The organism is Desulfobulbus alkaliphilus (assembly GCF_016918545.1).
Taxonomy (GTDB): Bacteria; Desulfobacterota; Desulfobulbia; order Desulfobulbales; family Desulfobulbaceae; genus Desulfobulbus; species Desulfobulbus alkaliphilus.
Genome location: NZ_JAFFQC010000017.1, coordinates 1 through 86,623 on the forward strand (window position 1 = coordinate 1; position 86,623 = coordinate 86,623).

Below are 86,623 nucleotides of genomic sequence, written 5' to 3' on the forward strand. Positions count from 1 at the left end.
CATGGCTATTCTCCTTTTTGATTGAATTTAACGGGTTTTTTTCAAAAGGATGTATAGCCATGGCTCGCCTTCGTTTTCAACACTTAAGTTTCATGCTTCGTTGTGACTTCTTGTCATGGGGGTTAGTCAAAATATGGGTCAAAGATTCCGAAACCATTGCTTGTCCACAGTGACCTTTTCTATCATTTCGGTTTGGATTCCGAGGCCGAACTCCTTGAGCTTTTCTGCAAGGTGTTCACCATCAACCAGGTCAATCGGTGGCGCCCCGTCGCGAGTGGCCTCTTTGATCGCTGCTGGAGTAAAAGTTCCGGTTGTAATGAACAGACCTTTATCAGCGCGCCCGACCATTGCGCCTCGAAAATCGCGAATGTCTCCCGCAGAAACTGGGCCCTGATACTTCTTGCATTGGAAAATGACATGAAAGCTCATGAACCCATGAATTCTGGCAATTCCCTTGCCATCAATGCCGCCGTCTCCGGTCCGGCCAGTAACCTCGACCTGAACAAACCCCGATTCTCGCAGGAGACGTTGGGTTAGCCGTTCAAAGGCATCTGGCGCAATTTCCTTGGTAAGCAGGTGATAAAGGTCTTCTTGCCAAGTATCACTGTCGATTCCTGTATCATCATTCAGCTCAATTGCTTCTTCAGGGCTGATCTTCTTTAACTTTTTCCGGGATGCTTCTTTATCGGCTTCTCGAACCTTTTTCACCACATCCTTTGGATTGACCTTCCGCTTCTCACGGGCAAGGGGTGTGAGCGCCCAGACTCCCCGGGTCGAGTTCTCCAGAAACCCGTATTTTTTCAGATAGGTTCGCGCCCAAGCCATCCGATAACCGATCTCGGTCAGATTGCTTTTCTCTGGGTTATGCGGAATCGAAGCCAGTTCATCATCAATGCTCTGCATTTCGATGACTTTTTCGTAAATCTCATCAATAGAGCCTGAACCCCCAAGTTCGAACAACGCTTCGAGAAGCGGGTTCATGAGGGAGTCGAATGTTGGCATCGATTCTGACATCTATCTTCCTCTCATTGGCCTAAAAAATGGATCAAGTCTGCTTTAGAACCTTTTAAATTTTTCCATGGCTGGTCGTGCTTCACCATGCCATCGGCAACAAAGCTTCGATATCGCTGCCGAGCAGTTGTGATTTTCTCGGAAAACTGCCCTAATATCCAGTCGGTACTCAAATATTCCGGTTGTTTGCCAGCTTTATAGGCTGTACTCGCATAGCTGCTCCACTTCCATTCTCGTGGTTGCGACACCATACCGGCGCGCACTGGATTGAGAACCACATAACGGCACAGTTCCAGCAAGTGGCTGTTTTTCTCCACCAGGATCGCTTTGTACCGACCCTGGAAAACCTGGCCCACCTTTTGATGGGCAACATTGAATGCCTGTGTATATACGCCATTTAATTGCCGCATTCCCAAGGATACATTCGGATCGGGCGTCTCTATTATCAGATGATAATGGTTGTCGAGCAAGCAATAGGCATGACAGAGCCAATTATACTTTTGCATGGTGTCCGCCAAGATGCCGAGAAACTTCCAACGGTCCGCATCTGAAAGATAAATGGCCGCTCGGCCATTTCCTCGGGAAGTGACATGATACACAGCACCTGGATATTCAACTCGTAAGGGTCTTGACATGATCAGATCATAGCTCTCAAAAGATTATATTTCAAGACCTGACCCTTATGTTTTCCTTATGTTTTCCAGGGCCTGGAAGACCGGGGAAAACCTACCGAGGCCGCCAGCATAGCCCTGCGCTGGTTTTTTCAGGCAGCAGCGCACCAGGCGCAGAGCGGCGTGGACCAGATCGCACCTCCCGCCGAGCCTGTTCAGGTTATACGGATTGAGCGGGGTGACCAAGGCGGCCCGCCCTGGGAGCAGCGGATGGTGGCCGTGTTGCGGACCCGGCAACTGAAGTGGCGCACCGAAGAGGCGTATCGGGGCTGGGGGAGACGGTTTGCCCGCTGGCTGGGAGATAAACCGGTGGAGGAAGCCGGTGGCGACGATATCCGCCGCTACCTGGAACATCTGGCGGTGGAGGGCAAGGTCTCCGCCAGTACCCAGCGTCAGGCCCTGAACGCGCTGATCTTCCTTGTTCGCGAGACCCTGGGCCGCGACCCTGGTGATTGTACCGGCTATCGTCCGGGACGCGCGACACGACGGATACCCGTGGTCCTGAGCCAGCGGGAGTGTCAGGCGCTGTTTGCCCAGCTGCCGGACCATCACCGGCTCATGGCCCAGCTGATGTATGGCGCCGGCCTGCGGTTGATGGAACTGCTGCGCCTGCGTATCCAGGACGTTCAGTTTGAGCAGGGCATTGTCATCGTCCGCCAGGGCAAGGGCGGCAAGGACCGGGTCAGTGTCCTGCCGGAAAGTCTGCGTGCCCCTCTGATGGAGCATCGGGAGCGCCTGCGTCTGCTGTTTGCGGAAGACCGGCGGGCTGATTTACCCGGCGTCTGGCTGCCACCCGCCGTGGAAAACAAGATCCCCACGGCCGGGGTCCAGTGGGCCTGGCAGTGGTTTTTCCCTTCCCGTCAACTGGCGATTGATCCCCGTAGCGGCATCCAGCGGCGGCATCATATCCAGGACGCCGCCCTGCAGAACGCTGTCCGCAAAGCGGCCCGGGCCGCCCATCTCTCCCAGCGGGTGACGCCGCATACCCTGCGCCACAGTTTTGCCACCCACCTGCTCGCCGGCGGGGCTGATATCCGCACCGTGCAGGAACTGCTCGGCCATGCCGATGTCACCACCACCATGATCTACACCCATGTGCTCAACCGGCCGGGGCTGGCCGTGCGCAGTCCGCTGGACAACCTGTAGCCCCCCCCCGACAAGCCCTGTTGCCGCGGGTGTTTGCTCGCACGCCATCTTCGCTCCTTGCAACCCTCCGATACAGAGTACCCTTATCGAACGATCATACCTTGTATCCGTGACGGTAGGATTCTTGTTTGAAGTACATTTTACTGTAAATAGGTTATAAATGCGGCGATTTTCTTTGCAATAGGTCGCCACCCGCCGCCCTTGGGGGCGTTCGTCCGCATGCCATCTTCATTGCCCGTAACCGTCCGATAAAGTTTACTTTAATCGAACGGTCACGGACAACAAAGCTGACGCACGGACAAACGCTCACGGATCCAGGTCATAAGCAACGAAGCTGACCCATGGGTGAACGCTCATTGATTCTGACCCATGCCAATTGGTCTTACCATTAAACCTCCGCCCACCTTTCCGAAACATCCGCTAACATATCGCTTTATCCTTGAAAAACTGGTTTATATCGGTTTCTCTACTGCATTCGGTGCATAAAAATATATTGCAGGAAATTGTATTTTATTGTTATTTGGTCGTACCATAACAGCGCACAGGAGAAGAACAGGAATGAAAAGCACCATTCAGTTTGCACCGGTCACCATGGGGCGGGCGAGCGAGGAAGTCGCCTTGCAGATCGAGGCCGCGATCCTCGACGGCAAAATCGAACCCGGCGACCGCTTGCCCAGCGAACGGGAGTTGCAGCTGCATTTCAATACCAGCAGAGGCGTCATCCGAGAGGCTCTCCAGGCCCTTAAACAAAAATCCCTGATCGAAATCAAAAAAGGCGCCAAAGGTGGCGCTTATGTCAGGGAGGTCGAGGTGTCCACGGCCGGCGAATCGTTGGCCTTGTTTATCAAACGACAACCCCTGGACCCACAGCATTTGATCGAGTTTAGGGAAAGTCTCGATCGGACCATCACGCTCCTGGCGATCTCCCGGGGGGCTGAAGAGGAAAAAATCGAGCTGCTGGCCAAGGCGAAAATTCTGGAAACAATGCTGCGGCAAAGCGATCCGGACATGGTCGTGTTGGCTGAACTGGACCGGGAACTCAACATCATGCTGGCCAGAATGACCCATAACCCCATCTTCGAATGGATCATGCAGGCCCTGCAACTCGGGTTCAGTTCCAGCGACGTCACCTTATATCAGGGAGAGCAGTATCGGAAAGAAACCGGAGAAAACTGGAAAAATACCGCCCAGGCCATAGCCGACAACGAACCGCTCAGGGCCCTGTCCCATATCAGCTACCACTACGCCATGCTGCTGAAATTGCTGGACGCGGTGGAGTCGACGACGGATGGCAACCAGAAGGGCCTGACCGGCAAAAGAAAAGATTGACCACACAGCAGGAGATAGCATGACCCAAAAACAAACCTACGACTTCATCATCATCGGAGGCGGTTCCGCCGGCAGCGTACTGACCAATCGGCTCAGCACCAATCCCGAGCACTCGGTGCTGGTCCTCGAGGCCGGTCGGCGCGATTACCCATGGGATATCCGCCTGCATATGCCCGCGGCCCTTACCTATCTGCTCACCAACGGTTTTTATAACTGGATGTACGAGTCCGATCCGGAACCGTATATGCACAACCGCCGCATTGCCCAGCCCCGCGGCAAGGTACTCGGTGGTTCAAGCTGTATCAACGGCATGATCTATATCCGCGGCAATGCCTTGGACTATGAAAAATGGGGGGCCCAGGAAGGGCTGGACAGCTGGAACTACGCCCATTGCCTCCCCTATTTCAAACGCTTTGAATCCAGACTGCAGGGAGCGGACAGCTACCATGGGGTGGGAGGACCGCTCTACCTGACAACGCCCAAGTGCGACAACCCTCTGTTCACCGCCTTTTTCGAGGCGGTGCAGCAGGCCGGATACCCGCTGACCAAGGATGTCAACGGCTATCAGCAGGAAGGCTTTTCCAGTTTTGACGCCACAATCTACCGGGGCAGTCGCTGGAGCGCGTCCCGGGCGTATGTTCACCCCGTAAAAAATCGCGACAACCTCGAGGTTCGCTGCGGGTGCATGGTCCATCGCATACTTTTCAAGGGGAACAAGGCCGTCGGGGTCGAATACCGCCAGGGAGGAAAAGTGGTGCAGGTGCACGGCAAGGAGATCATCTGCTGCGGCGGCGCCATCAATTCGCCCCAACTGCTGCAGCTCTCCGGCATAGGCAGGGGCGAGCATCTCAACAGTCTCGGCATCGATGTGGTTGCCGATCTGCCCGGAGTGGGCGAGAACCTGCAGGACCATCTGGAGTTGTACGTTCAATATCAGGCCACACAACCGGTAAGCCTGTACTCGTCGCTCAAGTGGTGGAAAAAAGGGATCGCCGCTGCCCAGTGGCTGTGGCGGGGAAAAGGCGTGGGGGCCAGCAACCACTTCGAGGCCGGTGGTTTCATTCGCAGTAACGAGCAGGTCCGATACCCGAACCTGCAGTTTCATTTCCTGCCCATTGCCATCCGCTACGACGGCTCCGCCCCGAGGGAAGGACATGGTTTTCAACTGCACGTGGGGCCGATGAATTCCGATGTCCGGGGCACCGTCAAGATCAAATCAGCCGACCCTGGAGAACATCCCGGCATCCGTTTCAATTATCTCTCCACCGAGCAGGAACGGCGGGAATGGATCGAGGCTATCCGCTGTTCACGGCATATCATCTCCCAACCGGCCTTTGACGAACTGCGGGGCAAGGAGCTGGCCCCGGGCAGCGAAGTTCAATCCGATGAGGAGATTCTCGATTTCGTCGCCCGTGAAGGTGAAAGCGCGTACCACCCAAGTTGTACCTGCAAGATGGGGTACGACGACATGGCCGTGGTGGACCGGGACCTGAAGGTGCACGGCATTGACAACCTGCGCGTGGTCGATGCCTCGGTGATGCCGGCCATTACCAATGGCAACATTTACGCCCCGGTGATGATGATCGCGGAGAAAGCAGCGGATCTCATCCTGGGCAACACCCCTTTGCGCCCGGATCCGGAGGCATTCTACATCCACAACGCGACTGAACAGAACCAGTGAGGGCGTCCCCATGGTAAGCAACACCCTGTATATTAATGGCCAATGGGTTGCAGCGCTTGGTGGTGCCACCCGGGCCGTCATCGACCCGGCGACTGGAGAGGTCATTGCCGAAGTGGCCGAAGGGGATCGCAGCGATGCCCGCCGGGCCATCCGTGCTGCCAGAGAAGCTTTTGACAACGGACCATGGCCCCGGACATCGCCCACGGAACGGGGCCGTCTTGTTTCTGAACTGGGCCGGTTGATCAGTCAACATCGGGAGGAACTGGCCCGCCTGGAAAGCCTGGACACCGGCAAAACCATGGAAGAGAGCCGCTGGGACATGGATGATATCGCCGGTATCTTTACCTATTACGGTGGCCTGGCTGACAAGATGGACGGTGAAGTGATCAACGCCCCCCTGCCCGATGCCACCAGTATGGTGATGCGCGAACCCATAGGTGTCTGTGGGCAGATACTGCCCTGGAATTACCCGTTGCTCCAGGCTTCATGGAAAATGGCTCCCGCCCTGGCGGCCGGCTGTACCCTGGTCATGAAACCAAGCGAAATCACCCCGATGACCACCATAAAGGTGACCGAGCTGGCGACACAGCTCGGTTTTCCGCCTGGGGTGATCAACCTGGTGCTTGGGCCAGGGCACAATGTCGGTGCCGAGCTGGCGGAAAGTCTGGAGGTCGATCTGATCTCTTTTACCGGCGGGATCAAGACCGGCAAACAGATCATCCGTGCAGCAAGTGACAATGTCAAAAAAATCACCCTGGAATTGGGAGGCAAGAACCCCCATATCATCTTTGCCGACGCAGACCAGGAGACAGCGCTTGATGCCGTGCTCAACGGCGCGTTTTTTCATGCCGGTCAGATCTGTTCCGCCGGGGCCCGGGTCATGGTGGCCGCATCGATCCATGACACCTTTGTCAACGCCCTGCAGCAACGAATGGCGACCATCAGGATTGGTAACGGTTTTTCACCGGAGACCCGGATGGGGCCATTGATCAGCGAGACGCATCGTACAAAAGTAGAACAGTATGTCGAGATCGCCCAGGCAGAAGGTGCCACGCTGCTCCTGGGCGGCAAAAGGCCGGACGAGCCTGAACTGCAACAGGGGTTTTACTACCTGCCCACCCTGTTCACCGGTTGCCGTGACGACATGCGTATTGTCCAAGAGGAAGTGTTCGGTCCGGTGGTCACGGTGGAATCCTTTGCCAGTGAGGAGGAAGTGGTCCGACGCGCTAACAGCACCATTTATGGGCTCTCCGCTGGTTTCTGGACCCGTGATCAGGCCCGGATCAAACGGGTCAGCGCCGCCCTTCGCTTCGGCACCGTCTGGGTGAATGATTTCAATATCTATTTCACCCAGGCTCCCTGGGGCGGGTACAAACAGTCCGGCCTGGGACGCGAACTGGGCAGGATCGGCCTGGAAGAATACATGGAAGTCAAACACATTTACCAGAACCACAACCCTCGTCCGCTGCACTGGTTTGCCGGTTGATGGAACCGTCGGACCGATAGACGAGACAAACAGACAAACAACAGGAGAACTAACATGGCATTCCCCAGCAAAAAACTGCATTTCATTTTTCTCGGTATTTTTCTGATGGTGACCTCGATGGCTGCCCATGTTTCCGCTGCTGACAAAACCGTGCGTTTTGTCAGTGTCAGCTGGACCGGCGTAACCATCAAGACCGAACTCGGAGTTCATATCCTCAACAGTCTGGGCTACCAGACATCCAACCTCATGGTTTCCGTCCCTTTTGTCTATAATTCCCTGGCCACCAACGAGGCCGATGTCTTTCTCGGCAACTGGATGCCGTCGATGAGAAGCATTGCAGAACCCTATTTTGCCCAGGGTTCCATTGTGCAATATGTCGCCAACATGACCGGTGCGAAATATACCCTTGCCGCGCCGACTTATGTGGTGGAAGGCGGGTTGCGCAATTTTGCCGATATCGTCGATTATGGCGAACAGCTGAGCTACAGGATCTATGGCATTGAGGAAGGCAATGACGGCAACGAGATCATTCAGGACATGATCGATAACAACATGTTCGGCCTGGGGGATTTTCAACTGATTTCTTCCAGTGAACAGGGCATGCTCTCCGAAGTCCGGTATGCCATCAGAGAGAACAAATGGATCGTTTTTCTCGGCTGGTCCCCCCATTACATGAATGAGATCCTGGACATGCAATACCTGGATGGCAGCACCGCGGAAACCTTTGGCGATAATAACGGCACCGCGACCGTGTACACCAATCTCCGCCAGGGGTTTGCCGAGGAAAACCCCAACGTGGCCCTCTTTTTGAAAAATTTTATTTTCCCGGTCGACATGCTCAACCAGATCATGACCGAAATGCACGAAACGAACAATCCGCGAATCGGTGACATGGCTCTTTCCTGGGTGAAAAACCATCCCGAAGTGTATCGCCAGTGGCTCGAAGGGGTGCAGACCATTGACGGTGCCCCGGCTCTGCCGGCCTTTGAAGCCTATCTGAACAAATAAAGCGGCAGCACCTTGGCATACTGTGCTTTTGCCTGCTTTTACTGTACATTTTCACCCGAGAGAACTTTCTTATGAAGAAACAGATCAAATTGATGCCCTTTTCCCTTTTCCTTGCAACCCTGGTGATCCTGATGCCATTGTCCGCCTGTGGCACCAAGCCCCCCCCTTTCGCCACGGCCGAACCCGATGGTCAGGGGGTGCGTATCATGACTGGTCCCTCGCCCATCGAGGGTGATGTCCTCAACCATGCCGAGGATATCACGCTTTACAATGAACACCTGGCCCTGACCCTGGCCATCGGCAGCCCCAATTTCTGGGGAATGACCAACGGCAGTATTTCCAATCTGGCGGTCATGGAAGGCCCGGAGAGCTTTGGTGTCAATATTGTCAATGATGTCGAGTTTCTGGTCAATTCATGGACCGCCAGTGGCGGCTCCCTGGTGGCGGATGCGGAGATTATTGTCAACACACCGGAGAAAGCAGTGGTCCAGGTTACCAGCACCTGGCTGGGAGAAGGGAAATCCAACGCCCTGGATGTAGTCACCACCTACACGCTTGAGCGCAACTCTCCTGTGCTGACCCTGCACACCGAGGTTGCCAACCCTGGCCCGGAAACCTACACGGACTTGAAAAGCGGCTACTCCATGAGTGCTCTTGCCGCTTCCATGTTCGGTCCTTTTGGGTATCACACCCCGGATGTGCGCGCCCGCAACATCCACGTCGGCACAAATGCCGATGAAGCCTTTGGCGATTTCGTGGTCAGTTATACTGAAGACTATGCCATTACCCTGCAGATGGACGGTACGGAAATCTACCGGGGCACCACCGGCTATAAAGATCTGCACCACAACTATGATCTGGCGCCCGGCGAATCCCGCAGCTTTACCGGTGAACTCCAGGTCATTCCCCAGGGACACACCACCCCCTTCATGACCCGCATGATCGAGAAGAAAGAGCTGCCTGCAGCCAGGATTTCCGGGATCGTGGAAACTGATACAGGGGCATTGTTCCCCTTCCCTGTTCTTGTAGTAGAAAAAGAAGGCCGCTTCAAAGGCAGCTTTGACGGTGCCCAGTACCTGCCCTCCGATGAACAGCATGTGCATATGCAGCCCCTGATCTGGCATGTGGGTGAAGCGGATGGTTCCTTTTCTTTTCTCCTTCCCGAGGGGGAATACCGCCTCTACGCCATTGCCGCTGGGCACACCGCCTCTCAGGCCAAATCCCTGACCGTCACGGCAGATCAGGACCTCACTTTTGCCTTCACTGGTGATGACGCACTTGTTCGCGGTGGCCGTGTGGAGCTGCAGGTAACAGACAAAGATGCCGGAAATCCAGTGGATGCCAGAATTGAAGTTGATGGCCCTGTTCCGGCGGTCAAGTACCTGGGGGCCCGCACCTATTTCACCGACCTGGAGCGCACAGGGTGGGTTTCCATGCCTCTGGCAGCCGGAGACTTTACCTTCACCGTCATGTCCGGAGCCCATTTCGTCAGTCAACCGGAAGTACTCGAGGCACAGCTTGCCTCAGGAGAACACCTGCAGCGTGCCGCGGTTATCGCCACCCGTATTCACCCTGAGAAGGACAACTGGTACAGTGTAGACCTCCATCATCACACCGATATCGGCGACGGCAGCACCTCGCCGGAAGACCTGGTCAAATCCCAGCTAGCCGCCCGCCTGGACCTCACCTTTGTCAGTGACCATGATTCCGTGGCCAACCACGAAGCTGTGCAGGCTTTTTCTGCTGCCCGGGGTGTGGACATGATCCCCAGCCTGGAGGTGTCCCCGGGATGGGGTCACTTCAATATTCTCCCCATGCCTTTTGCCGGCGAGATCATTGATCCTGCCCTGAATGTTGAGGAAATCATTGCCCAGGCTCACGAAAGAAAGGCTCTGGTGATCGTTAATCATCCCTATACGGATTACGGCTATTTCAGTAACCGGGAAATTGCTCCCGGCGGCTATGATGCCGATTTTGATCTCATCGAATTGCAGCCCACCATCGACCTCGGCAGACCGACCAACCCCGATACCCGGACCCTGGCCACGGCCATGGAGTTGTGGACCGGACATCTGGCCGGAATAAACAAGGCGTATTATCTCACCGGCGGTTCCGACACCCATGACGTGGCCTCCCATACCTTGTATTCAGGGATCATGCGCACTTACGCCCGGGTCGATGGCGAACTGACCCCGGCAGGTTTCATACAGACTGTGGCCGAGGGCAGATCGTACGCGTCCATGGGGCCGCTGTTTTTTACCGACAACATCCATTTCGGCGACACGGTTCAGCTCAAGGCTGGAGAGCCCTTGCACCTCCACCTGGACGTCTTTGCTGTTAACGGCCTGGAACAGGTTGATGTCTACAGCAAAGAGGTGGAAATCGGCAGTCCGGTGGATTCTCGATCCCTTGCGGGCAGTACCCAACGGGAAACCCTGCAGTTCCAGTTTACTCCCGGGGAAAGCACCTGGTACAATTTCATTGCCCTGGATGCAGCCGGCAAGGTCGCAGTTTCCAACCCTGTCTGGGTACAAGTCACACCATAATTCTTTGCAGTTGTCAGGCTGACAAATCCGTCTCTCGCTCTTGCCGGGAGACATGGAAAGGCACCCCTTGGGGGTGCCTTTTTGCGTTAAGTTGAGTATACAGGCGTGTGCGGAGAAAACCATCATTGCCTGACTTAGTTTCGTTGGAGGAGCAGATGACATCAGAGCATATCCTTGCCATTGACCAGGGCACAACCAGCACCCGGGCCATGATTTTCTCCCTGACGGGCGAATGCCCCATCGTGGCCCAACAGGAATTACCCCAGATCTATCCGGCTGATGGCTGGGTGGAGCATGATCCGGAAGAGATCTGGCGGGCGGTGGTCACGGTCTGCCGTCAGGCGCTGGCCGAGGCCAAGGCAAAGGGACTGCGCGTTGCCGGCATCGGCATCACCAACCAACGGGAAACCACCGTGGTCTGGAACCGTTCCACCTCGCAACCGATCTATAATGCCATTGTCTGGCAGGATCGACGGACCGCCGTGATCTGTGATACTCTCCGAGATGCCGGCACGGAAGAAAGCATAACCGCTGCCACCGGTCTGCTCATTGATCCCTATTTTTCCGCAAGCAAACTTTGCTGGATCCTTGACCAGATTCCCGGAGCACGGGCCCAGGCTGAGGCCGGTGAACTGGCCTTCGGCACCATCGATTCCTTCCTCCTGTGGCGATTGACCGGCGGGCAGGTTCATGCCACCGATGTCACCAATGCCTGCCGCACCATGTTGTTCAATATCCACAGCCAGCAGTGGGATCCCCAGATGTTGGAGATCTTCCGGGTTCCGCCCGCAGTTCTTCCCGAGGTCCGGGACTGTAGCGATGATTTCGGGACCACCAGCCCCGATCTGTTTGACCCTGCCCTGCCCATCCGCGGGATTGCCGGCGATCAGCAGGCAGCGGCCATCGGCCAGGGGTGCATCGAAGCCGGCATGATCAAAAGCACCTATGGAACCGGGTGCTTTGTCCTGCTCAATACCGGCTCGACTCCCTGCCGTTCGAACCATCGCCTGCTGACGACCATCGCCTATCGGGTTCAGGGGCAGACCGGATACGCGCTGGAAGGCTCGATTTTTGTGGCCGGCGCCGCCATTCAATGGATCCGGGATGGTATACGGTTGATCGGTTCCTCGGCGGAAGTGGAGAGGTTGGCTCAGGGACTGGACTCGAACCGGGGGGTCTACATGGTGCCCGCCTTCACCGGCCTGGGAGCCCCCCACTGGGATCCCCATGCCCGGGGTGCCATTTTCGGCCTGACCCGTGACACCGGGATTGCCGAAATAGCCCGAGCAGCCCTGGAATCAGTGGGCTACCAGACCTACGATCTGATGGATGCGATACAAAGAGATTATTCGACCGATTCGTGGACCTTGCGGGTTGATGGCGGCATGGCGGCCAACAACTGGTTTCTCCAGTTCCTCGCCGATCTGCTGGCCATCCCGGTGGAGCGACCACGGGTAACTGAGACCACGGCCCTTGGCGCGGCCTGGCTGGCGGCAATCCAGCTTGGTTTACTGCCCTCGCTCGCAGTCGCCGGCGAATATTGGCAGAGAGAAGCTCGATTCATCCCGCAATGCGCGGAACAGAAACGACAAGAAATGCTTGCCGGTTGGCAGCAGGCTGTTGCCAGGGTCCTGACACGGACCGATAAATGAGGATTGACAGGAGACCCTGCCTTTTGTAAAGTTTTTGGCTATAGGCGGGCTTGAATGAATAGGTATTTTCTATTCAAGCCTGTTTTCGCCATCATCCTGACAAGGAGGGTCTCATGAACAACAAGGATCTGAAAAAGCTGCTCGCCGGGCTGGGTATTGCCGGGCTGGTCAGCGTCGGCGGCGTCCACCTCCCGGGTGCGCAGGCATTCGGCAGCAGCTGAGGGGCTAAACCTGGCGCCGGGGGCGCCAGCGAGGTAGAGCAACCCGCAGCAGGCAGCGGCTGAGGCGGCATGAAAGACAGTGCCGTGAGCACTGAAACAGACACAGATACAGACCCGGTCACCGACGAGCACACGGATGAACCGAAAGAGGACCAGGCACCTCCCAAAAAACCGGCAAGAAGCGGCTGAGGCGGTTAATTGATACTCGTGCAGTTGGCACGAAATTCCTTGCGGGAATGCCGGTGAACGCCATCGGTATTCCCGCATTTCATACGCCTGAATCCGTGACGGTGGGGTTCTTGTTTTGGATATATTTGTCTGCAATCAGGGTATAAGTGTAGATACATTTTTCATAAAACGCCTTCACCCGCCGCTCACGGATCCAGTATACAAGCTATGGTGCATGTGAACGAATCCCTGGCTGTTGTTTTTCCGGTCAGTTTCCGTTTGGCGGTAACCAGGCCTCCAGCCCTCGCACCGGCTGATTTTCCCGCCTACCTGGCCGCCCATCCCCTGGACCACGCGCTACACCCCTATCTTCCTGAACTTGCCACCCTCGAACTGGCCCGCCACCAGCTGAACTCCGCTCCGGAGGTCGAGCCATGCGGAGTGGAAAAGTACACCATCAACCCGACCGTGCAACTGGTGGAGGTCGGCTGGACAGGTTTACCCGCATTTCTTACGGATCAAACTGTCCAGCCGCGGAAGGAAAAGGCACTGGTTTTGGTGTACCGACCCGGCCCGCGGGATGCAGCCCTCATCCGCACCCCGGACGGGCATGATCTGCTGGCGCTGAAAATCATCATGGAAGGCCTTGACACCAGGGAAGTTGCCCGTGAGGCCGGGGTCACCGTTGGCAGGATCGACGGGATTCTTGCCGCGGCGGTGCACAAGGGATTGATCCTGGCTCCACCCTCATCCCTTGTTCGCGATCTATCGGTTCAAGAGAATCCATCCGGTGAGCCCTGGCCGAAACGAGTCGCCACCTTTGCCCTCCAGTGGCACCTGACCCAGGCCTGTGATCTGCACTGCCGCCATTGCTATGATCGAACCAGTCGACAGGAGATGGAATTCTCCCAGGCTCTGCATGTGCTCGACCAGTTGTATGCCTTCAGTCGGGCGCATCATGTCGACGCCCAGGTGAGTTTCAGCGGCGGCAATCCTTTACTCTATCCGTTTTTTTATGAACTCTACCAGGAAGCGGTGGATCGCGGTTTTCTGGTGGCTATCCTCGGCAACCCCATGGAGGAGCGGCACATACAACGGCTGGTGGAGATCAAACGACCGGAATTTTTCCAGGTCAGCCTGGAAGGACTGCGGGAGCACAACGATTACATACGGGGTGAAGGACATTTTGACCGGACCCTGGCCTTCCTTGATCAACTCCGCAGCTATGGCATCTACTCGATGGTAATGCTCACCCTGACCCGGGCCAATTGCGACGAGGTTCTTGCTCTGGCCGATATGCTGCGCGACAGGACCGATCTCTTCACCTTCAACCGTCTGGCGATGGTGGGAAAGGGAGCGGAACTCGCCTCTGTTGAGATCGATCGTTTCCCGAAATTTCTCGAAGCCTATCTTGCCGCGGCCGAGAACAATGCCTGCCTCAGCCTCAAGGACAGTCTTTTCAATCTCCATCTTGCAGAACGCAACAGGCCGCTCACCGGTGGCTGTACCGGATTTGGCTGCGGGGCGGCGTTTAATTTTGTCTCCGTCCTCCCCGATGGCGAAGTCCATGCCTGCCGAAAATTCCCCTCACCCATCGGTAATATTTACAGCCAATCCCTCAGCGATATCCATGCCGGCGAACCAGCCCGAAAATACCGAGCCGGAAGCAGCGCCTGCCAGGCCTGTCAACTGCATTCGGTTTGTCGCGGTTGTGCCGCCGTTGCCCATGGATTCGGTCTCAACGTTTTTACGGATCGGGATCCGTATTGTTTCAAAGCCCATTAAGCACAACCCAAAATCCAGACAACCGCTCACCAGCACTTCATATACGATCAACGGTTCCGGTTTTCCTGGTTTGCAGTCTTTTCCGTGTCGCTGGTCAACGTTACCAATCCAAACACGTCAGCCGCCATCGGACCGGATTGGTCCGGAAATTTTCCACTTGATGATTATGCTTAAAAACGCCTGGTTTCATACCGTTGCCGGGAAAACTTCATCGATTGGTGGAGTAATTTTTCCGGCGGCCCGGTCCAGGCATAAGCGAGCAGAGTCGGTTCAAAATCACCTGTTGTCAATCGATGAGTTTTGTGAGAAGGATTGAATATCAACGACCCGGGGGCAAAGACACCGGCATCCCCCTCGGAAACAACGCCACTGAGACAGACATAGGACTCAGTGACACCGTCGTGACTGTGGGCTGGATAAATACACCGGGGTGCAAACAGGACCAGGCCAAGGGACAGATGTTCGCTGACCACCGGCCCGCGGGGACTCATCAATTCGGCATAAGCATATTTTGGTTTCAGGCCCGGCGGCATGCGTTGGTACCCATATTCCCATTCCAACTGATCAACAATCCGCTGAATACTGCGGATCAGGCCGGCACCGACGCCAAGCATTCCTTGATCAAGCGCTCGCCCCAACCAGTCGCAGGCCGGCAGCACCTGCGCCGGCCGTTGCAGCAGTTCTGGATCTTTGTCCATTTCATCGCTCAGACGATTGCGTACCTCCCGTTTGTGCGATCGAATCGGCTTGCTGCCGCCTGCGGAATTAAAACGGTAGATGGTCCAGAACTCTCTCAACACATAATACCAGTCGACGTGCTCGCTCAGTTTTGTCATGACGTAAACATTGTTTCTGTGGTAAGCAGTCAGGCTGACGACTGAAAACGGTACACCTTGAAACGGGGAAAAATATGACTGACGCTAAAATCAATAAAATTGTTGTTGCCGACTGCATCTTTATCGGCAACTTGTTTCAGGAAGACGGCTACGATGAGGAACAGAGCGCGGACAATCTCGCTGATCGAAAGTGGCAGATTATCAACGACTATCTGGAAAGTACCTATCCGGATACGGAAATCATAGCTGATATCGCCATTCAGCGTGAAGCCGGCCGGCCTCGCCCCCTGGAAGTTGCCGCCTTTGCCGGTGATGAAATCAGCGTGCCATCGGCCGCTGCCGAGATTCAAGAGCAATTGAGCAAAAAAATTGCCGAAGGAACCAAAGATTATTCCTGGGCGGTGAAAAAATGAGCGATCCCTTCATTTCTGGTGAGAAGAACGTTCCAGGCCACGGGCTTCGTCCATGAGAAAAAACAGATACTGTTCACTCTGGATAAGCTCATACAGGAGTCGGTCGCGGCGCCAGTACCAGTCGTGAATGTCAGCCCTGAACCGACGACGGTAGTCCCTCGTCAGGGTTCGGTTCAGCCCCCTGTATTCTCTGCCGAAAAACCAGCTTTCCATGCTGTTCAGCTCCCGTCGTATTTGGTAGACTCTGTACGCAGCCCTGTTGTACCGATCAAAAAGAGGGTCTATCTCCGGTGGGCAGACATGCCGATACCGCCGGCCCCGCAGACCGGTTGTAAAAGCGTTTTCAATCCTGCAGTAGTCCAGTAGGCCCTGGGCGTAACCCTGCAGATACAAGCCCCCATCGACGCGCATTCCATATCGGGCGCAGGCCTGCATGTGACGATCAAGTCGCTCGGGCGCCGGTAGACCGTCCCGCCCATCGGCCAGGCCGATACCGTACCAGTCACCCTGCCGGCATTGCTCAACGTTCAGAGTTGCGCATCCGCTCAATGCCATAACCACTGCAATGAGAACGAGGAACTTCATGGCGTCTGCCCTCTGGTTATCCTGAATCCGTGACAGCTGGACTCTTGATAATACCCTTCACCAGCCGCCCTTTGGGGCGTCCGTCCGCACGTCATCTTCATTGCCGGTAACCGTCCGATAAAGTGTACTTTAATCGAACGGTCACAGACAATAAAGCTGACGCACGGACGAACACTCACGGATCCAGGGTTATTCTATCCGATCAACAATCAGGTATACTGTACCAAGCCTTGTCAACCAAGACAACCAAGAGCAATTGACAAAAACAAAAACGGCCAGACGATCCCGCGTTTCGGCATCTGACCATTGATGAACAGAGAGAGGTTTGCGGAGAGGGAAGATAAGGCTATGAAATTGTCCTTATCAGGGTTTGACGGCTTTTTTCCCCGGCATCAGGATCTTGAATGCGGCCGGTTGCTCAAGGCTGAATTCCATTGCTTTACCACTGACAGGGTGCGTAAAGGCAAGAAAGGAGGATTGCAGCGCCATGCGGCGGAGAGGATCGGTTCTGGCCCCGTATTTTTTATCGCCGACCACCGGATGACCAAGATCGGCCAGATGCACCCGAATCTGATTCTTGCGACTGGTCACCGGAATCACCTCAAGCAAGGCGTATTCCCCCTGGACCCGCACCACCCTGTATGCGGTTTCAGCGTACTTGCCGATACCCTTATCGGTGGCCACCGAGTAGACCCTGTGTATTTTCGATTCGCATAGACAGCTTTGGACTGTGCCGCTGCTTTGTTGCGGTACCCCCTCGACAATGACCCGATAGCGGGTGCGGACATCCGGCCATGCTGCCAGCAGAGCACGCTGAGCCGTGTCAGTCTTGGCAAAAACAAGCAGACCGGAGGCCCCTTGATCCAGGCGATGAACAAGGAATATCCGTTCTTTCCCGGCCCGATCCTTGAGGCATGCGGTCAACCTGTAGTATACGGTTTTCTCCCTTTCCGTGGCCGAGGCAATGGTCAGTAATCCAGCGGGTTTGTTGATGACCAGAATGTCTTCATCCTCGTAGACGATGGGCAGGCCGGGACAAGGGCGATACCTGCCGCTGGCTTCCTTTTCCGAGATAATGGTGATGGATGTACCGGGGGCGAGTTCCTGGTCGATGCGGGTCAGCGGCTGTTCCGCCTGGCGAACGGCTCGATATTTGAGTAACTGCTTGATCTTGGTCCGCGAATAGCCGGCCTTGAGCAACACCGTCAGCAGGGTTGTCGCTTCCCGCACCTCTATTTTTTTCACCTGTTTCTCCACTGCAGCCGAAGAAAGGCCATCCTTATCGTCGTTGAAAGATCGTAACCGTTCACCAGGCACGAGAGTTTGGTCGTTACCCCCGGCACTTCCCGTAGGAGCCCACCCCCGTGGGCGATAAAGCTGCTGAGAAAAGGAACGGGAATTCGCCCACAGGGGTGGGCTCCTACAAGGGGCTGTAACCATTCAGTACCTGCTCATCGTTTATCAGGTGAATGGTTACTCGGGCATCCGCCGCCGGCAACCGGTCGCTTCTTTTTATCCGTCAAGCACTGAACGGACACAGCGGGCCAGATCGGCCATGATCACCGGTTTATTGAGAAATCCTTCGATTCCTAAGACCCTGGATTGACGACTGTCGAGCTGCTCACTGAATCCAGTGCAGATTATGACCTTGATATCAGGACGGATCTTTTTAATCTCCCGATAGAGTTGCAAACCGGTCATCTGGGGCATGGTCAGGTCGATAATCATCAGGTCAATACCATCAGCCAGATTCCGAAACGCTTCGAGGGCATCGTAACTGCTGATACGCACTGTCACCTTGTATCCCAGTCGCTCTAGCATGCTGGTGGTCACATCGGCAATGGATTTCTCGTCATCGACTAAAAGAATATGTTCGTTGCCGCGGGGCATGGGTTCCTCCGGATCATAGACCGGAAAAGCCTGGTCGGTAGTGAGTTCAACGACCGGTAAATACAGCGTAAAGATCGTGCCCTTGCCCGGTTTGCTTTCCACCCGGATCTCACCACCATAACCACGCAGGATGCCAAGGACAACCGCCAACCCGAGACCTGTCCCCTTGCCCCGAGGTTTGGTGGTGAAATAAGGATCAAATATTTGAGCCATGGTGGTCTGGTCCATTCCGTGGCCTGTATCCTCGACACTCAGCTTCTGGTACAAGCCGGGCGAAACGGAGGAACCTGCATTGAATTCGTCGATGTTCAGAGAAACCGTCTCCAAGCGAAGAATCAAACGGCCACCCTGTTTTTCCATGGCATGAAAAGCGTTGTTCACCAGGTTCATGATCACCTGATGCAACTGGCTGGCATCGGCCATCACCGGTGAAGATGTATCGGGAAGGTGACAAACGACCTCAATTGTGGTCGGCAGAGTTGGACCTACCAGTTGGACAACCTCGCGAACGACATCGGCAATAAAGACCGGCCTGATTTCCTGATCCACCTGCCGGCTGAAGGTGAGGATCTGCCTGACCAGGTCGCGGGCCCTTTTGGAAGCATCGACAATGCCCCGGCAGTGTCCCTGAATGGTTGGGTTATCCCTGTTTTCCACCAGCATCAGTTCGGCCCGACCCATGATTGGTGCGAGAATATTATTGAAATCATGGGCAATGCCGCCGGCAAGACTGCCAATGGCTTCGAGTTTCTGGGTATGGCGTAACTGTTTTTCAAAGGCTTTGTTCTCGTTTCTCAGCCGCACCTGTTCCGAAATGTCGATGACAGTGACGAACACCTTGCTCCAGGTCGATTCAAAACCGGCTGCGATCACGGCCCGTCGTTCAACGGTCAGTACCGTCCCATCAAGCCTTCTGTTTTCCAGAATCAGTTCCGAACCTCCGTGCTGCTTGAGGTTGACGAGTTCATTTTTGAAAGAGAGCCGTTGATCTTCAGGCAGCACCGTGCTGAGCCGAGAAAGGTCGTCGGTCGCCCCGGCACCATACATTTTGAGCGCGGCCCTGTTGGCATCAAGAACACACGACAGCGCAACACAGCGGCTCAGACTTTCCGGATTGTCGGTGAAATACTGGTCTAAATCAGATATCTCCCGGCTCTCCAATGCATCGACAAAGGTTTTGACCGCGCTCAGATCCTCCTCCATCAGGGGGATCGGTGAGTGTTCAAAGAGCAGGCGGTACCGGGCCTCGGTGTCAGCCAATTCCTTGTATTTGCTATAAATAATATCCTTTTTACGTTGATTGAGCACCAGGAGCATCAGCAGCAGAATGCCCACCAAAAGCAGTCCGATCTCGGCTGAAAATAATGATAGCGCGGTATTCATGGTTTTACCTCATCCCTCCTGATGCGAACTCAAGATGGGCAAGGTGCTCGGCCAGGTTTTGCGAAAATTCATCCATTGCTGACAGCTCCCGGAATAGGACCGTGGAGACCACGGATGATTGCCTTGCAGAAAAAAGTCAGGAAAACTGACTGCTGTGTGCAAGGGCAGGAAAACAAGAACCTGAATCCGTGAGCGTTCGTCCGTGCGTCAGCTTCGTTGTTCGTGGCCGTTCGATTAAAGTACACTTTATCGGACGGTTACGGGCAATGAAGATGGCGTGCGGACGGATGCCCCGAAGGGCGGCTGGTGAAATTTAGTACCAAGGATTCCGCTCCAATTAAAACATGATTACAGCAAGATAATATAAAACAAGAGTCCAAACGTCACGGATTCAGGAAGAAGAGAAAAAACAGTATAATTACTTGTTTATTGTAGGGTCTGGCTTTTGGATTTGTCAAAAAAAAACATCGGTTACCAGAAACCTGGATCCGTGCGTGTCATATACCCAAAAAAGCGTCCAGCCGTCACGGATTCAGGAGAAAGACAGCAGAAGGTGTTGCCGTTACAAGCCTTGTCTGTTGGAAAATTTTCTTTTGACACCAATATGTTCACGATCATATCACCTCCTCTGCATCTTCTCAACACTGCCTGGTGCACAATGGCAACCGGATTCAGTGTCCAGACCATGTGCTCGCTTGTGTCTGCATCTGGTGAACGTTCTTGAAATATAATCATTCACTGGGCACGAGAGTTTGGTCGTTACTCCCGGGTCCTTCCCGTAGGAGCCCACCCCCGTGGGCGATAAAGCTGCTGAGAAAAGAAAGGGGAATTCGCCCACGGGGGTGGGCTCCTACAAGGAGGGTAACCATTCAGTACCTGCTCAACGTATATCTGGTGAACGGTTACCTTGAAATAATGAAAATATTGACAGGGCTCCCCACTGTGTGCCAAGACAAGGAGCTTGTTGACGACGTCGTACGCCATCCATCAATCCAGGACCTGAATCCGTGATGGCTGGCCTGCAGTTTGAAGTATATGACACGCACGGATCCGGGCAGGAGGTAGCCAACGCATGGAGACAACCACACAGAGGCTCTGGCAATTCTGGATTGATCGGGGGGGCACCTTTACCGATGTGGTCGGCAAACGGCCCGATGCCACCCTGGTCACCTGCAAACTGCTCTCGGAAAATCCGGAGCAGTACCCGGATGCCGCTCTCCATGGTATCCGCACCCTGTTGGGGGTGCACCGAGATGCTCCCATTCCATCGGAACAAATTGAGTCGGTTAAAATGGGCACCACCGTGGCAACCAATGCCCTGCTGGAACGTACAGGCGAGCCGACCCTGCTGGCAATCACCCGGGGATTTGGCGATGCCCTGCGTATTGGCTACCAGAACCGTCCTGACCTCTTTGCCCGCCACATCATACTCCCGGAGATGCTCTACTCTCGAGTCATGGAGGTGGAGGAACGCCTTGATGCCGAAGGTACGGTGATCATTCCGCTTGACGAAAAACAGGCCAAGCGTGATCTGCAGGCCGCCTTTGCTGCCGGCCTGCGCTCGGTGGCTGTGGTCCTCATGCACGGCTTCCGATTTCCTCATCACGAAATTCGCCTGGCTGCGCTGGCCACAGCCATCGGCTTTACCCAGGTTTCGGTCAGCCATCGGGTAAGTCCTCTGATCAAGCTAATTGCCCGTGGGGACACCACGGTGGTTGATGCCTATCTGTCCCCTATCCTCCGCCGCTATGTCAACCAGGTGGCGGGACAGCTCAGTGATGGCGTCCGCAAGACCCGGCTGATGTTCATGCAGTCCAATGGTGGCCTCACCGATGCCGCCCTTTTCCGTGGCAAGGACTCGGTGCTCTCCGGTCCTGCCGGTGGCGTGGTCGGCATGGTGCGTACCGCCGCGATGAGCGGCTTGACTCGATTGATTGGCTTTGACATGGGTGGAACCTCCACCGACGTCACCCACTACGACGGTGCCTTCGAGCGCAGTTTTGAAACTCCCGTGGCCGGAATCCGGATGCGGGCGCCGATGATGCAAATCCACACCGTGGCCGCCGGAGGGGGATCGATCCTCCATTTCCAGTCCGGCCGCTATCAGGTGGGGCCCGACTCGGCTGGCGCCAATCCCGGTCCGGCCTGTTATCGGCGCAACGGTCCCCTGACTGTCACCGACTGCAACCTGCTCCTAGGTCGCATTCAGGCTGATTTTTTCCCCAAGGTGTTTGGTCCTCAGGGAAATCAACCATTGGATCTGGCTGTTGTTCAAGAAAAATTTAGCGAATTGGCCGAGGTGATCGGTGCGGCTAACGGCACCCCGCCGCCGTCAACGGAAGAGGTCGCCGAGGGTTTTCTCCGTATTGCCGTTGAAAACATGGCCAATGCCATCAAAAAGATCTCAGTGCAGCGAGGGTACGATGTGACCGGTTATACCCTGCAGTGCTTCGGCGGCGCCGGCGGGCAGCATGCCTGCCGGGTTGCGGATGCCCTGGGTATCCGCCAGATTTTTCTCCATCCCCTGGCTGGGGTTCTTTCCGCTTACGGCATGGGCCTGGCCGATATCCGTGCCCTGCGTGAGCAGCAGATCGAGCAGCCATTCGACCATCCCGATCTCGATGCCCTGCTTGCTGCCGCTGTCAAGCCAATGCAAGCCGAAACCGAGGCCGAGGTCCGCCATCAAGGGGTCCCGGAAGAAGCGATCACCACCTATACAGCTGTGCACCTCCGCTATACCGGAACAGATACAGCGCTGGCCGTTGCCCTCGACAGTCCAGCGAAAATGCAACTGGCCTTTGAAGAGGCCCATCGTCGCTGCTTTGGTTTTATCTCCGCGGATCGCGCTCTCATGGTCGAAGCCCTGGTGGTTGAGACCGTCGGCTGCACTGAATCCCTGATCGACCCGGAGCTTCCTCTGCAGACTTCGCTGCCGATAGCAGACGATACCATTGTCCTCTGGCTCGACGGTAGAGCAGTACCCGCACCACTGTTTCTTCGTCAACAACTTCTGCCGGGCCAGCGACTCAAGGGTCCGGCGCTCATTATCGATCCCACCGGTACCGTGGTGCTGGACCAGGGCTGGGAAGCGGATTGCAACAGCCGCAATCATCTTCTGCTCCGTCGTTGCCGGTTGCAAAAAGCCGCTGCACCCGCTGACACCAGGCCTGATCCGGTCCTGCTTGAGGTCTTCAGCAATCTGTTCATGTCCATTGCCGAGCAGATGGGGGTCACTCTGGCCAAGACCGCCCACTCGGTCAATATCAAGGAACGTCTCGATTTTTCCTGCGCCCTGTTCGATCATCAGGGCAACCTGGTGGCCAACGCTCCCCACGTACCGGTTCACCTGGGCTCCATGGGTGAATCGGTGCGGGCGATCCTTCGTGATAACCGAGCCCGAATGCGGCCCGGCGATGTGTTCATGCAGAATGCGCCCTACAACGGCGGGACCCACCTCCCTGATGTCACCGTCATCACCCCCTGCTGGGATCAGACCGGCCAGGAGGTTCTCTTCCTGGTCGGTTCCCGTGGCCATCACGCCGACATTGGCGGCCGAACTCCCGGTTCCTCGCCGCCGGACAGCAATCGCATCGAAGAAGAAGGGATTGTCATCGATAACTGGCTGCTGGTCGAGCAGGGGCAACTTCGCGATCAGGCCACTCGTGAACTGCTTGCCTCCGGGCCCTGGCCCTGCCGTCACATCGAGCAGAACCTGGCCGACCTCACTGCCCAGATCGCTGCCAATGAAACCGGGCGCCGCGAGTTGCAGCGTCTGGTCAACCACTTCGGCCTTGAAATCATCCGGGCCTACATGGGCCATGTCCAGGATAATGCAGAGCAAGCAGTGCAACAGGTTCTGGCCGCCCTGCGGGATGGCAGCTTCATCTATCCCATGGATGACGGCAGTCGCATCCAGGTCCGTATAGCGGTGGACCGGAAGGCTCGGCAGGCTGTGATTGATTTCAGCGGTACATCCCGACAGCATCCGGGCAACCGCAATGCCCCCCGGGCCGTATGCCGGGCCGCGGTGCTGTATGTGTTCCGCACCCTGGTCAACACTGAGATCCCTTTGAATGAGGGCTGTCTGAAGCCGTTGCGCATTGTCATTCCTGAAGGGTCAATGCTCAATCCCCGCTACCCCGCGGCTGTTATTGCCGGTAATACCGAAGTGTCGCAGGCAATCACTGACTGCCTGTACGGGGCTCTCGGGCTGCTCGCCTCCTCCCAGGGCACGATGAATAATTTCCTCTATGGCAATGCCAGATACCAGAACTACGAAACCATCTGCGGCGGCACCGGTGCCGGGCCCGACCATCACGGTACCAGCGCGGTCCACAGCCATATGACCAACACCCGTATGACCGATCCGGAGGTTCTGGAATTGCGATTTCCGGTGCGGGTGGAGGAATTCAGTATCCGCCGCGGTTCCGGAGGGCAAGGGCGCTATCGGGGCGGTAATGGGGTGGTGCGCCGGGTGCGTTTTCTTGCTTCCATGACCGCCACTATTCTCTCCTCCCACAGGGTGACCGAACCTTATGGCCTAGTGGGAGGGAAGCCCGGCCTGCGGGGCCGCAACGCTGTATTCCGCCAGGCAACCCGGCAATACATCGAACTGCAGGGTAATGACGAGGTAGCCATGGAACCCGGTGACATCTTCATTATCGAAACACCCGGAGGAGGCGGTTTCGGATGTCCTCAATCATGATTGTCGGATTTTTTGTCCTCTTGTGCGACCAATGACGACTTTCGAACCTGCGCTTCTCTGTCTCCCATGAACCGCCCCCTGCCCTTTCACTACGGCTGGTTGATCGTTATTTCCGGAACACTGGGCAGTTTCGCCTGTATCGGTCTGGCCCACTTCGCCCTGGGCATGCTGCTGCCGGCCATGGGCGAAGAAAATAGCCGGATGAACAGTGAAATGTTATGTGGACAACCATCAGGAATTCTTATATATTGAGTGAGTTAACGGTTCAATAACGCTCACGGATCCAGGTGTTATCCTGCACAGATATCCAGCAACAAAAGACAGCAACCATTCAACCTGAAGACATATGAACCAGTCGCAGTTCCACCCGTCACCCGGACACCCTTTGCTCATTCTCTTCCTTCTGACTTTCCTGTTTACCGTTGCCCCCTCTTCTTCCTGGTGCAGTCCACCGACAAATCCACGGCTGGAGACCATTCTGGCCAGTACCTGGGAAAACATCAGGAAGGATCTTCACCAAAACGGTTTTTCCGCTGGCCAGCCCATCTTCATCCGCATCTTCAAACTGCCGGGCACGCTTGAACTATGGATGGATAAGGGCCAGAATTTTGAACTGTTTAAAACCTATCGAATCTGCAGCTATTCCGGCTTTCCCGGTCCAAAGCGCAACCAGGGCGACTGGCAGGCTCCCGAGGGGTTTTATAGTGTTTCTGCTGAGCAGATGAACCCTAATTCGAGCTTTCATCTTTCCTTCGACATCGGGTACCCGAATGCCTTCGACACTCATCGAAACAGAACCGGCAGTTTAATCATGGTCCATGGTGAATGCCGTTCCGTGGGATGTTTTGCCATGAGCAATCACCGCATCGAAGAAATATACCTGTTGGCGCATGAAGCACTGAGGCAGGGGCAGGAACAGTTCAGTGTCCACATTTTTCCTTTTCCACTTACCGCGGATAATTTGCAGAAATATGCTGCGTCACCCTGGATCGGATTCTGGAAGTCCCTGGAACCGGGATTCAGTGCCTTTGAAAACTCCCGCCAGGTACCGAAGGTGTTGGTGGAAAACGGTGAATATGTGATCGTACCCCGCGCCTCGCAATGGGCGATGACCCCATCATCGGGCCGTAAACGCTAACCAGTGTCCCTTCAGAAACAGCTTTCTTCCCCCTCCTGAATCCATGACGGCTGGACTTCTTTAGACATATCTTGCTGTAATCATATTCCTGAATCCGTGAGCGTTCGTCCGTGCGTCAGCTTCGTTGTTCGTGACCGTTCGATTAAAGTACACTTTATCGGACGGTTACGGGCAATGAAGATGGCGTGCGGACGGATGCCCCGAAGGGAGGCTGGTGAAAGTTTTTTTCAAGGGTTTAGCTGCAATTATACTATGATTACAGCAAGGTATATCCAAAACAAGCGTCCAGCCGTCACGGATTCAGGATATTATAATTGCAGTGGAATACAAGACGGTAGATCCGGGAACTGAAACCGCTGACCAGGGAGGGTTGCACTGGTGGATCAGCAGACTGGCAACTGAAGTGATCCTGTGCGCGGGCGGCCGGACTGTCCGCAGGTGAAGCGTTGGTGAACGGTGACCAAAAAAATGGACATGTACGGTGGTGACGATGCCGGTTATGGCAACGGAAAAACAGAGCGACCCGGACAACAAACGGTCGGCAGGAGGGTGGTGAACTGAAAAAAAATGGGGACTCCTGGCGGAATCCCCATGGATATCATGATTTGTTATTGCAGCTTTTAATTAATATCCACTGCCGACGATCAGACCGGATTCGGTTTTCTTGACATAGGAATGCTTATCTTCGCCACCCCATTCATAGGTGATCCAGACGCCTTCAGCGGTCGCAGCCTGGAGGGCTTCGTAAATCGGCATGGCATGTTCTTTCAGATCCTCTCCCGCCAGGGTGGGATGTACATGCAACGTTCCCTCAGTGTCCATGATGAAGGCATATGGATCATAGGCATCATAGGCAAAGCTGGTGACCTCCGCGCCTCCATCAATGCCGGCAACGATCTCATCCACATTTTTGCTGATGGCATCTCTGTCGGCGCAGAAGGCCTGGGTCGCAAAGAGAGCAACAGCGATCATGGAAAGCAGAACCATCAAACGTTTCATTATTTCTCCTCCTCGTTTGTTGAAATCACTGACCCGCCCCATGCGGGTCCGCGAAAGCCGAAGGTCTATATCACTGCACCAGGGAGTCAACGCTCCATGGGATCTTTCCTCAAACGGAAAAAGTGAAGCCTGTGCCAAAAAAGAAAACAATGAAACCGATTACTGGTATGTGCCTGTACAGGGCCAGGGAAGATACATGACCATCTGCTCTTGGACCACAGCTTGTCGACACTGCCACATTGCGGCAATAATAATGGCATACAATGATACAATTTTCAACAAATAATATGCAGTGCGCCATTGATTCCCGGTACCCGGTACGGCGATCGTTGACCAGGACTCAACACAAGGTTGATGAATGCAGGGCATCAACCTTGATCCCATGCCGGATCTAGCGTTGTCTTAACCCTTGTTCATCGCACACATGAATTGTTTTGCCCTCGACCCATATTAATCCTTCTTCAGTCATTTTGGCAAAAATGCGCGAGAGTGTCTCCGGGCTTGTGCCAAGAAGACTGGCCAATTGGCCCTTGGGAATATCGAGCACCACCTGATCATGCCGGTGTTGCTCGTCCATGAGATAGAGGAGATAGGATGCCAGCCTCCCCGGCACCTCCTTCAGAGCCAGATTCTCAATCTGGGTCGCAAACCGCCGCAGGCGCATAGAGAGCACGGCCAGCATGTTGAGAGCCAGCGAAGGATTGGCCGTCACCAGTTGAATAAACTCGGCACGTGGAAAAAAAATCAGTTCAGCCGCGCTCAGGGTTGTCGCATTGGCCGGATAGGGGCTGCCATGGAAAACAGGGACCTCACCGAACGGTTCACCTTCACCAAAGATGTGCAGGATCTGTTCCTTGCCTTCCGCGGACATTTTAAAAATTTTCACCCGACCGGATGCCACCATGTAAAAACCGGCGGCGGGAGTCCCTTCAAAAAACACCGCAGTGCCTTTGTCGTAAGTTCTCGAGATGCCCAGCCTGCTGATTTCATGAATCTGATTCATTGGCAGCCCGCTGAAAAGATGGCTGCTGGCGAGCAATTCATGCCTTTTTTTCATCGTTCCCCAAAAAAAAGTTGTTTTTGACCCAGGTCAAAGAAAGTATGTCAATAACTGGTAGAGTGGAGGCATACTACAGAGCAACACTGTCGAATGCGACACAAAAAAACAACAAGGAGGAATGCCATGTTTTGCAATCAGTGTGAACAAACTGCCAAGGGAGTCGGCTGCAGCATCGTTGGAGTCTGCGGCAAGAACGAAGAAGTCGCCGATCTTCAGGATCTGCTTATCCACGCCCTGCAGGGCTTGGCTCTTTATGCCCATGAAGGCCGGAAGCTTGGTCTTGTTGATGATGCCACCGATCTTTTTACCATGGAGGCCATCTTTTCCACTCTGACCAATGTCGATTTTGACGCTGACCGTTTTGTTGTCCTGATCAACAGGGCGGTGGAACTGCGCGAGGCCATGAATGCCAAGGTGGCGGCTGCCGGAGGCAAAACCGATTTTGATCAGGCTCCAGCCCATTTTATCCCCGCCGGATCAACCGCGGATCTTGTTGCCCAGGGGCAAGCCCTCAATCTGATTGAAAACCTGGACAGCGATAGCAACATCCGCTCACTCAAACAGACCCTGCTCTACGGTCTTAAGGGTATTGCCGCCTATGCCGACCACGCTGCCATTCTCGGTCAGAAAGACCCAGCCATTGCCGCTTTCTGCTATGAAGCACTGACCGTGCTGCTTGCATCCGGCCTGACCGTGGAGCAATGCGTACCGGTGGCAATGAAGGCCGGTGCCATCAACCTGCGGGCCATGGAGCTGCTTGATGCGGGCAATACCGGCACCTATGGTCACCCGGTCCCGACCTCGGTGCCATTGGGACACCGAAAAAACAAGTGCATTCTGATTTCAGGCCACGATCTCCACGATCTCGAACTGCTCCTCAAGCAAAGTGAAGGAAAAGGTGTCGATATTTATACCCATGGTGAGATGCTTCCCTGTCACGGATATCCGGAATTGAAGAAATATGCCCATTTCTACGGCCATTATGGTACGGCCTGGCAAAATCAGCAGAAAGAATTCCCGCAGTTTCCGGGCCCGATCCTGTTCACCACCAACTGCATCCAGAAACCACGGGACGATTATAAAGATCGGGTTTTCACTACTGGTCTGGTGGGGTGGCCAGGGGTCAAGCATATCAGCGACAAAGATTTTTCAGCGGTCATTGACATGGCTCTGGCCATGGACGGTTTCACCGACGAAGTCGACAACGGATCGGTCATGGTCGGCTTTGCCCGCAATGCAGTGCTGGGCGTGGCCGGTAAGGTGATCGAAGCAGTTAAATCCAAGGCCATCCGGCATTTTTTCCTGGTTGGTGGTTGCGACGGTGCCAAACCCGGCCGTGATTATTTCACCAAATTTGTCGAGCAGGTTCCCAAGGACTGTGTGGTCCTGACCTTGGCTTGCGGTAAATTCCGCTTTTTCGACCAGAATCTTGGCGATATCGGAGGCATTCCCCGCCTGCTCGATGTCGGCCAGTGCAATGACTCTTACTCGGCCATCCAGATCGCGGTTACCCTGGCCAAGGCCTTTGAATGCGAGGTCAATGATCTGCCGCTCTCCATGATCATTTCCTGGTATGAGCAGAAGGCCGTGGCGGTGCTCCTGACCCTCCTCTACCTGGGGATCAAGGATATTCGCCTCGGACCGTCGCTGCCGGCATTTATTTCACCTGATGTCCTGCAATTTCTGGTCGATACCTTTGCCATCAAACCAGTGGCCGACACACCGGAGGAAGATCTGCAATCCATTCTTGGCTGAGCCATTTTTCTCATTCTTTGCAACCAACAGGCCCACACGGACCTCATCCGGTCCGTGTGGACCCCAGGTCATGCAGCTGTACGCATGCACTCCCATGAACCTTTCCGCCTCGGCACCAGGGACAATGACTCATAAGACCTATACCGTGCTTCCCGACATCCACGCCGGCATGCTCACTCCGGACAACCTGGAAAATCTGGCAGCCCTGGCCCGGTCATACCGGATACCTCGAATGAAAATCACCAGTGCCCAGCGCATCGCTGTCCTGGGACTGGCCCCGGATGATTTGCAAGCCCTGCAAGCCGAACTGGGGATTACCAGCAGTCCGCCGCACACCCGTAATCGGGTTCATTACGTCCAGGCCTGCCCCGGCAGCACCTGGTGCAAACATGGTGTCGGTGATGCCCTGACTGTAGGGCGGAGGCTGGAACAACTCGAATTAGCCGGCCCGCTTCCAGCGAAAGTGAAAGTCGGGGTTTCCGGATGCCGCATGTGCTGCTGTGAATCTTGGGTCAGGGATGTGGGACTGGCAGCGGAAAAGAAAGGGTGGCGGTTGAGTTTCGGTGGCAATGGTGCCGGTCGACCACGCATCGGTGATCTGGTCGCTCAAGGATTGAGTGATGATGAGGCGGTCACCCTGGTGAAAAAGACCCTGAACTATTATATTCAAGAAGCGCGATGCAAAACCCGTTCTGCTCGATTCATGGAACGGGTCGGCATCGATACCCTGAAAAAAGCTCTTTTGGGCTGAAAACCATCATATTTCTCTCTGGACAACATACACCATGAAAGTGAAACGAAACATTATCGCCATTGACGAAGAACTCTGCAACGGATGTGGACTTTGTGTCCCGGACTGTGCTGAGGGGTCCCTGCGGATCATTGATGGTAAAGCCCGCCTGGTGGCAGATAAACTCTGCGACGGATTGGGTGCCTGCCTTGGTTCCTGCCCCACCGGGGCCTTGCAAATCATAGAACGTGAAGCGGAAGAGTTCGACGAAGCCGCAGTGGAGGAATTTCTGGCATCGCAGAAAAAATCAACCCTGGCCCCGGTGTCGTCAGGGAGCGGTTGCCCCTCCGCCCGGCTGCAGGTCCTGCAACCGATGCCCCCCTGCCAGACAGCCAATATTCCCAGTCTGCAGAGCGAATCGGCCTTGTCCCACTGGCCGGTACAAATCCGCCTGATTCCGGCCAACGCCTCTTTTCTGGGAAATTGTGATCTGCTGGTAACTGCCGATTGTACCGCGGTTGCCTATGCCGGTCTGCAAAAAGATTTTCTGGCCGGTCGGGTGGTGATGATGGGTTGCCCCAAATTTGACGATCAGCAACTCTACCTTGATCGTTTCACCGAGATCTTTCGCACCCGCACTCTCAAATCCCTGACCATCCTGATCATGGAAGTGCCCTGCTGTCACGTTATGGTGCCGATCATCAAGAAAGCCTATGATGATGCCGGCAAGCCTGCGCTCCCTGTCCGCCAGGTGGTTATTTCCACCCAGGGTGAAATCAAATCGGACACCCCATGGTAGACTGCCGTCACACCCCGGACCCATTGCCTCTTTTACCATGGCCCCGGGGTGTGGATCCTCTATTCCTTGTGGACAACAAAGACGAACCCGTCGTCTGGTTCAATGCAGGGACGCACCCTTTGCTCAAAGCCGATTCTCATCGACCATCACATCACGTTCCTGCGCGGATCACTTTTGAGGGGTGATACGCGCATGATCCCATCCAACCTCACCCTGATCGGCATGCCTGGCGCCGGTAAAACCACGGTGGGTCTCCTGGTGGCCAAAAGTCTTTCCCTGAACTTCATCGATACTGACTCCCTCATCGAGGTCAACCAGGGAAAAACCCTGCAGCAGATAGTGGATGATTACGGTCATCTCCACCTGCGGGCCATTGAGGAAAAGGAAATTCTCGCGATCAACCTCAACCGCCATGTTATCGCCACCGGCGGCAGCGCCGTCTACAGTGCAAAGGCTATGGCCCACCTGCAGCGACTGTCAACCATTGTTTTTCTCCAGGTCTCAAGAGTTGAAATCGAAAGACGGATCAACAATTTCAACACCAGAGGCATTGCCAAGTCAACACACCAGACCTTCCAGGGCCTCTATGATGAGCGTCAAGTCCTCTATGCGCGATATGCTGGAATGACCATTCCCTGTGATGGTCGTGACCAGGATGAAGTCGTCAGGCTGATCATGGAAAAGTTGAAGTGATACGTTAAAAAAACCACTCGCCTGGTGGAGTTCTCGTCAAAGATTTTTCGAAATTACAGTAATATATATCCAAAAAAGTCCAGTCGTCACGGATTCAGGATAACTAAAAAAGCCTGGTCAACCGAAGCCAGTCATTGTACGATATGCAGAGAGAATTATTTCTGACGCGACAGCCAATTCCATCTCCGATCCTCTTCTTGCCATGCAGCAACCACATCAACGCTTCCCCGTGCAATCGTCCCGCCTTCACCTCTGGTGCTTTATCATCAGTACCGTGCTCCTTTTGTCCATTCCAGGAGGCATCCGGGGGGACGAGCCAATCCCAAACAAGACGGACCCCCAGGTATCCCATTCCCTGCCAATGGATAAGGCTTCAGGGGAAGTCATGCTCATTGACGGCATCGTCTATCCTATTCCTCCTCCCTGGGCCGGCAACAAGATAGAGCCTTCTGGTAATGTTGTTGAAAAATTACGGAAAATACCCCGGGAATTGACCCATGATCGCACCGAGATCTATCTTCATGAAAAAGCCGTGGCGCCGCTCAAGGCCATGACATCGGCGGCGGCGGAGGAAGGAGTCGCCCTTGAGGTGCATTCCGGATACCGCAGCGCTCGATATCAGAGAACGATCATCAAGCAACTCATGGCCAGAGGCAGGACTTTCGACGACATCATCCGCTATGTCGCGCCGCCAGGGTATTCCGAGCATATGCTGGGAACGGTGGTTGATTTTTATCCGAGCAACTGGACCTTTGTCGATACAGAGGCCTACCAGTGGCTGCGCCTACATGCAGGAGAGTACGGGTTTATTGAAACCTATCACCAGAACAACCGCACCGGACATCCCTGGGAACCCTGGCATTGGAAATATGAGCCACCTCCGGGTGTGCCAGTCCTCTTTTCCGATGCCCCCATGAAAACAGGCCGGACCGAATCGGAACCCCCGGGTTCTTCGTTCTCTGCCCAGCCCTCTACTCCAAACAAAACTTCAATAGATTATGAAGAAAATGACCGTTGACCGAGTGCAGGTTAAAGATTGACAAACCCGGAACCCTGTACCAGCAAAAACTACCGCCTGAATCCGTGACGGCTGGACTCTTGTTTTGAATATATCTCACTGTAATCATTTTTATAATTTCAGCAGAATCCTTAAAGAGAACCTTCACCAGCCGCCCTTCGGGGCATCCGCTCACGGATCCGGCTACCAGTGAGCCTCCTTGTTGGCCGCCGTGGCAAAAGTTACCTGGCCATCCTTGAAGGCCTGTACTGCCTCGCGAACCGTGCCGGAAGTGTCACTGACCACTTTGATTCCAGCAGCTTCCAGGGTCATAAAGGCCTTGGGGCCGCAATATCCGGTCATGAGCACCGAGGCCCCTTTGTCGCTCACCATGGTGGCCGCCTGGATGCCCGCTCCCTTGAAGGCATTGACATTTATCGAATTATCCACCACCTCAAACTCCAGGGTTTCCGTGTCAACAATGAGAATATAGGGAGCGCGACCGAAACGGGGATCCATTTCACTGTCGAGGTTGAGACCTTTTGATGTGACTGCAATTTTCATGGTTTACTCCTTGCCGAGCGCGGTCAGCGACCGCCACCGCCACAGACCTGATGGTCGGTGATTTTCTGCAGAGCACCAGCAAGGAAATCCTCAACCACGGGGCGGATCTCAGCTCGCTCCCCGTCGTGGTAGACTTCTATGCCCACCTGCCTGAAACCCATCAGCGGTCGCATACCGATACCGCCCACCACCAGGGCATTCACTCCGGCTTCAGCCAGCAGATTGACCGGCACCATGCAACCACCCTGGACATGCTCACGATTGGCCAGGATTGAGACCTGTTTGATCTGACCATTCTCGACGTCAATGCAGGTAAAAACATCGCAGTGACCGAAATGCCCTGCCCTCATGCCATCTAATCCGCCGTTACCCTCTGAAGGGATTGCCACGCGCACCATTGTCCTACTCCTTTTGATCTTTCTTACTCCTCAATCCGTGACGACAGGAATCTTGTTGGGAATATATTTTTTAATCAGATTATAAATGCGGCGACTTTTCTTGTACTGTGCCGTCACCCGCCGCCCTTCGGGGCGTCCGTTCGCACGCCGTTTTCATTGCCCGTACATGTCCGATACAGTGTCCTTTTTCATCGAACGGTCACCAACAACAAAGCTGACGCGCGGACGAACGCTCACAAATCCAGATTATTGAATTGTTGTTTTAAAATCCACAATCCCAAGCGGGTTCATGGAGGGAGAGCTGATGATTTTTTTCCAGGTTGCTCTGATCCGATCCTGGGTCATACCCTGTTCACGGTATTCAAAGATGGTTTTTCCTGCCACCATGGCATGGGTAAACACCGAATCAAACGGAATTCGGCCCAGGAGGATAATATTATGCTGCTCTGCCATTGCCTCGATCGCTTCGGTCATTTCGATATTGAGATCATACTTATTGACACAGACCATGCCCGGTATCCGGAAATGAGCGGCAAGTTCCACCACCCGCTCCATATCGTGCAGGCCGGATACCGTTGGTTCAACCACGATCACCAGAACCGTAGCCCCACCGATGGCAGCTATCACCGGGCATCCTATTCCAGGCGGGCCATCGGTCAGTATCAGGTCGCATTGCCGTTCTTCCGCCAGTTGACGGGTTGCCTTGCGCACCAGACTGACCAGCTTACCTGAATTTTCCTCGGCAATGCCAAGGCGGGCATGGACCATGGGACCGAATCGGGTTGCAGAAATATACCATTCACCGCAACGCTGTATCGGAAAATCGATGGCCGTAACCGGACAGAAATCAACACAGACCCCGCATCCCACGCACCGGATGAGGTCGACCTGGAACCGATCGGTGATGGCTCCGAATCGGCACAGATCCAGACAGACCCCGCATCCGGTGCATGTGTCGGGACGAATAGAAGCCTTGCCGCCGCCCATGAAATCGCTTCGTTGGCGGACCTGCGGTTGCATCAACAGGTGCAGGTCAGCGGCATCAACGTCGGCATCACAGAGAATACTGTTTTCTGCCAGAGCGGCAAAAGCAGCGGCCAAACTTGTTTTACCGGTCCCGCCCTTGCCGCTGATGATTACTATTTCACGCATGATACTCCTTTCCTCTCCCCTGGATCCGTGACGGCTGGACTCTTGTTTAAATATATCTTTTTGTAATCATGTTTTAATTATAGCGAAATCCTTGACAATAACCTTCACCAGCCGTTCACGGATTCAGGATTCAGGTTTCCGCAAGAACGCCGGTTATATCCAAGAACAGCCGCCGAAATTTTTCCCTCCACTCCGGTATTTCTTCAACAACCATTTTGCCTCTGGAATAAATTTCGGCAATTCGGCGTTCAAATGGGATGGTTAACAATATCGGGATGTTTTCACTTTGCGCATACGCGAAGACTTTTTCATCGCCGATATCGGCCCTGTTGACCACCAATCCACAGGGGATACCGAGCACTCGCACGGCTTCCACCGCCAACCGCAGATCATGAAGACCGAAGGGGGTCGGTTCAGTGACCAGAAGAATGAAGTCTGCGCCATGCATGGCGGCGATCACAGGGCAGGAGGTGCCAGGCGGCGCATCGACAATGGTGATCAGCTGGGGATCAGCAGCATCCCGTACCCGATGGATCAGAGGCGGCGACATGGCCTCACCTACCCGCAATCGGCCATTAATGAAGCGGATGCCGTTGCTGGTTCCGAAGTTGAGGGTTCCCAGTTCCCGGCCGGTTTCCGTGATCGCCCCTTCAGGACAAACCAGCATGCAGCCCCCACAGCTATGACAGAGTTCTGGAAAGACAAGCACTGTGTCCTTGAGAACAGCAAGCGCGTTGAATCGGCAAATTTCCGCACATTTTTTACAAAAGGTGCATTTTTCCATATCAACCTGAGGAACCGGCGTTTCCACCCGTTCAGTTCGCTGCAGAATCGGATGGAGAAAAAGATGGGCATTGGGTTCCTCGACATCACAGTCGAGCAATTCAACATCTGCCCCCAGTGCGAGAGCCAGATTGGTGGCCACGGTTGTCTTGCCGGTTCCACCCTTGCCGCTGGCAACACTGATGATCATGATGCCACCGCCCTGTTCGGTTCGACCTGCATCAGTCCAGTAATCTTTTCGATCACGGCAAGCAGTGCTTCTGCTTCTTTTTCCCCAGGATGAGGCGGTAATTGCATCAACACACCGAGTCCTTCGGTGGCTTCATGAAAATCAGCTTCCGAAAGAGTTCCGACAATGGCGGTATTGACCAATGGGTTGACCTGGACCAGCCGCTGGACAAATTCGATTCCGCTCATATCATCGAGCTGCTGGTCGACAATAACCAGATCCATGGTCATTCCCTGGAGCTGTTTCAGACCGGAGGACCCAGTTGCGGCCGGCATAAACCGGACATCCTGCTTCCGCCGCAAACGATCAACCAACAGAGCAAAGCGGGAAAAGTCCTTGGCAACAAATAAAATGATCAAAAGAATCCTCTTTATACCTGGACCAGTTGGTCAAGAGGCCAGCCGGTCGATTATCGTGTTGAAGCGGGGTTTCAGGGCAGGAGCTGATCAGCGTTGCCCACTTCTCCGTTGACCGCTGTTGCGTCTGCCTCGACCAAGGCCGCGACCCATGCCTCTGCCCTGTCCTCTGCCAGGTCCCTGTCCCTGACCTTGCCAGGTCGTGCGGGCCTGAGCAGCTTCCTGCTGGGCCTGCTCCTGATCCCTTGGTCCTTCCTGTTGGGATTGGGCGGTATCCGTGGAACCGTTCTGACGGCAGAGACCTTGCTGTCTACCAGTGAGCGGACCGTTACCCAAAGGCCCTCTTCGATTCATTCCAGGCATATTCGTACCTCCATTGTTAGAGTTGGTTTTATATTAATTCTGTTCAGGTTTCATCCACCAGCCTTGCGGATGGATCCGGAGCGAGCGGACCGTATTTCTTGTCTTCATCCTTTCTCTCAGTTGTCATCTGAGACCTTCGCTGCCCCCGTGCATACTGTCCTCTTCTTGGGGATTGTTTGATTTCTCGTCCACGACGGATTTTTCCCTGACAGCAGATGTGTTTTCCGCAACCCGGCATGGTGAATTCACCCCGCAACGACTTTCCCCGCGCATACCTGGTCAGGACTCGGCGAAAATTTCCGGCAACAAAGGGAATCAGCTCAAAACCAGCTGTCTCAAGCATGCTTGCCGGTCCTTCGCAAACAGCGCCGCAGATAATTACCATGACCTTATGTGCTCGAAGCAACTGAATAAATTCCACCAGTCGGCCGGGGTCAAAATGCAGATACGAGGAATTGACGATCTCGGTTCCGTGAACCTCAGCGATAAAGAGTGTACGTGCTGAGTCAAACACCGGTGATATCCGATGGCCCCACACAGTCACAGCAATTGTTCGGCACGAGTTTTCCTGTTGCATGCCCTTCTTTATCCAAAAGCTGTGCCTGATATACGTTTTCTCAGAAAATAACTTTTCTTTCTGGAATTAGGGCTTTTTTTTGCTGGTACTTCTTTTGGATCAGAATTTCTGAAAGAAAGGGTCGCACCAAGGGAACCCTGTGCGACTGTAAGGGTGCTGATTACGCTACTCTGTATGCGGAGACGTTGACGAGCGACCGTCAACCGGGGGGAGCATGAGGTTGAGTTTTTTCAACTTACGAAACAGGGTACTTTTATGCATGCCCAAATCCCGGGCGGCGGCCAGCCGGTTGTACCCATTCCGTCGCAGGGCCTCGCCTATTACCTCTGCTTCGGTGGCCTGTTGAGCTGCCTGCAACTGTGACGCAGGCCTTTTCTTTTCAGGCTGGGTCAGATGTGTTGGCAGATGCTGAGGATGAATCTCCCCCTGGGTGCAGAGAATAAAGGCATGTTCGATGATATTTTCCAGTTCTCTGATATTTCCAGGATACTCATGGCGCATCAAACACTCCATAGCCTCGGCACTGATACCGCTCACCGTCTTGCCGCGGAGCCGGTTCATTTTATCGATGAAGCGTTCGATCAGCAGCGGTATATCTTCTTTTCGGTCAAGCAGGGGTGGCAGGCGAATGCGAACGATATTGATTCGATAATAGAGATCCTGACGGAACCGTCCCTGTTCAACCAGAGATTCGAGATCCTGATTGGTAGCCGCAAGGATGCGGACATCGGCCCGATACTGACGCACATCACCCAGCATCTGAAACGTTCGCTCCTCCAGGACCCGTAAAAGTTTGACCTGAAACGCAGGGCTGGTTTCTCCCAGCTCGTCAAGCAGGATAGTACCACCCTGGGCCACGGCAAAATATCCCGGCTTATCACGCACCGCGTTTGTAAAGGCGCCGGCTTTATATCCAAAGAGTTCCGATTCCAGCAGGGAATCAGGTAAGGCGGCACAATTGATGGCCACAAAGGGTTTATTTTTTCGGGTCGACTGGTCATGGAGGGCTTTAGCGAGCATCTCCTTGCCGGTGCCGGTTTCACCCTCGATGAGGACAGTGGAGTCGCTCACAGCGATTCTGGGGAGTACAGTAAAGATTTTTTTCATCAGGTGGCTGCGACTGACCATATCGCCCTGACGGAAACTATCACTCAATTCACGGCGTAATTCCTCCACCACCGTATTGTCGCGAAAGGTTTCCACCCCACCAAGAACAACACCTTCCTCGTTGACAAGGGGCGCGGTGGACACATCAATGGGAATACGCTGTCTGTTACTGTTGATGATATAGGTAGAGGTACTGACAAAGGATCTGCCCTCCTGCATGGTTCGGCGCAGAGCACAATCTCCCTCGCACATGTTCGACCGAAAGACCTCCCAGCAGAAACGTCCGATTGCCTCCGCTCGAGGGACACCGGTTATTTCCTCAGCGGCCCGATTGAACGAGGTGATTCTCCACTCATGATCAACCGTGAATACCCCGTCGGAAATGCTTTCCAGGATGGTATTGGTGACATCCCCGGCATGCTTGGTCCTCTCTTTTTTCACAACCTGCCTCGTTGTTGTCCATTCCTGACACATTGGGCATCTCCCTACGCCCCTTAAAGAAAACCTCGCCTTAATCAGGAGATACTCCATCGTTTGCCGGGCTGCGTTGCGGCCCCGTTTTCCCTTTCTTTGTAATCAGCCCCGATACTTCTGGCAACCATTGATGCACCAGGTCATTTTGCCAACTCCATCGAGGCTGCTGACAGAAAGCGCCGTACGATCAGAGGGGTTGTCACTGTCCGGTTTATCAATCCCCTCACGTATCAGGTTCGTGCATAAAGACCTTTACAGGCAACCGGCTGTTTTGTAAGACTTCTTGTATCGGTGGCCAGCAAATCGCCATAAAAAGGCACAAATATCTGCCTTGTTCTGTTCGTAGCAGGGAGGAGTGATGATTGTCGGATTATCGATTATTTTTATCTGCCTGTTGCTTGGTGAAGGCGTGGCTCATGTGTTGAGCCTGCCGATCCCGGGTAATGTCATTGGTATGGTCATCCTGACCACGGCGCTTATGCTCGGCATTGTCCGCCTGGAGCAGGTCAAACCGGTGGCCGATGGCCTGCTTAAATACCTTGCCCTGCTGTTTGTGCCGCCTGGGGTGGGTCTGCTGCTCTACGGTGAAGTCCTCAAAGCTTCCTGGCTGGCCATCGGAGTCAGTCTGGTTGTCAGCACGGTTATCGTCCTCGGTACGGTGGGTTTGCTCCAACAATACCTGGAACGCCGCCGCCATGAATGAAATCCTGACCTCACCAACCTTTGCCATCGCCACCACCCTGGTCACCTACTGGGCAGCACAGAAAATATACGAGCGCTGGAACTTCCCTTTTCTTAATCCGGTCTTGATCACGATTCTGGCCCTGATGGGCCTGCTCAAAGGACTGCAGATCCCGTATGAGCGGTATGAGGCCGGCGGTCAATACATCAGCTTCTGGCTGGGGCCGGCTGTGGTTGCCCTGGGGGTACCTCTGTACCAGCACATGGAGACCATCAAAAAACGGGGTATAGCGATCAGTTGTTCCATCCTGGCCGGCAGCATCATCGGTATCCTCACGGCCGCCGGTCTGGCCGGTCTGCTGGGTGCCAGTGACCTCATCATAATCTCCATGGCTCCCAAATCAGCGACCACCCCGATTGCCATGGGGATTGTTGAAAAACTCCAGGGCATTCCTTCATTGACCGCCGCCATAGTAGTCATCACCGGGGTTTTAGGAGCCGTAATTGGCCCCTTTGTTCTGCGCTGCCTTGGTGTTGTCAGCCCCACAGCCTTCGGTCTGGCCATGGGAGCCGCCGCCCATGGCCTGGGTACGGCGCGAGCCCTCGAGGAAGGAGAAACGCAAGGGGCGATGAGCGGTCTGGCCTTGTGCGTGAACGGGATCATGACAGCGATTTTCACCCCGATCCTGCTCAAAGTACTCCTGGCCGCTTTCAACAACCTGAATCCGTGACGACTGCACGGTGAAATAGAGTGGCAGGCCGGCACGGCACGGGCTGGCCGGTTTTGGAGATAATATTTCAGCCTCCCCCGGACTGTATCAATTACAAATACGGTGGATATACACAGGCGCTGATCATCGGGAACAGGACTGATGATGATGTTCTTTCAGTATCCCCCCGGTCCCAAGCCGAAGGTCAAAGTATCCCCGGGGCTGAGTTGATAAATTTTGCCTTGAAACGAGATCTTGGTTGTTTCCAGGTCACACTGATCACAGGCAATGGTGACAGATTCCTGAGTTGCGGCAATGTCGAACCAGTTGCCCCGGTATTTGATCCGCATGGACAGCCGGGGCAGTCCCTGGGGAATGCTCGGGTGCAGATAGAGCACATCGTCATGAAACTCCAGTCCTGTATAGCAGCGCTGAAGAATATCCACGGTCCCGGCCATGGCGCCGAGATGGATTCCTTCATGGGTCGTTCCCCCCTGGATGTCGGAAATATCACTTTCCAACGCCTTCTGAAACAGTTCCCAGGAACCCTGCCGCTTTGATCTGGCCAACACCCAGGAATGGACAATATTGCTCAAGGTCGAACCATGGGAACTTCTCTGCAGATAGTATTCGATGTTGCGGGGAATGGATTCCGGTGCGAAATCATAGCCCATCAGCGCGAAGAGGTCCTGAATTTCATCGGCGGAAAAAAGATAGAAAAGCATGAGTACATCAGCCTGCTTGGATACCTTATAGCGGTTGGGCGTGTCCCCCTCTGCTTCGAGAATACGGTCCAGGCGATGAATATTCCCATATTTGTTCCGGTAGGCCTGCCAATCAAATTCGCGAAGCTGATCGTACCCTTCGAACTGACTGATAATGCCCTCTCCATGAAAAGCGACGCGCATCTTTTTGATGATATCCTGCCAGCGCGCCAACTCCTTCTGATGTACCCCCAGGGTCTGCAGTAATTCTCCCCGCCTCTGCGGAGCAAGGGCCTCGATGGCTTTCAGAGCGGTTCGCAGCACATAAACGGTCATGACATTGGTGTAGGCATTGTTGTCAAGGCCCGGGGTTTCCGCATCCGGATATCCATCATGGTATTCATCGGGCCCCATGACCCCGAGAATCTCATAACGGTCCAGTTCCTGATTGAACGTTGTCAGTGCAGACAGGAATCGGGCAATCTCGAGAATCATCTCCGCACCGTAGGTGGCGAGAAATTCACGGTCACCGGTGGTCTTGTAATACTGCCAGACATTGTAGGCGATGGTATTGTTGACATGGCGCTGCAAATGGGTGTTATCCGGCAACCACCGCCCCGATTTAGGATTCAGGTGGAGATGCTGGGTTTCTTCGCGGCCGTTGCTGCCGCTCTGCCATGGATAGAGGGCTCCGCAAAGTCCCACAGTCCGCGCCTCGAGCCGGGCTCGATCAAGCCGCCGGTACCGGTACAGTAACAGCGATCGGGTCAGCGAGGGTATCCTCAGGTTGAGATAGGGAAAAATAAAGAGTTCATCCCAGAAGATATGCCCCCGGTAGGCCTCCCCGTGCCATCCCCTGGCCGGGGTGCCCACATCCAGATCAATGGAGTTTCTTGACACGGTCTGCAGCAGATGGAAGATATGCAGCCGCAGGATCATCTGCGCCCGGTCACTACGTTCAAGACGGATGTCGCATCGATTCCAGAGATGTCCCCACTGCAGCACATGACTCTGAAGAAGTTGATCGAATCCCTCGGCACTGCCAACGGTGTCCACGGCATCCAGAGCGGGCTCGGCAACGGCACAATCTCGGGAGGTGAAAAAAGAGACAACCTTCTCGATGCGAATAGCTTGCTTTTCGACTGCATCGACGAGAATATCATGGCCGATGTACCCGGGACGCATGACCAATTTTCGATCCGCTTCGAGCACCTGTTGTTCGCTGAAAACCCGAATTCTCGCCGCCTGGGCTACCCGCAGTCGTGATTGATTGGTTTCCACCAGCAGACAGATGGTTTCGTCGTCAACAGCCTCGCTGCGTACAGGATCGAGATGTTTACCGTTGAGCTGCTGGTACCTTTCCACCCCGGCATTGATCACAGTGCCATCAAGACTGGAATGCACCTCGAAGCGTCCTGACCAGTTTTCAGCCACCAGAACCGTGTCCAGGGCGGCAAGGTGCATACGGCCCATATGGACAAAGCGCCGTTGTACCAGGGTGGTTTCCCTTCCCTGCTTATCCTTGCAGCGTATAGTCCGTCGCAAGACCCCCTGTTGCAGATCAAGTTCCTGACGATAAAAAAGAACATCAACCGAGCGGAGATTGAACCAGTCCCCCCCCTCGGGCCGGAACTTGGTTACCAGCCAGTTGGGCATGTTGACCAGATCTTCATTTTCGATGACCCGACCGGCAATCCTGGTCTGCAGGCGGTTGTAGCCTCCGGCGAGATAGGTGCCGGGGTAATGTATAGCAGAGGCTTCGGACTCAGGAGCCGCGCCCCGGGTCGCAAAATACCCGTTCCCCACGGTGCAGAGGGCCTCGCGAAGCCCTTCCTCCTCAGAGTCAAATCCTTCATAGACCAGTGTCCAGGTACTCATGGTGACCTCCTCCCTGAATCCGTGACGGTTGGGCTCTTGTTTCGGTTATATCTTTCTGTAATCATATTATAATTGCAGCGGAACCATTGACAATACCTTTCACCAGCCGCCCTTCGGGCCATCCGTCCGCACGCCATCTTCATTGCCCGTGTCCGTCCGATAAAGTGCACTTTAATCGAACGGCCACGAACAACGAAGCTGACGCACGGACGAACGCTCACGGATTCAGGCTCCTCTTGAATCCGTGATGGCTGGACGGTTCATGCATAAAGGGATCAGCTGAAGGAGAAATCGGCGGACCTCATCGGGATCTCGGAGGACATGGGACGCAGCGGTAGCCGTGGGCCGCTCCTGAACCGCAATCCCGATCCCCCGGCCCGGCAGGGCTTTAAACCCGTCCTCGTCGGTAACATCGTCCCCGATATATATCGGCAACACCTCTTCCCGATCGAGCTGCAATGTCTGCAATAAAAACAAAAGCGCCTTGCCCTTGTGCCAATCCATTTTCGGCTGAACTTCGAAAATCTTTTTCCCGGAGGTTTTCTTCAAGGTTGGATGCCTGGCAATAAACGCATCAACAACCGCGGTAATATCATCTACCCTGTCTGGATCCACCAGGCGATAATGGATGGCAATGGCAAATTTTTTCCGTTCCACCAGCAGACCCGGTATTCTGTCGAGCTGGCGGCCAAGAACCTCTTCCGCCTGATCAAGATCTGGCAGGAACTCTTCCCCCTTCGCATGACCGGCCTGCACATCATCGGGGCCAGCAATATCAAACCCATGGCTTCCCGCATAGGCAATGTTGTCTATCCGCACTATTTCCCGCAGATCATCAAGATCCCTGCCGCTGATGATCCCCACAGGGCAGTGGCGAGCAAGTTCCTGCACCGCTTTCCGTACCTCTTCCGCCATAACTGCCTGAGTTGGGGTATCGACAATAGGAGTCAGCGTGCCATCGTAATCAAGAAAGACGGCAATGCGTTTCCCTTCAGCCCGGCGGACAATACCGTCCAAATCATCCAAAGCTGAAGGAAGGGTTGATCCTGATTGGTTGTCATGTGCCATCCTGTCCTCCTCGTACCGTCTGTACCGGTCGCTATTCCATCCCTCTGTACTCACATTTCTATGCGGTCGGCACTTTCGTGCATCATGGCGACCATGAGAATGAGGTATTCACGAAGATGTCGAGTCACCAGAAAATTCGTGAGCACATATTCCCTGGCTTTCCGCCCCATATTCTCCAGAATCTGTCGATTTTTCAGGAGATACCGTATTCGTAGCGCCGCCCCCTCAGGGGTGTTGACCAGAAAACCGGTATGGTGGTTGACGACCTGGAGACGAATACCACCGGTATCACCGCCAATAACCGGCTTGCCTTTCCACATCGCCTCGGTAACAGTCAGGCCGAACCCTTCTCTGATCGATTTCTGCACACAGACGGTAGCCGCTCGCTGGAGGGCGTTAATCTCTCGATGGGCATCGGAAGGGAGCAGCAGAATATGAATATCCGGATCGTTCTTGGCTGCCATCCGCACCTCGTGAAGAACCTGGTCGCCCTCAGGGTCATCGGCGGCCCCACCACCGGCCAGCACCAGTTGTACAGGTGTGAAAGCCTTGATCAGGCGGTAGGCCTCAATAACCCCCAGGGGATCCTTGAAATGGTCGAATCGGGACACCTGGAGGATGAGTGGCAGGTCAGGATTGAGACCGTACCGGGCAAAGACACCATTGACCTCTGTCGTCGGCAATTCGATGTTTTTCGGGCTGAGAGGGTCGATACTGGGAGCAATGAGATAGAGCGGATGAGGCATGGGTTGGGCGAAATCCGCCAGGGACCAGATACTGGCATCATACCCCACCACGAATTTGCGCAGGTATTTCCATACGGTTCGGTACGGCCGACTCAGATCGATATGGCATCGCCACACCCATTTTCCTTTGCGATCGGGGCAGAAGTGCATTAGCGGAGCTGGTTGAGGATCATGAATAAAGACAAAATCCGCTTCTTTCAGAGTCCGTCGCATCCGATCGGCGTTTTCCGCATTGGTTCGTTCGTAGGTCACAAGCAATTCTTGAGGAATAACCAGCGGCTTTCCCTGCAAACCGTTGTGAAATTGTTTCGTGCATTGATAAAATCCCTGTTCACCAATGATCAATTCCCATTTGACATCGAGGCCCAATTCTTGCTTCAAAGGAACCAGCCAGCTGAGAATCTCCGCTACCCCGCCACCCTCGCGGGTAGAATTGACATGAACCACCTTCATGCCCTGCAAAGGACGGGCAAGTTGTCTGAGATGGTCAATGACAATATCTCCGACAATCTTTGCGTACCTCTCCAGTAAATTGCTCATGGCTGTTACTCTCCTTGAACGTACTCAACGTGCAGAATGAATATTAACTGGTGAAAACCGCCTCAAGCTCTCTGCGTAATGCGGCCAATGTTGTGAAGTACGGATCGATTCGGTTGATTCGTCTGGTCAGCTTAATGCAATCTGCCTCATCAAAGGAAGTAAACCACTCGACAAAATCATTTTTCCCTTGTCCTGTCCGCCGCCGTGCGTCTATAAAATGATAAAAAATTGAACCAAGGGACATTCTCGCGATCTGCTCGGCCATCTCGCTGGGATGGGTAATGCGGATGCCGGTATCGAAGACAACTATCTGTGAACGAATAAATTTGAACCGCTGACCGGAACGAACCCAGGGAACATGTTCACTTTCCGCCAGCCGTTCATCAATCACATCCGCCAGTTCACTCCGCAGTGCTTCCAGGTCCTGATACGCGGACGGATCGATAATTGCCAGCCGTTCCGCCAGCCGATTGTCATGAAGACACCTCCATGCCCAGGCGGCAAAGTCGTTCTGATATTCCGGTTCATCGAAACTGGAGCGCAACATGCCACCCCAGAAATGGTAATAAATGCAACCTGTGGGGACCATCTTGACGCGATCGCTCAATTCCCTGAGATTCTGGGCTTCTTCTCCGGTGGCGATCGAGATGAGCGCACAATCTTTGACCACAAACGAAGTGTCCATACCTTCCTCCCTCTTCTGGCAGACACTGGTTCGGCCACGTCGAGCCTGAGCAGCTTTTCCTGTTCAACGTTGAAAATGTCTATATGATGAACCAGATACTCTAAAAATACAACACAGGTGTTTTAGGTATAATATAGATATTAAAAATATCCAATAGGTTGCTGCACCAACTGCACATTGCACCTCCCCGCGGCTTGCGAACCTTACAGCCTCCGGGACCATCCACAGGCCCGGCCTCAAGCCTCTTTTTTCTCAGGTGCAAATGCCCGGTCGGTCTTGGCCGGAGCACCCGTCATACTTCTTTTGTTCATGAGAACGATAGCACAACATGATATATCTGGATCTTATTCTTAATCTGGCCCTGCTGGTTGCCCTGAGCGTGATTTCCGGTTTCATGGAGCAACGCTGGCCCCGCCAGACCTTGATAGGTATGGTTGCCCAGGGGTTGCTTTTCGGTATCGTGGCCGTGTTGGGCATGCTGCGCCCCCTGCACCTGGAACACGGTCTGTTTGTTGACGGCCGTTCGGTCATGGTCAGTCTCTGCGCTCTTTTTTACGGGCCGGTAGCGGCGGTCATCTCCGGTCTGATCACCATAATCTTTCGTATCTGGATGGGAGGGGTCGGGACCATCATGGGGGTCCTGGTCATTCTGTCTTCGGCTGTTATCGGCGTTCTTGTCCATGCACGTTTCCGCAAAAATCCAGTGGCCTGGAGTATTGGACACTTCTACCTCTTCGGAATCGCAGTGCATCTGCTCATGCTGGCCATGGCCTTTTCCCTGCCGCTGGATACAGCGATCACCACTCTTCAGGGCATCGGCATCCCGGTTCTGCTCCTCTACCCGCTGGCAACAATCCTGGCGGGAAAAATCCTTCTTGATCATGAATTCAAACTGCAATCCATCAATGAACTGCGGCAAACCAGAGAAGAATTGAGCACGACCCTGCGCTTCATCGACGAAGGCGTAATTTCCACGGACCTGTCCGGCAGGATCCTGTTGGTGAATCCAATGGCGGAACAACTCACCGGATGGCCACAGGATGCTGCCAAAGGAAAGCCTCTGGATGATGTTTTTCGTACCGTCGATCAACTGACCGGCGCTCCGGTGGCCAATACCGCCGCAGAAATTCTGGCAGGAGCGGCGACCGCCAGCGGTGATGATCATACCCTGCTGCTGGCGCGAAACGGAACAACCTGTCATATCGCCCAGAATGCGGCTCCCATGCGTGACCACCAGGGAGAGTCAAGGGAATCGTCCTGGCTTTTCGTGACGTGAGCGCTGAATACATTGCCCGCAAAAAAATACGCGAAAACGAACTCCTGTTCAGAAATCTCTTCGAGCGCCATGCCGCGGTCAAATTACTCATTGATCCCGAGACCGGAGCTATTCTTGAGGCAAACCGTGCCGCGGAACATTTTTACGGTTGGCAACGCGAACAACTGCAGGCCATGAATATCAGCGATCTGGGCAGCCCTCCTTTGGAAAAAATCGCCAACGATCAGGAAACTGACATCACCCCAGCGTTTTTTCACACCGCATCCCGTCATTGCCTTGCTGATGACACCTATCGGGACGTAGATGTGTATAACAGCATTATCGAGGTGGGAACCAAGTCCCTGCTCCATGCCATCATCCATGACGTTACCGGCAGGAAGGAAGCTGAAAAAGCTCTCCAGGAAAGTGAGGTCAATTATAAGTTTGTGGTCAGCGCTATGCAGGAAAGTCTGCTTGTTATCGATATGGACGGCACTATCCTCTTTGCCAACGACAAGGCTGCGATCAACTTCACCGGCGACGGTGGACCAACAGGAATTATCGGTAAAAATATCAGCGAACTGCTGCCAGAGGAAGACGCCCTCCGGCTGATTACGTCCTGTCGAGAGACCCTTGCCACCGGTGAAGGTGTTGTTCGTGAAGTACAATTGAAGCTGGCTCAGGGGGAACGATGGTTGCTCAATACCTTGCAGCCGCTCCGCTACGGCCGCGAACAACGCCGGGCGGTGCTCTCAATCGCCCTCGATATCACTGATCGTAAACAGGTTGAAGAGGAGAAAAAACACCTGCAGAATCAATTGATCCAAGCCCAGAAAATGGAATCGGTCGGGCGGTTGACAGGTGGTGTGGCCCATGATTTCAACAATATTCTCTCTGTGATCCTCGGGTATACGGAAATGGCTCTGCAGCAGGTGGACTCCCGTGGAAAGCTGCATGCGGATCTGACCGCCATTCACCAGGCTGCTTTGCGTTCCGCTGATATTGTCCGGCAGTTGCTGGCCTTTGCCAGTCAGCAGACCATCGCACCCCGACAGCTTGATCTCAACGTCACCGTAACAGACCTGTTGAACATGCTGCAGCGCTTGATCGGTGAGGATATCACGCTCTCCTGGAGACCGTCGGCCAAGCTGCCACCGGTGTGCATGGATCCGAGCCAGATCGATCAGATCCTGGTGAATCTCTGTGTCAATGCCCGCGATGCCATCGAGGAAATCGGCACCATCACCATCGAAACCGGGACAACCTATCTGGATGAAGAATCCTGTGCCGGTACCGCCGGATTTCTACCCGGAGAGTATGTGGTGCTCACCATCAGCGACGACGGTTGCGGCATGCACAGAGAACTCATCGATAAAATTTTCGAGCCCTTCTTCACCACCAAAGGGGGTCGGTGTCGGGACCGGCCTTGGATTATCCACGGTCTACGGGATCGTTCAACAGAACAATGGTTGTATCCATGTTGCCAGTGAGCCGGGTAATGGAACCACCTTCAGAATTTATCTGCCCTGTCATATTACGGACACGGGTGACTCGGTCCAGAAGGATGATCAACCAGCTTTTCAGCCGCGGAAGAGTCATGGAGAAACCATTTTGCTGGTGGAGGACAATGCCACCATTCTCGAAATGACAACGCTCATGCTCAAGGAACTCGGTTACCTGGTCCTGAGTGCCGGCAGTCCTCATGAAGCGCTGCGCATCGCCGCTGAGTATGCCGGTACCATCGACCTGCTTTTGACCGATGTGATCATGCCGGAGATGAATGGCCGGGAACTCTGTCAGCAACTCCTTGTGCTGTATCCGAAACTCAAAAAAGTCTATATGTCTGGATACACCGCTGATGTCATTGCTCATCATGGTATGCTTGACACCGGCATCAATTTTCTGCAAAAACCCTTTCTCCTGGGTGAGTTAGCCGTCAAGGTCCGCGAGGCCCTGGCCTGATCGGCTACAATCAAAGCACAGGGTAAACTGGCATTGCTCAGCGCATCCTCCGTGATGACCACCTTGCCCCAATCCTGGGCTGGATCAGTTTCAGGGAAAAGGATCTGGTGGCAATCATCGGCTCTGTTGCCGCCCGTACCGTCTTTCGTTCAACCTATCATCTCCCCGCAAAGCAGTGAGCAGTCGCGAGAGGCCTTTGCTTGAAAAAAGCTTTTATCAACAAGTTAGAAAAACCGATCAGGAAAAAAACAGTCAAGATTGAAAAATAGGTTGACATAACGACGGTTTTTTTGAATTGTTGGGGCAACAAAATTAAATACCACCGTGTGGACAGGAGCCAGCAATTCGGGCAGCTTTCGAACCTGCACCATGTTCGTCAGTGCATCCTGACAAAATCGTTCCACCGACCCTGTCGCACATCATCAGTTGCTTTACTATTTACAGCTTTATCGTTTGTTGCTTTACTGGTTCGCTTTACTGGTTGTCGCTACAATACTCACAAGCTCAGCAAATAACAAAGCATGCCAAACACTCCCTTCAATGTGATGATCCCGATCTTCCTGATCCTTCCCGCAAGGTTGGTACAATCAGGAGCTTCCCAATCTGCCATCACAACGTCTCTTCCAACATATACCCTTGTTGCTCCGACCGTGGTATTGTTCACTCTGACCTTGACAATCTACTGTCTTTTTCAACCATAAACCTTTTTTAAAGAGGTCTAGCGCAACCGAAACAAAAAAGCTTGGAGGTGCAGATGGTCATGGCTAATCATCAAGAACCCCGTTACTGTGATGACTGCGGCAAATCGAGGGATGAATGCGTACTCTGCGAACGCGCATGCATGTTGCCCAGCTGTGACAAATGCACCTTCACTGTACAACTTTATGGCACAGGCTGTGGAAACATCCACGTGTATCACTTATGTCGCCCTTGTTATGAAGGACGCATTGCAAGAGGTTATGTTGAACCCTAGATAAGGAGGTGTATGGGATTTTTACAAAAAATGATGGCATCGCTGTTCCAACCTAAACAGAAGAACGAGGATAAACCGAAGACCGAGGAGGGTTGCATGGACATTGACAAAAGGATGACACTCAAAGATGCAGTAGCAAAGTTCATCCAAGATGGAGACACGGTGTACTACGGGGGGTTCCAGATTCATGTCCCCATGGCGTTGACCCACGAAATCATCAGGCAGAAAAAAAGACACCTCACCACTGTTGAGTCATCAACGGATGTCGGTGGTCTGGATATTCTGGTGGGTGCCGGTTGTGTGACGGAAATCCACACCGCCTGGATCATGAACTGGTATGTAAAAGCGCCGTATGCCATTCGCCGGGCCTTCAACAAAGGTCACCTGAAAAGGCATGACATATCCAACTTCGGCGCCACCAGCGCTCTGATGGCTGGATTTCTTGGCATTCCCTTTATCCCCGTGCGTGGTAACATCGGTACGGACATGCCTATTCACAACCGCAAAGACATCAGATTCCTGGAAGATCCCTTCACCGGGGAAAAAATCACCGTAGTCCGGGCCTGGCGTGCTGACGTGGCGATTATCCATGCGCAGAAGGCCGATCGTCTGGGGAACGTTGTTTCCTATGGAACACGCGGTGTGACAGACGAATTTGGAGCCATGGGCACAAAACGCGGTGTCATCGTCACTGCTGAAGAGATTGTTGAGCCGGAAGAGATCAGAAGCGATCCCGACCGGGTCATTGTTCCCTACTTCAAAACCCTGGCTGTTGTCCATTGCCCCTGGGGCGCCCATCCCTCCGCCTGCCGCGGCTACTACGGTCTGGACATCCGTTTCAGCCAGTACCAGGGCAGATACGAGCGCCATGCAGAACTCCTGCCTGAATTCCTCGATGAGTGGGTCTACGGATGCAAGGATCACGCTGAGTACATTGAAAAATACAAAGAAAAATTCGGCCAGGAAGGTCTGGATCGACTGAAACCAACCCTTGGGTTCAAGCCAAAACTGGATATTGATTACGGCTACCACGATCCGGCAGTGTGGAAGGGGGTACCCTTATACAATGATGACCGCCTCAAAGCGTATGAAGAGGCACTCGCCGCAAAAAAAGGGGGGAACTGACATGACAGCTTTTAAACTGACCGAACTGATGTCCATCCGTTGCGCTAAGGAAATCATGGACGGAGAGGTTGTCTTCGTCGGTGTCGGCCTGCCGCTTGTTGTTGCCGGCTATGCCATGAAGACCCATGCCAAAAACATGATCATGTGCACTGAAGGTGGTGCTATCCGGGCCACCTCGCCTCCAGGCCTGGCCATCACCGTTGATGACCCGTGCCTGTTCACCAATGCCGACGCCACCTACGGTATGCTTGCCACCATGGCTGCCCTGCAGCGTGGTGAAATCGACGTTGCCTTTATCGGTGGTGCGCAGATCGATAAATTCGGCAACATCAACTCAACCGGTGTTGGCGACTGGGCCAAAAAGGAGAGTTTCACCTACTTCGCCGGCAGTGGCGGCGCCAATGACATGGCCACCTCCGGAAAACGTGTTCTTGGCATCCTGCCCCAGGACAAGAAGAAATTCGTTGAAAAAGTCGACTACATCACCACCCCCGGCTTTCTCGGTGGTCCTGGCCAACGGGAAAAACTCGGCATGATCGGTAATGGTCCCAGTTGTGTGGTCAGCACCATGGGTGTATATCGTTTCGACGAGGACACCAAGGAAATGTACCTTGCTGAGTACTTCCCCGGCCAGACCGTGGAAAAAATCAAGGAAAACTGCGCCTGGGATCTCAAAGTATCTCCCAATGTCATTGAAACACCTTCACCGACAGAGGAAGAGTTGCGCATCATCCGCGAAATTGATCCTACCGGTTTCTATCTCGGATAATTTAACTCATTTCATAGCCTGACCAGGAGGGCGACGTCGTAAGACGTTGCCCTCTTGGTGTTTGAGCTGATCATCTGCAAGACACCCTGCATAGAACTACCAGATAAGTATCCCTGCCAATTTCATTTCCCGCAAGATTATTTGCATCGTAACCACTCGTGTGGTACAAAAAATATTTGATTTTTCTGGTCCGCACATCCTTGTTTCAGCTCTTTTCCTGAAAAAACGCGACTGCTGCTGTCACGCGCAGAGTCAGGTCCCCTTCCCGCCGGTCACCGTTGCCAGTGCCTGAATCGCAGCTCCAGTTCTGCGGACAATTATTCTTTGAATATTCAGCTTGCACCACAAGCAGGACAATACATGAAAACCACCAATTATCGTGAAATTCCTTATAATTTCACTTCAGCCGACGATCGATTGATTATTAATCATTTTTTTGGTCCCGCGGTCTGGGAAGACCTGGAAGAACTGCGCAGCCAACGAGTCACCGGCCGTTCCGCCCGCCTGGTGATGCGCTGCATCGGCGATCTCTTCATCCTCCACCGTAATCCCTTTCTCTACCGGGAGCTGATCGATTCCCCCCGACGGCGAAATGCCTTCTTCGCTACCATGGACAAGGATCTGGCCATCATCGAAGACACGGCCAGAAAGGTACGTGGCAATCCGGAACGAAGCGACAAGGTCATCAATCTGGTGCGACTCTGCCGGCAACAGGTCGGTAAGGTTGGTGAGGAAATCAGTACTGTCACCGTTTGGCAGACAACACTGAAAAAACGGCTTGGGGCCGTTATTGGAGCTGAGAACGTCTGCTTTGACCCCTTCTCCGTTATCAGTCACGCCACCGATGCCACCGATTGGCGCTTGTATTTACCAGTGGCCGTACTCCGCCCTTCACAGGAAGAGCAGATACCGCATCTGCTCCAGGCTATCGAAGAACTGGGACTGCATGTCATTCCCCGGGGAGGCGGCACCGGGCTCACCGGCGGTGCCGTGCCGGTGAGCAGTGGCTGTGTGATGATCAACACCGAAAAACTCAACCGTATCCATGGCATGGATCACCGGGAATTTACCGACGATGATGGCAACCACAAACAGATGGCGGTGCTCCGCCTGGAAGCCGGGGTCATCACCCAGGATGCCATGACCTATGCCGAGCAACAGGGGTTGGTTTTTGCCACTGATCCAACCAGTGCCTGGGCCTCCACCATCGGTGGTAATATCGCGGAGAATGCCGGTGGCAAGACCGCCGTGCTCTGGGGTACGGCCATTGACAATGTGCTGGAATACACGATTGTCACCCCAGGTGCCGGCAAATTAACCGTCCAGCGGGTCAACCACCCCATGCGCAAGATCCTTCCCCAAGACCGAGTCCTCTTTGATATTTTCGATGCTATGGGCACGTTAGTACGTCGGATCGAATTGGGCGGTGAAGAGATTCGCAAAAAAGGCTTGTGGAAAGACATTACCAACAAAGCCTTGGGCGGGCTTCCCGGGGTCCAGAAGGAAGGTACCGACGGGGTGATTACCTCGGCGGAATTCATTCTCTATCGAGCCTATGCAAAAAAACTGACCTGTTGCCTTGAGTTTTTCGGCACGGACATGGACGAAGCCAGCCGGGTGATCGTCGAGATCTCGGAAACTTTTGTCAACCAGGGCGAGGAGGCACTGATGGCCCTGGAACATTTTGACGAGGAGTATATCCGGGCGATCAACTACAAATTCAAGGCAGCGCGCAGCGAGCCCCCCAAGGCCGTGTTGCTTATCGACATGGTTGCCCACACCACTCCCCAGATCCTCCGAGGTAAGGCAAGGCTGCAACAATTACTCGCATCCTATACCAACACCGAACTTTTCATAGCCAGCGATGCCGATGAGGCCGAGCGTTTCTGGCGGGATCGCAAACGACTTGGCGCCATTGCCGCCCGCACTAATGCCTTCAAGCTCAACGAGGACATTGTCCTTCCGCTGCCGGCTCTGGCTGAATTCGCCCGTTTCGTCGATGCATATAACAGAGAAGAGGATATCTTCAACCAGGAAAGCGTGATCCACGAAACCATGGACTATCTGGTAACCGCTGAACCCATCGAGGATCCGGACTGGTTGGAGGCCAAGATGCCCAAGGCCGATGAACTCTGTCAAAATACCCTTGACATCTTGGCTGACCGGACCAGGGCTGATCTTCGCGGCGGAATACTGCTGAAAAATCTCGAGGCCGACCTGCTGGAACTGTTCCGCGGCTACACCCGCATCAGTACCAATATCCGCCACATTTTCGAAGAGGTGCGCAAACGGCGCATTATCATTGCCACCCACATGCACGCCGGCGATGGTAATGTCCATGTCAACATCCCGGTTTTTTCCAATGATCGGGCCATGATGCAGCGCGCTGCCCAGACCGCCGACGATGTCATGACCAAGGCTGTTGCCCTCAACGGCGTGGTCAGTGGTGAACACGGGATCGGCATTACCAAGATGAAATTTCTTGACCGTCAACTGATTGACGAGTTGCGTGCCTACCGCAAGCAGGCAGATCCAAAAGGGCTGATGAACCCGAACAAGCTTGATGACCCCGAGATTATAGACAAGGTATTCACCCCTTCTTTCAATCTTCTTGAGCTGGAAGCCCGGATCCTTCAACATGGATCCCTGGAAACCCTGGCTTCCCGGATTTCCAAGTGCATCCGCTGTGGCAAGTGCAAGACCGATTGTTGCGTCTTTTTTCCCGGCGGCGATCTTTATTTCCATCCTCGAAACAAAAATCTGGCCATTGGTTCACTGATCGAAGCCCTGCTCTATGACATGCAACGATCCCATTATCCCCGCTTTCATCAGCTTCGGCATCTGGGAGAGATTGCTGACCACTGCACCTTGTGCGGCAAATGCCTCAAACCCTGTCCGGTGGACATCGACACGGCCCGGGTGTCCATTCTTGAACGTGAAATCCTCAGTGATCGAGGCTTTAAACAGACCTCTCTGGCCACCCGATTGTCTCTTTACTACCTGAAAAACCGCAATCGTCTCTTCAACGCGTTGTTCCGTACAACCGTGATGGCATGGGGCGCGTCTCTCCAGCGCCTGGGCACAAAAATCCTCCGCCAGGCTCCGTCGGCGATCACATCGAAAAATTGGCAATTAATGGCTATGCTTAAATCGCCGATGATGCCGCCATCCGACCAACCTCTGCGAGCCAGGCTGCCCCAGTATTCCCTCAGCGAGGCTTTGCTCTTCACTCCCCCGGGACCCAGGGGCAAGACGGTGTTCTATTTTCCAGGTTGCGGCTCGGAACGACTGTATGCCGACATTGCCGCCGCTTCCCTGTACATTCTACTCAAAACCGGGGTGCGGGTGGTGTTGCCGCCGCCCAACCTCTGCTGCGGATTTCCGGCCAGAGCTAATGCCAAAACCACCATGCACAATGACCTCATCCTGCGGGATACCATCATTCTTAGTCAGATCAGGGAGATGCTCGGCTATATCAATTTTGACAGCGTGGTGGTCAGTTGCGGTACCTGCAGAGAAGCGCTGCATGGGTTGGCTGCCGAGGAAATTTTCGGGTGCGGGATATCCGATATCTCCTCTTTTGTGCTTGAACACGCCCCGGAGTCTTTCCCGCAGGACAAGGAGCAACGCTATCTGTACCATGCTCCCTGCCACGATTCATTGCAGGGTGATGGCCCTGTTATGGTTCGACGGATTGCCGGCGGGGTCATTCCAGTCGAAGCATGCTGCTCCGAGGCCGGGACCCTGGCCCTGTCACGCCCGGATATCACCGGCGCCATGCTGGAGCGTAAACGTCATGGTATGCAATCAAAGCGCAGGTCACACCCGGAAGCGCAAGTCATTGCCACCAACTGCCCGTCCTGTCTTTCCGGCCTGGGACGAAACCGCGACCTTGGCATAATGCCGCAGCATCTGGCCGTGCTCCTGGCGGAAAAACTGGCTGCGCAACCGTGGCAGCAGGAATTAGCCAGCTTGATTAAAGGCAACGAGGTCATTACCTTTTAACTTTTAAAGGGTTAAGGTGGATGATTCAGCCCGGAACAATTCACCTGGATCCATGACGGCTGGAATGTGCTTCATTCATCAGGGGATTGCATCGTGTTTTTTGATTGGGTTGACTTTTTATGCGAATATAGGAAGAGTGGCCACATGAGTCGTGTTTGGAGGTAAATGTTATTTCCATGCATCCATCGCGGCAGCCCAGAAGCCTTCAAGCCTGGGATAAGCCGCTATCAGCACATACGGTAATCATCGAAACGGATGTTAAGGCAGGGAATCTATGAGCGTACATCACGACAGCCGTCCCCGAATCGGGCGACGCAGATTTCTCACTATTCTCGCTCTTACCGGGGTCGCGGCCGGTTTCTATGGGTTTGGCGCGCTGCGACCAAATCCCGGGGAGCACACGATTCGGCAAAGCCGGATCATGATGGGCACCCAGATCAACCTGATTGTCCATGGTCCGGATGTGGACCAGTGCCTGCAGGCAACCAGAGACACCTTTGCCCGTATGGAGACCCTGGAACATATTTTCAGCCGATACCGGGCTGAAAGCGCCCTGGCTCGCCTCAATGCAACTGGGGCCCTGTCCGCGGCACCGGCCGAGTTTCTGGAGGTTCTTGACCTGGCCGACCACATCAGCGAAACCACCGAAGGTGCTTTTGACATCACCGTTCTGCCACTTTTACAACTCTATGCCCATAACCAACTGCCGGAGCAGGATCAGCTGACAGAAACCCTCAGGCTGGTCGATTACCGTGCCATCGAACGACGGGGAGCCCGTCTCGCTTTTACCCGACCGAACATGGGAATCACCCTGGACGGTATAGCCAAGGGATATATTGTCGACCAAGGCGTGGCCACTCTGAACAGCAACGGCTTTGCCGACGTCTATGTCGAGGCCGGGGGCGATCTCATGGTGACCGGAAACAAACCGGGAGACCAGCCCTGGCGGGTTGGCGTTCGGCCGCCCCGAGCGTACGGGCCAGAAACCATGCCAGTGATCTCAACCTTCTCCCCTCTGGCCGTGGCCACCTCCGGTGACTATATGCAGGCCTTTAGCGATGATCTCCGGCATCATCACATTCTTGATCCCCGTACCGGCATGTCGCCGTTGGAACTGGCAAGCGCCACGGTCACGGCACCCTCAGTTGCTCTGGCCGATGGTTTGGCCACCGCTGCCATGGTTCTTGGACCCAAACAGGCCCTGACCGTGCTGGAAAAGTACACCGGCTGCGAAGGACTGTTGATAAGCAAGGATCTCCACCAGTACCGCACCACGGGCTTTCAGGGGTGAGATGAAGACCATTAACATACGTCGGGGCCTTGATATCCCTCTGGCCGGAGTTCCGGAGCAGGTGATCACCAAAAGTGCTTCGATCAAGGAAGTGGCCCTTATCGGTGACGACTACCCGGGCCTCAAACCCACTATGCTGGTCGAAACAGGTGATCGGATCCAGTTGGGCCAGCCTCTGTTTACGGACAAGAAAAACGAGGGATTTTTTTTCACCTCGCCGGGCAGCGGGATGGTGGTGGCCATCAACCGGGGCGAGAAGCGACGTTTCGAATCCCTGGTCATCCGCCTCGAAGGGGATGGGGAAGTTTCTTTTCCCGAGGCCATGGAACCCTTGCAGGTTCAATCCGCGGAGACTATTCGCTCACTCCTGCACCAAAGCGGCCTGTGGAGCGGGTTTCGGACCCGGCCTTTTGGTCTTATCCCCCGGGCCAAGGACACCCCTGAATCTCTTTTTATCACCGCTCTGGACAGCCAACCACTGGCCGCCGATCCCGAGGTGCTCATACAGCGGCGACCAAAGCATTTCCTCGCCGGGCTTCGGGTTCTGCGCCGTCTACTCAAGGTTCCCCTGCATCTGTGCGCTCGCTCCGGGGCAGATCTGCCCGGTATGGACGAAGACGGCATTGAATCCTGGGGATTTGCCGGACCTCACCCCGCTGGTCTGCCCTCAACCCATATTCACCATATCGATCCGGTGCATGCCGGCAAACAGGTCTGGCATATCGAAGCCCGGGATGTGCTGGCCATCGGCCACCTTTTCACTACCGGCAGACTCAGCACGGAAAAGATCATCGCCCTGGCCGGCCCCGGGGTGCAATACCCCCGGCTAATCAACACCCGGGCCGGGGCATCGCTGCAGGATCTCTGCCGGGATGAACTCGTTGCCGACGGGCCTCGACGAATCATCTCCGGTTCAGTTCTCGATGGCCGTATACACACAACCTCCACCGGCTTCCTGGGCCGATATCACCGTCAAGTCACGGTGATCAGTGAGGGAGACGGCCGCTCGCTTTTTGCCTGGCTGGCTCCGGGCAGTGACCGTTTCTCCCGTACCGGCCTGTTTGCCTCCAGGCTGTTCAGGAGTAAACGCTTCAGCATGACCACCGCTGCCTGGGGCGGCCGGCGGGCCATTTATCCCCTGCCTGTCTACGACTCGGTTATGCCTCTGGACATCATGGCCATCCCGTTGCTGAAAAGCCTGGCCGTGGGCGATACCGAAAAAGCCGCTGCTCTCGGTTGCCTGGAACTCATTGAGGAGGACCTGGCCTTGTGCAGTTTTGTCTGTCCAGGGAAAAACGAATACGGACCGATGCTGCGTGCAGTGCTCAACGCCATCCAGGAAGGTGAATGATCCATGGCCGACTCTTTCTCCAGGATAACATCAAGGTGCGGTATCCATGCCATTTCTCCGTAATTTTTTCGATGCAATAGCGCCAAGATTTGCCAAAGGCGGCCCCCTCCACCGCTGGTACCCGCTGTTCGAGGCCGCCGACTCCTTTCTTTTCCACAGCCGTCGGACTACCCGTACAGCTCCCCATGTCCGCGATGGCGTCGATTACAAACGGATCATGATCACGGTAATCATTGCCCTGATCCCTTGTGTCATCATGGCCTTGTGGAACACCGGTTACCAGGCCAACCTCGCCCTGCAGCAACTGGGGGTTGCTCTGCCTCCAGGCTGGAGGGGTGCGGTCATGGCCCTGGTTGGTTGCGATCCGGCCAGCCACCTGGCCAATCTGGTGCATGGCGCCCTTTACTTCCTGCCCATCTATCTGGTGACCGTGGTGGTGGGCAGCATCTGGGAAGGGCTTTTCAACCTCTTGCGCGGACATGAATTTTCCGAGGCCTTCCTGGTCACCAGCCTTCTCTTTCCTCTGACTTTGCCGGCCACCATTCCCCTCTGGCAGGTGGCGCTCGGCATCAGTTTCGGCGTCATTTTCGCCAAGGAAGTGTTTGGCGGTGTCGGTCGTAACTTCATGAACCCGGCCCTGGTGGCCCGTGCCTTTCTCTATTTTGCCTATCCGATCCAGATGACCGGTGACACCGTCTGGGTGCCAGTGGACGGGTACACCAGTGCGACCCTGTTGGCCGAAATCGCTGATCTTGATCCAGGCGTCGGCCTGGCCGAACTGCCCTACACCTGGACCCAGGCCTTTGTCGGTTCTCTGCCCGGATCCATGGGCGACACCTCAGCCCTCGCCTGTCTGCTGGGCGCCGGCCTGCTGCTCATTACCGGTATTGCCTCCTGGCGAATCATGGGGGCTATGCTCCTGGGCGGTGTCCTGACCGCCGTCATCCTGGCCCACCTGCCCGACCCGGTCAACGGTCTGTACACCCTGCCGGCCCACTGGCATCTGGTGCTGGGCAGCTTCGCCTTTGGCATGGTCTTCATGGCCACTGATCCTGTCTCCGCGGCGCAGACACCAACAGGACAATGGTTGTACGGTGGACTGATCGGCTTTCTCGCCATCCTCATCCGTACCGTGAACCCGGCTTTTCCCGAGGGCGTGATGCTGGCCATTCTTCTGGGCAATGTCTGTGCCCCACTCTTCGATTATTTTGTTGTCCAGGCCAATATCAAGCGGAGGAGACTGCGTCATGGCTGAAGAATCCCTTGCCAGGCCGTTTTATACAGTGCTGATCCTGGCCCTGGCTTGTTCCACCCTGGTCGCCGGTGCCGCCGTGGGTCTACGCCCCCTGCAGGAGGCCAACCGCCAGATCGATCAGCAGAGGAATATTCTCCGCGCCGCCGGCCTGTACCGTGGAGACAAGGATGTCCAGGAACAGTTTCTCACCATCCGCACCCGTGTTATTGAACTCGCCAGCGGTGAATTTGTATCCGCGGACCGCATCGCTCCGGAAACCTTTGATCAACGTCGAGCGGCTCTGGACAGTGATTTGGGCAGACCGTTGAGCAGGGACGAGGACCTGGCCGGACTGTCACGGGTAGAACGCTATTCCCTGGTCTACCTGGTGAAAGAGGAGGACCGGATTGACCAGATCATCCTCCCTATCCGAGGCAGGGGTGTCTGGTCGACCATGTATGCTTATGTGGCTGTGGATGCCGATTTGAACACCATCCGCGGCGTCAGTTTTTTCGAACATGGCGAGACTCCTGGCCTGGGTGGAGAGATTGAAAACCCCCGCTGGCAGGAACGGTGGCGGGGTAAAAAAATCTACGGACCGGATCAGGAAGTAGCCCTGCGCCTGGTTCAGGGCCCCGCGGCTGAAACAGAAAGAGCTGCCGCTCACCATATCGACGGCCTTTCCGGGGCCACCAACACCGGTAACGGTGTTTCCAACCTGTTGCAATTCTGGTTTGGTGACCATGGCTTCCGACCATTTTTCCAACAACTGCAGCGGCAAAGAGGACTCAATGGCTGACAGGAAACGTGATCTCCTCCTGCGCTCGATCATCGAGCGCAATCCCATCGCCCTTCTGGTGCTGGGCATCTGCTCGGCCCTGGCGGTTACTACTCAGTTGGAAACTGCTCTGGTTATGTCGATCTGCGTCACCCTGGTGGTGGCTTTTTCCAGTTTGACTATTTCCCTGGTCCGTGCCCACATCCCCAACTCTGTACGCATCGGCATCCAGATCACGGTTATTGCCACCCTGGTGATTCTGGTCGACCAGATCCTCAAGGCCTTTTATTTTGACCTGGCGAGGCAACTCTCCATTTATGTCGGTCTGATCATCACCAACTGCATTGTCATGGGCCGGGCGGAGGGGTTTGCCATGTCCAACCCGCCGATAAGCAGCTTCCTCGATGGTATCGGCAATGGTCTGGGATATGGGTTTATCCTTATGACCGTCGCGTTCTTCCGGGAACTGCTCGGATCCGGCACCCTGTTCGGGGTCGAAATCCTGCCCTTGACCACCAACGGCGGCTGGTACCTGCGCAACGGTATCATGGTCCTGCCGGTGAGTGCCTTCTTTCTCATCGCCTTGATCATCTGGTTTCTGCGCACTATTGATCCGGTTCAGCAGGAGAAGAACTGATGAACCCCTACCTGGAAATCATCATTCGCTCGTTCTTTGTCGAAAACCTGCCGCTCAGTTTTTTTCTGGGCATGTGCACTTTTCTCGCCATTTCTAAAAAAGTGCAAAGCGCCATTGGTCTCGGGGCGGCAGTACTGGTCCTGATGGTCATCACCGTGCCGGTGAACCACCTGATCCTCGAATACCTGCTCGCAGCGGGAGCTCTGGCCTGGATAGGTCAGCCCGACCTGGATCTGACCTTTCTCGGCCTGCTCATCTACATCGGCGTGATCGCGGCCATTGTCCAGATTCTGGAGATGTTCCTTGATCGTTTTATGCCCGCCTTGTATGCGACCCTGGGCATCTTTCTCCCCCTGTTGACGGTTAACTGCGCCATCCTCGGCGGCAGCCTGTTCATGGTGGAGCGCGAGTACACCCTGGGCGAGAGCGCGGCCTACGGTTTCGGGGCCGGCGGTGGTTTCTTTCTGGCCGTGGTTCTTCTGGCCGGTATCCGTGAAAAACTGGAGTATGCCAACCCACCCGCCGGACTTCGCGGCCTGGGATTGACCTTCATCTGTGCCGGCCTGATGGCCCTGGCTTTCATGGGCCTGGGGGGCTTTTGATATGTTTTGCGCACAGGACCAACAGCCCGGAAGAACCTCTCCTTCTATAAGGAGGCGACGGCATGCATGAAATTGTCGCTGCAGTCCTCTGTTTTCTCGCCATTCAGCTTGTGCTGGTCACCCTGATTGTCACTGCCAAACGTCTGCTGCTTCCCAGTGGTGAGGTCACCATCCTGGTCAACGATGAAAAAAAACTGACAGTCCCTCCTGGAGGCAAACTCCTTAGCGCCCTTGCCGAGCAGAGTATCTTCCTTTCCTCGGCCTGCGGTGGTGGCGGCAGTTGCGGGCAATGCCGCTGCCTGGTTGAGGAGGGAGGCGGCGCCATTCTCCCCACCGAACTCTCATCGATCAAACCCGCCGAGGCCCGGCAGGGTATGCGCCTATCCTGCCAGGTCCCGGTGAAGCGCGATCTCAAAATCCGTATCCCTTCGGAAATGCTGGAAACCCGCAAGTGGGTCTGCCGGGTTCGCTCAAATCGCAATGTCGCCACCTTTATCAAGGAACTGGTCCTTGAACTGCCTTCTGATGAGGAAGTCAACTTCAAACCAGGCGGCTATATTCAGATTGAAGTACCGCCCCATGCCCTTGACTACAAGAGCTTTGATATTGATGAAAAATTTCTGGGCGACTGGACCAAATTCAAAATGTTCCAGTACCAGTCCCGGGTTCACCAACCGGTGAGCCGGGCTTATTCCATGGCCAACTATCCGGCCGAGAAAGGCATCATCAAGCTCAACGTCCGCATTGCCAGCCCACCGCCGCGGGGTCCTCTGGGCACTCCTCCCGGGCAGGCCTCCTCCTATATCTTCAATCTCAAGGAAGGTGACGAAGTAACCATTGCCGGTCCTTTCGGAGACTTCTTCATCGAAGACAGTGATTCCGAGATGGTCTACGTTGGCGGCGGCGCCGGTATGGCTCCTCTGCGCAGCCATATTATGGAACTGTTTAAATCGCGCCGCACCACTCGAAAGGTCTCCTTCTGGTATGGCGGCCGCAGTCTCAAGGAGGTTTTTTACGCCGAAGAATTCGAGGCCCTGTCCCGGGAGCATGATAATTTCGCCTTCCACCTGGCCCTTTCCGATCCCCAACCCGAAGATGACTGGCAGGGCTTGACCGGCTATATTCATCAAGTGCTTTTTGACAACTATCTCAAGGATCATCCGGCTCCAGAAGACATCGATTACTATATGTGCGGCCCGCCGGTCATGACCCAGTCGATGCTGACCATGCTCGACGATCTTGGCGTTGAAGCCACCAATATTCACTTCGACGACTTCGGCGGCTGAAAGATTCGTGATGCAGAATGTTCTCCTTTTTTTTCTGACCCTTTGTATTTTTCTCGGTTTCAGCTGGCTGCTGATCTTCTGTCGTCGCCGTTTGCACCGTAGCCGCCATGGACTGAGCGGCATGTGTCACGACACCGGTGGCGCCATGTGCCCCAGCTGTCGCCAACCTCCGTCCGATCGGACTTCGTGTCCCTCTTCCAGCCCACACCAGTGAGCAACTCGGTGAACAACCAGGGGTTCTCTTCCCTTCATTCGCCTGCAACAGCAAAACAAATCGGACCTGCGAAAGCACGAAAACCATCTTTCCCCCCTGCTAGCCATAAGATCAGAAAAAAATCAAGACACTGTCGGTATTTCATCGACCGTGTCTTTATTTTTTCTCACAACCCAAGGCATACTTCTTGACTTTTGCTCGCATTTTCTGCTAAGTTTTCAAGCTGTCAACACCGAAGCACAGACTTCCCGTACCTTTTTATCAGCCAGCAGGAAACAACCGCAGGATCCGGTGCCTGCACCCGTGCACCAGTTTCCAACCCAACCTTCACTCATTCACAGGCAGGCAACATGGCATTCTGGCGAGTTCCGCTTGACGCGCAGGACATACAGGTCACCAAGGGCCTGGTCCATATCATCGACGACCGCTGCAAGGGCTGCGGCTACTGTATCGAATTCTGCCCCAAGGATATCCTCCAGTTTTCCGAGGCATATAATCGTAAGGGGTATCACCCTCCAGTGGTGGTCAAACCCGACGAATGTGTCAATTGTCACTATTGCGAAATCATCTGTCCCGAGTTCGCCATCTTTTCGGTGGAGATACCACCGGCAACCGTATAGTTTTCAATTTATCACAGAGGCGAAAGACAACCTATGCGACCAGCTGTCCTCACCGGTGAGCATTACATCAATGGCGACGTTGCCTGCGCCGAAGGCGCTATTGCCGCCGGCTGTCGTTTTTTTGGGGCCTATCCCATCACCCCGGCCACCGAAGTTGCCGAGCACATGGCCGAACGGCTGCCCGATGTCGGCGGTGCCTTCATTCAGATGGAGGATGAAATCGCGGCCATGGCCTCCATCATCGGCGCGGCCTGGACCGGAGCCAAGACCATGACCTCCACCTCGGGGCCCGGATTCAGCCTGATGATGGAAAATCTCGGCCTTGCCGTCTGCACGGAAACACCCTGCGTGATCATCAATGTGCAACGGACCGGACCTTCAACCGGCCTGCCCACCATGACCGGTCAGGGGGATATGATGCAGGCCCGCTGGGGTTCCCATGGCGACTATGAACTCATTGCCCTGGCCCCTTCATCACCCCAGGATTGTTTTTATCAGACCATCCGCGCCTTCAACCTGAGCGAAAAATACCGGGTGCCGGTGCTGGTCATGGCCGATGAAATCGTCGGCCATATGAGCGAAAAGGTGGTTATCCCCGAACCTGAAACGATTCACCTGATAGAGCGGCCCAAACCAACCGGTCGCAGGGACCGCTTCAAACTTTACCAACCGGGTCCCAATGGCGTCGCCCCCATGCCATCCATTGGCGACGGCTACAATATTCACGTTACCGGTCTCACCCACGATGAACGCGGATATCCCGCCATGACCGTTGAAGCCCAGCAGGAGATGATGGCGCGACTCAAGGGCAAAATCCGCAACAATCTTGATGACATCATCGAAACAGAAAGCTATCGGATGGAGGATGCTGAAATCGTCATCGTCAGCTATGGTATTTCCGTGCGTACCGGTTTGTCAGCAGTCGATCGGGCTCGGGAAATGGGCTATAAGGCCGGCCTTCTGCGACTGATTACGGTCTGGCCCTTTCCCGAGACCATGATTCGGTCAATCGCGTCCCGGGTCAAAGGATTCATTACTGTAGAGATCAATCTCGGTCAGGTGCACTATGAGGTCGAACGCTGCGCGGGCGGCCAGGCCGCCGCCTATCTCGTCGGTGATGCCGGCGGGAAAATCATCCATCCGGACAAGGTACTTGCCCGCATTGAGGAGAAGTTCTGATACCATGACCACCAATCCGAAAAAAACAGCCAAAAAACCGGAACATCCCCTTGACGATCTGATCCGCACCGATCGTATTCCCCATATCTGGTGTTCGGGATGCGGCATCGGTACGGCCTTTTCTTCCTGCCTGAGCGCCATCAAGGCCACCGGCATTGCGTACAATCGTTTCACCATGGTCTCGGGTATCGGCTGTTCGGCCCGTGGCGCCGGGTATATCAAGCTCGATTCCTTCCACACCACCCATGGCCGGGCTATTCCTTTTGCCAGCGGCATCAAGATGGCCAATCCGGACTTGAAAGTGATTGTCTTTTCCGGGGACGGTGACCTTTTTGCCATTGGCGGCAACCACTTCATTCACGCCGCCCGGCGCAATATGGATTTGACGGTCATCTGCGTCAACAACCTGACCTACGGTATGACCGGCGGGCAGGTCGCGGCCACCACTCCCAGCATGGCCAAATCCACCACCACGCCGATGGGCAATCCTGATGCCCCCTTCAACCTGCCCCTGCTCGCTTATGCCTCCGGTGCTACCTATGTTGCTCGCTGGACCATTCTCCATACGCGGGACCTGACCACAGCCATCAACGAGGCCATCATCAGAAAGGGTTTTTCCTTTATCGAGGTACTCTCACCCTGCCCGGTCAACTACGGCCGCCGCAACAAGGAAAAACCCCTGGAGACTCTCAGGCTTTACCAGGAACGGACCATCATCAAAAACGGGGTAAATCCTGCCCAGGCCGATATCGACTTTGACAAGGGCGTGGTCATCGGCACCTTCATCGATGTCGATCGCTCCACCTGTGATGATCGCTATTATGCGACCTGCCATCCCTGCAGTGATGACTGATCCCTTTCTCTCTATCTCCACGTACCGGTACCAATCACCATCATGAGCACACCAGCAAACAACATCCAGACCGAGATCATTGTCACCGGCTTTGGTGGCCAGGGCATCATCCTGGCCGGGCGTATTCTTGGCATGTCGGCCTCGCTTGGCGACAACAAGGAAAGCACTCTGGTGCAGGCCTATGGACCTGAATCCAGGGGCGGCGCCTGCAACGCCCAAGTCATCATCTCGGAGACCCCTATCCATTATCCTTATGTCAACGCCCCACATATTCTCATGGCTCTGTCCCAGGCCGGCTATGAAAAATTCACTCCGGCCCTGCGTGCTGATTCCATTCTTCTCGTCGACCAGGACCTGGTGCAACCTCAGGAGGTACCCTGCGATCACTTCGCCATCCCCGCTACCCGTATGGCCGAGAACCTGGGCAATAAAATGATGGCCAATATCATCATGCTCGGCTTCTGTACCGCCATCACCAAAGTCGTAACCACCGAATCGATCCAGGCCACCATTGCCGAGACGGTTCCCAAGGGCACGGTGGAACGGAACATCGAAGCGTTCAACAAGGGGTTCGACTACGGCCTTTCCACCCTTAAGGGACGAGAGAGGCGGGCCGCTGGCCAGACAGGAGCCATGGTATAATGAAACGACAGAAAGAGCGTCTCTATAAAGTGATCGTTGCCGGTGCCACCCCGGAGGGTATCGCCGCCACCAATAAACTCGGTGAACTGGGCATCCCGGTGACCCTGGTGGAATCAGCTCCTGACCTTGACCGAAAACTGGCGGCCGAGGAATACCGGCTGCCCTCGGGCCTGACCTTTAATTATGCCCACCGTCCCGGGCTGATCCGTATTGCCCGCAACAGCTCCATCCGCACCCTGCTGCCGGCAAAGATCAGTTCGATCAAGCACACCCACCAGGGATTCAGCGTTCGTATCGACCAGGAACAGACTTTCATCGACTCTGACCGATGTGCGCTGTGCGGCAAGTGTGTTGCCGTCTGCCCCGTTACCCAACCGGAAACCGGCAAGGCCCTGCATTTCCATGCCCGTACCAGCCTGCCCGGTCGACCCTATATCGACAAACGTAACCAACCGCTCTGTCAGGAAAATTGCCCTCTGGGGGTCAATGCCCAGGGCTACATCGCCCTGGCGTCCCAGGGCCGATATGAAGAAGCCCTGGCCTTGATTCGCAAGGATAACATTCTTCCCGGTATCTGTGGCCGTGTCTGCACCCATCCCTGCGAGGAGGCATGCCGCCGGGGTGGAATCGATGATCCGGTGGCGATCCGTGAGATCAAACGTTTCCTGGCTGACTACGAGAATTCTGATCCTTCTCGACAGGCCACAGCTGTCCAGACCCTGCTGGCCGACATCGAACCGACGAGGAGGGAGAAAGTTGCCATCATCGGTTCCGGGCCCGCTGGACTTGCCGCGGCCGCCGACCTGGCCCGCAGAGGCTACAGGGTCACTGTTTTTGAGAAGGAGGCCGAACCAGGCGGTCTGCTTCGCTACGGCATTGGCAGGCACCGTTTACCACGGGCCATTCTTGATCGTGAAATCAAGTATATCGAACAGATGGGTGTGACCTTTGTCACCAACCATCCCATTGACTTGTCCCGTGACCTCCAGCGAATGAGTCAGGATCATGACCGGGTACTCATCTCCACCGGCACCTGGTATGACCGGCAGATGGGTGTGCCGGGAGAAAACCTCGCAGGTGTTGAAGGCTGTCTGAACTTTCTGGCCCGAAGCCAATGGGAAGATCTGAATCGGATGGAAGGCAAGGTCGCGGTCATTGGTGACGGCAATTCCGCCTTTGATCTGGCCCGGACCCTGGCCCGAATGGGGGCCGAGGTCAGCATCCTGTCCTGGTTCGACCTTGACCGCATTCCCGCCGACCCGATTGAGGTCCGTGAAGCCCTCGAGGAAGGCGTCACCATCATCGATGCCACCCAGGTTATTGCCTTCCAGGGGGAAAACAATCGTCTTGCCCGCCTGCAATGCATGCCGACCGTACCCGGTCCGGCAGATGAGAAAGGAGTAGCCTGGCCGGTGGTTACCGAGGGCAGTCAGCCTTTTACCCTGGATGTTCAACGAGCCTTTGTCGCCATTGGTCAGGTAGGCGGGTACAATGCAGACAGTTTCAACGGTCTCCTGGCGGTCAGTGATCGCGGCTTCATCGTCACCGACGATAACCAGCGCACCACCCTGAGCAAGGTTTATGCCGGCGGCGACACGGTGTCCGGTCCCACTTCGGTGGTTCAGGCCATGGCTGCTGGCCGCGAGGCCGCTCGATCGATCCATGCCGACCTCACCGGCAGGGAGTGTCCCGTACCGATCTCCCGGCCAACGACACGAGATTTTCCCGCTATACCCGAGACACTCACACCATTGCACCGCACACCGGTTGCTGAACGACCGGCACAGGAGCGGAGAAAAGATTTCGACGAAGTGATCATGGGTTTCAATGCCCAACAGGTCAGCACCGAGGCAGGCCGTTGTCTGCAATGCGGCGTGTGCTCCGAATGTCTGCAATGTGTGGCTGCCTGTGGAGCCCTCAAGGCCATCGATCATCATCAGGAAAAGGAAGAGATCGTCGAACACTGCGGTGCTGTCATCGTTGCCGATCCGTCCCTGGCACCTTCCGGCATCAAGGGGGACGATATTATTCGTGCCTATGGACCCAAAGCGGCTCGACCGGATGTCAATGACATGGTGGTTCGCGGCTTTGACGCTGCGGCTCGGGCCATGCTCCTCCTCGGCGGAGCCTCCAGAAAAACCAAGGGCCATGGTCTTGCCTTTACTGTCCCGGACGCCGTTCTCTCCCCTGAAATCCGCATTGGCGTTTTTGCCTGCCGCTGTAACGATGCGCTCGGCTGGATGGATGAAATGAGCTCATACCTCGACCAGCTGAGCACAGAGGATACCCGCATCGCCCACGCGGAAACACTGCCCTCGGCATGTGTCAAGGAAGGTTACTCAGCTATCATCCGGGCTGTGCGGGAGAAATCGCTCACCCGCATAGTCCTTGCATCCTGTGTCTGTTGCCCCCTCAACTTTGTCTGCAGCGCCTGCACCGACCAGCGCAGCCGCCTGAAAAACAATCTGTTCCATGGAACCGGTATCAGCCGCTCCATGGTTGAAACCTGCAATCTGCGCGGCGAGATCCTCCGTCTGGTGGAAAACAAACCGGACTTGGCCCTGATACGGTTCAAAGGGCTCCTGCAACGGTCCATCAAGCGATCCGCAGTCCTCAAGCCCCTGCCGACAGTTGATCGCAACTACAATTTCGCCACCGCCGTCATCGGCACATCCCAGGCAGCCAACACCAGCGCCCTGACTCTGGCCGACACGGATCATGACGTCTTCCGCTTCGGAACAGCGGAGCAACCCCTGAAAAATCCGGTTGAACATGCCAATATCCACAATTTTCCGGACTGGAATGTTAAAGGGATCAGTGGCACGATCGGCGACTTCCAGATCCTGGTCGAATCCGAAGGGCATCAGCAGATCTTTCGCGTCGGCACGGTGATTCTCGGAGAAAAAGCACGTCGACGCATCGCCTATACTCATCAGGAAGGCCTCCCCAATACGACAGTCGAACCTGTCCTTCAGGAACGAGGGAAAAAAGGTGTTCCTTTTTCCTATCCGTGCGCCACCTCAGTACCTGGATTGTATCTGGCCGAGCCCTCCGGCATCAACGTCTCCAAACTTAAAAAAGGAACAGCGGCCGCAATCATGGTGGCAGCAACCATTCCTCGAGGCCCACGCCAGTCCAAAGGGTTTACCGCCACGGTGGACGAAAAATTATGCCGGGGTTGCGGTCGCTGCATCAACGTCTGCCTGTATCACGCAGTAACCTTGACGGCCAATGAGGCCAATGGCTGGCATGCGTATATCGATGAGGCCCTGTGCAAGGGTTGTGGCAATTGCCTTTCCGTTTGCCCCACCGGAGCCGCTGACAGTCCGTACCGTAACCGGGCCTATCTCGAGCAGGCTCTTGAGGAAGTACTCTCCAGGGACAGTGTCCATGAATAAAACCAACGAAAATTCATTGAATATCCTTCTTTTCCTGTGCAACTGGGGAGCGCACGCCGCTTTTCTGAACCTGCAGGATGAACAACGTCCCATCCCGGATGAAATCCGCATGGTGCGCACCCCCTGCACTGGTCGCATCGATCGGGCCATGATGCTCAAGGCCTTTGCCAAGGGCGCCGATGGGGTTGCTGTGGTCGGTTGTGAGCCAGGCACCTGCCGCTACGGCAGTGGGACGGCCACCTCCGTGCGCAACACCGGTGATATGCAACATATCCTCGATCTCATGGGCCTTGGTGGCGAGCGATTGCGCTTTGCCGCCTTTCTTCCCGAACAGTCAGAGGACATGCTCACCTTTCTCCAAGACTTCACTGCCGATATCCGCAAGCTCGGCCATGCCGGAATCGAGACTCTGCCGCCCCCGCCCATTGCGGATACGGCTCAGCGCAAGGAAGAATTGCAGCAGCTGGTAACCAACTTTGATATCCATGCTTGCCAGGATTGTGGCAAGTGCTCATCCGCCTGTCCGCTGGCCCTCGTCGGCAAAGCCTTCTCACCCCGTGCCATTGCCTCAGCGGTCATTACCGGCGGTATCCATGCTCCGGGGGTACGGGAAAACGCCTGGTCCTGCCTGACCTGCGGCCTGTGCTATGATCGCTGTCCCTCGGCGGTCAATTTCCCTGCCTTTATCAAAGACCTGCGCCACCTCTACCGCCAAAGTGAATTGAGCGGTCAGGAAGTGCATGGCGGTTTTTTTCACTCTCTGATGCGCTCCCTCACCTCGCCGGCGGTCAAGCCCCGTCGGTGGGCAGGCCTGCCCGAGGATATCCGTATCGATCCACACAGCACCACGCTGTTTTATGGTGGCTGTGCTCCATATTATGACATCTTTTTCAGCAAGCACAGCGACGTGGCAACCAGTACCATACTGGTCGACAGTCTCCGCCTGCTCAATTTCTTTGATGTGACCCCCCGCCTGCTCGAAGACGAACGTTGTTGCGGCCATGATCTGCTCTGGTCCGGTGACAAGGAAAATTTTTCCCGCCTGGCCCGCCTCAATGTCGATCGACTGCATGAGCTCGGGATAGAGACCGTGATTACCACCTGTCCCGAGTGCTTTATGACGCTGCACACCACCTATGCCGAACAGGGATTCGAACCACAATTCAACGTCATCCATCTCTACGATTTTCTCGAAGAGCAGATCGATAAAGGTGCGGTATGCTTTGAACCATTGGATCGGACCATCACCTTCCAGGATTCCTGCCGTCTCGGCCGTCTCGAAAACCGGGCGGATTTGCCGCGCAAATTGCTCAAACGACTCAAACCGGTCAGGTTTACGGAGATGAAAGAGTCCGGGGGGGCCTCCATCTGCTGCGGTAACTGCGCCTGGACCGGATGCGACGCCTACAGCAAAGCCATGCAGGTCAAACGCCTGGAACAGGTCCACGCCACAGGCAGCGATCTGCTGGTGACCGCCTGTCCCAAATGTCAGATCCACCTCAAATGCGCCATGGAAGATCCTTTCCGCCGTGAACAGCTGGGCATTGAAATGATGGACCTGACCAGCATTATTGCCCAGACCATACGCTGGGAATAAAGACTAAACGCTCACGGATTCAGGCCCCTGAACAAAAAAAAGGCCGACTCAAAGCTATTCGGAGAAAAAGCATGTCAAAATCCATACCAGTCAAACAAACCGCAACCGGCGATCAGAATCCGCGCATTGGCGTCTATGTCTGTCATTGCGGCCTCAATATCGCCCAGTCTGTTGACTGCGCCCACGTAGCGCAAACCGTTGAACAAGAGGATGGGGTTGTCGTATCCAAGGATATTGTCTATGCCTGTTCCGAGCCGGGCCAGCAGCAGATCAAACAGGACATCCTTGACAACGATATCGACAGGGTTGTTATTGCCTCCTGTTCACCGCGCCTGCATGAACCAACCTTCAAAAAGATGGTTGAATCGGTGGGCGTCAACCCCTATATGATGGACATGGCCAACCTGCGCGAACAATGCAGCTGGGTACACATGCACGAGCGGGAAGAAGCTACCCTCAAGGCGGAAACCCTGGTGCACATGTCCATTGCCCGGGTCCGTCAACTGGAACCCCTGATCGAGGACACCCTGCCGCTGACAGCCAAAACTTTGGTCATCGGTGGCGGTGTTGCCGGCATTCAAGCAGCCCTGGATCTGGCGGACAGCGGTTACGATGTCACCCTGGTGGAAAAAAGCCCATCCATCGGCGGCGTCATGGCCCAGATCGATAAGACCTTTCCCACCATGGATTGCTCCATTTGAATATTAGGTCCTAAGATGACGGATGTCGGTCGACATCCCCGCATACAATTGTTGACGCTAAGTGAAGTCGTCGATGTCAAAGGCTATGTTGGTAATTTCAAGGTTAAAATTATCAAGAAAGCCCGTTATGTCGATGAAACCAGCTGTACCGCCTGCGGCGATTGCGCCAATGTCTGCCCGGTGGTACGCCCCGATGAATTCAATATAGGTCTGGGGTCACGTAAGGCGATCTTCAGCCCTTTTCCCCAGGCGGTGCCCTCGGCCTTCCTGATCAACAGCAAGGAGTGTCTGGGACATAATCCGGCTGTGTGCTCAAAATGCGTTGAGGTCTGCGCCAAGAAGTGCATCAACTTCCACATGTCGGACGAAGAGATCATCGAAGAAGTGGGGACCATCATTGTCGCCACCGGACTCACCCCCTATGATCCCACCGAACTGGATGAATACGGCTACACCCGTTTCGATAATGTCCTGACCAGTCTGGAATTCGAACGGCTGGTCAACGCCAGTGGCCCAACCAAGGGGAATCTTATTCGCCCGACGGATCGTAAGCACCCGAAATCAGTCGGTTTCATTCAATGTGTCGGTTCCCGTTCCGCCCGGAAAGGTGGTTTGTACTGTTCCAATATCTGCTGCATGAACACCATCAAATCGACCTTCATCATCAAGGAGCATTATCCCGATGTCGAGGTCAAGGTGTTTTATATCGATATTCGCGCCTTTGGCAAAGGCTTCGAGGACCTGTATAGCCGCAGTCGCCGCATGGGAGCCCAATATATCCGCGGCCTGCCCGGTTCGGTGGAAGAAACCGATGACCGAAGCCTGCGTGTGGCAGTCGAAAACGCCGCCACCGGCAAACTTGAATTTCACGAGCTCGATATGCTGGTCCTGGCCCAGGGGATGAAGCCGGCACCCTCAACCCAACGTCTCCAGGAAATCATGGGGTTGCAACTGACCCCGGACGGTTTCTATCTGGAAGCCCATCCCAAACTGCAGCCAGTGGACGCCGCTACCCGCGGTATCTTTTTTGCCGGCTGCGCCGAGGGGCCCAAGGATATCAAGGAAAGCGTGACCCAGGCCTCGGCCGCGGCTATGCGGGCCATTCGTCTGATGTGTAAGGGGGAAATCACCACCGAACCCATTACCTCGGTGATCATCACCGAAAAGTGCAAGGCCTGCGGAAAATGCAGCGAGGTCTGCCCCTACAATGCCATAACTGTTGAGGTAAAAAATAAAAAACCGGCAGTGGTTAATTCCGCGGCCTGCTCAGGATGCGGTACCTGCTCGGCCGAATGCCGTTTTGATGCCATCAGCATGAACCATTTCACCGACGCCCAGATCATGGGTCAGGTCGACAGCATGCTTGAGACAGCCCCGGAAACGAAGATTCTGGCCTTTGCCTGCACCTGGTGTTCCTATGCCGGTGCCGACTATGCCGGAGTGTCCCGATTGCAATACCCGCCCAATGTTCATCTCATCCGGGTGATGTGCTCTGGCCGGGTGGACGAGAAATTTATCTGGGATGGTTTCCGCAAGGGGGCGCCAGTGGTTCTGGTAAGTGGCTGTCACATCGGTGACTGCCACTACATCGATGCCAACCATTGGACCGAAAAACGGGTTGCCCGCATCCATAAAAAAATGGAGAAAATCGGCCTGCGCCCTGAACGGCTGCAACTGGAATGGATCAGTGCCGCCGAAGGTATTCGTTTTGCTGAAACCATGAAACGAATGGAAAAAATCCGCCAGACCATCACTGCCGAGGAAATCGCTGAAACACAGAACATTCTCAGTAAACTCTGAACCTTGAGAGGGTGCTGGTCAACCGTTGCTAAAGATTGGGTATGTTATGATCGCCCACCTTGGCAACGCTGATTATTGGATTTTCAATCGGGAAATATTCTCCCTCAATCGCATCCGCCAACCATACAAATGTTGCAGAAACATCAAAATGATATATTTTTTAAATTATAATGAACTGGCCATTGGCAAAAAAAAGAGTACCACTGACCACCTTGTCGGTGGCAAGATATCAAGCAAGAACTCGATATCAAACAGAACAGGAGGAACACTATGTTGTTGAGAACCAGCGGTACCTTTTTCATGTCTTGTCTCGTCGTCGCCTGCATCGCCCTTATTTCCGCAAACACGAAGGCCGCTGAACCAGAAGCAGCTGAAGAGGCTGCCACTTGGACGCAGGCCGGCAAAGAAGTTAAGGAAGCGGCTGGTGCGATTTCCGAGGCAAGTAAAGAAACAGCGGCAAAAAGTTGGGAAGCGGTAAAAGAGGGCACCGATGCGGCTGTTGAAAAATCCCAAGAAGTCTGGGAAGCCACCACAGAGAAAGCGGGAGAGGTGAAAACAACCGTCTCCGAGAAAACCAAGACACTTGTTGGCGAGACCAAGGACGCGACTGAACCGACTGTCGAGGGAGCGAAAGAAGCCGTAGACGCAACCAAGGAGATGGGACAGGAGGCCGTGGAAACTACCAAGGAAATGGGGCAGGAGGCCGCAGAAAAAGCTGATGAGACCCTGGAAAAGGTCCAGGAAAAAATCCATGAAGCAACCGCTCCCGAAACTCCAGAGGCAGAGACCACCACGGAATAAGTATTATGCTCCTCTCTTGCCGGAACATGGGGGCAGGAGCGTACTGAAAAATCTTCCTGTGTGGTATTCACCGGGGGCAAGCAAAGGATATTTTCCCTGCTTCCTGATGGATCAACTAATCAACTAATGACATCAGGCTGGACCGGGTTAGACCATTTAACCCGGTCCCTCTTTCCTTCGCAATCCAGCAACCAAAAGCCGCTCGTGGCTCTCGCTTGTCATCCTTGACCGGCTTTTTTTTCCCGCGATCACCTGCGGAAACCTCCATTGAAAACAGCTCGGCTGCCACCATCAAAGCCCATTGGCGCCGGAGAAGTATCCGACCATACCCTGACCTCCGGAGTACCGTTCTTTTATGCACATCGACCATCCTTCCTTGAAAAAAGTCGTCAACCTTGACGGCCAGACCTGTTTTGGTTGCGGTACCGACAACCCTATCGGTCTGCACATGGATTTTTTCACCGATGGTCAACAACTGTATTCCTTTGTTACCGTGCCGGCAACAATGGCCGGTTGGGATAAAACCGTGCATGGGGGGATTCTTGCCACGTTGCTCGATGAAATCATGGGCTGGTCGGTAATCTACCTGCTGAAAAAAATCGGGGTGACCACATCCATGACAGTGGACTTCAAGAAACCCGTGCAGGTGGAACAACTGTTGACCGTTGTCGGCTGGATCCAGGAAATACCCTCGGACAGACAGGTCGTGGTCAGTGGCGAACTCATCACCGGGGAAGGGACCGTCTGCGCTGCGGCCACCGGTACCTTTGCCGCTCTGTCCGCCCAGGCCGCCGTCCGGCTTGGGGTCATGGGGTCCACGTACATGGAGCGGTTTCTACCTGTTCTGCAACAAAACCAGCAAGCATGATCCACTTTGAGGTCTGCTGGTCAGAAAAAGCAGGGAGCTGATGCGATGGGGCAAGGACGGCCGCCTAATCCGGTTAAATTGATCTGCGGGCTCCTGGCATGCGACCTTTCCGCCCTTGATGCGGCGAGAACGAAACTGGCGGCCCAACTGGGTCCCCTGGACCTGATCAGCGAAACCTGGCCCTTTGAACAGAGCGATTACTACACTCGGGAGACCGGCCCGGCAATTCTGCGCCAGTTTGTTGTTTTTGACAAGCTGATCGATCCAGGCCATCTGGCACGGATCAAACACATCACCAATCATATCGAACAGGATCTGATCAGAGAATTGGCCGCTCCCTGGCCGCGCCCGGTCAATATTGATCCCGGCCTGATCGAGCCGAGCAAGCTGGTCCTTGCCTCGACCAAAAACTTTGCCAATCGAATCTATATCGGCGAACATATCTATGCCGAGGTAACTCTCGCCTATGTGCATGGGGCCTGGCAGGCTTTTCCCTGCACCTTTCCGGATTTCAGAAGTGGCAGATATGACCGATTCCTGACCCGTGCCCGTCAGCGCCTCATCACACAACTCAGGATATAATGTATTTCTTTCAGTATCCTGGATTCGTGAGAGTTCCATTGTCACTTGACAAGCATCAGCAACCCCAGAACCATCAGTACCCCATACACCACCTGTACATACAGGCGGCGGTTAATCCTTTCGGAAATCCGTGAACCAATAATCGTACCGGCAAACACAAAAGGCAGGGTCACCGCAAAATAGCTTAAAATCCTCGTATCGATCAGGCCGCTGAAGGTATGTACCCCGGCGGTATAATATCCGACCAGCATGAAAAAACCGGTGAGGGTAGCTTTAATTTCATCTTTTTTCCAGTCATGCAAGGTCGTATAGATAATAGCCGGTGGTCCTCCGGCAGCCAGGAGGGCGTTGATGACCCCAGAGAGAAAGCCAGCGAGATATCCCCAGATAAGCGATGGATTGAGCGCCCTGGGACTGAATAAAAGATTCAAGCAACTCACCCCGACAAGCAGGATACCAAGCAGATTTTTTATCAGCCCCTGGTCAACCATTCTGAGCAGCATAGTGCCAACAACGACACCTGGGAGGGAGCCGAGAAGCAAAGGCAGAATTTTCCGGTGATCAAGGAGACGTCGAAGATCATAGGCCATGGTCGTCGAAATGATCAGCGTGCTGAGGATGCACAGACTTACCGCTGATTTGACATCCATGACCAGGCAAAGCAAGGGGATAGCCAGCAGACCAGCTCCAAAACCTGTCAACCCCTGCACAATGCCGGCAAAAAGAAAAATGAGACTGGCAAAAAGAAAAGTGGACACGGGGTTTCGCGCTCCGAATAGACCTTCCGCAGACAACAGACAGGTCTGTTGCTCAGAAAGATGGTGGCTACATCTTCAGGGTCAGGGTATGGATCGGGGCCGATACGCGCCCATACTGCGCAACCGAAAGCGACACCTTAGTGGTGTGAGCTGGGTGCGGCTGATTTTCTTAACTACCTGAATCCGTGAGCGTTCGTCCGTGCGTCAGCTTCGTTGTTCGTGACCGTTCGATGAAAGTACACTGTATCGGACGGGTAAGGGCAATGAAGATGGCGTGCGGACGGATGCCCCCAAGGGCGGCTGGTGATTTTTTTTCAAGGGTTTAGCTGAAATTATAATCTTATTACAGCAAGATATATCCAAAAAAGTGTCCAACCGTCACGGATTCAGGAAATATTTACCGCCCAAGCAGAGCCTTGATATGTGCTTCAACGGCCAGCGCCAATCCTCCGGTATTGTAGCCCCCCTCCAGGACCGAGACAACACGCGATTGTGCCGAAAGATCAGCAAGGGACATAACCAGTCTGGTCAGCTCAGCAAATCCGGCGTCACTGATGGCAAAATCACCCAGATAATCGGCCTTGCGACTGTCAAATCCTGCTGAAATCAGAATCAATTCCGGCGCAAAACTCTGTGCGGCCGGAACAAGCTGGTCCGTGAAGGCTTTGACAATGTCGCTGTCATCGGCACCAGGGGGCAGTGGCACATTGATGTTGAATCCCTTGCCCTTGCCGCTACCGACCTTATTTGCCGACCCGGTCCCTGGAAAAGCATGCAAGGCGTGGGTGGAAAAAAACAGGACATTCGGATCTGCATAAAAAGCCCATTCCGTCCCGTCGCCATGATGATAATCCCAATCGACGATGAGTACTCTGGTCAGTTTATGTTCTCGCTGGGCATAACGAGCGGCCAGGGCGATGTTGTTGTAAAAACAGAACCCGGACTCTCCATCATCCGCGGCATGGTGTCCAGGCGGCCGCACCGCGCAAAAAGCATTGGCCACGACACCGGTGCAGACCGCATCCACAGCGGAAAGCACCCCGGCAACTGCCAAACGACAGATGGACTCGTCTGGTGCCTGCCATTGAATACGCCTGATATGGTTGTCCGGGTGAACGGTACGCAAGTACGGTTCAGGATCAACGGTGGGTTCGATGCGCTGGACAGCTTTATCCAGTCCGGAGATTTCCAGTTGACGACGAATTGCCAGCAACCGCTCAGGTGACTCAGGATGCCCAAGACCAATGTCATGATCGATATATCGTTCATCCATCACCAGACCGGTGGTAAATGCACCATTACCTTGTTTCGACTTTGTTTGCATAGTGTCCTCCTCGTTTACAAATACCGGATCTTGAATACAGGTACCTCTCGGGAAATTTGCTGTTTTCCGTATCCTGAATGCTGCCTGTTGATGCAGGACCGATCCTTGCCGGCACTTCTCCTTACAATACAGACTCTCCCATCCCAACATCATGGGACTTACGAGAACATTACCACAGGAGCATACTGATGCATTTTTCAGAATTAATCGCCATCCGACAGAGTGTCAGAGCCTATGCCGACACACCGGTTGAAGCAGAAAAACTTGTCCTTTTGATCGAAGCGGTACGGCTGGCACCTTCAGCCAGTAACTCCCAGCCCTGGAAACTCATACTCGTCGATGACCTTGAACTGAAAAACAAGGTGGCGCAGGCTACTTTCAGTCCTTTGGTTTCCTTTAATAAGTTTGCACCCCAGGCACCGGTTCTGGCCGTCCTGGTTATGGAAAAACCCAAATGGATCACTCAGATCGGTGGCATGCTCAAATCAAGGGAGTTTCCATTAATCGATATCGGCATAGCTGCCGAACATTTTTGTCTGCAGGCAGCCGAATTAGGTTTGGGCACCTGCATGCTCGGCTGGTTTGACGAACCTGTCATCAAACAATTGCTGCATATCCCGAAGCAAAAACGCATAGGGCTGGTTATCACCCTCGGCTACGCCAAGGCAGGCACCTCTATGCGGAAAAAAATCAGAAAAAGCCGTGAACAGATGTGCAGCTATAACCGCTACTGACCGGTACAAACCATTTTAACGCGTCCAAGCTGTTGATGAACCTGCAAAGCACGGAGACCACGCACAGGTAGCAGATGATGATCATGCTGCTGCATCCGGTAATATCGATCTCAGATGACGACTCACAATATTTATTCGCTCTTTTTAATAATTTTGGCATACAACCGCTCGGCGTCTTCCCGACGACACAACTCTGAACCAGGAGTCATGACCGCGGCGGCACCAGAGGCCACGCCGAAATAGCAAGCCTCTCGGAGGCTTGCCCCCCGCGCCAATTGCAGAACCAGACCAGCCACCATACTGTCACCTGCCCCGACCTTGCTGATAATCGGTACCGTTGGCGGCCGGATATGTTCGGTATTCTCTGCCGATACCAGCAAGGCACCGGCCGAACCAAGAGATATAACCAGAACCTCACACCAGCCTTTTCGTACCATCTCCAAGGCCTCTGCTTCGAGTTCCAACTCTTCTTTGACATCCTTTCCTGACAGTTCCTTGAATTCACGAATATTAGGTTTAATCAGGTAGACGCCTTCCCCGAGAGCCTCTTTAAGAGCATCACCGGAAACGTCGACAATGACTCTGGCGCCATGCTCTTTGCCTATCTTCGCCACTTGAGCGTAAGCATCGGTGGGTATACCCGGGGGCAGACTGCCGCTGGCAACCAGATAATCGGGAGGTGGATCAAGTGCGGAGACTTCCTTGAGGCATTGAAGCCACTCTTCCGGGTGCAGTGTTGGTCCCGGCATGCCAAAGCGGTATTGCAGCCCGGTAGCCTCCTCCAGGACAGCAAGGCTCTCACGGGTCATACCTGTTATGGGAATACGGCGCTGATCCAGACCTTCCTCGGCGAGGAGTTCCTCCAGCCTGTTGCCGGTATATCCCCCGGCGGCATAAAGCAGTCGTGAACTGCCACCGAGTTTTTTGATCGCCCGGGCGACATTGACCCCTCCTCCACCGGGCTCGAAGTGCGGGTCTGTGCAATACAGTTTTCGCTCGGCAACAACATGATCGATACGGGCGCTCTTGTCTATTGCCGGATTAATCGTCAAGGCAACTATTTTTTTCATAAGTCGGTCTCCGTGTATCTATTAAAAAAACGATCTGCCGGTCGAAAAATCTGCTTGTTAGCATTGATAATGGAGATACCCTAACCAAGGAAGCAATCGTGCCGGCGCGAAGATATCCTTGTGTCAGCCTGACAGGTATTTGTGTTAACGAATTGTATTTCGATAAAAAAACACAGCCACAAGAAAAAATTTCCGACCTCACCGCCCCTTTTCCTGGCAAGGTGTGGAGGTCCCTGGATCAGGTTCGTCTGATTCATCGCCTTGATGGGATCTACCGGATTTTTGCACTAATGCGCCAAGTCCCGCAAAGGGGGAGTGGGTAGTAATCGGTGTTTTATCGGTATCGGCATTATGGCTAGGCAACCATTGAGCATCAAGATGACGGGCATGTTCGTTATCGTGGCAATAGATACATAATAACTCCCAGTTACTGCCATCGAGCGGGTTGTTTTGGTAATTATGGTCCTTATGATGGACCGTGAGTTCCCGCAAGTTTTTTCTGGTAAAATCCCGCCCGCAACTTGCACAAACCCAAGAGAATAATTTCAAGGCCTTTTCTCGATACTCTGCCTTTTTCATACCAATCTTTTCGTTCTAAAACTACACAATGATTGTCACGCCTGGCCCACTGGAATAACGAACATCTTCTCTCGGATCAGTTGTTCCATGGATCTCAAAAGCCCCGCAAGAACACCCTCTGGTGGATACATATACCGTGCTCATCAGACCACAGTATCTGGTTATTGTCCATTCGGAAACGAGATAATATAGTCTGACCTGAATCCGTGAGCGTTCGTCCGTGCGTCAGCTTCGTTGTTCGTGGCCGTTCGATTAAAGTACACTTTATCGGACGGTTACGGGCAATGAAGATGGCGTGCGGACGGATGCCCCGAAGGGTGGCGGGTGCAAGTAATTGCCAAGGATTCCGCTGCAATTACAAAATGATTACAGTAATATATACACAAAACAAGAGTCCAGTCGTCACGGATTCAGGTCTGAATCAAGGCATGCTGGCGAACGGTCCCGTTCTCAGGTCAGGCAGCCTGTTGCTTGCACCTGGTGATTTTTTCGTGGATTGAAGCGCGGAAAAAATCATTTTGTTCATTCTGACACTCTCGATGCAACTCAATATTTATAGGTAAATATTCGCTCCAATTCTTCCTGTAGCTGTCTGAGGTTGTATGGTTTCTGGAGAAAACCATCTGGTTTTGGACCATGGAAACGGGCCGTGGCCTCTTGCGAGCTGAAACCGCTGCAGAGGATGACCGGCACCCCCGGTCGTATTCGCTGCAATTCAGTGAAGGTCGCCATCCCGTCCAGGTTGGGCATCATCAGATCGAGGAATACGCAGGCAATATCCCTGGCCCGAGCCCGGAAAAGGCGTACAGCCTCTACTCCGTCGACTGCTTCCAGGGTCTCGTAGCCCATGTGTCGCAGAACCTCGACGCAAAAATCACGGACCATGTCCTCATCGTCCACCACCAGGATCAGGGAACCTTGCGCAGGTTGCAGCGCTGTCCGCCAAGGTACGGTTTCCGTTGTTGATGCCGCCTCCACCAGTTGTATCGGTTCTCTTTCCCCGGTAACAAGGTCCTCTGAAACGGGAAAAAGCACCCTGAAGGTTGCCCCCTGCCCCAAGGAACTTGTGACCATAATCCCGCCGCCGTGACCACGAAGTATACCTTGAACCGCGGCCAGGCCCAGACCGCGACCGGTGAACTTGGTAGTGAAAAAGGGATCAAAGAGCCGCTGCAAGGTCTCCGTATCCATTCCTTCCCCCTGATCCGCAACCTCCAGCCAGACAAACCAGCCGGGATCAGGCCCGGGCTCGATCAGTGTCTGCCTGAGATAATCAGCATCACAGTACACAACACCCGTGGACAATGTCAGAACCCCACCGGGCCTGTTTTCCATGGCCTCTGAAGCGTTGGTGATCAGATTCATGACCACCTGACGCAACTGTCCTTCGTCGCCGCTGATCGACGGGAGGGGTTCCGTCAGTTGCAGGGTCAGACTGATGGTCCTGGCGATGGATGTCCTGAAGATGTCGACATTGTCCCGTACCAATTGATTGAGATCAACCGCGGTAATGACAAAATGACCTTTGCCTGAATAGTCCAGCATCTGCCGGGTCAGGCCGGCTGCCTGACGAGCCGCTTTTTCAGCTTGCTGCAATCGTTGCCTCCAAGGGGCGTCCTCGGGTGTCAGCACCATTACCAACTCTATATTTCCCAGCATGGCGGCGAGGAGATTGTTGAAGTCATGGGCAATACCGCCGGCCAACACGCCCAGACTCTCGAGTTTCTGGGTGTGCAGCAATTGACGCTCCATCTCGAGTCGTTGATTCTCCAGGCGTTTACGATCCGACACATCAATTATCAATCCTTCCAGGGCCAGCAATTCATCATCCTCGAACACCCCTATTCCCTGCTCGAATACCCATTTCTCCTGGCCAGAGGCAGTGATTAATGGATACTCATGCTGAAAGGGCTGCCTGAGGCTTAAAGCCTCTTGCCAGGCATCCCGGAGTTGCTGTCGGTACCGTGGATGAATAACGTCACTGAAACTGAGCCGCTGATTATGGAGAAAGTCCTCGGGTTGATAACCGGTCAATTCGACACAACCCTGACTGACGAATTCCATGGTCCAGGTCGGATCAAATTGACATCGGAAGGCCATGCCCGGCAGGTTGGCAAGCAGATTCGCCAGAAATCGCCGATTTTCTTCCAGTTCGCTCGTCCGTACAGCGACCAGTTCAGCGAGATGTTCCTGGTGTTGGCGTACCTCTGCCTGTGACGCCCTCAACCGGGTAACCATATCACCAAGTGCGATTCCCAGGACATCATTGCTGGAAGCACTGGCCACATCACGATCCAGGTCACCAAGGGCCACGTCGGTCGCGGTGCGTGCCTTGCCCTGCAGATAGGCGATCATGGCGGCAAAAGATCGCTCGGATTCCCGCAGACGCCAAATCATATTGTCAAAGGCCTCGGCCATGCGGCCGACTTCATCCGTGCGTCTGATCCGCAGCGGTTCAGCGGTGATGGTCAGGTCGGCCCGCAGATCTCCGATGGACAATCTCCTGAAATTATCGGAAAGAGCTCGTAAATCAACCTCGGCAATGTGGCGTGAGGTCAGCATAACCTTATTGAGGGCAGTGGCAATCCCTCGGGAAACGATGAGACTCAAGGCCAGGGCCAAGAAGAAGATGACCAGCAAGGAACCAAGAATTTCATGACCTACCCGTTCCAGAAATCGACTGGTGCTCTGCTCCCGGTCGATCACCTGACCGGCAATTGCCTCGACGATGCGCTCCACCGCCTCTGCTGTTTCCCTTTCCAGGCCTCGCAACGTGTGTCGGACCAGGTGATGTTGTCGCTGAAAATTTCGATGCTGCTCAACCATGACGACCTTGAATTCACGCATCGATGAGCGAACCAGGTCAATCTGTTGCAGATGACGGGGATCGTTGACTATGGTTACCAAACCATCGATGGCTGCCAGCGCCTCGGCCAGCGCATGATCAAAGAGCACAACATCTCGTTCGTCCCCCTGTTGCAGATAACGGGTTGAATACATGAGCATACGCTGGAAAGCTTCCTGTGTGTTACCCAACAACAGGAAGGCTGACACATTCTCAAAAGAAGTGATCGCCGTACGGATGGAACCAAGCAGGTTTTCCATGCGAAATTTAAGCACGTTGAGATCGCGAAACTCGCTATCCTGACGGGCCTCAATCAACGCGACCACCTCATGAAAACCGTGCGCATAGGCATCTATCAGTTCCGTCAATTCCGTGACCAGATGGCGCCGATCGGGATCATTAACGATGTCGCATGCCTGCGTCACCAACTCTTGCAACAAGACCATCTCACTGTGGAATTGGTTGAGACTGGCTTGGGCCCGGGTATCCATGAAGGAGTGAGCAGACAGCCGGACCGCCATGGTCCTGGTGGTTATATCTCTGGCCAGACGCATCTCATTGGAGAGATTCCTCGTATAGACCGTAAAGGAATCTGATATTTCCGCCATACGCCAGAAGGCTAAAAAGACAACGCCGGCCAAAAGCAGACAGAGAACGCAATAACCTGAAAATATTTTGCCACCAACGGTGAGCAGCGGGGAGTTAGATTTCATCATCCAGGAAAACCAAACACTTGCCTAACCCTGTCAATGTGCACAGGTTTGCGATGGAACAAACCATTGGGACAACCCGGATTGCAAGGCATCAGCCGCCTGACGAGGGGTTAAACGACCGTTGAGGACTTTCAGGGACAGATGTTCAAGGAGATAATACCCATCAGGTTCACCGTCGCGCAGTTTGTCCCAGACAAAGCGGATATCCTCCTCCCTGTCCGCGGAAAGATCCAGAAATGATTGCATATGAACATTGTTCAAATCCGGCCTGACGGAATGCATAGGAAAAAAACCCGGCAAAAGGTCGGCCATCAGTTTGCCGGCTTCGGGTGAGGTTAACCAGGATAAAAATACCATCGCCGCCTCCTTATGCTCGGATGCGGCATTCAACCCCATACCCGCGTCCGGATGGAAGACTACGGTTGGTGACTCGCCTTCCGGGGAGGGCGGTGCAAAAATGTCCCAGGAAAAAGGAAGCTGCTCGTGTTCAAATAGAATGATATCCCAGGATCCGCCCATCCACATGGCAGCCTGCCCTCGAAAAAAAAGGGAAAGACTATCCGTGTATTTCAGTAATGCATGGTTTTTTGGAAAAAAAGGGCTGAGATCAGCCAGGGCCTGAAAGGCATTGATCATATTCTGGTCGTTCAAGCAGCGTTCTCCAGTAAGATAGGCCAATCGTCCTTCTCGACCGCCGATGAAATTCGGGAGAATATTCATCATCACAATTTCATTGATAGTCCAGGCGTCCCCCGAAGCATTGGCAAAAGGGATCACCCCGGATTCAGCAAAGGTGCGGGCAACGAGGAGTAACTCCTCCCAGGTGTCCGGCACGGAGACATTGAGATGATGAAACAGATCCTTGTTGTAATAAATACCATGGGACACAGCGATAAAGGGCACCCCGTACACGGAACCATCGTCGCCCTGCCACGGCTGCAGATGGGATGCTTGAAAGCTGGTTCGCAACCCGGGCATGTTATCGAGCGGTTCGAGAAAACCGCTATCATATAGTTTTCTGGACGTGCTGTACGAGCGCAGATACATAAGATCAGGCGCGGTTCCCCCTTGTAACTGGGCGGATAAGACCTGATCATATTGCGGTGGTGTGGTGGGATCGAATCGGATGCGGATGTGGGGGAATTTGAGATGAAAATAATCCAAAAAATTGTACATTTGAACAATATCATCAACCCTCCAGGATCCCATGGTCAGCACAGTGGTCTGTTCCTGGGCATGGATAACGGGTGGAATCATCCAGATCTGCAGAACGAGACAAAGGAAGATACGGCGAAACTGAACAACAAGTGAATGTTTGCAAGAAAGAAGCACAGCCTGAACCTCACGCCTGGTACAAAAGGAAGAGAAAAGTAGACAAAAATAATTGCTTGCCTGTAGTATAGCATGTCTCGGTTTGAATACCAGAACCAGTTCTGTTCTGACAGATCCGGCTCCTACTTTTGTAAACATTCACCGGGTACATGCAAAAGGCTGCCTGACCTGAGAATTTGCGCCGTTTACCAGCGCTTCATCACGGATAAGCAGGCTGCCGGGCTCTGATCAATCTATGCACGGCAGGCTGATCGTCCATATATGGAATGCCGAGGAACGGTTATTACTTTTTATCAGAGTGGGGTGTGTTGGAGGCCCTGGGCGCTGTTTCAGGGCTCCCGTCCTGATCATGATTGAGGAGAGAAAATGCTGACTATAGAAAACCACACGGTACTCGTTGCTCAAGAGACTACAAAGTTGCTGGGGTTCCGGCTTGAGGATACCTCCCGGGCTCCAGCGGTTATAGTGTTTATCGATGAGCAAAAACCACAACTCCTGCCCTTGCGACAGGGGCAGACACCACCGACCAAGGTCAAATCGGCCAACATGGAGACTGAAATTGAGATTATTACTTATGCGGAAATTGATCAGTATCTGAACCGGTAACCAGGTATGCCCTCCGCCATGAAAAATTTGGTCGGTGTGGAGGGGTACTGGTTCCTGGATCCGTGAGTGTTTGTCCGTGCGTCAGCTTTGTTGTTCGTAACCGTTCGATTAAAGTAGACTTTATCGGACGGTTACGGGCAATAAAGATGGCATGCAGACAAACGTCCCGAAGGCGGCGGGTGACGACATATTGCAAAGAAAATCGCCGCATTTATAACCTATTTACAGTGAAATGTACTCTAAGAAAGACTCCAGACGTCACGGATTCAGGTGGTTGGAAGATGGAACTGGAGATAAGGAACGGACAAAAAAAACCCCCGTTGATCGATTGATCGACGGGGGTTTTTTGTAGAGGATCGGCGGCGACCTACTCTCCCACATAGTTTCCCATGCAGTACCATCGGCGCTGAAGAGCTTAACTTCCGTGTTCGGAATGG

The 86,623-nt window shown here is 54.4% G+C and carries 70 protein-coding genes, 1 rRNA gene and 1 pseudogene; 45 read left to right on the forward strand and 27 right to left on the reverse strand.

Features of this window, described 5'->3' with window-relative positions; genetic code table 11:
- Window positions 1–138 precede the first annotated feature (138 nt).
- Both JWG43_RS10290 and JWG43_RS19655 read right to left on the reverse strand, forming a co-directional pair.
- Complete coding sequence (locus tag JWG43_RS10290; RefSeq protein ID WP_205242838.1) at window positions 139–1,014, reverse strand: restriction endonuclease; 876 nt, start codon at window positions 1,012–1,014, stop codon at window positions 139–141.
- Window positions 1,015–1,025: 11 nt separating this feature from the next.
- The gene (locus tag JWG43_RS19655; protein ID WP_240193523.1) at window positions 1,026–1,646 is read right to left on the reverse strand and encodes a transposase; all 621 of its coding nucleotides are present in this window, start codon (window positions 1,644–1,646) and stop codon (window positions 1,026–1,028) included.
- A gap of 159 nt (window positions 1,647–1,805) precedes the next feature.
- Here JWG43_RS19655 and JWG43_RS10300 point away from each other — a divergent pair, with 159 nt between their 5' ends.
- The 9 genes and pseudogenes from JWG43_RS10300 (at window position 1,806) to sbtM (ending at window position 14,704) form a co-directional block, all read left to right on the forward strand.
- Window positions 1,806–2,828 carry an integron integrase gene (locus tag JWG43_RS10300; protein ID WP_205242839.1) on the forward strand — a complete coding sequence of 341 codons (1,023 nt, stop codon included), beginning with the start codon at window positions 1,806–1,808 and terminating at the stop codon, window positions 2,826–2,828.
- A 558-nt stretch (window positions 2,829–3,386) separates the two neighbouring features.
- Window positions 3,387–4,157 carry a FadR/GntR family transcriptional regulator gene (locus JWG43_RS10305; RefSeq protein ID WP_205242840.1) on the forward strand — a complete coding sequence of 257 codons (771 nt, stop codon included), beginning with the start codon at window positions 3,387–3,389 and terminating at the stop codon, window positions 4,155–4,157.
- A 19-nt stretch (window positions 4,158–4,176) separates the two neighbouring features.
- Window positions 4,177–5,838 (forward strand): choline dehydrogenase, encoded by a 1,662-nt coding sequence (gene betA, locus JWG43_RS10310; protein WP_205242841.1) that lies wholly within the window; start codon window positions 4,177–4,179, stop codon window positions 5,836–5,838.
- A gap of 10 nt (window positions 5,839–5,848) precedes the next feature.
- A complete protein-coding gene (gene betB / locus JWG43_RS10315) occupies window positions 5,849–7,324 on the forward strand; it encodes a betaine-aldehyde dehydrogenase (RefSeq protein WP_205242842.1) in 1,476 nt (491 codons plus the stop codon).
- A gap of 54 nt (window positions 7,325–7,378) precedes the next feature.
- Complete coding sequence (locus JWG43_RS10320) at window positions 7,379–8,332, forward strand: ABC transporter substrate-binding protein (protein WP_205242843.1); 954 nt, start codon at window positions 7,379–7,381, stop codon at window positions 8,330–8,332.
- Between the two features lie 71 nt (window positions 8,333–8,403).
- Window positions 8,404–10,878 (forward strand): CehA/McbA family metallohydrolase, encoded by a 2,475-nt coding sequence (locus tag JWG43_RS10325; protein WP_205242844.1) that lies wholly within the window; start codon window positions 8,404–8,406, stop codon window positions 10,876–10,878.
- Between the two features lie 155 nt (window positions 10,879–11,033).
- Window positions 11,034–12,530 carry a glycerol kinase GlpK gene (glpK, locus tag JWG43_RS10330; protein ID WP_205242845.1) on the forward strand — a complete coding sequence of 499 codons (1,497 nt, stop codon included), beginning with the start codon at window positions 11,034–11,036 and terminating at the stop codon, window positions 12,528–12,530.
- Between the two features lie 113 nt (window positions 12,531–12,643).
- A pseudogene (gene sbtA / locus JWG43_RS10335) lies at window positions 12,644–12,811 on the forward strand (SbtA family thio(seleno)oxazole RiPP natural product precursor); the annotation flags it as partial.
- Between the two features lie 345 nt (window positions 12,812–13,156).
- Complete coding sequence (gene sbtM / locus JWG43_RS10340; protein ID WP_205242847.1) at window positions 13,157–14,704, forward strand: thio(seleno)oxazole modification radical SAM maturase SbtM; 1,548 nt, start codon at window positions 13,157–13,159, stop codon at window positions 14,702–14,704.
- A gap of 170 nt (window positions 14,705–14,874) precedes the next feature.
- Here sbtM and JWG43_RS10345 read toward each other — a convergent pair whose 3' ends face one another.
- Complete coding sequence (locus JWG43_RS10345) at window positions 14,875–15,540, reverse strand: dimethylsulfonioproprionate lyase family protein (protein ID WP_205242848.1); 666 nt, start codon at window positions 15,538–15,540, stop codon at window positions 14,875–14,877.
- A 74-nt stretch (window positions 15,541–15,614) separates the two neighbouring features.
- Here JWG43_RS10345 and JWG43_RS10350 point away from each other — a divergent pair, with 74 nt between their 5' ends.
- A complete protein-coding gene (locus tag JWG43_RS10350; protein WP_205242849.1) occupies window positions 15,615–15,953 on the forward strand; it encodes a hypothetical protein in 339 nt (112 codons plus the stop codon).
- Window positions 15,954–15,962: 9 nt separating this feature from the next.
- Here the strand turns inward: JWG43_RS10350 and JWG43_RS10355 are convergent, their stop codons facing one another.
- The 3 genes from JWG43_RS10355 to JWG43_RS10365 all read right to left on the reverse strand — a co-directional run bounded on the left by JWG43_RS10355 (window position 15,963) and on the right by JWG43_RS10365 (window position 19,811).
- On the reverse strand, window positions 15,963–16,538 hold the full coding sequence (locus tag JWG43_RS10355; RefSeq protein ID WP_205242850.1) for a DUF2799 domain-containing protein: 576 nt from the start codon (window positions 16,536–16,538) through the stop codon (window positions 15,963–15,965).
- A gap of 363 nt (window positions 16,539–16,901) precedes the next feature.
- The gene (locus tag JWG43_RS10360; protein ID WP_205242851.1) at window positions 16,902–17,783 is read right to left on the reverse strand and encodes a pseudouridine synthase; all 882 of its coding nucleotides are present in this window, start codon (window positions 17,781–17,783) and stop codon (window positions 16,902–16,904) included.
- A 267-nt stretch (window positions 17,784–18,050) separates the two neighbouring features.
- Window positions 18,051–19,811: a hybrid sensor histidine kinase/response regulator gene (locus tag JWG43_RS10365; protein ID WP_205242852.1), complete on the reverse strand. Its 1,761-nt coding sequence runs from the start codon at window positions 19,809–19,811 to the stop codon at window positions 18,051–18,053.
- A gap of 1,072 nt (window positions 19,812–20,883) precedes the next feature.
- Between JWG43_RS10365 and JWG43_RS10370 the strand changes: the two genes are divergently transcribed.
- The 3 genes from JWG43_RS10370 to JWG43_RS10380 all read left to right on the forward strand — a co-directional run bounded on the left by JWG43_RS10370 (window position 20,884) and on the right by JWG43_RS10380 (window position 25,654).
- Window positions 20,884–24,516, forward strand: coding sequence for a hydantoinase B/oxoprolinase family protein (locus JWG43_RS10370; RefSeq protein WP_205242853.1), 3,633 nt, complete (start codon window positions 20,884–20,886; stop codon window positions 24,514–24,516).
- A 66-nt stretch (window positions 24,517–24,582) separates the two neighbouring features.
- A complete protein-coding gene (locus JWG43_RS10375; protein WP_205242854.1) occupies window positions 24,583–24,768 on the forward strand; it encodes a hypothetical protein in 186 nt (61 codons plus the stop codon).
- 94 nt (window positions 24,769–24,862) lie between these two features.
- Window positions 24,863–25,654: a L,D-transpeptidase family protein gene (locus tag JWG43_RS10380; protein ID WP_205242855.1), complete on the forward strand. Its 792-nt coding sequence runs from the start codon at window positions 24,863–24,865 to the stop codon at window positions 25,652–25,654.
- A gap of 624 nt (window positions 25,655–26,278) precedes the next feature.
- Here the strand turns inward: JWG43_RS10380 and JWG43_RS10385 are convergent.
- Window positions 26,279–26,653 carry a cache domain-containing protein gene (locus JWG43_RS10385; RefSeq protein ID WP_205242856.1) on the reverse strand — a complete coding sequence of 125 codons (375 nt, stop codon included), beginning with the start codon at window positions 26,651–26,653 and terminating at the stop codon, window positions 26,279–26,281.
- Window positions 26,654–27,044: 391 nt separating this feature from the next.
- Window positions 27,045–27,710 (reverse strand): Crp/Fnr family transcriptional regulator, encoded by a 666-nt coding sequence (locus tag JWG43_RS10390; protein ID WP_205242857.1) that lies wholly within the window; start codon window positions 27,708–27,710, stop codon window positions 27,045–27,047.
- Between the two features lie 126 nt (window positions 27,711–27,836).
- Here JWG43_RS10390 and hcp point away from each other — a divergent pair, with 126 nt between their 5' ends.
- The 5 genes from hcp to JWG43_RS10415 all read left to right on the forward strand — a co-directional run bounded on the left by hcp (window position 27,837) and on the right by JWG43_RS10415 (window position 32,708).
- Entirely contained in the window at window positions 27,837–29,468 is a 1,632-nt protein-coding gene (gene hcp, locus JWG43_RS10395; protein WP_205242858.1) for a hydroxylamine reductase, read from the forward strand.
- A 70-nt stretch (window positions 29,469–29,538) separates the two neighbouring features.
- A complete protein-coding gene (locus JWG43_RS10400; RefSeq protein WP_240193526.1) occupies window positions 29,539–30,219 on the forward strand; it encodes a ferredoxin-like domain-containing protein in 681 nt (226 codons plus the stop codon).
- 34 nt (window positions 30,220–30,253) lie between these two features.
- A complete protein-coding gene (locus JWG43_RS10405) occupies window positions 30,254–30,997 on the forward strand; it encodes an ATP-binding protein (RefSeq protein ID WP_205242859.1) in 744 nt (247 codons plus the stop codon).
- A gap of 192 nt (window positions 30,998–31,189) precedes the next feature.
- Window positions 31,190–31,690 (forward strand): shikimate kinase, encoded by a 501-nt coding sequence (locus JWG43_RS10410; protein WP_205242860.1) that lies wholly within the window; start codon window positions 31,190–31,192, stop codon window positions 31,688–31,690.
- Between the two features lie 385 nt (window positions 31,691–32,075).
- Entirely contained in the window at window positions 32,076–32,708 is a 633-nt protein-coding gene (locus tag JWG43_RS10415; protein ID WP_205242861.1) for a M15 family metallopeptidase, read from the forward strand.
- 183 nt (window positions 32,709–32,891) lie between these two features.
- Here JWG43_RS10415 and JWG43_RS10420 read toward each other — a convergent pair whose 3' ends face one another.
- The 8 genes from JWG43_RS10420 to JWG43_RS10455 all read right to left on the reverse strand — a co-directional run bounded on the left by JWG43_RS10420 (window position 32,892) and on the right by JWG43_RS10455 (window position 38,657).
- A complete protein-coding gene (locus JWG43_RS10420) occupies window positions 32,892–33,251 on the reverse strand; it encodes a NifB/NifX family molybdenum-iron cluster-binding protein (RefSeq protein ID WP_205242862.1) in 360 nt (119 codons plus the stop codon).
- A gap of 23 nt (window positions 33,252–33,274) precedes the next feature.
- Entirely contained in the window at window positions 33,275–33,649 is a 375-nt protein-coding gene (locus tag JWG43_RS10425; RefSeq protein ID WP_205242863.1) for a NifB/NifX family molybdenum-iron cluster-binding protein, read from the reverse strand.
- Window positions 33,650–33,895: 246 nt separating this feature from the next.
- Complete coding sequence (locus tag JWG43_RS10430; RefSeq protein ID WP_205242864.1) at window positions 33,896–34,801, reverse strand: 4Fe-4S binding protein; 906 nt, start codon at window positions 34,799–34,801, stop codon at window positions 33,896–33,898.
- A gap of 130 nt (window positions 34,802–34,931) precedes the next feature.
- The gene (locus tag JWG43_RS10435) at window positions 34,932–35,774 is read right to left on the reverse strand and encodes an ATP-binding protein (protein WP_205242865.1); all 843 of its coding nucleotides are present in this window, start codon (window positions 35,772–35,774) and stop codon (window positions 34,932–34,934) included.
- Complete coding sequence (locus tag JWG43_RS10440) at window positions 35,771–36,172, reverse strand: response regulator (RefSeq protein WP_205242866.1); 402 nt, start codon at window positions 36,170–36,172, stop codon at window positions 35,771–35,773. The genes JWG43_RS10435 and JWG43_RS10440 overlap by 4 nt, the downstream gene beginning before the upstream one ends.
- An 87-nt stretch (window positions 36,173–36,259) precedes the next feature.
- A complete protein-coding gene (locus JWG43_RS10445) occupies window positions 36,260–36,532 on the reverse strand; it encodes a hypothetical protein (RefSeq protein WP_205242867.1) in 273 nt (90 codons plus the stop codon).
- A 43-nt stretch (window positions 36,533–36,575) separates the two neighbouring features.
- The gene (locus JWG43_RS10450) at window positions 36,576–37,109 is read right to left on the reverse strand and encodes a NifB/NifX family molybdenum-iron cluster-binding protein (protein WP_240193527.1); all 534 of its coding nucleotides are present in this window, start codon (window positions 37,107–37,109) and stop codon (window positions 36,576–36,578) included.
- Between the two features lie 165 nt (window positions 37,110–37,274).
- Window positions 37,275–38,657 (reverse strand): sigma-54 interaction domain-containing protein, encoded by a 1,383-nt coding sequence (locus JWG43_RS10455; protein WP_338033258.1) that lies wholly within the window; start codon window positions 38,655–38,657, stop codon window positions 37,275–37,277.
- A 391-nt stretch (window positions 38,658–39,048) separates the two neighbouring features.
- On the opposite strand from JWG43_RS10455, the gene JWG43_RS10460 reads away from it, so the two are divergent.
- Both JWG43_RS10460 and JWG43_RS10465 read left to right on the forward strand, forming a co-directional pair.
- On the forward strand, window positions 39,049–39,393 hold the full coding sequence (locus tag JWG43_RS10460; RefSeq protein ID WP_205242870.1) for a CidA/LrgA family protein: 345 nt from the start codon (window positions 39,049–39,051) through the stop codon (window positions 39,391–39,393).
- A complete protein-coding gene (locus JWG43_RS10465) occupies window positions 39,386–40,102 on the forward strand; it encodes an LrgB family protein (RefSeq protein WP_205242871.1) in 717 nt (238 codons plus the stop codon). Before JWG43_RS10460 ends, JWG43_RS10465 begins: the two co-directional genes overlap by 8 nt.
- 155 nt (window positions 40,103–40,257) lie before the next feature.
- On the opposite strand, the gene JWG43_RS10470 is transcribed toward JWG43_RS10465, so the two are convergent.
- From JWG43_RS10470 to JWG43_RS10485, 4 genes are all read right to left on the reverse strand, one after another.
- Window positions 40,258–42,663, reverse strand: coding sequence for a glycoside hydrolase family 65 protein (locus JWG43_RS10470; protein ID WP_205242872.1), 2,406 nt, complete (start codon window positions 42,661–42,663; stop codon window positions 40,258–40,260).
- A gap of 225 nt (window positions 42,664–42,888) precedes the next feature.
- Complete coding sequence (gene otsB, locus JWG43_RS10475; protein ID WP_205242873.1) at window positions 42,889–43,731, reverse strand: trehalose-phosphatase; 843 nt, start codon at window positions 43,729–43,731, stop codon at window positions 42,889–42,891.
- A gap of 50 nt (window positions 43,732–43,781) precedes the next feature.
- Window positions 43,782–45,017, reverse strand: coding sequence for a glycosyltransferase (locus tag JWG43_RS10480; protein WP_205242874.1), 1,236 nt, complete (start codon window positions 45,015–45,017; stop codon window positions 43,782–43,784).
- 43 nt (window positions 45,018–45,060) lie between these two features.
- Window positions 45,061–45,702 carry a DUF5752 family protein gene (locus JWG43_RS10485; RefSeq protein ID WP_205242875.1) on the reverse strand — a complete coding sequence of 214 codons (642 nt, stop codon included), beginning with the start codon at window positions 45,700–45,702 and terminating at the stop codon, window positions 45,061–45,063.
- A gap of 328 nt (window positions 45,703–46,030) precedes the next feature.
- On the opposite strand from JWG43_RS10485, the gene JWG43_RS10490 reads away from it, so the two are divergent.
- The 23 genes from JWG43_RS10490 to JWG43_RS10600 all read left to right on the forward strand — a co-directional run bounded on the left by JWG43_RS10490 (window position 46,031) and on the right by JWG43_RS10600 (window position 76,225).
- Entirely contained in the window at window positions 46,031–46,978 is a 948-nt protein-coding gene (locus tag JWG43_RS10490) for a LytS/YhcK type 5TM receptor domain-containing protein (protein WP_205242876.1), read from the forward strand.
- Window positions 46,975–48,447 carry a PAS domain S-box protein gene (locus JWG43_RS10495; RefSeq protein WP_205242877.1) on the forward strand — a complete coding sequence of 491 codons (1,473 nt, stop codon included), beginning with the start codon at window positions 46,975–46,977 and terminating at the stop codon, window positions 48,445–48,447. The genes JWG43_RS10490 and JWG43_RS10495 overlap by 4 nt, the downstream gene beginning before the upstream one ends.
- The gene (locus JWG43_RS10500; RefSeq protein ID WP_371925173.1) at window positions 48,407–48,919 is read left to right on the forward strand and encodes a response regulator; all 513 of its coding nucleotides are present in this window, start codon (window positions 48,407–48,409) and stop codon (window positions 48,917–48,919) included. Before JWG43_RS10495 ends, JWG43_RS10500 begins: the two co-directional genes overlap by 41 nt.
- A gap of 1,069 nt (window positions 48,920–49,988) precedes the next feature.
- Complete coding sequence (locus JWG43_RS10505) at window positions 49,989–51,017, forward strand: CoA transferase subunit A (protein WP_205242879.1); 1,029 nt, start codon at window positions 49,989–49,991, stop codon at window positions 51,015–51,017.
- 1 nt (window position 51,018) lies between these two features.
- Complete coding sequence (locus tag JWG43_RS10510; protein WP_205242880.1) at window positions 51,019–51,786, forward strand: CoA-transferase subunit beta; 768 nt, start codon at window positions 51,019–51,021, stop codon at window positions 51,784–51,786.
- A gap of 360 nt (window positions 51,787–52,146) precedes the next feature.
- A complete protein-coding gene (locus JWG43_RS10515; protein WP_205242881.1) occupies window positions 52,147–55,791 on the forward strand; it encodes a DUF3683 domain-containing protein in 3,645 nt (1,214 codons plus the stop codon).
- A 274-nt stretch (window positions 55,792–56,065) separates the two neighbouring features.
- A complete protein-coding gene (locus tag JWG43_RS10520; RefSeq protein ID WP_205242882.1) occupies window positions 56,066–57,082 on the forward strand; it encodes an FAD:protein FMN transferase in 1,017 nt (338 codons plus the stop codon).
- A gap of 1 nt (window position 57,083) precedes the next feature.
- On the forward strand, window positions 57,084–58,433 hold the full coding sequence (locus JWG43_RS10525; protein WP_205242883.1) for a Na(+)-translocating NADH-quinone reductase subunit A: 1,350 nt from the start codon (window positions 57,084–57,086) through the stop codon (window positions 58,431–58,433).
- 46 nt (window positions 58,434–58,479) lie between these two features.
- Complete coding sequence (locus tag JWG43_RS10530) at window positions 58,480–59,688, forward strand: NADH:ubiquinone reductase (Na(+)-transporting) subunit B (protein WP_205242884.1); 1,209 nt, start codon at window positions 58,480–58,482, stop codon at window positions 59,686–59,688.
- Window positions 59,681–60,466: a Na(+)-translocating NADH-quinone reductase subunit C gene (locus tag JWG43_RS10535; protein ID WP_205242885.1), complete on the forward strand. Its 786-nt coding sequence runs from the start codon at window positions 59,681–59,683 to the stop codon at window positions 60,464–60,466. Before JWG43_RS10530 ends, JWG43_RS10535 begins: the two co-directional genes overlap by 8 nt.
- Window positions 60,459–61,082 carry an NADH:ubiquinone reductase (Na(+)-transporting) subunit D gene (locus tag JWG43_RS10540; protein WP_205242886.1) on the forward strand — a complete coding sequence of 208 codons (624 nt, stop codon included), beginning with the start codon at window positions 60,459–60,461 and terminating at the stop codon, window positions 61,080–61,082. The genes JWG43_RS10535 and JWG43_RS10540 overlap by 8 nt, the downstream gene beginning before the upstream one ends.
- Entirely contained in the window at window positions 61,082–61,684 is a 603-nt protein-coding gene (gene nqrE, locus JWG43_RS10545; protein ID WP_205242887.1) for an NADH:ubiquinone reductase (Na(+)-transporting) subunit E, read from the forward strand. Before JWG43_RS10540 ends, nqrE begins: the two co-directional genes overlap by 1 nt.
- Window positions 61,685–61,746: 62 nt before the next feature.
- Window positions 61,747–62,970, forward strand: a complete 1,224-nt coding sequence (gene nqrF, locus JWG43_RS10550) for an NADH:ubiquinone reductase (Na(+)-transporting) subunit F (protein ID WP_205242888.1) — start codon at window positions 61,747–61,749, stop codon at window positions 62,968–62,970.
- A 564-nt stretch (window positions 62,971–63,534) separates the two neighbouring features.
- Complete coding sequence (locus tag JWG43_RS10555; protein ID WP_205242889.1) at window positions 63,535–63,804, forward strand: 4Fe-4S dicluster domain-containing protein; 270 nt, start codon at window positions 63,535–63,537, stop codon at window positions 63,802–63,804.
- Window positions 63,805–63,837: 33 nt separating this feature from the next.
- The gene (locus JWG43_RS10560) at window positions 63,838–64,983 is read left to right on the forward strand and encodes a 2-oxoacid:acceptor oxidoreductase subunit alpha (RefSeq protein WP_205242890.1); all 1,146 of its coding nucleotides are present in this window, start codon (window positions 63,838–63,840) and stop codon (window positions 64,981–64,983) included.
- Between the two features lie 4 nt (window positions 64,984–64,987).
- The gene (locus JWG43_RS10565; RefSeq protein WP_205242891.1) at window positions 64,988–65,836 is read left to right on the forward strand and encodes a thiamine pyrophosphate-dependent enzyme; all 849 of its coding nucleotides are present in this window, start codon (window positions 64,988–64,990) and stop codon (window positions 65,834–65,836) included.
- A gap of 42 nt (window positions 65,837–65,878) precedes the next feature.
- Window positions 65,879–66,478 (forward strand): 2-oxoacid:acceptor oxidoreductase family protein, encoded by a 600-nt coding sequence (locus tag JWG43_RS10570; protein ID WP_205242892.1) that lies wholly within the window; start codon window positions 65,879–65,881, stop codon window positions 66,476–66,478.
- Window positions 66,478–69,876: an FAD-dependent oxidoreductase gene (locus JWG43_RS10575; protein ID WP_205242893.1), complete on the forward strand. Its 3,399-nt coding sequence runs from the start codon at window positions 66,478–66,480 to the stop codon at window positions 69,874–69,876. Before JWG43_RS10570 ends, JWG43_RS10575 begins: the two co-directional genes overlap by 1 nt.
- Entirely contained in the window at window positions 69,869–71,473 is a 1,605-nt protein-coding gene (locus JWG43_RS10580) for a hydrogenase iron-sulfur subunit (protein ID WP_205242894.1), read from the forward strand. The genes JWG43_RS10575 and JWG43_RS10580 overlap by 8 nt, the downstream gene beginning before the upstream one ends.
- 71 nt (window positions 71,474–71,544) lie before the next feature.
- Window positions 71,545–73,974 (forward strand): CoB-CoM heterodisulfide reductase HdrA2, encoded by a 2,430-nt coding sequence (hdrA2, locus tag JWG43_RS10585; RefSeq protein WP_205242895.1) that lies wholly within the window; start codon window positions 71,545–71,547, stop codon window positions 73,972–73,974.
- Window positions 73,975–74,244: 270 nt separating this feature from the next.
- Window positions 74,245–74,775, forward strand: a complete 531-nt coding sequence (locus JWG43_RS10590; protein WP_205242896.1) for a hypothetical protein — start codon at window positions 74,245–74,247, stop codon at window positions 74,773–74,775.
- A gap of 355 nt (window positions 74,776–75,130) precedes the next feature.
- Window positions 75,131–75,643: a PaaI family thioesterase gene (locus tag JWG43_RS10595; protein ID WP_205242897.1), complete on the forward strand. Its 513-nt coding sequence runs from the start codon at window positions 75,131–75,133 to the stop codon at window positions 75,641–75,643.
- A gap of 45 nt (window positions 75,644–75,688) precedes the next feature.
- Window positions 75,689–76,225 (forward strand): DUF4416 family protein, encoded by a 537-nt coding sequence (locus tag JWG43_RS10600; RefSeq protein WP_205242898.1) that lies wholly within the window; start codon window positions 75,689–75,691, stop codon window positions 76,223–76,225.
- A gap of 41 nt (window positions 76,226–76,266) precedes the next feature.
- Here the strand turns inward: JWG43_RS10600 and JWG43_RS10605 are convergent, their stop codons facing one another.
- Complete coding sequence (locus tag JWG43_RS10605; protein WP_205242899.1) at window positions 76,267–76,983, reverse strand: TSUP family transporter; 717 nt, start codon at window positions 76,981–76,983, stop codon at window positions 76,267–76,269.
- A 397-nt stretch (window positions 76,984–77,380) separates the two neighbouring features.
- Entirely contained in the window at window positions 77,381–78,307 is a 927-nt protein-coding gene (locus JWG43_RS10610) for a histone deacetylase family protein (protein WP_205242900.1), read from the reverse strand.
- Between the two features lie 188 nt (window positions 78,308–78,495).
- Here JWG43_RS10610 and JWG43_RS10615 point away from each other — a divergent pair, with 188 nt between their 5' ends.
- A complete protein-coding gene (locus tag JWG43_RS10615; protein WP_205242901.1) occupies window positions 78,496–79,041 on the forward strand; it encodes a nitroreductase family protein in 546 nt (181 codons plus the stop codon).
- A gap of 131 nt (window positions 79,042–79,172) precedes the next feature.
- Here JWG43_RS10615 and JWG43_RS10620 read toward each other — a convergent pair whose 3' ends face one another.
- The 4 genes from JWG43_RS10620 to JWG43_RS10635 all read right to left on the reverse strand — a co-directional run bounded on the left by JWG43_RS10620 (window position 79,173) and on the right by JWG43_RS10635 (window position 85,505).
- On the reverse strand, window positions 79,173–80,111 hold the full coding sequence (locus tag JWG43_RS10620; protein ID WP_205242902.1) for a 1-phosphofructokinase family hexose kinase: 939 nt from the start codon (window positions 80,109–80,111) through the stop codon (window positions 79,173–79,175).
- A gap of 198 nt (window positions 80,112–80,309) precedes the next feature.
- Complete coding sequence (locus JWG43_RS10625; protein WP_205242903.1) at window positions 80,310–80,690, reverse strand: YajD family HNH nuclease; 381 nt, start codon at window positions 80,688–80,690, stop codon at window positions 80,310–80,312.
- A 546-nt stretch (window positions 80,691–81,236) separates the two neighbouring features.
- Window positions 81,237–84,251: a hybrid sensor histidine kinase/response regulator gene (locus JWG43_RS10630; RefSeq protein WP_205242904.1), complete on the reverse strand. Its 3,015-nt coding sequence runs from the start codon at window positions 84,249–84,251 to the stop codon at window positions 81,237–81,239.
- A gap of 30 nt (window positions 84,252–84,281) precedes the next feature.
- Window positions 84,282–85,505, reverse strand: coding sequence for an ABC transporter substrate-binding protein (locus JWG43_RS10635; RefSeq protein ID WP_205242905.1), 1,224 nt, complete (start codon window positions 85,503–85,505; stop codon window positions 84,282–84,284).
- A 441-nt stretch (window positions 85,506–85,946) separates the two neighbouring features.
- Between JWG43_RS10635 and JWG43_RS10640 the strand changes: the two genes are divergently transcribed.
- Window positions 85,947–86,186 carry a hypothetical protein gene (locus JWG43_RS10640; RefSeq protein WP_205242906.1) on the forward strand — a complete coding sequence of 80 codons (240 nt, stop codon included), beginning with the start codon at window positions 85,947–85,949 and terminating at the stop codon, window positions 86,184–86,186.
- Between the two features lie 354 nt (window positions 86,187–86,540).
- On the opposite strand, the gene rrf is transcribed toward JWG43_RS10640, so the two are convergent.
- Window positions 86,541–86,623: ribosomal RNA gene (rrf, locus tag JWG43_RS10645) — 5S ribosomal RNA — on the reverse strand; the annotation flags it as partial.

Excerpts from the sequence above, each read along its gene's own strand:
- JWG43_RS10290 (WP_205242838.1), bottom strand. The coding sequence starts at position 1,014 with ATGTCAGAATCGATGCCAACATTCGACTCCCTCATGAACCCGCTTCTC.
- JWG43_RS19655 (WP_240193523.1), bottom strand. The coding sequence starts at position 1,646 with ATGTCAAGACCCTTACGAGTTGAATATCCAGGTGCTGTGTATCATGTC.
- JWG43_RS10305 (WP_205242840.1), top strand. The coding sequence starts at position 3,387 with ATGAAAAGCACCATTCAGTTTGCACCGGTCACCATGGGGCGGGCGAGC.
- betA (WP_205242841.1), top strand. The coding sequence starts at position 4,177 with ATGACCCAAAAACAAACCTACGACTTCATCATCATCGGAGGCGGTTCC.
- betB (WP_205242842.1), top strand. The coding sequence starts at position 5,849 with ATGGTAAGCAACACCCTGTATATTAATGGCCAATGGGTTGCAGCGCTT.
- JWG43_RS10320 (WP_205242843.1), top strand. The coding sequence starts at position 7,379 with ATGGCATTCCCCAGCAAAAAACTGCATTTCATTTTTCTCGGTATTTTT.
- JWG43_RS10325 (WP_205242844.1), top strand. The coding sequence starts at position 8,404 with ATGAAGAAACAGATCAAATTGATGCCCTTTTCCCTTTTCCTTGCAACC.
- glpK (WP_205242845.1), top strand. The coding sequence starts at position 11,034 with ATGACATCAGAGCATATCCTTGCCATTGACCAGGGCACAACCAGCACC.
- JWG43_RS10345 (WP_205242848.1), bottom strand. The coding sequence starts at position 15,540 with ATGACAAAACTGAGCGAGCACGTCGACTGGTATTATGTGTTGAGAGAG.
- JWG43_RS10350 (WP_205242849.1), top strand. The coding sequence starts at position 15,615 with ATGACTGACGCTAAAATCAATAAAATTGTTGTTGCCGACTGCATCTTT.
- JWG43_RS10355 (WP_205242850.1), bottom strand. The coding sequence starts at position 16,538 with ATGAAGTTCCTCGTTCTCATTGCAGTGGTTATGGCATTGAGCGGATGC.
- JWG43_RS10365 (WP_205242852.1), bottom strand. The coding sequence starts at position 19,811 with ATGAATACCGCGCTATCATTATTTTCAGCCGAGATCGGACTGCTTTTG.
- JWG43_RS10370 (WP_205242853.1), top strand. The coding sequence starts at position 20,884 with ATGGAGACAACCACACAGAGGCTCTGGCAATTCTGGATTGATCGGGGG.
- JWG43_RS10375 (WP_205242854.1), top strand. The coding sequence starts at position 24,583 with ATGAACCGCCCCCTGCCCTTTCACTACGGCTGGTTGATCGTTATTTCC.
- JWG43_RS10380 (WP_205242855.1), top strand. The coding sequence starts at position 24,863 with ATGAACCAGTCGCAGTTCCACCCGTCACCCGGACACCCTTTGCTCATT.
- JWG43_RS10385 (WP_205242856.1), bottom strand. The coding sequence starts at position 26,653 with ATGAAACGTTTGATGGTTCTGCTTTCCATGATCGCTGTTGCTCTCTTT.
- JWG43_RS10390 (WP_205242857.1), bottom strand. The coding sequence starts at position 27,710 with ATGAAAAAAAGGCATGAATTGCTCGCCAGCAGCCATCTTTTCAGCGGG.
- hcp (WP_205242858.1), top strand. The coding sequence starts at position 27,837 with ATGTTTTGCAATCAGTGTGAACAAACTGCCAAGGGAGTCGGCTGCAGC.
- JWG43_RS10400 (WP_240193526.1), top strand. The coding sequence starts at position 29,539 with ATGCAGCTGTACGCATGCACTCCCATGAACCTTTCCGCCTCGGCACCA.
- JWG43_RS10405 (WP_205242859.1), top strand. The coding sequence starts at position 30,254 with ATGAAAGTGAAACGAAACATTATCGCCATTGACGAAGAACTCTGCAAC.
- JWG43_RS10410 (WP_205242860.1), top strand. The coding sequence starts at position 31,190 with ATGATCCCATCCAACCTCACCCTGATCGGCATGCCTGGCGCCGGTAAA.
- JWG43_RS10415 (WP_205242861.1), top strand. The coding sequence starts at position 32,076 with ATGCTCATTGACGGCATCGTCTATCCTATTCCTCCTCCCTGGGCCGGC.
- JWG43_RS10420 (WP_205242862.1), bottom strand. The coding sequence starts at position 33,251 with ATGAAAATTGCAGTCACATCAAAAGGTCTCAACCTCGACAGTGAAATG.
- JWG43_RS10425 (WP_205242863.1), bottom strand. The coding sequence starts at position 33,649 with ATGGTGCGCGTGGCAATCCCTTCAGAGGGTAACGGCGGATTAGATGGC.
- JWG43_RS10430 (WP_205242864.1), bottom strand. The coding sequence starts at position 34,801 with ATGCGTGAAATAGTAATCATCAGCGGCAAGGGCGGGACCGGTAAAACA.
- JWG43_RS10435 (WP_205242865.1), bottom strand. The coding sequence starts at position 35,774 with ATGATCATCAGTGTTGCCAGCGGCAAGGGTGGAACCGGCAAGACAACC.
- JWG43_RS10445 (WP_205242867.1), bottom strand. The coding sequence starts at position 36,532 with ATGCCTGGAATGAATCGAAGAGGGCCTTTGGGTAACGGTCCGCTCACT.
- JWG43_RS10450 (WP_240193527.1), bottom strand. The coding sequence starts at position 37,109 with ATGCAACAGGAAAACTCGTGCCGAACAATTGCTGTGACTGTGTGGGGC.
- JWG43_RS10460 (WP_205242870.1), top strand. The coding sequence starts at position 39,049 with ATGATTGTCGGATTATCGATTATTTTTATCTGCCTGTTGCTTGGTGAA.
- JWG43_RS10465 (WP_205242871.1), top strand. The coding sequence starts at position 39,386 with ATGAATGAAATCCTGACCTCACCAACCTTTGCCATCGCCACCACCCTG.
- JWG43_RS10470 (WP_205242872.1), bottom strand. The coding sequence starts at position 42,663 with ATGAGTACCTGGACACTGGTCTATGAAGGATTTGACTCTGAGGAGGAA.
- otsB (WP_205242873.1), bottom strand. The coding sequence starts at position 43,731 with ATGGCACATGACAACCAATCAGGATCAACCCTTCCTTCAGCTTTGGAT.
- JWG43_RS10480 (WP_205242874.1), bottom strand. The coding sequence starts at position 45,017 with ATGAGCAATTTACTGGAGAGGTACGCAAAGATTGTCGGAGATATTGTC.
- JWG43_RS10485 (WP_205242875.1), bottom strand. The coding sequence starts at position 45,702 with ATGGACACTTCGTTTGTGGTCAAAGATTGTGCGCTCATCTCGATCGCC.
- JWG43_RS10490 (WP_205242876.1), top strand. The coding sequence starts at position 46,031 with ATGATATATCTGGATCTTATTCTTAATCTGGCCCTGCTGGTTGCCCTG.
- JWG43_RS10505 (WP_205242879.1), top strand. The coding sequence starts at position 49,989 with ATGGACATTGACAAAAGGATGACACTCAAAGATGCAGTAGCAAAGTTC.
- JWG43_RS10510 (WP_205242880.1), top strand. The coding sequence starts at position 51,019 with ATGACAGCTTTTAAACTGACCGAACTGATGTCCATCCGTTGCGCTAAG.
- JWG43_RS10515 (WP_205242881.1), top strand. The coding sequence starts at position 52,147 with ATGAAAACCACCAATTATCGTGAAATTCCTTATAATTTCACTTCAGCC.
- JWG43_RS10520 (WP_205242882.1), top strand. The coding sequence starts at position 56,066 with ATGAGCGTACATCACGACAGCCGTCCCCGAATCGGGCGACGCAGATTT.
- JWG43_RS10525 (WP_205242883.1), top strand. The coding sequence starts at position 57,084 with ATGAAGACCATTAACATACGTCGGGGCCTTGATATCCCTCTGGCCGGA.
- JWG43_RS10530 (WP_205242884.1), top strand. The coding sequence starts at position 58,480 with ATGCCATTTCTCCGTAATTTTTTCGATGCAATAGCGCCAAGATTTGCC.
- JWG43_RS10535 (WP_205242885.1), top strand. The coding sequence starts at position 59,681 with ATGGCTGAAGAATCCCTTGCCAGGCCGTTTTATACAGTGCTGATCCTG.
- JWG43_RS10540 (WP_205242886.1), top strand. The coding sequence starts at position 60,459 with ATGGCTGACAGGAAACGTGATCTCCTCCTGCGCTCGATCATCGAGCGC.
- nqrE (WP_205242887.1), top strand. The coding sequence starts at position 61,082 with ATGAACCCCTACCTGGAAATCATCATTCGCTCGTTCTTTGTCGAAAAC.
- nqrF (WP_205242888.1), top strand. The coding sequence starts at position 61,747 with ATGCATGAAATTGTCGCTGCAGTCCTCTGTTTTCTCGCCATTCAGCTT.
- JWG43_RS10555 (WP_205242889.1), top strand. The coding sequence starts at position 63,535 with ATGGCATTCTGGCGAGTTCCGCTTGACGCGCAGGACATACAGGTCACC.
- JWG43_RS10560 (WP_205242890.1), top strand. The coding sequence starts at position 63,838 with ATGCGACCAGCTGTCCTCACCGGTGAGCATTACATCAATGGCGACGTT.
- JWG43_RS10565 (WP_205242891.1), top strand. The coding sequence starts at position 64,988 with ATGACCACCAATCCGAAAAAAACAGCCAAAAAACCGGAACATCCCCTT.
- JWG43_RS10570 (WP_205242892.1), top strand. The coding sequence starts at position 65,879 with ATGAGCACACCAGCAAACAACATCCAGACCGAGATCATTGTCACCGGC.
- JWG43_RS10575 (WP_205242893.1), top strand. The coding sequence starts at position 66,478 with ATGAAACGACAGAAAGAGCGTCTCTATAAAGTGATCGTTGCCGGTGCC.
- JWG43_RS10580 (WP_205242894.1), top strand. The coding sequence starts at position 69,869 with ATGAATAAAACCAACGAAAATTCATTGAATATCCTTCTTTTCCTGTGC.
- JWG43_RS10590 (WP_205242896.1), top strand. The coding sequence starts at position 74,245 with ATGTTGTTGAGAACCAGCGGTACCTTTTTCATGTCTTGTCTCGTCGTC.
- JWG43_RS10595 (WP_205242897.1), top strand. The coding sequence starts at position 75,131 with ATGCACATCGACCATCCTTCCTTGAAAAAAGTCGTCAACCTTGACGGC.
- JWG43_RS10600 (WP_205242898.1), top strand. The coding sequence starts at position 75,689 with ATGGGGCAAGGACGGCCGCCTAATCCGGTTAAATTGATCTGCGGGCTC.
- JWG43_RS10610 (WP_205242900.1), bottom strand. The coding sequence starts at position 78,307 with ATGCAAACAAAGTCGAAACAAGGTAATGGTGCATTTACCACCGGTCTG.
- JWG43_RS10615 (WP_205242901.1), top strand. The coding sequence starts at position 78,496 with ATGCATTTTTCAGAATTAATCGCCATCCGACAGAGTGTCAGAGCCTAT.
- JWG43_RS10620 (WP_205242902.1), bottom strand. The coding sequence starts at position 80,111 with ATGAAAAAAATAGTTGCCTTGACGATTAATCCGGCAATAGACAAGAGC.
- JWG43_RS10625 (WP_205242903.1), bottom strand. The coding sequence starts at position 80,690 with ATGAAAAAGGCAGAGTATCGAGAAAAGGCCTTGAAATTATTCTCTTGG.
- JWG43_RS10630 (WP_205242904.1), bottom strand. The coding sequence starts at position 84,251 with ATGATGAAATCTAACTCCCCGCTGCTCACCGTTGGTGGCAAAATATTT.
- JWG43_RS10635 (WP_205242905.1), bottom strand. The coding sequence starts at position 85,505 with ATGATTCCACCCGTTATCCATGCCCAGGAACAGACCACTGTGCTGACC.
- JWG43_RS10640 (WP_205242906.1), top strand. The coding sequence starts at position 85,947 with ATGCTGACTATAGAAAACCACACGGTACTCGTTGCTCAAGAGACTACA.